Source organism: Glycomyces terrestris (assembly GCF_003933745.1).
GTDB classification, from domain to species: Bacteria; Actinomycetota; Actinomycetes; order Mycobacteriales; family Micromonosporaceae; genus Glycomyces; species Glycomyces terrestris.
The window spans coordinates 1,051,415-1,165,893 of record NZ_RSEB01000001.1 but is presented as its reverse complement, the minus strand read 5'-3'; the positions used below and the strand labels follow the sequence as shown (position 1 = coordinate 1,165,893).

Here is a 114,479-nt window from a genome sequence, read left to right as displayed (position 1 = left end):
CCGCCGCGAGGAGATCGTCCGGGCGGCCATGGAGGTCATCGCCGAGCGCGGCTACCGCGGGGCGAGCCTGGCCGCCGTCGCCGAGAAGGTGGGCCTGACGCAGCAGGGGCTCCTGCACTACTTCCCGTCCAAAGAGGACCTGCTGATCGCGGTGCTCACCATGCGCGACCAGTGGGACCGCGGCGACCGGGTCGCCGACGGCGAGCCGATGTCGATCGAGCAGACCGTGGGCGTGGTCGAGGCGAACGCGCACCGGCCCGCGATCATCCGCACCTTCTCGGCCCTCCTCGGCGAGTCCGTCACCGAGGACCACCCCGCCGAGCCCTACTTCCGGGAGCGGTACGCGCGCGTGCGCCGCCAGATGGCCGCCACCCTGCGCGGCAGGTGGGGTGACCGGCTCCCTTCCGGCCTCACCCCGGAGGAGGCCGCGCCGCTGGTCGTCGCGATCATGGACGGGCTCCAGTACCAGTGGCTCCACGATCCCGAAAGCATCGACATGCCCGCGTCCTTCCGCGCCTTCCTCCGCCTCGTCGACCCCGAGGCCGCCGCGTGACGCTGCCCGCGCTCGCCGCGCTCGCCTGCCCCAACTGCGGCCAGGGCCTCGACCAGGCCGACCGGCGCCTCTCCTGCCCCGGCGGGCACTCCTTCGACCTCGCCAAGCAGGGCTACGCGCCGCTGCTCGCGCCCGGCTCGAACGCGACCACCGGCGACACCGCCGACCAGGTCGCCGCCCGCGAGGACTTCCTCTCCTCCGGCGCCTACGACCCGCTCCTCCGGGCGGTCGCCGCGGCCTCGGCCGCCGACGCCCCCGGCGTCGTCGTCGAGCCCGGCTGCGGCACCGGCCACTACCTCGCCGCGGCCCTCGCCCTGGACCCCGCGCGCGAAGGCGTCGGCCTCGACACCTCGAAGTACGCCCTGCGGCGCTGCGCCAAGCGCACCGTCCCCGCGGACCTCCTCCCCGGAGACGGGGAACCGCGGCGAGCCGCCGGAACTCAGGCGCGACTCGCCGCGGTGCTCGCCGACGCGTGGAACCGGCTCCCGGTGCGCGACGGCGCCGCCGCCGCGGTGCTGAACGTCTTCGCCCCCCGGAACGCCGACGAGATCGCGCGCGTCCTCCACCCGGAGGGCGTCCTGGTGGTCCTGACCCCCCGGCGGGACCACCTGCGCGAACTCGTCGACGCCCTGGACTTGCTGAGCGTCGACCCCGCCAAACCGCAGCGGACCGCCGACCAGCTCGGCTCGGCGTTCGAGGCCGAGCGGGCCGACGAGATCTCCTATTCGATCGGCTTGGGACGCGAGGCGGTCCGCCGGCTCGTGGGGATGGGGCCGAGCGCCCGCCACCACGGCGCGGCCGAGCTGGACGCGGCCGTGGCCGCCCTGCCCGAGCGCGTCGACGTGACCGTCTCGGCGACCGTCGCCCGCTGGCGCCCGAAGGGCTGAACGCGGTCCGCGGGCCGCCCCCCCGAGCGCAACAGGCCCCGTCTCCCCCGATGCGCGGCAAACGCTTCGATTCACCTCTTGTCCTCGTTTGCCATGACCGATACGGTACGAGGCATCACCCCTGAACCACCTGGAGACGAGTTCAATGTTCGATGAGAAGCGGGCGGCCCGGCACGGCCTCGCGTTCACGGCCGCGGGACTCCTCGCCCTCGCCGCCTGCTCCAGCGGCGACGCGGCCGCCGACGAGAGCGTCACCGTCCCCGAGGACGCCGCCGTCGAGGAGAGCACCGTCGAGGAGCTCACCGTCGAGGTCATCGAGTCCTACGACCACGACCCCGGCGCGTTCACGCAGGGCCTCGAACTCGGCGAGCACCCCGAGCACGGCACCGTCCTGTACGAGAGCGCCGGCCTCTACGGCGAGTCCGACGTGCGCGCCACCGACCCCGCCACCGGCGAGGTGCTCGCCTCCCAGGACCTCCCCGCCGAGGACTTCGCCGAAGGGCTCACCCTCACCGGAGACGCGGTCTGGCAGATCACCTGGCAGGAGCACCGCGCCTACCAGCGCGACCCCGCCACCCTCGACGTCGTCGCGACCGCCGAGTACGAGGGCGAGGGCTGGGGCATCTGCGCCGACGGCGACCGGCTCGTCATGAGCGACGGATCGTCCACACTGACCTTCCGCGACCCGGACACCTTCGCCGCGACCGGCACCGTCGAGGTCACCCTCGAAGGCGAGCCCGTGTTCTCCATCAACGAGCTCGAGTGCGTCGACGGCCAGGTCTGGGCCAACCTCTGGCAGACCGACCAGATCGTCCGCATCGACCCCGCCACCGGCGAGGTCGGCGCCGTCGTCGACGCCGCCGGCCTCCTCTCCCCGGAGGAGTCCGCGGGCGCCGACGTCCTCAACGGCATCGCCGCCGCGGAGGACGGCGCCTTCTACGTCACCGGCAAGCACTGGCCGAAGCTCTTCCTGGTGCGCTTCGTCTGACCACCGGCCCGCGGCCGATTGCGCCGCTGGTCGCGGTGGGCCATGATGACCTCATGGCCATCACCCCCCTTGACCGATTGCTGGAGTACAAGATGCACCTCTTGGCCGACTCCCGGCAGCCCCGCGTCTTCGCCTCCTGGTGGCAGGACCTCACCACCGCCGCGTTCTCGGCGTGGTTCATCGGCGGGCTCGTCCTCGACGTCAACGCCCACGCCCGCGGCTGGGCCGAGTCCTTCTTCACGTGGTGGCACCTGGCCTTCTACACCGGCTTCGCCGCCACCGCCGCCTGGATCGCCTGGATGCTCGTGCGCGCCCACCGCACCGAGGGCCGCACCGGCATGGCCGCCGTCCCCCACGGCTACGGGCCCGCGATCGTCGGCGTGCCGCTCTTCCTCGCCTCCGGCGTGGCCGACATGATCTGGCACGAGCTGCTCGGCATCGAGACGAACCTCGACATCTTCTTCAGCCCGTCGCACCTCGGCCTCGCCGCCGCCGGCGTCCTCATCACCCTCGCGCCCTGGCTCTCGGCCTGGCGGCGCGAGACCCTCGCCGTCGAACCCGAGCCGATCCCCGTCGAGGCCCGCCTCGCCGCGCCCGCGCTCTCCCTCGGCTTCCTCGCCGCCACCCTCGTCCTGTTCCTGAACTACCTGGTGCCGTTCACCGGCACCCCCGCCGCGACCGGCGCCGGCCTCTCCGGCCGCCTCGGCTTCGACAGCGGGCCCGTCGCCGGGATCGTGTTCACCACCGTCATGGTGCTCGCGCTGGCGGTCTTCGCGACCGGCCGCTTCCGGCTGCCGCTCGGGTTCTTCACCGTCGTGTTCGCCTACCCGGCCATCATGGCCGGGGCCTTCTCCGGCTTCGAGAACGGCGCGTACGTGTGGATCCTCCTCCTCGCGGGCGCCTGGCTCGACGTCCTGGTCTGGCTCGTCCGGCCCGAGCTGCGCCGCCGCCGCGACCTCGTCGTCCTCGCGGGCGCCTGGTCGGTCCCGGTGTGGGCGGCGTTCCTGATCGCGACCGGCGTGCACGCCGGGGAGTGGCCCGCCGCCGAGATCGGACTCGGCGCGCCCGTCGTGGCCGCCGCCGTCGGCTGCCTGTTCATGCTCGTGGTCCAGCCCGAGCACCGCGACGCGGTCCGCCCGACCCCGGCCGAGCCCTCCCCGTTCGACGACGTCATCGCCCGCGCCAAGGCCATGACCGCCAACCGCGGGCCCGAGCAGCAGTAGCGCGGGCGGCCGCCGGCCCGCGCGGGCCGGCGGCCGCCCGCCGCTCACCAGCTCACCGCAGCGCCGCGAGGCTCGCGGTCATGAGCTCCTCGGAGATCAGCGACGTGCTCGTGCCCTCGGTGCGGCACGCGTAGGCGCCCGCGATCCGGCCCGCGTCCAGGGCGGTCGCGAAGTCGTGACCCTGCCCGCGGGCCCACAGCAGGCCCGAGGTGAACGCGTCGCCCGCGCCGTTCGAGTCGACCGGCGCCCAGGAGGCCCACTCGGGCGAGACGCCGCCGAGCTCGGCGACCGGGTCGATCGCGCGGTACCGCTCGACCGCGCCGCCGCGCTCGAGGACGTAGCCGCCGTCCTCGCCGTCGGTCGCGACGACCACCGCGGCGCGGCCGTTGTCGACGATCCAGCGCATCGCCTTCTCCGGCTCCCCGCCCAGGCGCGCGGCCGAGAGGGTCACCAGGTCGGCGCGGCGCGCGAAGTCCTTCTGGTGCTCGGCCTCGCCGTCCCAGCCGTGCAGGTCGGTCGAGACCGTGACGCCCTCGGGGATCGCGGCGAGCACGTCGCGGGTGTGGTTCGGGATCGACACGTGCACGTGCTTCGCCTCGGCCACATGGGGTCCGAAGAACGACGCGGGCATGCGCAGCTCGGGGGCGTGCCGGTAGTCGTAGAAGGAGTAGCGGCGGCCGCCGGCGTCGACCAGGTTCACCGACCTGGAGGTCCCGTTCGCCGAGACCAGGTACCGGAAGTCGAGGCCGTGCTCCTCGTAGTGGCGCCGCACCAGCGCGCCCTGCTCGTCGTCGCCGATGTAGTCGATGAACCGCGTGGACAGGCCGAGGTGGAGGCAGCCGAGGGCGACCCCGTTCCCGGTGTGCGCCACGTAGTCGCGGATCGGCTCCACGGCGAGGGAGTCGCCCTCGCCGATCGCGATCTCCGGGACCCGCACGATCGTGTCGACGCCGACGCCGCCGACGACCAGGATGTCGAGCATGTGGTTGCTTCCTTTGAAAGAATTTGCAGGAATCAGTGGAATCTGTTGCGGGAGCAACAGTATGGCAGCGGGCGCCGCCGGGTCAACCCCGATGCCCCACGCTAAAGCGGGCCCCGGGACGCGGCGTCCCGGGGCCCGTGCGCGGGCGCGGTTCAGCGGGCGGTCACGACCCCGCGGCGGATCGCGTAGGCGAGCGTCGCCGCGCCCAGGGCCGGGCCCCAGACGTAGAACGGGAACGCCCACACCAGTTCGAGCCCGTCGTGGCGGATCGCCATGGTCACGAACGGCACCGACACGAACGTGAACAGCGCGGCCACGATCGACGCCGGCACGATCGCGACCTTCGGCGGGACGGGGCGGCCCTTGACCGCCGGCATCCAGAACGGCCAGCGCGTGCCCCACGAGTACGTCATGCCCAGGCACAGGACGCCGCCGCCGAGGGCCGCGAAGCCCAGGCACAGGCCCCACACGCGGGTGGCGGGGTCGATGAGCGAGGAGTCGATGGGGCCGCCGATCCAGGCCCACGGGGTCAGCCACGTCAGGCGGGTGAGCCCGTAGGGGAGCGCGCAGGCGAACGCGATCCAGCTGGCGGTGCGGCCCCACCTGGCGGCGCGGTCCGGGGCGAGCCACGCGGGGGCGGGCCGGCCCTCGCGGCCGTTCAGGACCAGGGCGAGCGTCAGCGCGGTCCAGATCGCGCCGCCGGCGATGATCCAGGTCTGCACGAGCATGTAGAGGCTGATCTCGGCGAAGCGGCCGCCGAACATCTTCAGGAAGGCGCCGACGGCGGCGTAGTCGACGACGCCGGTGACGCCGAGGACGACCAGGAGCGCGGCGACCGCGGCCGCGGCGACGAGGCGGCCGATCGCGCCGCGGGCGAGCAGGACCGGGGCCGCGGCGATGAGCACCGGGACGAAGAAGGCGCAGATGTAGCCGGCGAAGGCGATGGGCGAGGTGGTGGTGAGCACCAGGCCGAACACGGCCGCGTACCCGGCGGTGAGCGGCCACATCCCGGGCCTGGCGCGGGCCGCGAGGAGGCCGAGGACGCCGGCGGCGATGAGCGCGGCCGGGCCGGCCCAGGCGGGGACGGCGTCGGGGAGGCGGAAGGTGGGGTCGTAGAGCTCGTGGCTGAAGGGCCCGCCGGCGGGGTCGAGGAGCTGCCAGAGGCCGATCGGGAGCGCCAGGAGCGACCAGAGGAACGCGGCGAGGGCGGCGGCGCGGCCGGTGCGGCGGCGGGGCTGGGTGGTGGGTTCCGTTGTCATGCCTTCAGCCTCGCCGTCCCCGCGCTCCCGTTCCTCCCGCGCGCGGGCGAACCGCCTCCCCCGCGCGGGGGAGTTCCGAAACGCGAGCTTCCCTTCCCCGCAAAGCGATTGCAATACCGGATCAGGAAGGTCACGGAGCCATCACAAACAGGAACGGGTGTGGTCACGGTGTCTGGCATCGCCCCCTGGCCTGCCATAGGGTGTAACTCGGATCACGTCAACCTCCATATCCACGTGCGGATCCATCTCGAACACTCAATAGGAGAAACCATGGCTCGCTTTCCCCGAGCACTGCTCGCCGCGGCAACCGTCGGCGTCACCGCGTTCTCGCTGGTCGCCTGCGGCTCTGACGACGACGGGGCGTCCGGTGGCGCATGCACCGAGAGCGAGGACGGTCTGAAGATCGGCACGATCCTGCCGCAGACCGGTTCCCTCGCCTTCCTCGGCCCGCCCGAATTCGCCGGCGTCGACCTCGCCATCGAGGAGATCAACGAGGCCGGGGGCGTGCTCGACAACTGCGTCGAGGTGTTCCACGAGGACTCCGGCGACACCTCGACCGACATCGCCACCACGGCGGCCGACTCCCTCATCGCGCAGGGCGTCCACGCCGTCATCGGGGCGGCCTCGTCGGGCGTCTCCTTCCAGTTCATCGACAAGCTCTACGAAGAGGGCATCGTCCAGGTGTCCCCGGCGAACACCTCGCCGGACTTCACCACGTACGAGCGCGGCGACTACTACTTCCGCACCGCGCCCTCGGACGTCCTCCAGGGCCGCGTCCTCGCCGACACGATCATCAACGACGGCCACGAGAAGATCGCCATCCTGGCGCTCCAGGACGCCTACGGCACCGGCCTGGCCGACTCGGTCGAGCAGAACTTCACCGAGTTCGGCGGCGAAGTGGTCCTCAAGACGATCTACGACCCGACCGCGACCGAGTTCTCGGCCGAGGTCAGCGCCGTCGCCGCGTCCGGCGCCGACGCGATCGTCCTGATCACCTTCAACGAGATCGTGAACCTGGGCCCGGCCCTCGCCGAAGGCGGGCTGAGCACCCAGGAGGTCCCGTGGTACTTCGTGGACGGCAACCTGGCCGACTACTCCGAGACCTTCGACCCGGGCTTCCTGGAGGGCGCCAAGGGCACCTTCCCGGGCGCGGACACCGCGGGCATCCAGGAGCGGCTGCTGGAGATCAACCCGGACCTGACCGACTTCACGTACGGCCCCGAGTCCTATGACGCCACCTCGCTCGTCGCGCTCGCCGCGATCGCCGGCGACAGCGTCGACTCCGAGGTCATCAAGAACAACCTGGTCGACGTCTCCTCCGGCGGCACCAAGTGCACCGGCTACACCGAGTGCTACGAGCTGCTGGCCGAGGACAACACGGCGGACATCGACTACGAGGGCTACTCCGGCCCGATCGAGTTCTCGCCCGAGGGCGACGTCACCGCCGCCACGATCGGCATCTACCAGTACCTGAACGACAACACCTACGAGAACCTCGAGTACCGCTTCGGCGAGCTGGAGTAGTCCTCGACGGGATCCGAGCACGGAGGCGCCCCCCGGGACCACAGGACCCGGGGGGCGCCTCCGTGTCCCGGTGGGCCCGTGTCCGCACGGGGTTCCGCGCCGACGCGTCGCTCCGCGCCCGCGCCGCCGTGGCCCCGCACCCCGCTCCGGGCCCGTGCACGGGAGAGCCCCCGGGACCGCGAGGTCCCGGGGGCTCCGCCTTCGCGTTCCGGCTAGCTCGCGCGCCCGAGGGTGCCGAGGTACAGCTCGACGACCTTCGGGTCGTCGATGAGGCCGTCGCCGGGACCGGTGTAGGCGCTGCGGCCCTGGTCCAGGACGTACCCGCGGTCGCAGATCTGGAGGCACCGCCGCGCGTTCTGCTCGACCATGACCACCGTGACGCCGGTCTGGTTGATCTGCTTCGTGTTGAAGAAGACCTCGTCCTGCATCGCGGGGGACAGGCCCGCCGACGGCTCGTCGAGCAGCAGCACCGACGGCTCCATCATGAGCGCCCGGCCCATCGCCACCATCTGCCGCTCGCCGCCCGAGAGCGACCCGGCCCGCTGCGCGCGCCGGTCCCCGAGCACCGGGAACAGGTCCGTCACGAAGTCGAACCGCTCCTTGAACGCCTTCGGCCGCAGGAACACCCCCATCTCGAGGTTCTCCTCGACCGTGAGCGCCGCGAACACGTTGTTCGTCTGCGGCACGAACCCCACCCCCAGCGGCACCAGCTGGTGCGCCTTGCGGTTGGTGATGTCCTCGCCGCGCAGCACGACCTTCCCGGAGGTGATGCCGACGAGCCCGAACATGGCCTTGAGCAGCGTCGACTTCCCGGCCCCGTTCGGGCCGATGATGCCGACGAGCTCGCCCTCGTTCGCGTACAGGTCGGTGCCGTTCAGGATCGACACGCCCGGGATGTACCCGGCCTCGACCTCGTCGGCGCGCAGCAGCGCGTTCCCCGAGGCCGCCAGGTGCCCTTCGCGGCTGCACACCTCGGTCGCCGACTCGACGCTCTCGTCGATGGGGGCGCCGGTCGGGCCGATCCCCTCACTCGTCTCGTTGTCGCTCATGCCGCCTCCTAATGCTGTGCCGCGTCGTGGTGGGCGCCCAGGTACGCGTCGATGACCCGCTGGTCGGCCGAGATCTGGTCCGGAGTGCCCTCGGTGATGAGCTGCCCGGCCGCCATGACGGCCACCCAGTCCGCGATCTCGTGGACCATGTCCATGTCGTGCTCCACGAACAGGACGGTCATGCCGTCCTCGCGCAGGTCCTTGATGTGCTCCAGCAGCGACTGCTTCAGCGCCGGGTTCACGCCGGCCATCGGCTCGTCGAGCATGATCATCTTCGGGTTCAGCATGAGCGCCCGCGCCATCTCCAGCAGCTTGCGCTGGCCGCCCGAGAGCTCGCCCGCGTAGTGCTCGCGCTTGTCGACGAGCTTGAACCGCTCGAGGAGCTCCATCGCCCGCTCGCGGTTGGCCGCCTCCTGCTTCTTCCACACGCCCGGCACCAGGCCCGCCCACATGCGCTCGCCGATCTGGTCGGCGGCGCCGATGAGCATGTTGTCGAGCACCGACATGCGGGTGAGGGCCTTCGTCAGCTGGAACGTGCGGACCATGCCCGCCCGCGCCACCTGGTACGAGCGCATGCGGTGGGCCGCGCGCCCGTCGAAGTCCCACTCGCCGCGGCTGGGCCGGTCGAAGCCGGTGACCAGGTTGAAGAACGTCGTCTTCCCCGCGCCGTTCGGGCCGATGAGCGCGGTGATCGTGCCCCGCTGGACCTCGAGGTGCTCGACGTCGACGGCCACGAGGCCGCCGAACGCGCGCCGCACCCCGGTCGCCGACAGGATCGCGTCCTGCTTCGGCGCGCCCGGCTCGGCCGGGACCCCGGCCAGCGCCGCGGTCGCGGCGGCCTTGCCCGCCTTCTCCTTATCGGACATCGAACATCAGCTCCTTCCGGTTGCCGATGAGCCCCTGCGGCCGGAAGATCAGCAGCAGGACCATCCCGAGGCCGAGCAGGAGGAACACCAGCGGGCCCACCTGCGTCGCATCGAGGACGCTCGGCGGGATGACCTCGGCGCGGATCGCCTGGCTGAGCCCCTGCGACAGGATGTTGTACAGGAACCAGAACAGGGCCGCGCCGAGCACGGGACCGAAGATCCGGGCCGCGCCGCCGAGGATGAGGACCACGTAGAAGTAGAACGTGAAGTCCGTGGTGAACGTGTCGGGCTGGACGTTGGCGCGGCTGAGCGCGAACAGGAAGCCCGCCACCGCGCCGATGATGCCGCCCATGACGAGCGCCTGCATCTTGTACGCGAAGACGTTCTTGCCGAGGCTGCGCACGGCCTCCTCGTCCTCGCGGATGCCCTTGAGGACGCGGCCCCACGGGCTGTGGATGAGCAGGGCCATGACCCCGGTGATGAGCAGGACCAGCGCCCAGCCCACGACCATGATCCAGGTGTCGCGGTAGGAGTACTGGAGCTCGAAGATCCCGAAGTCGACGGCCAGGCGGCCGCCGTCCATGGAGACGAACAGGAACGTCCAGGTCGCCTCGCGGTCCCACGGGATGAGCTCGAAGAACGGCTCCGAGAAGCCGCGCATGCCGTCCGAGCCGCCGGTGGTGTCGGACCAGACCGTGGCGCGGGCGAGCCGCCGCACGATCTCCGCGGCCGCGATCGTGACGATCGCGAGGTAGTCGGCCCTGAGCCGCAGCGTCGGGATGCCGAGCAGGAGCGCCATGACGCACGCCGCGGCGAGGCCGATGACGATGCCCCACCAGAACGGCAGGCCCCACGCGACCACGCTGAGGGCGAGGCCGTAGGCGCCCATGGCGGCGAACGCCGCCTGGCCGAAGTTGAGCAGGCCCGTGTACCCGAACTGGAGGTTCAGGCCGATCGCGCCGAGGGCGTACACGAGCATCGTCGGTCCGATGGCCTGCGTGAGCGCCTGGCTGAAGATGAACTGCCAATCCATCGCGTGGCCCCCTAACCGATTCTCTCGCGGCGGCCCAGGATGCCCTGGGGCCTGGTCAGCATGATGATGATGAGGACGGCCAGCGCGCCGACGTACTTGAGCTCGGGCGCGACCACGAGCGTGGACATCTGCACGAACACGCCGATGAGCATGGCGCCGACGAACGCGCCGAAGGCGGTGCCGAGGCCGCCGAGGACGACCGCGGCGAACACGAGCAGCAGCAGGTGCTGGCCCATGTCGAACTTGACGCCGTCGCTGATGGACAGGAACACGCCGGACATGGCCGCGAGCGCGCCGCCGATGGTCCACACCAGGCGCACGACCTTGTTGACGTCGATGCCGGTGGACGCCGCGAGCGACGGGTTGTCGGCCACCGCGCGGGTCGCCTTGCCGAGCCTGGTGTAGACGAGCGCGAGCCCGACCAGGATGCACACGGCCAGGGCGATGGCGCCGGTGACGACCTCCTTCGGCGTGACCACGAGCCAGCCGAAGTCCCAGGGGCGCTGCCCCACGTAGTCGCTGTAGCGCAGCCGCTCGCCGCCGATGAAGAACAGCGTCGCGTTGCGGATGAGCAGGGCCACGCCGATCGAGATGATCATCATCGAGACCAGGCCGGTCCCCCGGCGGCGCAGCGGCGACCACAGGCCCCAGTCCTGGGCCCAGCCGAAGGCCGCGCCGAGGACGACCGCGGCGATCGCCGCGACCCACACCGGCAGGCCGAGCGTGACGTTGAACAGCAGCGCCATGACGCCGCCGAAGGTGACCAGGTCGCCGTGGGCGAAGTTGGTGAGGCCGGTGGTGCCGAAGACCATCGACAGGCCGACCGCCGCGAGGGCGATCATGAGGCCGAAGTGGAGGCCGGACACGAGGAGGCTGATGGCGCGGGTCGCCCCGCCCTCGCCTTCGACCTCGCTGACCTCGTCGGCGGCCGCGTCCTCGGCCGCCTCGTCCTCGGACTCGGAGGACGGCTCCCCGCCGGGCTCCTCGCCGGCGTCGGAGGACGGCGACTCGCCGCCGGCCGTCGGGCTCTCGCCGGGCGTGCAGCCGTCGGTCTGGGCGTCGAGCGGGAACAGCGCGGTCCGGTCGGAGGTGATCTCGACTTCCAGCCGCGGTTTGCAGTTGCGCACGACGAGGCCCTCGGGCAGGGTCGACTCGTCGAGGACGACGACGTAGTCGCCCTCGGCCTCCAGCGGGACGGCCCAGGTGCCGTCCTCGGCCGTGACGACGGTCGCGATCTCGGTGCCGGCGGCGTCGGTGACGGTGATCGACACGCCCGCCACGGGCTGGTCCTGCTGGTCGTCGAGCGTGCCGTGGACGCCGAGCGCCTCCTGCGCCGTCGCGCTGCTGCTCACCCCCAGACACAGCAACAGGCCGGCCAGCGCAGCCGACAGCAGCATCAATGGTCGTCTCAATGGGCCCCCTCGGGAGGTTTCGGGCGTCGGAACCCGCCGCGTGTGCAATGTTCGAGAAACACGGAACGGCGGGAGTGAGTCGGATCTTAAAGAGACCTGGCTAACAACAGCACCTGTCGTTATAGAACCGTTGCAAATGTGGCGCGAATGTTACCGCCGCGCCGCCATGGCCTCCCCCTCCGTGCCATCCGGCCGTTTCGGTCCGGTTCGGCACCAGTGAACACCGGATGGCGTTTCGCCCCGCCGCCGCACCCCCGCCGGACCGGCCCCGGTGCCCTGGGGCCACCGCGCCGACACGGGGTGTGAGAGGATATTGCCCGCTCGGGGCAGTAGCTCAGCTGGTTAGAGCAGGGGACTCATAATCCCTGGGTCGCGGGTTCAAGTCCTGCCTGCCCTACCGACCGCCGCACTGCGGAGGCCCCGCGCCGCGCGGGGCCCTCCGCGTATTCGGAGCTCTTTCCGCGATTGCCGCAATCCGTTATGGTCGGAAACCGCACAGTCCCTCCGACGACCCGGGAGCCTCAATGGCGGATGACCCGTCCGACATCACGACCTACGACGACCCTTCCCAGAAGGGCAACTGGACCAAGGCGGGCGAGTCGACCCCCGGTGTCAAACAGGTCCTCAACAGCGCCGGCGTCATCCAGCGGGCCATCGAGGAGGAGGAGGTCACCGCGGGCAACGCCGCCGCGACCGTCGCCGCCGACATCGCCAGCCTCGGCCTGGAGGCGTACGCCGCCTTCACGAACCCGCTCGGGATGCTCGTCAACGTCGGCCTCGACTTCGTCCTGAACCTGTTCGAGCCGGCGAACAAGCTGCTCACCTGGCTCTCGGGCGACCCCGGCCAGATGCAGGACCTCCAGGAGCGGTGGCGCCAGTTCAAGGACGTGCTCATCGCCATGCAGGACGAGGTCGACGCCGCCTGGCAGGACGCGCTGAAGACCTCCGATTCGCCGACGACCGACCTCGCCAAGGACAAGGTCAACGGCATGGCCGCGGCGCTCGGCGGCATCGCCACCGCGATCTCGCACATCGAGTCGCACATCGGCATGGCGCAGATGCTGTCGAAGGCCGTCTACGAGCTCATCAAGGCCCTCCTGTCGGCGCTCATCGAGCAGGTCATCATCTACGGCCTCGTCGCCCTCGCCTCGGCGTGGGTGAGCGCGGGCAGCTCGATCGCGACGTTCCTCATGTGGGTCACCCAGAAGTCCGCGATCGACACCGCCACCATGTTCCTGCGCGTCTCGCTCGCGCAGTTCACCGGCAAGCAGCTCGCGCACATCGGCGGGGAGATCCTCCGCTCGACGTTCGTGCAGGCCTCCGGCGACATGATGCGCTGGGCCGGCGGGCTCATCGCGAACTGGCAGGGCGGCATCCAGAGCACCGGCGCGCCCGGCCGCGGCAACCCGTCGCCGGCGTCCGCGAACCCGTCGGGCGACATGGCGACGTACACGAGCGTCGACCCCGACGAGTTCGACGGCGTCGCCGAGAAGCTCAAGGGCCTCCAGGGGAACGCCGACTCGCTCTCGCAGAAGGTCAACTCGGACACCGAGACCGACTTCTTCACCTGGGGCCTCGCCTGCCAGGGCTGGGTCGAGGGCTACAACCAGCAGCGCGAGGAGCTCGCGACCAACGTCGCCCTGATCTCGCCCGCGCTGGAGGGGAACGCGACCCGCTTCACCGAGACCGCGAACGCCTACCGCGAGGCCGACATCCAGGCCGCCGAGGACATCAAGGTCGCCGGGGGCAAGTAGTGGAGGGCATCGACCGCAAGGCCATCCCGAGGAACCTCGCGGAGTCGTACCGGCGCAGCCGCGGCGACTACGCGGACGCCCTGGGCCGGCCCGTGCGCTCGAAGCCCCTGCTCCACCGGGACGCCGCGATCGAGGCGCTCCCGTCCCCGCTCGACGTGTCCCTGACCCGGCCGGTCCCGCCCGCGGGGTCGGGCGTGCTCGAACTCGTCGTCGACGCGGCCGCGACCATGCCCGTGGCCGCCGTCGACGAGGTCCCGGTCGCGGTCGGCGACGGCACCGTCTTCGTCGTCCTCCCCGCCGGGCCGCACGCCGTCGACGTCCAGAGCGGCGCCGCGACCAGCCCGGTCGTCGTCGCCGTCGAGGACGGCGCGACCGCGGTCCTGGTGTGGCGCGAGGAGGCCGACCGGCGCACCGTCCGCTTCGGACCCGAGGCGGTGGACGCGCTGCCGCCGGCCTCCCGCGTGTACCTGTACGAGTGGGCGGTCCTCACCGTGCTCGTGTGCGGGCTGCCGTTCGGGGCCGTGAACGCGTTCGCGTTCGACGGCACCGCCAGCCGGGTCGTCCTCGTCGTCCTCGCGGTCGTGATCCTCGGCCTGGTGCCGTTCGCGCCGTGGCGCCGGCGCGAGCGCGCCCGACTCGCCGCGCTCCGGCTCGAACGCCAGGCCGCGGCGCTCTCTCGCCCGGTCCGCTACCCGTGGGACGGACCCGAGGTCCCCGACCGGCCCGCGCTCGTCGGCGACCGCCCCGAGTCCCTCCCCGAGCTCGCGCCCGGGTACGGGGCGCTGCTGCTGCGCGCGACGGCCCACCGGCACCTGTGGAAGGACGGCGACGGCGTCACCGTCCGCGACACCGCCCTCGCCGCCCTGCGGGCCGAGCCGCCGCGCGTGCGCCTCGACGGCCTCGAGGTCCCGGCGACGTGGGGCAACTGGTGGCATCCGCTGCGCCCGGGCGCCCACGTCCTGGAGTTCGAGGCCGCCGGCGCGGCCGCGCGACTCGAACTCGTCGTCGCCGACGGCGAGGCGACCGCCGTCCGCGCCGAAGCCCATCTGTACGCCCACCGGGACGGCGGCGAGATCGTCCGCGAGGACGCGCGCCTGCGCCTCGAACCCGAGGAGTTCCGGCCCGAGTGGATGGGCGATCCCGCGAAGCGGCTCGCGTACTGGAACTGACCCCGGCCCAGAAGAAAGGAGCGCCGACCATGTACGGCGACATGCAGAACAGAGTGGCCGAGGCCCAGCGGCTCGCGGCCGAGACCGAGGCGGAGGCGGTGTCCGAGGACGGCGCCGTCCGGGTCGTGGCCGGCCCCGGCGGCGACGTCAGGATCATCGACCTGCGCATGAACGCGTTCGAGCTCAGCGGCCTCGAACTCGGCGAGCTCACCGCCGCCACCGTCAAGACCGCGACCGACGAGGCCGACCGGCAGCTGTCCGAGGCCATCCGCCAGTCGCTGGCCGGCCTGTTCGCCGCCGAGCGCGAGGAGGGGCAGCGGTGAGCGACCGTCCCACGCCCGAGCAGATCATGGCCGAGTTCGAGCGCATGCGCTCCGAGGCCGAGGCCACGCTCGAGAAGTACAAGGAGGTCAGCGCCGAGCTCGGCGCCGACGCCGTCGAGGTCGTCTCCGAGGACGGCCTCCTCACCGTCCGCCTCGACCCGAACGGCAAGGTGGACGCGATCGTCGTGAACGAGGCGGCCATGCGCTACCGCCAGTCCCTCGGCCCCGCGATGGTCGCCCTCATCCGCCAGGCCCGCGACGCCTACGCCCTCAAATCGGCCGAAATGGCCCGCCGCCTCCTGGGCGACAAGATCGACGTCGACGCGATCCTCTCCCAATACCTCCCGAAGGACGGCCAGGGCCCGGGCCGCACCGGCTTCTAGACCGCGACCGGCCCGGAGCGCTGTGCTCCGGGCCGGTCCGTCGGCTACCGCCGCTACCAGGGGCGGCGCTACCAGGGGACGGTGGTGTCCGCGTGGTATTCGAGGCCCTCCTGGAAGAAGCCGCCGTTGGGGCCGTCGTCGCCCGCCAGGGCGAGGTCGATCGCGACCTTGGCGGAGGTCTCGGGGTCGCGCCAGCCCTGGTTGTGGTTCAGGTCGGTCTTCGTGTAGCCGGGGGTCATGGCGTTGACCTTGACCGGGCCGTCCTTGAACTCCTTGGCGTAGGAGACCGTCAGCATGTTCAGGGCCGACTTGGACGCGCCGTACGCGCCGCCCTGCATCTGCGCGAACTCGTGGTCGCCGGTCATGAACCCGAACGAGCCGACCTCGCTGGAGACGTTCACGATCCGCGGCGCCGGCGACTCGCGCAGCAGCGGCAGGAACGCGTTCGTCACCGAGACCACCCCGATCACGTTGGTCTCGAACACCTTCCGGGCTGTGGCCACGGTCAGCTCGCTGGTGTTCCAGCCGCCGTCGGCGAGCGCGATCCCGGCGTTGTTCACCAGGATGTCGAGGCTGCCGACCTGCTCGACCGCCGCCGCGACCGAGTCCTCATCCGTGACGTCGAGGCGCACGAACTCGGCGTCGGCGCCCTCCTCCCGCAGCCTGGCGGCCGCGGCCTCGCCCAGCTCGACCGAGCGGGCCGCCGCCCAGACCTTGACGCCCTTCGCGCCCAGGCCCCTGGCGATCTCGAATCCGATTCCCTTGTTCGCGCCCGTGACGAGCGCCGTCCTCTGTTCCATGCCCCCGAGCCTGCGCCCGATCCGCGCCGCTGCAAAGAGCACTCCTTATGGTGGTACATCCGGTACCTGGCTGCCGGGCCCGAACCGGGGGAGGATGGGACGCATGGACCGCCAGCAGCTCGCCGACTTCCTCCGCACCCGCCGCGCCGCGCTCAAGCCCGAAGGCGTCGGGCTGCCGAGCGGGTCGCGCCGGCGCACCCCCGGGCTGCGCCGTCAGGAGGTCGCGCAGCTCGCGGGCATCTCCGTCGAGTACTACATCCGGCTGGAGCAGGCCCGCGGCCCCAAGCCGTCGCGGCAGGTCCTCGGCGCGCTCGCCCGCGCGCTCGTGCTCGACCACGACGAGCGCGCCCACCTGTTCCACCTCGTCGACGAGCTCCCCGAGTCGGAGTGCGCCGGCTCCGTGGGCGAAGCGCCCCCCACGATCCGGAACCTCCTCGCCGGGCTCGACGACTTCCCCGCGTACGTCATCGACGCCTGCTACGACATGATCGCCTGGAACGCCATGGCCGAGCGGCTCATGGGCTACCTCTCGGGCCTCGCGCCCGAGCAGCGGAACATCCTGCGCACGAACTTCCAGGGCGACGCCGCCCCGCGCCTCGCCGACCCAGCCACCCGCCGGTTCCTCGCCGACAGCGTCGCCGACCTGCGCGCCTCCCTGGCCCGCAACCCCGGCGACCGCCGGCTCAAGGGCCTCGTGGACGAACTGCTGCGCACCAGCCCCGAGTTCGGGGAGCTGTGGGCCGACCACCGGGTCACCCCGCGCCGCGCCACGACCAAGCGCGTCGTCCACCCCGAGGTCGGCCCGCTCGAGTTCGACTGCCAGGTCCTCGACGTGCCCGGCACCGGCATGCGCCTGGTCATGTATGTGCCGCAACCGGACTCGGCGACCGCCGCGGCGTTCCGGAGATTGGCGCCCGTCACTTCCGAAACCCCCGCGCCCGCCGCGTAACGCGGCGGCGACGGACATCACCACGACTTTTCACCTCAGGGACTTTTCCTCGTGCGGCGAGTGTTATTACGCTTGGATGCGGAGGCCCCGCCTCCCCGTCTTGACAGCGACCGGTACGGCAAGGAAGCAGCCGGTGACAGCCTCAGCGTTCTCACCCTCCTTCTCATCCCACCGGAGCTGCTTTCCATGCGCATGCCTCTCTTCGCCATGTCCATCGGCGCGTTCGGCATCGGCACCGCCGAGTTCGCGATCATGGGCATCCTGCCCCAGGTCGCCGCCTCCCAGGGCGTCTCGCTCGCCCAGGCCGGCCTCGCCGTCTCCGCCTACGCGGTCGGCGTCGTCCTCGGCGCGCCCCTGCTCACCGTCGCCACCACCCGCCTGCCGCGCAAGCCGCTGCTCATCGGCCTCATGCTCGCCTTCGCCGCCGCGAACCTCGCCACGGCGCTCGCGCCGGACTTCGGGTTCCTGCTCGGCTCCCGGTTCGTCGCCGGCCTGCCGCACGGCGCGTTCTTCGGCGCGGCCGCCGTCGTCGGCGCCAGCCTCGTCGCCTACGACCGCCGCGCCCGCGCGATCTCCGGCATCATGTCCGGCCTCACCGTCGCCACCATCGTCGGCGTCCCGGTGAGCGCCCTGCTCATCGGCCAGATCTCGTGGCGCTGGATCTTCGCGGCCGTCGCCGCGCTCGGCCTGGTCGCCGCCGCCGCCATCTGGGCCACCGTGCCCGACACGCGCGGCGTCATCGTCCCGACGAAGGCCGCCGACGAGATCCGCGCGATCCGCTCCAAGCGCGTCGTGCTCCCGCTCGTGACCGGCGCGGTCGGCTTCGGCGGCATGTTCGCCGCCTACACCTACCTGACGCCGATCCTCGAGGACGTCACCGGCATGAACGCCGTCGCCATCGCGATCACCCTCGCGGTCTTCGGCATCGGCCTCACCCTCGGGAACGTCTTCGGCGGCCACGTCGCCGACAAGGCCCCGATCCACGGCCTGTTCGCCGCGTTCGCCTCGATCGCGACCGTCCTCCTGGCGATGTACTTCTCCATGAGCAACCCGGTCCTCGCCGTCGCGGGCGTCCTGCTCATGGCCACCTCGTCCTCGCTGGTCGGCCCGGTCATGCAGCGGCTGCTCCTCGACGGCGCCCACCAGGCCCCGTCGCTGGCGTCCTCGCTGCACCACGCGGCCTTCAACCTCGCCAACGCGAACGGTGCCTGGCTCGGCGGTCTCGCGCTCTCGCTCGGCCTGAGCCTGACCGCCCCGATCCTCGTCGGCGTCGGCCTCGCCCTGGCGGGCCTGGTGCTCTCGATCCCGCTCGCCCGCGCGCACGCCGAGGCCGCGGTCCCGAGCATCGAGCCGGCCGAGCTCGTCACCGCCTCCTAAAGGGGCGCAAGCGGACAGGGGCCCCTCGGCAGTACGCCGAGGGGCCCCTGCCGCGTCCGTCAGGGCACGAGCACGACCTTGCCGGTGGTGCCGCGGTTCTCCAGGGCCCGGTGGGCCTCGGCGGCTTCGGCGAGCTTGAACGTGTGCACGGCCGGGCGCAGCCGCCCGGCGGCGAGCTCGGCGAGCGAGCGCTCCTCCAGGGCCCGCAGACCGCCCATCTTCGCGACGATCTTCGGCCCGAGTGCGCCCGAGACGGTCAGGCCGCGGCCGACGATCTCCTCCACCGTGGCCTCCGTGGCCTTGCCCGCGGACCAGCCGAAGACGACCATGCGGGCGCCGAAGCCGAGGCGCTCGAACACGGCCCGGCCGACCGCGCCGCCGACCGAGTCGAAGAACAGGGTCGCCTCGCGGCCCTCCAGGGCCCGGTCGAGCACGTCCGTCCAGTCCGCGGCCCGGTAGTCGATCGCGGCGTCCGCGCCGTTCGCGGCCACCTGCCGCACCTTGTCGGGGCCGCCGGCCAGGCCGATCACATGCGCGCCGGCGTGCTTGGCGGCCTGCACCAGGAGCGTCCCGAGGCCGCCGGCGGCGGCGGGGACGACGACGACGTCGTCGGCCTGCACGGGCCCGACCGACAGCACCAGCAGCGCGGTCCGGCCGGTGCCGATCATGGCGACGGCCTCGCCGAAGTCGACGCCCGCGGGGATCTCGTGCACGGACTCGACCTCGCGCACGGCCTTCTCGGCGTACCCCTGCGAGGCGAAGCCGAGGTGCGCGACGACGTGCCTGCCGATCCACGACGGGTCGACGCCCTCGCCGACCGCATCGACGACCCCGGCGGCCTCGCGGCCGGGGATGAACGGCAGCTCCGGCAGCGGGTACGGGCTGTTCGCGTCCCCGCTGCGGAAGGTCGTGTCGAGCAGGTGGACGCCGGCGGCCCGGTTGGCGATGCGGACCTGGCCGGGGCCGGGCTCGGGGTCGGCGACCTCCTCGTACACGAGGACCTCCGGGCCGCCGAACTCGTGCTGTCGGATCGCGTGCATGTCGCGCCTTCTCTCCATCTCGCTGGGTGTGCCGCAACGCTATCGGCCGCCCGACTGGCACCGCATCCGTCGACCGACTGGCGCGTCAGTCCCGCCGGTGGCGGCCCTTCGCCTGCGGCTCGGCCTCCTCGGGCAGGACCAGCGGGTTGATGCCGCAGGCGCGGAGCACGCCGCCGATGTCGCCGGGCAGGTCCACGCCGGTCCAGTGCTCCTGGAGCAGGGCCTGCTCCTGCGGGGTGAGGATGCGTTGCGTGATCCGGTTGGCGTGCTTGACGATGAGGATCGCGTCGATCTGGATCACGGCCTCCTGCTCGTGCCGCAGCGACTCGATGAGCCGCGACACGGCCTCCACCAGGCCCGGGTCGACCTGCGGGCCCCGGCCGGCCGTCCCGGTCGAGGCGTCGACGGCCGCGGCCAGGTCCACCGCGCGCACCTGCCGGTGGTTGCCCCACACGGCGATCCGGAACCGCTGGAAGAACGAGCCGAACCGGGGCGGGTCGGTCTCGGCGATCTCGAGCCCGAGCGCTTCGAGGACCCGCCGGTAGGCCGCGAGGGCCTCCTCGCGGCGCCCGCCGTCGCCGAGGAACACGACGCCGTCGGCGTGCCCGCCGCCGCGAGGCCCGCCCGCGGGGAACGCGGCGTCCGCGGCGCGCCCGCGCGAGGCCGCGCGCTGGAACGACCGCGACCCGATCGGCCGCGGGTCCAGGTTCAGGGCGCTGTACAGGGACGCGGCCTGGGCCCGGTGGATCTCGGCCTCCTCCTCGTCGCCGGCCGCGGCGTACGCGTCCGCGAGCGCGCCGAGGCTCCGGGCCTGCCGGAGCGGGTCGGGCATGGCCGCGAACACGTCCACTGCCTGGCGGCCGTACTTGACGGCGGCCCGCATGCGGCCGTCGGCGGCGAACAGGCGGCACAGGACGCGGGCCTTGACCGCGAGGGTCTCGGAGGTCTCGTACCGGCCCAGGTGCTCGACCTTGACGATGGCCTCGCGGGCGGCGTCGAACTGGCCGGTCTCCAGGTACAGCTCGGCGAGCGCGTACGTGTACAGCAGCTGGTGGCGCCAGCTGGAGACCTGCTCGACGAGTTCGAGCCCGCGCAGGAGCGCGGCCTCGGCGCGGGGGAGGTCCCCGTCGGCGCTGTGGACGGCGGACTGCCGGAAGTACAGGCGGGCCCGGTAGTACTGGGACGGGTGGCCGCGGAGCATCTCGCCGATCTCGCGGCACAGCTCGTCGGCGGCGCTGATGCGGCCGAGGTCGACGTACAGGCCGGTGAGGGTCAGCAGCGGGTACACGGTCGTGGGCCCGTCGGGGCCGGACGCGTCGAGTTCGCGGGCCTTGAGCAGGAGCGCCTCGGCTTCGGCGAAGATCCCCATGTGCCGCAGGACGGTGCCGAGCGAGGTGAGGACCTCGACCTGCACGTAGCGCTTCCCGGAGTGCTCGGCGGCGACGACGGCCTCCCGCAGGAGCGACACCGCCTCCCGGTAGCGGCCGAGCTGGATGAGCGTGGTCGCGAGGTCGTTGCGGGCCTTGCCGGTCGCGTCGCCGTGCGGGGTGCGGCGCAGGTTCTCCAGGGTCTTCTCGGCGAACACCTTCGACTGGTGCATCTCGCCGGAGGCGTACGCGACGGCGTCGGCGAGCGCGTACGCGCGCACCGCGTCCATCGGCTCGGCGGACTCCACGCCGGTCTCGATCGCGAGCTGCGCGACCTTCGCGAGCTCGGGCAGCTCGTACGGGGAGTCGGTGCTCTCCTCGCGGTACCCGGCGTCGGCGAACGCGACGAGCCGGGTGAGCAGGCGCGAGACCGTGGGGTGCCCGTTCCATTCGAGGAACGCGGCGACGATGTTGCGGTACTCCTCGACCGGGAGCGCGGCGGTGCCCTTGGCGTACCACTCCACGACCTGCTCGCGCAGGCGCTGGATCGCGGCGGGGTCGAACGCGGCCTCGGCCTTCTGGCGCGCGTACTCGCGCACGAGGTCGTGGAAGCGGTAGCGGCCGGGCCGGTACTCCTCGACGCGGTGCGCGGCGACGAGGTTCGCGAGGAGGCGTTCGGCGCTGGCGGGCTCCCAGGTGACGAGCGCGCACGCGAGGTCCTTGGAGAAGTCGGTGCCCGGCACGCACGCGAGGTTGAGGTACAGCAGCTCCTCTTCGGGTTCGAGGGCCTGGTAGGACAGGTCGAACGCGGCGGCGACGGTCATCGTCGGGTCGCCTTCGACGGCGAGGTGCGCGAGCCGGTCGCGCCCTTCGAGGGCGGTCGCGGTCTCGGCGAGCGACAGGTGCTGCCCGTCGAGGTTGGTGCCGACGATCCGCAGCGCCAGCGGCAGTCCCGCGCACAGCTGCGCGATGCGCTGGGCCGCTTCGGGTTCGCGGGCGACGCGCTCGGGCCCGACGAGGCTCTCCAGGAGCCGCACGGACTCGTCGCCGTCGAGGGCGCCGACGGTGACCTGCCGGACGTCGCGCAGCGCGGCGAGGTCCGGCAGCCGGGAGCGGCTGGTGACGACCGCGACGCACCCGGCGGTGGCCGGCAGCAGCGGGATCACCTGCTGGGAGTTGCGGGCGTTGTCGAGGATGACGAGGGTCCGGGTGTCGGCCAGGCGCGAGCGCAGCAGCGCCGAGGCCTCGTCGGCGTCGGAGGGGATCGCCTCGGTCGGCACGCCGAGGGCCCGCAGGAACCCGGCGAGCGCGTCCAGCGGCGTCAGGGGCGCGGCCCGGTCGAAGCCGCGCAGGTTCACGTACAGCTGCCCGTCGGGGAACTGCTCGCGGACCCGGTGCGCCCAGTGGAGCGCGAGCGTCGTCTTGCCGGAGCCGCCGATCCCGGACAGGACCGCGACCTGCGGCCCCGGCCCCAGGAGCGCGTCGAGGGCCTTGAGCTGCCCGGAGCGGCCGGTGAAGTGGACGCTGTCGGCCGGCAGCTGCGCGGGCGCCGGGAGCGCCGGCCGGCCCGCGGCGGGCGGGGCCTTCGCGGGCGCCTGGAGCTCGGGGTCGTCGCGCAGGATCGCGGTGTGCAGCTCCTTCAGGCGCTGCCCGGGGTCGATGCCGAGCTCGTCGGCGAGCTGGCGGCGGATCGCCTCGAACGCGTCGAGGGCCTCGGCGGGCCGGTCCTCGCGGTAGAGCGCGGTCATGAGCAGCTCGGCCGCGTGCTGGCGGTACGGGTGCCGGTCGAGGACCCGGCGCAGGTCGGCGACGACCGAGACGCCGGTGCCCAGTTCGAGTTCGAGCTCGGCGCGGGCCTCCTCGGCGGCGGCGCGCTCCTCGTCCCAGCGCAGCGCCCCCGCCTCGATGAAGCGGCCGGTGAGTCCGGCGAGGGCCGGTCCGCGCCACAGGTCGAGCGCCTCGCGCAGGCTCGTCAGGGCCGCTTCGGGTTCGGAGGCGGCGACCTGCTCGCGGGCGATGCGCGCGGCCCGCTGGAACCGGAGCGCGTCGAGCTGCTCGGGGCGCACGCGCAGCCGGTAGCCGTCGCCGACGGTCTCCAGTTCGCTGGTCCCGGACCGCAGGAGCAGGCCGCGCGCGGTGGCGACGGTGTTCTGGATCTGCCGCTTCGCGGTCGCGGGCGGGTCCTCGCCCCACACCGCGTCCACGAGGCGGTGGAGGGGGACCACGGTGCCGGGCTCCAGGAGCAGCACGGCGAAGAGGCGGGGCAGGGTGCGGCCCGGGAGCGGCACGGGGACGCCGTCCCATGTCAGTTGCAGCGGGCCGAGGATGCCGAAGTCCAACGGCGCCACCTCCCGGGGAGCCGAGGCGGTCCGAACTGGCGGGGTCTCTCCAGTCTATGGGCATTTCTTGATCATTTGGGAACGCTCGCAACGCGAATCGCTCAGTGAACACGCGGTGGCGCTCAGGTGTCCGGACTGCATGCGCATCCTGCTCGTGAAGGACTCGTGAACCCGTTGACATGGCGTTATCGGATTCTCGACACAACGAGCAGCACCTTTCGAGGAGGAGCGATGTTCACGAGACAGCGTCCCGAAGCGCAGACCAGCCCCCGCGAGGCGCGCGCCAGGTTCAGGGACGGCCTGGTCGCCCACACCAGCGGATGGTCCCAGGGCTACGTCCAGGCCAACCTGGTCAGCGTCCCCCGCCGCGATGCGATCGCCTTGCGCCGCTTCGCGGTCCGCAACCCGCGCGCCTGCCCCCTGCTGGACGTGGTGGCGGCCGGCGACTACTGGACCGACCTCGCCGTCGGCGCCGACCTGCGCCGGGACCTCCCGGCCTACCAGGTCTGGCGCAAGGGCGAGCTCGTCGACGAGCCGACCCACGTCGTCGACTACTGGGGCCGCGACCTGGTCACCTTCCTGACCGGGTGCACGTTCACGTTCGAGCCGTTCCTGGAGCGCGCCGGCATCCCGCTGCGCCACCTCGAGCAGGGCGTCAACGTCCCGATGTACCGCACCAACCGCAAGGCCCTGGGCGCCAGGCGCTTCCGCGGCCCGGTCGTGGTCTCCATGCGGCCGGTCCCGGCCGACCTGGTCGACCTCGCCGCGGGGATCACCATGGACATGCCGTACGCGCACGGCGCGCCCCTGCACGTCGGCAGCCCGTCCTCGATCGGCGTCCGCGACCTCGCCCGCCCCGACTTCGGCGACGCCGTGCGCCTCCACGCCGGCGACGTCCCCGTCTTCTGGGCCTGCGGCGTCACCCTCCAGGAGGCGGTCGTCAAGGCCCGGCTCCCGTTCGCGATCACCCACGCGCCCGGCCACATGCTCATCACCGACCGCCGCGCCAGGCCCGGCGGCACCGGCGAGATCAGGATCATCCGATGAGCGGCGGCACCGTCATACCGCGCCCGCCGAGGCCGCGGCCGGCTCCGGGAGGCGGAACATTCCCAAGAAGCGCTCGGCCATCGCCTGATCGCCCTGGACGGTGACGCGCCCGGCGTGCAGCGACACGTCGAGGCTGCGCCCGCCCAGGGTCAGGCGCTTGAGCGTCTCCGCGTCGGTCCGGATGACCGCGTGCGGATGCTCGGGCCGGCCCGGCGCCAGGATCAGCTGCGCGTCGATGACCTCGGCGATGAACGGCCGGTCCCCGACCCACAGCTCGAACGCCGCGTCGAAGCCCTGCGCCGACTGCGGCATGAACAGGCTCCGCATCGACAGGATGAGCGCGTCGGCCCCCATCGGCGCGTCCAGCGGGATCGCGGCCGAGCGCGCGCCCCACCGCAGCAGCAGCACGATCACGCCCTCCAACTCCCGGCCCCACTCGGTGAGCTCGTACACCTTCGAGGCCGCCGGCGGCGGCAGCCGCCGCTTCGACACCACCCCGGCCGACTCCAGCTCGCGCAGCCGCTGCGACAGCACGTTCGCGCTGGCGCCGTGCAGCCCCGACCGCAGGTCCGTGAAGCGCTTGGGGCCGAGCAGGAGCTCGCGGACGATCAGGAGCGACCAGCGCTCGCCGACGAGATCGAGCGCGTGGGCCGCGGGGCAGCCTTCGCCGTACGTGCGCACCGGTGGCCTCCAAGTCCCTGCGGCTGACGAACCCGCTGGTGAATCGTGTTGCGGTAGTTCGGTTTCATCCTATGGTCCCCTTCCGCGAGCGACAAGTCCTGCGAAATGACCGGAAGATCTCGGAACGGTAACGTGCGATGTGTAAAACGTGCGTCACGGTCAGCCCGTCGCGCTTGCACCGGCGCGCATCGTACGGCACCATTCAGGGCGTGCCAGAACTGACCGCCTCCTCGCTCATGGAGCACCACGAAGCCGCCAAGACGCTCGTCGCCCTCCTCGAAGGCAACGGCCGGTTCGTCGCAGGCGAGCCCCGCTTCAAGCGCGACATCGTCTCGGCCCGCCAGCACGCGCCCGGCCAGACGCCGACCGCCGCCGTCTTCACCTGCATCGACTCCCGCGTCACCGCCGAGTCCGTGTTCGACTGCGACTTCGGCCAGCTCCTGGTCGTGCGCACCGCCGGGCACGTGCCCGACCGCGCCGCCGTCGGCTCCCTCGAGTTCGCCGCCGCCGAACTCGGCGTCTCCCTCGTCGTCGTCCTCGGCCACGAGCGCTGCGGCGCCATCAACGCCGCCCTCCACGCCGTCGAGGCCGACACCCACGACCCGCGCACCGACTACCTCGTCGAGCAGCTGTGGCAGCCCGCCTCCCAGGCGCTCGCCGAGACCCCCGAAGGCGAGGACGCGGCCCCCAAGGCCCTGCGCCTCCAGGTGCGCCGCACCGTCGCCGACCTCGGCCGCCGCGAGAACCTCGACGGCGTCCTCGTCGTCGGCGCCGTCTACGACCTCGACACCGGCGAAGTGACGCTCATCGAGGAGAACTGACCGCCCGGGTGCCACAATCGGGGGTATGAGCGACCAACCCTTGACCGAGGCCGAGATCGAACTCGCCCTCTCCGACCTGCCCGGCTGGACCCACGCGCGCGACCGCCTGGAGTGCACCTGGACCTTCGACGGCCACCTCCAGGCGCTCGCCGCCGCCACCGGCGTCGGCCTGCTCTCCGAGCGCCGCGACCACCACGCCGACCTCGCGATCAACTACAACAAGCTGACCGTCTCGGTCACCACGCACTCGGCCGGCAACAAGGTCTCCGCGAAGGACACCGACCTCGCCCGGGCAGTCAGCGACCTCCTGGACTGACGTCCGGTCCCACTGGCGCGCAACCCGTCCCGCACCGGACGCCAATGTGTACGAACGGTGCGGACGGGGAACCCCGCGGTCCACACGACCCCGGGAGCCACGTCATGGACGCCTTCGCCATCCGCCCCACCAGGGCCCACCGTCGCATGGCCCTCTACCGGCTCGCGCAGGCCCACCGCCGCGGCGCGATCGACGCCGACGAGTTCAAGCTCCGCCGCCAGCTCGTCAGGCGCGCCGAGACCCTCGCCGACCTCCAGGCGCTCCTGGAGGACTTCGCCACCGACTACGAGCAGGGCCACGACCACTGGCGCTACGGCCGCTGGCGCCGGCCCGTGCGCGAAGGCCACGAACTCGAGATCCAGCGCTACATCGGCATCGCGATCGTCGTCGTCGCGATCATCGCCCTCATCGCGCTCGTCTACGGCATCGCCGCGGTCGCCGACCGCGTGGACTGAACCGGACGGCGCTGCCGCATCGGCCTCGGCAGCGCCGCCCGGCGCCTACTCGGACGCCGTCAGCGCCCGAAGCTTCTCCGCCAGGCCCGCGAGGGCCTCGGCGATCCACGGCATCTCCATGGGGAACCGCGACACCAGCGCCGCGAGGCGCTCGGAGTCGTTCTCGCCGTAGATCCCGGTCACCGCCACGCGCAGCGTCAGCGCCTCCGGGTCGTCGCCGAACGCGCTGCCCGGCAGCACCACGATCCCGAACCGCTCCAGCAGGACCCCCGCGAGATCCGCACCCGTGGCGATACCCCACTTCGCCGCCAGCGAATCCCGCAGCGGCGCGAAGTCCGGCCACACGTAGAACCCGCCCTGCGGCGCCGGCACCGCCGCGCCGGCGGCGGCGAAGACCTCGGCCACCGCGGCCGCCACCGACCCGTGCAGGCGCCGCGCCAGCGCCACCCGCTCCACGAGCTCCTGCGGGTCGGACCAGGCGTACGCCGCCGCGTGCTGCATCGGCATCGGCGTCGCGGACCACAGCTCGGAAGCGGTGCCGCGCACTGACTCCCGCAGCCGCGCGCCCAGCGGCGAGTCCGGGAAGCGCGCCGCGCCGACCCGCCAGCCGCCGAGCGCGTAGTTCTTCGACAGGGACGTGGTCGTCACGGTCCGCTCGGGCGCCCACGCGGCGGGGGAGGGGAACGACCCGGGCTCGAACACCAGGTCCCGGTAGATCTCGTCGGCCGCGATGATCAGGTCCAGCTCGCGCGCGGCCTCGCACAGCGCCTTGACCGACTGCTCGGACGCGAGCCGCCCGGTCGGGTTGTCCGGGAGGGTCGCCACGACGACGCGCGGGTCGCGCCCGGCCCGGCGGGCCGCCCGCACGGCCGCGTCCAGGGCCTCCGCATCCGGAACGCCCCCTTCGCCCTTCGGCACCGGGACCCGGATCGGGTCGCGGCCGAGGAGCTCCGCCTGGGCCGCGTACGACACCCACGCGGGCTTCGGCAGCACCACGTCGCCCCCGGCGGCGTGCAGCAGCGCGAACAGCAGCGGCTTCGAGCCGGGCCCGAGGATCACCTGCTCGGCCCCGGTCGGGATCGCCCGGCGGGTCCAGTACCCGGCGGCGGCCTCGCGGGCCGCGTCGATCCCGGCCACCGGCCCGTAGGAGATCTGCCCGGCGGCCTGCGTCAGGCGCTGCCTGAGCAAGGGGTGCACGGGGATGCCCGCCTCGCCGAACCCCAGTGCGAGCACCTCCTGCCCGGCGGCGCGGCGCGCGGCGACGGCTTCGTTGGCGGCGAGGGTGGCGGAGACGGTCACGTGAGGACTCCTCAGTGGATGGTCGTGCGCGTGCGCATCGGCGGCGCGGACGCGCCCTTGTGGTCCCCACACTCCTCTCCGGCGAGCATCATGGCAAGTATTTCTACCTTTCGCCGAGGATAAGATTTGCTTATGCTCGACGTCCGCCGCCTGCGCCTCCTCTACGAGTTCGCCGCCCAGGGATCGATATCCGCCACTGCCGTCGCCACCGGCCAGACCGCCTCCGCCGTCTCGCAGCAGCTTGCGGCCCTTGAGAAGGAGACCGGCGTCGCGCTTCTGGAGCGCACCGCCCGCTCGGCCCAGCTCACCGACGCCGGCCGCCGCCTCGTCGAGCACACCGCCCGCATCCTGGAGGCGATCGACGCGGCCGAGACCGACCTTGCGGCCGAGTCGGCCGAGCCGCGCGGGCGCGTCACCGTGACCGCGTTCCCGACGGTCGCCGTCGCGCTGGCCGGCCCGATGGTGCGCCGCCTGCGCCGCCACCCCGAGCTCCAGATGGTCCTGCGCCAGCAGCACACGGTCTCGGAGTCGCTCGCGCGCGTGCGCTCGGGCGAGATCGACCTGGCGCTCATCGACGACTGGTCGGGCCAGCGCCGCCCGGCCGCGGTCGGACCGCTGACGTTCCACCATCTCGTGCAGGACCCGCTCGTCGCGGTCCTGCCGGCGCGGCATGCCTTGGCCGCCAGGGAGGTCCTGTCAGCGCACGAGCTCTCGGGGGAGCCGTGGATCGCCTCGCCGGAGGGCGAGCCGTCCCGCGCGGCGCTGGACCGGCTGTGGCGCGCCGAGGGGATCTCGGCCCCGGTCTCGGAGTTCGAGGGCCTCGACACGATCCTGACGCTCGTCGCCAAGGGCCTCGGCGTCACCGTCGCCCCCTGGATGGCCGCGGCCGAGCGCCGCGACGTGGCCGTGCGCGCGGTCGCGGAGGAGCTGCGCGGCCGCGACGTCTACGTCGTCCACCGCACCGCCTCGACCGGCCGCCCCGCCGTCATGACGGTCCTCCAGGCCCTCCACCAGGCCGCCCGCAAACTCATGACCGCCGCCGAGCGCTTCTGAGCCGTCGGACCCCTGCCACCGGTGTCGGACCCCCGCGCCACCCTTGCACCGGGGGCCCGGCGATCCGACACCCCCGACCCCGGGGGCCGGTCAGCGCAGGTGCGACGGCGGGTAGGGCGACTCGTCCGCGTCCCAGTCGCCCCCCTCCGGGACCGGCTTCGGGCGGGGCCGCTTCGGTTCCTTCTCCTTGGGCTCCTTCGGCTTCGGCTGCCAGCGCACCAGGTACGCCGCGAGCCAGGTCGTGATCGGCACGGCCGCGATGAGCCCGAGCGTGCCCGCCACCGAGCGCACGATCTCGGTCGCGATCGTCTGGCTCGTGAGCACCTGCTCCAGCGGCCGGTTCGCCGCCGCGATGAGCACCAGCAGCGGCAGCGACGCGCCCGCGTACGCGAGCACCAGCGTGTTCACCACCGACGTCAGGTGGTCGCGCCCGACCCGCATCCCGGACCGGAACAGCCGCGCGTGCCCCCACTTCGGATTCGCCTTCGCGAGCTCGTCCACGGTGGCGGCCTGCGAGACCGTCACGTCGTCGATGACGCCGAGCGCGCCGATGAGGATGCCCGCGAGCAGCAGCCCGGACATGTCGATCGGGTACTGGAGTGCGAGGTTCGTCGTGTTCTCGTCGAGGACCCCGTTCAGCTCCGTCAGCCGCACCGCCGCCTGGGCGAGCAGCACCGTGAGCACGAGCGAGGCCAGCGTCCCCACCACCGCCACCGTCGTCGTCCGGTTCCACCCGTGCGAGAGGTACAGCGACACCAGCATGATCGCCGCCGCGCCCACGATCGCCACGAGCACCGGCGGCGACCCGTCGAGGACCGCCGGCACCATGAACAGCAGCACGACCGCGAACGTCAGCCCCAGGCTCACCAGCGACCGCAGGCCCTTCCAGCGCCCGAACGCCACCACCGCGAGCGCGAACGCGATCACCAGCGCCCACAGCGCGCCGGCCCGGTCGTGGTCGATGATGTGGTACTGCTGGCCCGACACCGACTCGGGCGTGTAGAGGAGGATGACGTCGTCGCCGGGGCTGACCACCGGCGCGCCCGGCCCGCTCGGGATGTCGACCACGGCCTCCTCGCCGGCGTGCTCGCCGCTGTCCAGCCGCACCACGACCTCGCCGCACACGGTCAGGACCTCGGCCTCCTCCGCCGTGCACTCGGTCTCGGCCACCGCGATGACCCGGCCGTCGACCTCGGTCCCGAACTCGTCGGCCCGCGCGTCCTCGACCCCCTGCGGCCACAGCAGCACCAGGCCCAGGACCGTGGCGACCGCGGCCGGGACCAGGATCCACAGGGCGGCGCGGGGGACGGCGTCGTTCGGGACGGCATGACTGTGCTTCAGCTCCTTCACGCCGCCGAGCTTACGGTCCCGCGCCCGCCCGATCGCGCAGCAGCGCGCCCCGAACGGCCACAGCGGACAAAGCCCGCCAAAACCGTCCGATCACCTGCGTGTCCTCGCTGTAGCGCTCCAGTCGCCGTGTGTCAAGTCGTCAGACGTCTACGGGATCGACCCACCGGACCGCGGAGTAATTGCGCCACAAGTGGAGCAGTGCCGGGTCTCCGTGAACGGCGAGGTCGTCGAACGGCAGCCGGTTCCACAGCGCCAGGTACAGCAGCTCCACCGGGCCCTCGATGACGCAGTGCGGGGACTCGACCTCGCTGAACGTCACGAGCGGCCCCGTGTCGGTGGGGTGCACGTACCAGTCGCCGCGCCCCGGCGGCAGATCGGTGGCGTGGATGTGGAGCACTGACGGCCGCAGCGCCCGCACCCTGCTCGACGGGCGGCCGTGGAAGCCCAGCAGCAGCTCGTCGATGCCGTCGGCCGCGAACTCGGGGCCGACCGGTGATATCTCGTCGCCTCGCGCCTGCTCGGCGTCGACGCGGTGGATGGTGGTCTCGTGGGCCTGTCTGCGGACCCAGAAGCGGCGGGAGGACTGGGCGGGGAACATCTGCCAGCACTGGAGGTCGTCGGGGGCGGCCTCCAGGACGGCCGCGAGCCGCAGGAGCCCCTCCCTGACCCAGTCGACCAGCAGGTCGTCGTGGGGAGTGGGCCCCACGATCCGCTGGAAGTCCTGCTTGCGGGGATCGTAGGGCAGGGCTCCGCCCACGATCGCCGCCGCCCAGCGATGGACGGTCCCGATGTGGGTCAAGAGGTCCTTGACGATCCAGCCCGGGCAGGTGGGCACGAGCGCGTTCAGTGCGAGTTCCCCACCAGCGACAGCGATCCGCTCCCCTTCGGTTCGCAGCACGTTGATTTGATCGCCGATGTTCATCCCCTGAAGTTTCGCACCTGTGTCGTGAATTACGCAAGTTCGGCCCATGGACCGATACACAAGTGTTAAACCGCCCCAGCACCGACGAGACGGACGCGAATCCCACCGGGAACACGCGGAACTCGGGCGCACTCCCGTTCGGGGCGTAGGTTCGGGGGTATGCAGCACCGCCTCATCGTCGTCACCGACCGGCACGCGTGCCCGCGCCCGCTCCACGACCAGGTCGCGCTCGCGCTGCGCGGCGGGCCCTTCGCGCTCGTCCTGCGCGACAAGGACCTCCCGTGGGAGGAGCGGCACCGGCTCGCCGCCGGCATCGGCATCATGGTGGCCGAGGCCGGGGGCGTCGTCCTCGTCGCCGACCCGGAGGGCCCGGTCGCCGCGGCGCACCTGTCCGCGTCCCGGCCCGTGCCCGACCCGCGGCCGGTGCTCGTCGGCCGCTCCGTCCACGCCGGCGAGCCGATCGACCCCGACCTGGACTACTGCACGTACTCGCCGGTCTGGGCGAGCGCGTCGAAGCCCGGCTACGGGCCGGCGGTCGGGCCCGCCGCGCTTGCGGAGGTCTGCGCGGCGAGCCCGGTCCCGGTGTACGCGCTCGGCGGCGTCGACGGCCCCGACCGGGCCCTCGCCGCGCGGGAGGCGGGCGCGGCGGGGGTCGCGGTCATGGGCGCCGTCATGCGCGCCGACGACCCGGAGCACGAGATCCGAGCGCTCCGGGGCGCCCTCGTGTGACTACCGGTCGAGGCCGTTGGCGGCGATGACCTGGGAGTAGAACTTCGCGCTCGCCTTGGGCGTGCGCTTCTGGGTGGCGTAGTCGACGTGCACGATGCCGAAGCGCTTGTCGTAGCCGAAGGCCCACTCGAAGTTGTCCATGAGCGACCAGGCGGTGTAGCCGCGCACGTCGGCGCCGGCCCCGATCGCGTCGTGGACCGCCGCGATGTGCGAGCGCAGGTAGGCGACGCGCTCGACGTCGTCGACCTCGCCGTCCTCGCCCGGCCCGGTCGGGTACGCCGCGCCGTTCTCGGTGACCATCGTGGCGATGCCGTAGTCCTTGTGGATGCGCACCAGCAGGTCGGTCAGGCCGGTCGCGTCGATCGCCCAGCCCATGTCGGTGAACTCGAGGCCCTCGGGCGTGTACGTCTCGACGTCCACCGTGCCCGGGCCGACCGGGCTCTCGGGCTCGCCGGCCTTGGCCCGCACCCAGGTCGGGCTGTAGTAGTTGACGCCGAGCAGGTCGATCGGCTGGCTGATCGCCGCGAGGTCGCCCTCCCGCACGAAGGACCAGTCGGTGTGGTGCGCGGTGCGCTCCATGACGTCGGCGGGGTACTCGCCGCGCAGGATCGGGTCGAAGAAGACGCGGTTGGCGATGCCGTCGACGACCCGCATGGCCTCCTCCTCGCCCCGGACCTGGGTCGGATTGAGCACGATCGAGACCTGGTCGGCCCCGGCCGCGCGCAGCGCCTGCACGGCCAGGCCGTGGCCCAGGTTCAGGTGGTGCACGGCCGCGAGCGCGGCGGCCGGCTCGGTGCGGCCCGGCGCGTGGTGGCCGTTGCCGTAGCCCAGGTAGGCGGAGCACCACGGCTCGTTCAGGGTCCACCAGGTGTGGACGCGGTCGGCCAGGCGCGCGCCGACGATCGCGGCGTACTCGCCGAAGCGCTCGGCGGTGTCGCGCACGGGCCAGCCGCCGCGGTCCTCGAGGCTCTGCGGCAGGTCCCAGTGGTAGAGCGTCGGCATCGGCTTGATCCCGGCCGCGATGAGCTTGTCCACGAGCCGGTCGTAGAAGTCGAGGCCGGCGGGGTTGGCCGGGCCCGAGCCGTCGGGCTGGATGCGCGGCCACGCGATGGAGAAGCGGTAGGTGTCGACGCCGAGGGAGGCCATGAGCGCCACGTCCTCGTCGACCCGGTGGTAGTGGTCGCACGCCACGGCGCCCGACTGGCCGCGCCAGGTCTTGCCGGGCGTCGCGGAGAACACGTCCCAGATGGACGGGCCCCGGCCGTCCTCGTTCGCCGCGCCCTCGATCTGGTAGGAGGCCGTGGCGGTCCCCCACAGGAATCCGTCGGGGAAGCTGAGCTGCGTCATCGGATGGCACCTTTCTCCGCCGCGCTCCCGGGTGCGGGGGCATTGCGGCGCGCTGTGGAAACGAGTTGCCGGGCGGTGGAATGATACGTCATTGGAATCGCTCCCATCGATTGGGTGGGGACAGATATCGATCCAATCCCACCCGGTAACGATTCGGCAATGCACACTTGACAATCAGTGTTACCCAGAGCACCATTGCCAGCGTCGCCCCAACGGCGGGTGAGGCAGTCCCTACCTGGGGTGGAAGTCGTGAGAGCGCTTCCCATTCGCGGGTCGGGACAGGGAGGCAGTCGGACTCGCCGGGCGCACGAAACCTGCGAAGAGAGGGAAACCCCGATGAGCAAGACCCGACGTATTTCCTGCCTAGCGGCTGCCGCCAGTGCCATCGCGCTCGCCGCGGCCGCGTGCGGCGCACCGGAGGAGGAGGGCGACGACCGCGGCGCGGTCCCGGACGACGCCACCGACTGCGCCAACTACGAGCAGTACGGCGACCTCGAGGGCGAGACCATCTCGATCCTCGGCTCGATCCGCGACACCGAGGCCGACGAGATGATGGAGGCCTGGAGCTACTTCGAGTCCTGCACCGGCGCCGTCATCGAGTACGAGGGCTCGGGCGAGTTCGAGTCCGACATGAAGGTCCGCGTGGACGGCGGCAACGCGCCCGACATCGCGCTGTTCCCGCAGCCCGGCCTCATGTCCAACTTCGCCGACAGCCTCGTCCCGGCCTCCGAGGAGGTCACCTCGCTCGCGACCGAGGGCTGGACCGAGGACTGGCTGAACTACGGCACCATCGACGGCACGCTCTACGCGGCGCCGCACTCGTCGAACGCGAAGTCCTTCATCTGGTACTCGCCGTCGTTCTTCAGCGACAACGGCTACGAGGTCCCGCAGACCTGGGACGAGCTGATCGCGCTGTCCGACACCATCGCCGCCGACGGCATCACCCCGTGGTGCGTCGGCTTCGAGTCCGGCGGCGCCACCGGCTGGCCCGGCACCGACTGGATCGAGGACATCGTCCTCCGCGAGGGCACCGACGTCTACGACCAGTGGGTGACCCACCAGATCCCGTTCAACGACCCGCAGATCGTCACCGCTATCGACAAGGCCGGCACGATCCTCCAGAACCCGGACTACGTCTACAACGGCACCGACACCATCAGCTCGACGCCGTTCCAGGAGGCCGGTTACCCGATCCTCGACGGCAACTGCGCGATGCACCGCCAGGCGTCCTTCTACGGCGCCATGTGGCCGGCCGACACCGAGGTCTCGGAGACCGGCGACGTGTTCGCGTTCCGCTTCCCGGAGTCCAACGAGGGCGACAACACGATGCTCGTCGGCGGCGAGTTCGTGGCCGCGTTCGACGACTCCGAGTCCACCGAGATGGTGCGCCAGTTCCTGGCCTCCGAGCTCTACCACAACGCCCGTCTCCAGACCGGCCCGTGGAGCACCGCCCGCCAGGGCGTGGACCCGAACAACGCCACCACGCCGATCAACGTGTTCGCGACCGAGATCCTGACCGACCCCGAGGTCACCGTCCGCTTCGACGGCTCCGACCTCATGCCGGGCGAGGTCGGCGCCTCCTCCTTCTGGACCGGCATGGTCCAGTGGGCCGACGGCGACAAGACCTCCCAGCAGATGGCCGACGACATCGAGGCCTCCTGGCCGTAGGATCCGGCCCGTGTAGCTGACACCGAACGCCGAGCGGGGCCAGGACCTGGCCCCGCTCGGCCTGTAGCCCACTCGGCGCAGCTTGCAAGCCGGACATTGGCACGCACAATCTGGAGTCGCACAACGTGAACATCTCCGACCTCACCGACCGGTTCGGTCTCCTGGCCGTCGGGCTGGTCGCCTTCGTCGCGATCCTGCTCGCCCTCTACGGCCTGGCCGAACTCGCGTCGCGCCGCGACCGCAGCCGCGCGGTCGCCGCCGTCTTCCTGGCCCCCGCGGTCGTCTTCCTGCTCGTCGGCCTGGTCTACCCGGCCGTGCGGACGTTCGTCATGTCCTTCTTCAGCGGCGACGGCACCGAGTTCGTCGGCCTGGAGAACTACTCGTGGGCCGTCACCAACCCCGACGCCCTGCAAGTGCTCGTCAACACCGCGATGTGGATCATCATCGTCCCGCTGCTGTCGACGGCCGTGGGCCTGGTCTACGCCGTCCTCATCGACGGCCGCCGCGGCGAGCGCACCTACAAGGCGCTCGTCTTCCTCCCCATGGGCATCTCCTTCGTCGGCGCCTCGATCATCTGGAAGTTCGTCTACCAGTACACCGGCTCCGGCGACCAGATCGGCCTGCTCAACCAGCTCCTGGTCTGGATCGGCGCCCAGCCGGTGAACTGGCTCAACGAGTCGCCGTGGAACAACTTCCTGCTCATGGTCGTCCTCATCTGGATCGAGGTCGGCTTCGCCACCGTCGTCCTCTCGGCCGCCCTCAAGGGCGTCCCGACCGAGATCGTGGAGGCCGCCCGCATCGACGGCGCGAGCCCCTCCGAGATCTTCTGGAACGTCACGGTGCCCTCGATCCGCTCCGCGATCGTGGTCGTGGCCGTGACGGTCTTCATCGCCACGCTGAAGCTGTTCGACATCGTGCGGGCCATGACCGGCGGCCACCACGGCACCGACGTCCTCGCCCACAACATGTGGGACCAGGCGTTCCGCCTCGGCAACGACGGGCGCGGCGCCACCATGGCCGTGCTGCTGTTCGCGCTGGTCATCCCTGTCGTCATCTACCAGGTGCGCAACATGCGCCGCCAGGAACTGGAGGCCCGATGACCGTCCCGATCGGCACCGACATCCCGGACCCCGCCGCCGAGGCCCAGCCGGTCGCGCGCATCGGCGAGAGCCGCGGCGAGCGCCTCCGCCGCGTCCTCTCCAGCCGGGTCGCCAGCATCGCCGCGCTCGTCATCGCGGTGCTGTGGACGATCCCGACCGCGGGCCTGTTCATCTCGTCCTTCCGGCCCGAGGACGACATCCGCGACTCGGGCTGGTGGACGATGTTCACCAACCCGACGTTCACGCTGGACACCTACAACTACGTCCTCTACTCGGACTCCCAGGGCGGCGGGCTCATCCGCAACCTGATCAACACGGTCGTCATCACGATCCCGGGCGTGGTCGTGCCCGTCGCGTTCGCCGCGATGGCCGCCTACGCGCTCTCCTGGATCGACTTCAAGGGCCGCAACTTCCTGTACATCGCGATCTTCGCGCTCCAGGTGGTGCCGCTCCAGATGGCGCTCATCCCGCTGCTGTCCTTCTTCAGCCAGGGCCTGCACGTGGGCAGCGTGACGATCATGCCGGCCTGGGAGCTCGACGGCGTCAACACGATCGTGCAGGTGTGGATCGCGCACTCGATCTTCGGCCTGCCGCTGGCGATCTTCCTGCTGCACAACTTCATGCGGGAGCTGCCGGGCGACGTCATGGAGGCCGCCCGCATCGACGGCGCCAGCCACTCGCAGATCTTCCGCAAGGTCGTGCTGCCGCTGGTGACGCCGGCGCTGGCCTCGATCGCGATCTTCCAGTTCCTGTGGGTGTGGAACGACTTCCTGGTCGGCCGCACCTTCGGCGGCGGCGAGGCCACCCGGCCGCTCACCGCCGTCCTCGGCGACATGGCCGGCACGTGGGGCTTCGGTTGGACGCGGCTCCCGGCCGCGGCCTTCGTCGCCATCGTCGTGCCGCTCGTGGTGTTCCTGCTGCTCCAGCGCTACTTCGTGCGCGGGCTGCTGGCGGGCTCGGTCAAGGGCTGACGCGCTCGGCATCGGAGGGGAGGGGCCGCGGCCCCTCCCCTCCCGCTATCTGGCGCCCTGCCACAGCTGCTGGAAGAAGCCCGCGTACAGGTCGGCCACGGCCTGGTTCGCGACGCGCAGCAGGTTGTCGTCGGCGTGCTTCATCGCGTTCCCGTTCAGGTTGTGCGTGCCGGTCCACACGACGGCGCGGTGCGTGCCCCCGAAGTACGCCTCGGCCACGATGAACTTGTTGCGGTGCGACTCGTGCACCCGCACGTTCGACGACCCCAGCCGGTCCTCGATCCAGCCGGGGCTGCTCGTCTCGCCGTCGAGCACCACCACCCGCACCTGGCAGCCCAGGCCCTGGATGCGGTCGAGCTCGGCGCGCACCGCGGGCCGCTTCGACTGGAAGTTCGCGTGCCCCACCAGGACCCGGTCCCCGCTGCCGCACTTGGTGATCTCGGCGAGCTGCTGCGCGACCGGGTCGCTCCCGCGCGGGAACACCCACGCCCGGCCCAGGTCGCCCGTGGGGCCCCGGTTCTTGTCGGTCCACCCGTCCCAGTCCCCGGCGTACAGGCGGGACCAGTAGGACGAGTAGAAGTCGAACAGCCCCCGGTCCCCGTGGACGCCGAGCAGGTTGTTCGACTGGGTGGTGTGGAAGCGCACGAAGCTCTGGTTGGTCACCAGGACCGTCGGCGAGCCGTCCCGCTCGATGAGGAAGAACCGGTTGTGCATGGGGCCCTCGCGGTCCCCGTCGGCGTTCGGCAGGCACGCGCCCTTGCACTGCCGCACCGGGATGCCCGCGCCCTTGAGCTTGCTGATCACCGGGTTGTTCGAGGTCGGGTTGGTGCTGAGCTGCCCCACCACGGCCCGCACGTCGACGCCGCGCCGCTTCGCGTCCACCATCGCCTCGGCGAGCGGCGTGACCGGCTTGTCGAGCGACCACTGGTAGACCGCGGCGCGGACGGTGTCGCCCTTCCCGGTCGCGTCGATCTGGCGCACGATCTCGTCGATGATCGCCGGGTCCTTGACGGCCCCGCCCGGATTCGTGCGGCACACGGTGTAGCTGCCGGTGCGCGTGCACCCGGTCGCCGCCGCGGCGGCGGGCGCCGGGGCGGCGACGGACATGAGGAAGGCGCCGGCGGCCACCAGCGCGAGGAGTTTGCGGTTCATCCATGGACTCCCATCGGTCGTACCTGGACATGAAGATGTCACGTCTTATGTGACGGGGGGAGACTTCTGTCGGGTACAGGACGTTCGGCGAGGTAGGGCCGTCACGGCCGTGTAATTTCCAGCAGGGCGAAATCGCGTTGTTGTCAGGCGGATTCCTGGAAACCTCGGTCGGATAGCCGACGGTCTCTCGACAATTGAAGGAGCAACCCGGAACTCGTCGTCAGGAGAAAGCCATGAGCTCGTACGCGGCAAGTGATCTTCCGGAGGAGTTCCGCCACACGCTCGCCGAGCAGGCGGTCCCGGAGGCCCACCACGACGAACCCCAGGTCCTCGCGGAGGAGCAGCCCCGCCAGCCCGAACTCGCGGGCAACGCCTGGCTCCTGCTGGGAATCCTGCTGCTGGTCGCCGTCGGCGTCCTCATGCTGCTGATCTTCGCCTCGGGCGGCAACGCCGACTCGTCGATGATGCTGTAGTCCTCACTGCGATCGCGTCCGGATGGCCGCCGCCGCCGGGCAGTGAGAAGATCGTCCACGTGGAAACCTGGCGTGGAATAGACGCGACTCCCGAGGGCTGGCCCGCATCCGTCGTGGCCGTCGGCGTGTTCGACGGCGTGCACCGCGGCCACGCCGCGCTCGTGCGCACGGCTGCGAAGGCCGCCGCCGAGCGCGACGCCCGCTGCGTCGTCGTCACCTTCGACCCGCACCCGACGGCCGTGGTCGCGCCGCACGCGGTCCCCGCCCAGCTCGCCTCGGTGGAGCGCCGGGTCGAGCTCCTCGGCGCGCTCGGCGTCGACGCGGTCTGCGTGCTGCCCTTCACGAAGGAGCTCTCGCAGCTGAGCCCCGACTACTTCGTGCGCCACCTCCTCGTCGGCGCCCTGCACGCCAAGGCCGTGGTCGTGGGGGAGAACTTCCGCTTCGGCCACAAGGCCGCCGGCGACGTCGCGAAGCTCGCGGAGCTCGGCGCCGAGTTCGGCTTCGAGGTCCTGCCGCAGACTCTCACCGCCGACACCGAGGCGTACTCCTCGACGCGCGTGCGCCGGCTCGTCGCCGAGGGCGACGTGGCCGGCGCGGCCGAGGTCCTCGGCCGCGACTTCGGCGTCGAGGGCATCGTCGTCCACGGCGCCGGCCGCGGCGGCACGGCCCTGGGCTTCCCGACCGCGAACCTCGACGTCCCCGCCGGCATGGCGATCCCCGCCGACGGCGTCTACGCGGGCTGGTTCTACCGCGACTCGCTGCGCCACCCGGCCGCGATCAGCGTCGGGACCAACCCGACCTTCGAGGGCTCCGAGCGCACCGTGGAGGCGTACCTCCTCGACTTCGACGGCGACCTCTACGGCGAGCACGTGCGCCTCGACTTCACCGCCCGCCTGCGCGGCCAGGTCGCCTTCTCGGGCCTGGAGCCGCTCATCAAGCAGATCGAGACGGACGTCGCAGACACCCGCCGGGCCTTGGAGCTGGACTAACGCCCCTGTTACCCTGGTCGTGAATCCACGACTCGGGCATTCCCGACTCGTGCGTTCGCACACTGACCAGCCTGCACGACACCGCGGACTGGCCTGACATCAAACGAAAGGGTGTTCGACCATGGCGCTCGACGCTGCGAAGAAGGCCGAGATCATCAAGGAGTACGCCACCCACGAGGGCGACTCCGGCTCGACCGACGTGCAGGTGGCGATCCTGACCCACCGCATCAAGGAGCTGACCGCTCACGTCCAGACGCACAAGCACGACCACCACTCGCGTCGTGGCCTGCTGCTGCTGGTCGGTCAGCGCCGCCGCCTGCTCAAGTACCTGAAGAAGGAAGACATCACGCGCTACCGCGGCCTCATCGAGCGCCTCGGCATCCGCGACAACGCCTAAGACGGACTTGACGAAGGGAGCGTCCCGCTCGGGGCGCTCCCTTCGCCGTGCCCGCCGCCGCCCCGGAAGGCGTTATCTCGCCTCACTTTCGCTTCGCGGCTGCCGCCGCGTCGGCCGCGTGACGTATGGTGGGCGGTGAGCAACATGCTCCATCGCAAGCGCCTCGTGCGAGGCGCGGCGCGGCTCCGCCTGAGACCGCACCGGTCCTCGGTAGTGGCATCCGGAACGTCCCTCCAGGCAGGGACCCGACTCCGAGTGCTTCGATCGAAGACCGGAAAGCGTGGCGGGACACGCGCTTCCGAACTACACAAGGAGATCGACACTCTATGTCCGATAACGACCGGACACCCGAGGCGTTCAACCTCGGGGATCACCACGCCACCGCCGTCATCGACAACGGCGAGTACGGCACCCGCAAGATCGTCTTCAGCACCGGCCGCCTGGCGAAGCTCGCCCAGGGCTCCGCGATCGTCCAGATGGACGACACCGTGGTCCTCTCGACCACCTCGGCCTCGAAGAACCCGAAGGACCACTTCGACTTCTTCCCGCTGACCGTCGACATCGAGGAGCGGATGTACGCCGCGGGCCGCATCCCCGGCTCGTTCTTCCGCCGCGAGGGCCGCCCGAGCGAGAACGCCATCCTCATCTGCCGCCTCATCGACCGCGGCCTGCGCCCGTCCTTCGTGTCGGGCCTGCGCAACGAGGTCCAGGTCATCGGCACCATCCTCTCGGTGGACGCCAAGGACGAGTACGACGTGGTCGCCATGAACGGCGCCTCCATGTCCACGCAGCTCGCCGGCCTGCCGTTCTCGGGCCCGCTGGGCTCGACCCGCGTCGTCCTCATCGACGGCAGCTGGGTCGCGTTCCCGACCCTCGAGCAGATCGAGAAGGCCACCTTCGACATGGTCGTCACCGGCCGGGTCCTCGACTCGGGCGACGTCGCGATCATGATGGTCGAGGCCGAGGCCACCGACAACACGCTCAACCTCATCGCCGCGGGCGGCACCAAGCCGACCGAGGAGGTCGTCGCCGAGGGCCTCGAGGCCGTCAAGCCGGTCATCGCCGAGCTGGTGCGCGCCCAGGCCGAGCTGGCCGCCGTCGCCGCCAAGCCGGCCGCCGACTACCCGCGCTTCCCGGACTACCTCGACGACGCCTACGCGGCCGTCGAGGCGGCCGTGTCGGCCGAGCTGGACCAGGCGCTCCAGATCGCCGACAAGACCGAGCGCCAGGACGAGCTCGACCGCGTCAAGAGCGTCATGCTCGAGAAGGTCGGCGCCGACTTCGAGGGCCGCGAGGGCGAGCTGTCCGCCGCCCTGCGCTCGCTCACCAAGAAGCTGGTCCGCAAGCGGGTCATCAACGAGGGCGTCCGCATCGACGGCCGCCTGCCCGCGTACATCCGCCCGCTGGGCGCGGAGGCCGGCATCCTGCCGCGCGTCCACGGCTCGGCCCTGTTCGAGCGCGGCGAGACCCAGATCATGGGCGTCACCACGCTGAACATGCTGCGCATGGAGCAGGCCATCGACACGCTGTCGCCGGTCAGCAAGAAGCGCTACATGCACAACTACAACTTCCCGCCGTACTCGACCGGTGAGACCGGCCGCGTCGGCTCGCCCAAGCGCCGCGAGATCGGCCACGGCGCGCTCGCCGAGCGCGCCCTGGTGCCGGTGCTGCCGAGCCGCGAGGAGTTCCCGTACGCGATCCGCCAGGTCTCCGAGGCGCTGGCGTCGAACGGCTCGACCTCGATGGGCTCGGTCTGCGCGTCCACGATGTCGCTCATGAACGCCGGCGTGCCGATCAAGGCCCCCGTCGCGGGCATCGCGATGGGTCTCATCTCCGAGGAGACCGAGGAGGGCACCAAGTACGTGACCCTCACCGACATCCTCGGCGCCGAGGACGCCTACGGCGACATGGACTTCAAGGTCGCCGGCACCGCCGAGTTCGTGACCGCGCTCCAGCTGGACACCAAGCTCGACGGCCTGCCGTCGGAGGTGCTGGCGCAGGCGCTCCAGCAGGCCAACGACGCCCGCCAGGCGATCCTCGACGTCATGCTCGACGCGATCTCCGAGCCGGGCGAGCTGGCCTCGACCGCGCCGCGGATCACGACGCTGAAGATCCCGGTCGACAAGATCGGCGCGATCATCGGCCCGAAGGGCCAGACGATCAACCAGATCCAGGACGACACCGGCGCGGACATCACCGTCGAGGACGACGGCACGATCTACGTGTCGGCGGAGAACGGCGAGGCCGCGGCCGCCGCGGTCGAGACGATCAACGCCATCGCGAACCCGACCCTCCCGAACGTGGGGGACCGGTTCCTGGGCACGGTCGTCAAGACCACCGACTTCGGCGCGTTCATCTCGCTGGTGCCGGGCCGCGACGGCCTGCTGCACATCTCGAAGGTCGGCGACGGCAAGCGCGTCGAGCGGGTCGAGGACGTCCTCGGCGTCGGCGACAAGATCGAGGTCGAGATCGGCGACATCGACAACCGCGGCAAGATCTACCTCGACAAGGTCTACCCGGAGGGCCAGGAGCCCGAGGGCTACAAGAAGGGCCGCCCGGCCGAGCGCAAGGAGTCCCGCGGCGAGCGGGGCGAGCGCGGCGACCGCGGGCCCCGTCGCGACCGCGAGCGCGGTGAGCGCGGCGGTGACCGGGGCGAGCGCCGCGACCGCGGCGAGCGCTCCGAGCGGCCCGCCGACCGCGGTGAGCGGTCCGCCGACCGCGGCGAGGGCGGGGACGGCGAGCGCCGCCGCCGCCGCACCCGCCGCACCGAGGACGCCGGAGGCTCGGAAGAGTAGATGAGTCGACCCCAGACTCGCACGCTCATAGACGACCCGCTGGGCGGCACGGTCAAGCTGACCGTGCTGCCCGGCGGTTTGCGTGTGCTGACCGAAACCGTCCCCACCATGCGCTCGGCGTCCGTCGGCGTGTGGGTCGGGGTGGGGGCCCGCGACGAGGCCCCCGAGCTCGCCGGCGTCTCGCACTTCCTGGAGCACCTGCTGTTCAAGGGCACCGAGAAGCGCACCGCCACGCAGATCGCGGAGGCGATCGAGGCCGTTGGCGGCGAGTCGAACGCGTACACCGCGCGGGAGCTGACGTGCTTCTACGCGCGGGTCCTCGACGACGACCTGCCGATCGCGATCGACGTGCTGGGGGACGCCATGTGCGGCTCCCTGGTGACCGAGGCCGACGTGGAGGTCGAGCGGGACGTGATCCTGGAGGAGATCGCCGCCTCCCAGGACGAGCCGTCCGACGTGGTCCACGAGCTGTTCTCGCAGGCGCTGTTCGGCACGGGCGCGCTCGGCCGGGACATCGCGGGCGACCCGAAGACGGTGCGCGCGCTGACGCGCGACCAGATCTACGACTTCTACCGGCTCCACTACCGGGCCCCGAACCTGACGGTGTGCGCCGCGGGCGGGGTCGACCACGCCGAGACCGTGAAGCTCGTGCAGGAGGCGTTCGGCCCCCTGCTCGGCGGCACGGGCGAGCCGTGCGGGCGCCGGGAGGACGCCGAGGTCCTGCCCGAGCCGCGGCGGCTCCTGGTGGAGCGCCACGACACCGAGCAGGCGCACCTGGTGGTCGGCTGCCGGCTGTTCTCGCGGCACGACGACCGCAAGGACGCGTTCGAGGTGCTGAACAACATCCTCGGGGGCGGCATGTCCTCGCGGCTGTTCCAGTCGGTGCGCGAGCGGCGCGGCCTGGCGTACACGGTGTACTCGTTCACGACGTACTTCGCGGACACCGGCATGTTCGGCGTCTACGCGGGGTCCAACCCGGACAAGGTCCACCAGGTGCGCGACCTGGTGCTCGAGGAGCTGGCGAGGGTCGCGGCCGAGGGCGTGACCGACGAGGAGCTGCGCCGCGGCAAGGGCATGGCCCGCGGCGGCGTGGTGCTGTCCATGGAGGACTCCGGTTCGCACATGAACGGCCTGGGCCGCGAGGAGCTCCTGTACGGCGAGCACTACTCGATCGCGCGGGAGCTGGCGGACATCGAGGCGGTCACCGCCGAGCAGGTCCGCTCGGTGGCCGCGGCGGTCCTGTCGCAGCCGATGACGATCGCGGCCGTGGGGCCGTTCGACGAGAAGGACTTCCGATGATCAAGGTGGGGGTGCTCGGGGCCCGGGGCCGCATGGGCCGGGCCGCGTGCGAGGCGGTCGACGCCGCCGACGACATGGAGCTGACGGCGACCGTGGGCCGCGACGAGCCGCTGGAGAAGGTCGCCGGCGTCGACGTGGTCGTGGACTTCACGCTGCCGAACGTCGTCATGGAGAATCTGGCCTGGTGCACCGACCGCGGCATCCACACCGTCGTCGGCGTCTCCGGGTTCGACGCGAAGCGGCTGGAGGCGGCGCGGGAGATCCTCGCCGCGGACCCCGAGGTCGGGTCGGTGATCGCCCCGAACTTCGGGATCGGCGCGGTCCTGATGATGCAGTTCGCGGCCAAGGCCGCCAAGCACTTCGACTCGGCGGAGATCATCGAGGCGCACCACCCGCGCAAGGTGGACGCGCCTTCGGGCACGGCGGTGCACACGGCGCGGCTCATCGCCGCGGCGCGCGCGGAGGCCGGCCTCGACGGGATGCCGGACGCGACCGAGTCGGACCCGCAGGGCGCGCGCGGCGCCGACGTGGACGGCGTGCACATCCACGCGGTCCGCTCGGCCGGGTATGTGGCGAGCCAGGAAGTCCGCTTCGGCGGTCCCGGCGAGCGCTTCGTGATCGCGCACGACTCGCTCGACCGCGAGTCGTTCATGCCGGGCGTGCTCCTGGCGATCCGCGAGGTCGTGAAGCGCCCCGGTCTCACCGTGGGCCTGGACGACCTGCTCGACTAGCCGCACACCGCTCGCACCGCCGGTCGACCGCCTCGGTCAGCCGGCGGTCGTGCTTTCTGGGGCCGGGCTGGTCTCGTCCTGCGTCTCGGGGGTCGGGGTGGCCTCGGAGCCGCCCTGGCCGGTGTCGGCCGAGGGGGTCTCGCTCGGGCTCGCGGTGGCCGTGGGGGACTCGCTGGGGGAGCCGCTGGCGCTGGGCGACGCGGACGGGGACTCGCTCGGCGAGGCGGACTCGCTCGGGGTCTCCTCGGCGCTGGTGGCGTCCTCGCCGGGGCTCTGGATGATCACGGTGGTGGTCGTGTCGGGGTCGGCGTTGATGAGCCGCTCGGGGTCGCCGGTGAGCGCGCCGAGCAGGTAGAGGGTGCCGATGGTGAGCCCGAAGACGAGGACGCTGGAGACGAGGATCGCCAGGAGGGTGCGCTTGCGGGAGGCGGACTTCGCGAGGTGCGTCTCGGGCGCGGGGGCGGGGATCTCGGCGGTGGGCTCGTCGCCCGCGGCCTCCTCCGCGGCGGCTATGGCGGTCTCGGGGATCTTCGGGGTGGCCTTGACGCCCTCGCCGGTGCCGTCGGGGTCGAGTTCGACGGTGACGGCGGTGCCCTTCGCGGGGCCCTTGGGGGCCATGGCCTGGATCTGGGCCTTGACGCGGTCGCCGGTGCTGCGGATGGCGCGCAGGATGAGGACGGAGCCGATCGCGGAGAAGACGCTGAGGAACGCGGTGCCGGGGATCGTGCCCCACAGGTTGAGGAGCTTCGCGAGGACCGCGCCGAGGACGGTCGCTCCGGCGGCCGCCAGGACCTGTCCGACGCTCAGTTCGAGGCTCGGGTCCTTCTCCTTGTGGCCCTTGCTCTTCGATTGGTACTGGGTCACCCGTCCCCCTTCCCTTCCGGCGCCGTGCGGCGGGCGTGCGTTACCGTTCCGTGATCGCCAAAGGTTTCCCAGGATACGGGGCGTGCACGCGGCGGCTACGGTTTGTGCGCGAACTAACGGGGCGATACGCCGGTGGAGTATTTCCGGAGCGCGCGCCGCTGGACCAGCCAGATCAGTCCGACCGCGAGGACGAAGCAGCCGACGCCGGCGATGAGGAAGCCCCAGCCGTTCGGCTCGACGGCGGTCGCGCGCATCTCGTAGTCCCGGCCGGGCGTCATGGTCCAGGTGACGGTGCGGCCGTCGAGTTCGCCGTTGTGCTCGGTGACCGCGGCGGGGAAGTTCACGCTGATGAGGATCTCGGCGTCGTCGAACGCTGCGGGGTCGATGAACCCGGCGGCGCGCAGGTCCCAGTAGCCTTCGAGGTCGTACTCGCGGCCCACGTGGGTCAGGCGCAGGTAGCCCCATTCGTCGCCGCCGAACTCGGCGAAGTCGGCCAGCGGCCGGTCGGTGAACGTCGCGGTCTGGCCCTGGAAGCCGTCCTCGTCGTACGCGGTCCGCTCGGTGCCCGGCACGCCGTCGAGGAGCGCGTCCAGGAACGCGTCGAGCTCGGCCCGGTCCAGGCCCTGGTCCTGGGCCTCCTCCAGGAAGTCCTTGCTCCAGGCCGCGGTGAACTCCCCGCCGACCGTGTCGTCGGACCGGATCTCCAGCCCCAGGTCGAGCCGCACGCACCCCGAGGCGGCGACCAGCACCCCGACCGCGGCGGCGGCGCCCAGCACCCGGCGCCCAAGCACTCCCAGCATCCCCCGAGCCTAAGCCCCCGAATCGGACGAAATCCGTGCTTTCCCCCACGCGCCGCGAAATGCCGGAACCGTCCTGTCGGACCCGCGTGTCAGGGTGTTGAACCGGGGGCAATCCGATCGGGGCCGCCGGGCGCTCGGCGTGCCCGCTACGCTGTTCGGTGAGGAGGGCTTGTGTGCGCAGTCGATGAGGCGACCCTGGAGTCGCGGCCGGACCCCGAGCAGCCGCCCCGCCGCAGCGGGAACCCCGTGCGGCGCTGGGTGACCGACGTCGTCGTGCGGCCCTGGTTCGCTCCGCTCGCGATCCTCTCCTGCTTCGCCGCTGCGGCCGCCGGCGTGGTCGCCACCAACCCCACCGACGACACCGGCCCTACCACCTGCCTGTTCAAGCTCGCCACCGGCTTCGACTGCCCCGGCTGCGGCGGGACTCGCGCGTTCTACTACGTGCTCACGCTCAACCTGCCCGAGGCCGCGCGCCACCACGTGATGGCCGTGTTCGCCGCCCCGTTCATCGCCTGGATGTACCTCGGCTGGGCCCTGCCGCGCCTCTTCCCGCGGCGCACCTGGCGGCTCCCGACCTTCCACCTCACCCCGGGCCTGATCACCGTGTTCCTCTCGGCCTGGGGCGCGTTCACGATCCTGCGGAACCTCCCGTGGGAGCCGTTCACGTTCTTCTACGTCTGAGCCCGACGTCTGAGCCCCTCTTCCGCGCCCGGGACGCCAAGCGGCCCGGCCACCGTGGTGACCGGGCCCGCTCGTGGGTGTTGGATCGAAGTCTTACGCGAACGCGCTGGCGCGGTGCAGGTAGATGTCGCCCGACACCGACCGCGCCCGCACCTCCAGGCTCGTGCCGTCGCTCGACGGGGCCGGCGAGGTGTCGCCGGTCGCCAGCTCGGAGGTGACCGAGCCGGCCTTCGCGTCGAGGTCCACCCAGATGTCGGTGCCGGGGACCACGCCGAGGCTGATGCGCCCCGAGACCGTGTTCGCCTTCACCGAACCGGAGCGCAGCGCCCCGAGCTCGATGCCGCCCGAGAGGGTGTTCACGTTCGCGTTCGAGTCGAGCCGCTCGGCCGTGATCGAGCCGGCCACGGTCTTCGCGGAGAAGTCCCCGCCGACGTGGTCGGCCTTGACCTGGCCCGAGGCGGTGTTCGCGCGGAAGTCCTCGGTCGTGTCGATGACGCTGATCGAACCCGACACGGTGTTCGCCCGCACGCTCGTGGCGCTCTCCACGGTCGCCGACCCGGCGACCGTGTTGATCGAGACCGCGCCGAGCTTGCCGTGGAGGCTGATCGGCGCCGAGGTCGTCTTGACCGAGACCTCGGAGCGGACCGGCAGCCGCACCGACAGGTGCACGCCGATCTCCTTGCGGAAGAACCAGTTCTGCGGCTTCTCGGGAGCCACCACCCGCAGGTGCCCGTTCTCGAACGAGACGCTCGCCAGGTCGGCCGCGTCCGAGTCGTTGTCGACGCGCCGCTGGGCGGGCTTGATCTCGACCAGGACGGTGTCCAGGTCGTGGGCGGTGACGGTGACCGAGCCGTCGGCGAGCGTGATCGCCGCCGTGACCGGTCCGTCGTGGGTGAATTCGGTGTACTCGTTCATCCTCGTGCTCCTAAGCCCGGGCGTAGCCGGTGATGCGCTGGCTGTACTTCGCGCCGGCGGGCTGGCCCGAGGTGCGCGAGGCGTGGACCGCGTTGTTGATCGCGCGCACCAGCCAGGCGTTCACCGAGGCGCCGTCCTTGGAGGCGGCGCGCTCGACGTCCTCCTTGAGCGACTCCGGCAGGCGCAGCGTGATGCGGGCGACGTCGTCGTCCACCGGCGGGGCCGGCGGCGGTGCGGCCTCGGCGGTCTCGCCGCCGCTCACCCGCAGGTCGACCTCCTTGCCGCGCACCCGCAGATCGACCGACGCCGAGGAGCCGGCCTGGTCGAGCCCGGCGGTGATCTCGGCGGCGGCCTCGCTGAGAGCCTCCATGAGCGCCAGGCGCGCACCCGCGTCGAGCGCTTCCGACAGCAGTTCCGCAGTCCGCGCGGCGTCCTCCCCGCCCGGCGCGGCGGCGGCGGTGAGGCTCCGGCGGAGCGATTCGATATACGGCGTCAAGTCCATGACACCATCATGACATCATTTCTGACGTCTGTCAAGCGGCGCGCTGGAGCCGGGGTGCGGCGGACCGCCCCGCGCGCCCCAACAAGAACACGCGATCTCCTCGCGTAGCCGGGCGCGTGCAGGGACACACTCGCCCCCCGAGTACCCTCAGAGAGTCGAGAACCAGCACTAACAGGCACCGAACACGAAACGAGGGGGACCGGGGATGCCCGAGATCGTACCGATGGACGTCCGACTCATCGCCTGGACGCACTTCGAGGCGCCGGACGACGTCCCCTGGGACACCGACGCCGACGGCGGCCAGGCCCTCGCCGAGTTCGCCGGCCGCGCCTGCTACCAGTCCTGGACCAAGCCCAACCCCAAGACCGCCACCAACGCCGGGTACCTCGACCACATCCTCCAAGTCGGCCACCTCTCGGTCCTCGAGCACGGCTCCGTCAGCTTCTACCTCAGCGGCATCTCCCGCTCCCTCACCCACGAGCTGATCCGCCACCGCCACTTCTCGTACTCCCAGCTGTCTCAGCGCTACGTCCCCGAGCGCGACGCCCACATGGTCGAGCCCGAAGTGATCGCCGCCGACCCCGAGCTCCACGAGCGCTTCCTCGCCGCCGCCGAGGCCGCCCAGCACGCCTACGACGACCTCCTCGAAGGACTCGAGAAGAAGTTCGCCGACGTCGCGAACCCCACCCTGCGCCGAAAGCAGGCGCGCCAAGCGGCGCGATCGGTCCTCCCCAACGCCACCGAGACCCGCATCGTCGTGACCGGCAACTACCGCGCCTGGCGGCACTTCATCGCCATGCGCGCCTCCGAGCACGCCGACGTCGAGATCCGGGCGCTGGCCGTCGAATGCCTGAAGCAGCTCCAGGACAAGGCCCCGAACGTCTTCGCCGACTTCAAGATCACGAAGCTCGACGACGGCACCGAGGTCGCCTCCAGCCCCTACGTCACCGAGGGGTAGAGCCGCCGGGCGCACCGCCCGCAGCAGCCGGACCCCGGCCCCCGCGCGACGCGCGGGCCGGTTCCACGGCCGCGGGCCCAGCAAACTTGAGACAGTTATACGGAACGAGCGGCCGGGCGCAGGCGCCCCCGCCGCCGGAATCAGCATTGGTGAAAGCAGATGCGCAACGCAACGCGCCCCTTCGGGCGCACACTCGCGGCCATGATCACGCCGTTCACACCCTCCGGGGAGCTCGACGTCCCCGGGACGGCCGCCCTCGCCCGCCACCTCGTCGACGAGCAGGGCTGCGACGGCCTCGTCGTCAACGGCACCACCGGCGAGTCGCCCACCACCACCGACGCCGAGAAGACCCAGGTCATCGAGACCGTCGTCGAAGCCGTCGGCGACCGCGCCCACGTCATCGCCGGCGCCTCGACCTACGACACCCGCCACTCGGTGCGCCTCGCGCAGGCCGCCGAGAAGGCCGGCGCGCACGGGCTCCTCCTCGTCACCCCCTACTACAACAAGCCCACCCAGGACGGCGTCGCCGCCCACTTCGAGGCCATCGCCGACGCCGCCGAGCTGCCCGTGATGCTCTACGACATCCCGCCGCGCTCCGTGCTCGGCATCGGCGAGGACACCTTCGCGCGCCTCGCCCGGCACGAGCGCATCATCGCCGTCAAGGACGCCACCGGCGACCTCGCCAAGGCCCAGCGCGTCCGCGCCGCCACCGGCCTCGCCTTCTACTGCGGCGTCGACGAGCTCAACCTCGCCGCCTACGCCACCGGCCAGATCGGCGTCGTCTCCGTCACCGCCCACCTCGTCGGCCGCCAGATCAACGCGATGTTCGACGCCCACGACGACGGCGACAACGCCCGCGCCCTCGCCCTCAACGACGCGCTGGTGAGCGTCACCGCCGCCGTCTTCTCCATCCCCGGCCTCGCCGCCGTCAAGTCCGGCCTCGCCACCCTCGGCCTGCCGGGCGGGGAGCCGCGCCTGCCGCTGCTCCCGGCCGACGCCGACACCGCCGCCCTCATCGCCGCCCGACTCGCCGACCTGAAGGAGTCCTGATGGGCCTGACCCGTCCCAAGAACCTCGGCGAGCCCGGCGCCCTCCCGGACGGCGCCCTGCGGGTCATCCCGCTCGGCGGCCTCGGCGCCATCGGCCGCAACATGACCCTGTTCGAGTACGAGGGCCGCCTCCTCATCGTCGACTGCGGGGTCCTCTTCCCCGACGTCGACCAGCCCGGCGTCGACCTCATCCTGCCGGACTTCACGCCGATCCTCGACCGCCTCGACGACATCGAGGCCGTCGTCGTCACCCACGGCCACGAGGACCACATCGGCGCGATCCCGTTCCTGCTCGAGCACAAGAACGACATCCCCGTCGTCGGCTCCCGCTTCTCGGTCGCGCTCGTCGAGGCCAAGCTCCGCGAGCGCCGCATCAAGCCCGCCGGGATCGTCGTCGCCGAGAACGAGACCCTCCAGCTCGGCCCGTTCGGCCTGGAGTTCCTCGCCGTCAACCACTCCATCCCGGACGCGCTGGCCGTCGCCATCCGCACCGAGGCCGGCCTGGTGCTCCACACCGGCGACTTCAAGATGGACCAGCTCCCGCTCGACGGGCGCATCACCGACCTCGCCGGCTTCGCGCGCCTCGGCGACCAGGGCGTGGACCTGCTCCTCTCGGACTCCACGAACGCCGAGATCCCCGGCTTCGTGACCTCCGAGCGCCAGATCGGCGCCGTCCTCGACAAGCTCTTCGAGGACGTCAAGGGCCGCATCATCGTCGCGTCCTTCGCCAGCCACGTGCACCGCGTGCAGCAGGTCATGGACGCCTCGCACGCGCACGGCCGCAAGGTCGCCCTCGTGGGCCGCTCCATGGTCCGCAACATGGCGATCGCCCGCGACCTCGGGCTCCTCCACGTCCAGGAGGGCCTGATCGTGAGCATGGACGAGGCGGTGCGCCTGCCGGCCGACGAGATCGTGTACATGTCGACCGGCTCCCAGGGCGAGCCGATGAGCGCCTTGGGCCGCATGGCCTCCGGCGACCACCGGCACATCACCGTCGAGCCCGACGACACGGTCATCCTCGCCTCGTCGCTGGTGCCGGGCAACGAGACCGCCGTGTACGGCGTGATCAACCGCCTCGCGCGCACCGGCGCCACGGTGATCCACAAGGACGTCGCGAAGGTCCACGTCTCCGGCCACGCCCCCGCGGGCGAGCTGCTGTACGTCCTCAACGTCGTCAAGCCGTCGAACATGATCCCGGTCCACGGCGAGGCCCGCCACCTCCAGGCGCACGCGCGGCTCGCGATCGAGTCCGGCGTGCCCGCCGACCAGGTCATCGTCATCGAGAACGGCGACGTCGTCGACCTCGTCGACGGCCGCGCCCGCCTCGTCGGGCACATCCCGAACAACCTCATCTACGTCGACGGCCTCTCCGTGGGCGACGTGGGCGAGCCGGTCCTCAACGAGCGCCGCGTCCTCGGCGACGGCGGCTTCATCGCCGCCACGGTCGTCATCGACTCCGAGAACGGCAAGGTCGTCGGCGGCCCCACCGTCTCCGCGCGCGGCTTCTCCGAGGACCCGAAGGCGTTCGACGGCGTGCTGCCCCTGATCGACGACGCCATGGAGCGCGCCGCCCAGGACGGCATCACCGACCCGCACCAGCTCCAGCAGATCCTGCGGCGCACGGTCGGCAAGTGGGTCAACGACACCTACCGCCGCCGCCCGATGATCGTGCCGCACGTCCTCGAAGTATGAGAGGACGCATAAGGCAGAGCCTCGAAGTATGAGAGGACGCATGAGGCAGAGCCTGGAGGTCTGAGTAATCCTCCTGTATGCGGTGGGGCCGCGCCCGCAAGGGCGCGGCCCCACCGCATATTCTTCCGGAGGACGACCCCCCAAGCTCGACTGAGCGGGCCGCGCCCTTGGAGCGCAGCCCCGTTCGCTTAGCCTCTGGGCCGGATCGGGAGCGGGTTCGGGGGCTCCGTGCGGAGCTCGTTCACGACCATGTCCGCCGGGGCGTCGAGGACCGCGAGGATCGTCTTCGCGACCGTGTCCCGGCTCATCGCGCGCGACGGGTCGTAGTCCGAGTCGTACTGGTCGCGCAGGCCGCGCTGCATGTCGGTGTCGAAGTGCGACGGGTAGAAGCTCGTCACCCGCACCCCGTTCGCCTGCTCCTCGGCGCGGAGCGCGTCCGCGATCGCCTTGAGGGCGTGCTTGCTCGCCGCGTACGACGACAGCCGCGGCGCCGCGTGCAGGCCCGCGCCCGAGTTCAGGAAGAAGACGTGCCCCTGCGCCGCGCGCAGCGCCGGCAGCAGCAGCCGCGTCAGCTCCGCCACGGACACGACGTTCACCGCCATCGTCCGCTGCCACCACTCCAGCGTCTCCTCGGCGACCGGGTTGACATTGAGGACGCCGGCATTGTGGACCAGCGCGTCCAGGCGCTCCACACCGAGCGCCGCCACCGCGTCCGCCAGGCCCGCCGGGTCGGCGAGGTCCGCGATCAGCGCCGCCGCGTGGGGGACGCCGTCGAGCGCGGCCGCGCTGCGGGCGTGCCCGATCACGGTGTCGCCGCGCTCGCTCAGCCGCTCGGCCAGGGTCCGGCCGAGGCCGCGCCCGGCGCCGGTGACCAGGATCGTTTTTGACATGCCGTCACATTAGCCCCTCCCGTGAAGCCCTTCGCGTCAACGGCGGTCGGCGTGCGGGCGGTAACGTATGCACCATGATGGCCAGGACGAGCGGAAAGGGCGGCACCGCCCGGAAGCGGACCGCGCCCGCGGCGCGCCGCCAGCCCGCCGCCAAGAAGGCCGCCCCGAAGCGGCCCGCCGCCACGAAGGCGGCCAAGAAGACCGCCGCCAAGCGCACCGTGAAGAAGACCGCGCCGAGGAGACGCGCCGACGCGATCCCCGGCCCGCTCGAAGCCCTCGGCTTGGGCCTGCGCGGCCTGTGGATCGGCACCGCCCGCACCACCGGCTGGATGGCCCGCTCCGTCGGCAAGGAGGCCGCCACGGCCCGCGAGATCGACCCCGCCCACCGCCGGGACGGCCTCGGGCTGCTCCTGGTCGCCACCGCGATCGTCCTCGCGTGCGCCGTCTGGTTCGACGTCGCCGGGCCCGTGGGCGAGCGCTTCGCGTTCATCCTCGACTGGCTCCTGGGCCTCGCCACCCGCGCGCTCCCGGTCCTCCTGGTGCTGTGGGGCGTCCGCGTCATGCGCCAGACCCCGCCCGAGGGCGCCCACGGCCGCTCCCTCGTCGGCTGGACCGCGATCTGGCTCTCCAGCCTCGGCCTGCTGCACCTCATGTCGGGCCTGCCGGCCGACATGGGCGAGCGCATGGCCGCGGGCGGCCAGATCGGCTGGCTCGTCGGCGGCGGCCTCGCGCTGGCCGTCTCCGCGTACGTGGCGTTCCCGCTCCTGGTGCTGCTCCTGCTGTTCGGCGTCCTGGTCGTGACGGCGACGCCGCTGAACCAGGTGCCGACGAAGCTCGCGCACCTGTGGGGCCTCGCCACCGGCAAGGTCGAGACCTATGAGGACGACGAGGAGGCCGAGCCGCGCATGACGCGCGCCGAGAGCCGCGAGGCCAAGCGGCTCAAGGAGGAGGAGGCCAGCCGCGTCCACCGGCCCACCACGGTCCTGCCGCGCCTGGCCCCCGAGGAGGTCCCCGACCTGGGGGCCGACGAGCCCGAGCCGCCGCGCCGCCCGTCCGCGCCGATCCCCGAGCCCGAACCGGTGCGCGAGCCGCCGAAGCACTCGCCGCCGCCGAAGCGCACCGAGCAGCCGACCCTCTCGGACGGCGCGTCGGACGGCGACTACCGGCTGCCGCCCATGGACATCCTGCCGACCGGCCCGGCCGCGAAGAAGCGCTCGAAGGCGAACGAGGTCGTCATCGCGGCCCTCCAGGAGGTGTTCGCGCAGTTCAACGTGGACGCCGCGGTCACCGGCTTCACGCGCGGCCCCACGGTCACGCGGTACGAGGTCGAGCTCGGCCCCGCCGTCAAGGTCGAGCGGATCATCCAGCTCGCCAAGAACATCGCGTACGCCGTCAAGAGCGCGGACGTGCGGATCATCAACCCGATCCCCGGCAAGTCCGCGGTCGGCGTGGAGATCCCGAACACCGACCGCGACGACGTGGCGCTCGGCGACGTGCTCCGCTCGCCGCTGGCCCAGTCCGACGCGCACCCGATGATCGTGGGCCTCGGCAAGGACGTCGAGGGCGGCTACATCCTCACGAACCTGACGAAGACCCCGCACCTGCTCATCGCCGGCTCCACCGGCTCGGGCAAGTCGAGCTGCATCAACTCGCTGCTGGTGTCGACGCTCATGCGGGCCACGCCCGAGCAGGTCCGCATCCTCCTCATCGACCCCAAGCGCGTCGAGCTGTCGAACTACGAGGGCATCCCGCACCTGGTCCACCCGATCGTGACGAACCCGAAGAAGGCGTCCGACGCCCTCCAGTGGGTCGTCAAGGAGATGGACATGCGCTACGAGGACCTGGCCGCGGCCGGGGTCCGGCACGTCGACGACTTCAACCGCAAGGTCCGCGCCGGCGAGGTGACGGTCCACCCGGCCTCGGGCCGCGAGTTCCGGCCCCACCCGTACCTGCTGGTCATCGTGGACGAGCTGGCCGACCTCATGATGGTCGCCGCGCGCGACGTGGAGGACTCGGTCGTGCGCATCACGCAGCTCGCGCGCGCCGCCGGCATCCACCTGGTGCTCGCCACGCAGCGGCCCTCGGTGGACGTCGTCACCGGCCTCATCAAGGCGAACGTGCCCTCCCGCCTGGCGTTCTCGACCTCCTCGCTCGCCGACTCGCGGGTCATCCTCGACCAGCCGGGCGCCGAGAAGCTCGTGGGCCGCGGCGACGGCCTGTTCCTGCCGATGGGCGCCTCCAAGCCCGAGCGGATCCAGGGCGCGTGGGTCTCCGACAAGGAGATCGAGGCGGCCGTGGAGCACGCGAAGGCCCAGATGGACGCCCAGTACATCGAGGAGGTCACGGCGGCGCCGGGCTCGACGCGCGAGATCGACCCGGAGATCGGCGACGACCTCGAACTGCTCATCCAGGCGATCGAGCAGGTCGTCACCACCCAGTTCGGGTCGACCTCGATGCTCCAGCGCAAGCTCCGCGTCGGGTTCGCGAAGGCCGGGCGGCTCATGGACCTCATGGAGACGCGCGGCGTCGTGGGCCCCTCCGAGGGCACCAAGGCCCGCGACGTCCTCGTCAAGCCGGACGAGCTCGACGGCGTCATCGCCTCGATCCAGGGGGAGTGAGCGGGCCGGTCCGCCCGGACCGGCCCCCCGCGGCTACTCGAAGCTGGCCGTCAGCTCGTGCGTCTCGTCGCCGGTGATCGGCATCGACACGTCCTCGGCGGGCCACTCGACCGGCCCGTCCGGGTGGAACTTCAGCGTGAACACCAGGCTGTCGGCCGGCACGCTGTACGTCAGCGTGTACGTGCGCCAGATCCCGTCGCCCCACTCCTCGTCGACGTGCTCGACCGAGGCCGCCGCCAGCTCCCCGTTCGGGTCGCTGACCTTCAGGGCCTCCTTCGGGTCGATGTTCCACTCCAGGCCCGAACCGGACTGGAGCCACCCGAAGCTGACGTGGAGCACGGCCGCGTCCGGCTCGGCGATCCAGCCCTTGCCGGGCTGGTACACCTCGCGCGAGAGCGTGAAGTCGGTGGAGTACTGCCAGTCGTCGAACCAGTACTCGTACGAGCCGGTGCTGGTGTAGCCGTCGACGGAGTTCTCCACGACCTCGGTCGTGACGGTGTCCGTGGACCCGTTGTACAGCGCCTCGATCAAGCCCGTGCGGGTGCGTTCGCGCAGGTCGAGCGTTTGCGTGCGCTCGACGTCGGTGATCTCCAGGGTCACCGGCGCGCCCTTCTCGGCCACCGCGAAGTACACCGAGCCGGGCTGGGGCGCCTCCCCGGCGAACTCCCACACGTCGTCGCCGATGGAGAGCGTCCCGGACAGCTCGGTGAGGTCGTCGATCGCGTACGGCGCCTCGACGCCCGGTTCGGGCGCGAACTGCACGATCGTGAACTCGTACCCCTGCGGCGGCGGCAGCAGCCGGTACCCCTCCCGGAGCAGGTACTCCAGCTGGAACCCCTCGGGGACCTCCTCGAACGAGGCCAGGCACTCGACCCGGAGCGCGAAGTGCGCGCCGCGCAGCAGCCCCTCGTCGCCCTCGAAGCGGTGCTCGCCCTCGGAGGGGCAGATCGACACGGGCACGTCGTCACTCGAAACGGTGTATCCCGCGGGGGTGTTCACCGTTCCGGTCGGCACTTCGCCGCACGCGGCGGCGGTGAGCGCGGCGGCCGCCGCGAGGGCCGCGGACGCGACGCGGCGGACCTGGTTCCTGGGGTTCGGGAGGGCTGGGGCGATGCCTTTGGGGGACATGGAACAAGCCTAGGGCACGGTCGCAACGGCCGGTGAACCGATGTTGCCCCAGCGCAGAAGGGAAGGGAACGCCCCGAAAGGTCCCGCCGCGGCGCGCGCGGCCGGTCCGGGGCGGCTCCGGCGTAAGGTGCGCCACTCTACCGCCCGGAAGACCGTGACCCTGCCCGCCGCCCCGGGCGTCGACCCGCTGCCGCTGGGTACGCTTTCCGGGTGTCATCAGCTCATTCGACCCGATCCGAGGACTCGGGCGTGCGCGGCTCCAAGAGCGTCGCGCTCCTGACGCTCGGCTGCGCCCGCAACGAGACCGACTCCGAGGAGCTGGCCGCCCGCCTGGCCGCCGGCGGCTGGCGGATCAGCGACGACGGCGAGAACGCCGACGTCGTCATGGTCAACACCTGCGGCTTCATCGAGCAGGCCAAGACCGAGTCCATCGACGTCCTCCTCGAGGCGTCGGGCACCGGCGCCAAGGTCGTCGCGACCGGCTGCATGGCCGAGCGCTACGGCCGCGAGCTCGCCGAGAGCCTCCCGGAGGCCGACGCCGTCCTCGGCTTCGACCACTACCCGGACATGGCCGCCCGCCTCGACGACATCCTCGCCGGCCGCGCCGTCGAGTCCCACCAGCCGTCCGACCGCCGCAAGCTCCTGCCGCTGGCCCCGGCCGCGCGCCAGAGCGCCGCCGCGGTCGTGCCCGGCCACTCGCGCACCGCCCAGGCCGACGGCACCGCCCTGGAGGCCGGCGCCCCGCAGCACCTCACCGTGCTCCGCAAGCGCCTCACCGACGGCCCCGTCGCCAACCTCAAGCTCGCCTCCGGGTGCGACCGCCGCTGCACGTTCTGCGCGATCCCGTCCTTCCGCGGCTCGTTCGTCTCCCGCACGCCCGAGGAGATCCTCGCCGAGGCCGCGTGGCTCGCCTCCGAAGGCGTCAAGGAGCTCAACCTCGTCTCGGAGAACACCACCTCCTACGGCAAGGACCTGCCCGACAACCAGGCCCTGGAGCACCTCCTGGAGGGCATGGCCGCGATCGACGGCATCGAGTGGATCCGCCTGTCGTACCTCCAGCCCGCCGAGCTGCGCCCGAGCCTCATCGAGGCGATGCTCCGCACCGACAAGGTCGTCCCGTACTTCGACCTGTCCTTCCAGCACTCCTCGGCGAAGGTCCTGCGCCGCATGCGCCGCTTCGGCTCCACCGAGAACTTCCTCGCGCTCCTCGACCAGATCCGCGAGCGCGCGCCCCTGGCCGGGGCCCGCACCAACGTCATCGTCGGCTTCCCCGGCGAGACCGAGGAGGACGTCGAGGAGCTCATGGGCTTCCTCGAGGCCGCCCGCCTCGACTCCACGGGCGTGTTCGCGTACTCCGACGAGGACGGCACCGAGGCCGTGCACCTCGACGGCCACGTCCCCGAGGACGAGGTCCAGGAGCGCCACACCCGCGTCGCGATGCTCGTCGACGAGCTGGTGAGCCAGCGCGCCGCCGAGCGCGTGGGCGAGACCATGACCGTCCTGGTCGAGTCCGTCGAGGATGACGGCGTGGACGGCCGCGGCGCCCACCAGGCCCCGGAGGTCGACGGCACGGTCGCGCTCGTCGGCGAGGTCGAGGGCCTCCAGGTCGGCGACTTCGTCACCGCGAAGGTCGTCGACTCCCACGGCGTCGACCTGGTCGCGGAGATCGTCGAGGAGGTCTGGTGACGACCGACCAGCCGGTCTCGCCGTGGAACATCGCGAACGTGGTGACCGTGGCGCGGATCTTCCTGGTGCCGGTGTTCGCGGTGTTCGTGGTCCTCTCGGAGATGGAGCACACGGGCTGGCGGGTCGCCGCGTGCCTGCTGTTCATCTTCATCTCGGCGACGGACTTCGTGGACGGCTGGCTCGCGCGCTCGCGCGGCCTGGTGACCGATTTCGGCAAGCTCGCGGATCCGATCGCGGACAAGGCGCTCATCGGCACCGCGCTGGTGCTGCTGAGCTTCTACGGCGACGTCGCGTGGTGGGTGACGGTGGTCATCCTGGTGCGCGAGTTGGGGATCACGGCCTGGCGCATGGCGATCCGCACCCGCACGGTGCACGCCGCCGACCGGGGCGGGAAGCTGAAGACCGTCTTGCAGATCACGGCCGTGTCGTGGCTGCTGTTCCCGTGGCCGGCGCCGCTGGACGCGGTGGGGTCGTGGCTGATGTACGCCGCGCTCGTGCTCACGGTGCTGACGGGAATGGATTACCTCTGGAAAGCATTCAAATTGAAGGAGAGCGAGCCGAACCGGACGAGCTAGGCTTGCAGAACCGGTTTAGGCTCACATGAGCGATCGGCGGCGTGGAGGAGAACCCTATGGTGTTGTTGAGGGAACTGCTGGGCGAGACCCTGCGGCGCCGCCGCCGCGCGCAGAAGCGCACGCTGCGGGACGTCTCGAAGCAGGCCAACGTGAGCCTCGGTTACCTCTCGGAGATCGAGCGGGGCCACAAGGAGCCGTCGAGCGAGCTGCTGGCCTCGGTGTGCGGGGCCCTCCAGGTGCGCCTGTCGGAGGTCCTGGCGGAGGTCTCGCGGGAGGTCGCCCAGCACGAGCGCGGCGAGGGCCAGGCGCCCGACGCGCAGGGCCGCCAGGTGGCAGTGCTGCCGCTGCCGCGCGAGCAGGCCGCGGCCGAGGAGTCGCGCCGGCGCCGCCACGCGCCGCCGCCGTCCCCCACGATCGCGCAGGTCCGGTCTCGTCACCGCCGTGGCGACGTGACCGATTCGGTGGTCCGCGCGGCTGCCTGATCGCACCCGATGATGTAGTTTTGCGATTGAGGCGTCGCCCCTGTCCCGCACGAGTGGCGCCGATGTCCGACACTAGAGTCAGTCGGCGTTGTGATCACCGGAAGGACCCCGATAATGGCCAATCCGTTCGTCAAGGGCTGGAAATACATGATGGCGCTCTTCGGTGCGAAGATCGACGAGTACGCCGACCCCAAGATCCAGATCCAGCAGGCGATCGAGGAAGCGCAGAAGCAGCACCAGGCGCTGGTGGGCCAGGCCGCCTCGGTGATCGGGAACCAGCGCCAGCTCGAGATGAAGCTCAACCGCTCGATGGCCGAAGTGGAGCGTCTCCAGGCGCAGGCGCGCCAGGCGCTGGTGCTGGCGGACAAGGCGCGCGCCGAGGGCGACGAGCAGAAGGCGCAGCAGTTCGAGTCGACGGCCGAGATCCTGGCCGGCCAGCTGGTCTCCACTGAACAGTCCCTCGAGGACATGAAGGTGATGCACGACCAGGCGCTCACCGCCGCCGACCAGGCCAAGAAGGCCGTCGAGAACAACCAGATGATCCTCCAGCAGAAGCTCCAGGAGCGCACGAAGCTCCTCGGCCAGCTGGAGCAGGCGAAGATGCAGGAGACGATCGCCTCGTCCCTGGAGTCGATGTCGCAGACCGCCGCCCCGGGCAACGTGCCGAACTTCGACGAGATTCGCGACAAGATCGAGGGCCGCTACGCGTCCGCGATGGGCCGCGCCGAGCTCGCCTCGAACTCGGTCGAGGGCCGCCTCCTGGAGGTCAACCGGGCCACCCGCGACATGGCCGGCGCCTCGCGCCTGGAGCAGATCCGCGCCTCCCTCGAGGGCGACCAGCTCTCGGGCGGCAAGGAGAAGGCGCAGATCGAGTCGAAGGAGGCGGTCACGAACGCCCGCCTCGCCGACATCCGCGCGTCCCTCGGTGAAGAGGGCACCGCGGAAGCGGACACGACCAAGAGCTAGGAGCACCCCCCGGTGGACGCCAAGGAGCGCAAGCGCGCCTTCAAGCGCCTGCGGTCCCGCCTGGCCTCCGCCAAGGGCTGGACCACCACTGCCGGCGGCGCTGTCGCCGGCAGTGCGTTCTTCATCCCGTACGCGGGCCTGGGCGCGCCCGACGGCGTGTGGGCCACGGTGGCGGGGTTCTCGACCGCGATGGCGGTGGTCCGCTGGCTCGACTACCGGCGCCTGGCGCGGGCGCTGCCGTCCGAGGAGCGGGCCTCGCTGGAGATCCACGGCCCCGCGAAGCTGACGCGGGAGGCGCAGGGCCTGGTCGGCGACGCGGCCCAGGCGATCCGGCGCGGGCGCATCCGCGGCCAGTTCAAGCACAGCCGGGCGCTCGCGCCCTACGACCGCCTGGAGCAGGCGTCGGTCGCGGCCGAGCGGATGGCCGAGCGGCTCAAGGGGAACGACGAGGCACTCGCGATCCTGGCCGGGGCCGGGAAGGCCGGGCGGGAGCTGTACCAGCTCGCGTTGAGCGTCAAGGACGTCGAGCAGGCGATGGCGGTGTCCCCGGCGATGAAGCGCTCGGGGCTCCAGGACGGCCTCGACCGGATGGTCGAGCGCCTGGAGGCGGGCGTGGCCGCGTACGAGGACATGGTGAGCGCGGCGGGGGAGTGCCTGGCCGGTTCGATCGGGCTCCAGCACGAGCTGACCGCGCACCGCGCGGACGAGACGCTCGACATGCTCACCGACGCGGCGGACCGCCTGCGTGCGGCCGGTGACGCGGCGAGTGAGATCCGCGGCCGCCTCGGCCCGCAGCGCGGTGCGACCGGCTGACGAACGTGAATATGTCTAATTTGGTGTAATTCGAGGGTGAAAGCCCTTGTACTCCGAGTCCCCGCGGTCGCCGTTCTCGCCCTGACCGCTTGGGCCGCACCGGTCTCCGCCGCCCCGCTTCCCGAGGGCGCCGCGACCCTCTTCCTCAAGGAACACCGTGAGCTCCCGCTCGCCGTCGAGGACGGCCGCGCCGTCCTCGCCGCCGAGCCGGACCTGTGGACCCTGCGCCCGGTCGAGGCCCTCCAGGACCTCGGCGGCCACCACATCGTCCACGACGACACCGGGCAGTGCCTCACCGCCGACACCTCCGGCGGCGAGGAGGTCGTCCCGGTGGTCCTCGCCGACTGCGCGGACGCCGCCGTCTGGCGGGTGGTGCACAACGACCTGTCCTCCCAGGACGATCTGCGGTTCATCACCGACGACGACTACTTCCTGGGCCTGCCCGACGACGTCGACCCGGCCCCGGGCGCGCTCGTCGTCGCCGTCGACCCCGAGTCGGGCCAGTCGCACCACTCGCAGGAGTGGCGGTTCTCCGAGCCGCCGCAGCCGAGCCCGTCCCCGAGCGAGCCCGCGCCGACGACTCCGCCGGTGACGACCCCGCCGCCGGAGGCGTCGTCCGAACCGACGACCCCGCCCGCGGCGCCGCAGCTGCCGACCACCGGCGCGGGCCTCGGCGTGGCCGTGGGCGGCGGCGCGGTCGCCCTCGCGGGCGGCAGCGCGGCCGTGCTGTGGTGGCAGCGACGCCGCGCCCTGCGCCACCACTGGTAGACCCGGCGCGGCGGCCCGCCGCGCCACCTGCGCGACACCTGCCTTCCACGACACTCTGCCTTCCACGACACACTGAATCCCACGATGCGGGAAATGCTGGTTCGGTCCTGCGGCCGGTGGCATACTTCGACTCGTGACTGTCCAGCTCATGATTAGCTGCGGGCGTTCCGCGAGGCCGTAGATGCCATCGCCGAACGCCAGACCTCCTGCGCCCGCAGGGGGTCTTTTTCGTTCAGGGCAAACGAACGTTCAGGTCCGGCGCGCAGTACAGGACCCATCGCAAGAGAGAACTTGGAGCACCAAGTGACGCAAGCAGACTCCGCACAAGGCGACTTCCACGTCTTCGACACCACGCTCCGCGACGGCGCGCAGATGGAGGGCCTCCGCTACTCCGTCGCCGACAAGCTCGCGGTGGCCGAGCTCCTCGACGAGCTCGGCGTCGACTACATCGAGGGCGGCTGGCCCGGTGCGATCCCCTCGGACACCGAGTTCTTCGCCCGCGCCGCGGACGAGCTGAACTTCAAGCACGCCAAGCTCGTCGCCTTCGGCATGACCCGGCGGGCCGCCTCCACCGCAGCCGACGACCCCGGCTTCCAGGCCCTCCTCGACTCCCGCGCCCCCGTGCTGTGCCTCGTCGCCAAGTCCGACATGCGCCACGTCGAGCAGGCCCTGCGCACCACCCCCGAAGAGAACCTCGCGATGATCGCCGACTCCGTCCGCACCGGGCGCGAGCACGACCGCCAGGTCTTCATCGACTGCGAGCACTTCTTCGACGGCTTCCGCAACGACCCGGCGTACGCCACCCTCGTCGTCAAGACCGCCCTCGACGCCGGTGCCGAAGCGGTCGTCCTGTGCGACACCAACGGCGGCTCGATCCCCTCCGACATCACCGCGGCCGTCACCGACCTGCGCCGCCGCCTCGCCGCCGACCTCCCGCCCGAGCGCATCCGCCTCGGCATGCACGCCCAGAACGACACCGGCTGCGCCGTCGCGAACACCATCGCCGCCGTCGAGGCCGGCGCCATGCACGTCCAGGGCACCGCCAACGGCTACGGCGAGCGCCCCGGCAACGCGAACCTGTTCACCGTCATCGCGATCCTCGAGACGAAGCTCGGCCGCAAGGTCCTCCCCGAGGGCGGCCTCGAGAAGCTCACCCGCGTCTCCCACGCCATCGCCGAGATCGCGAACATGGCCCCCGACGAGCACGCCCCCTACACCGGGCACGCCGCGTTCGCCCACAAGGCCGGCATCCACGCCTCCGCCATCAAGGCCGACCCGGCCCTGTACAACCACGTCGACCCCGTCGTCGTCGGCAACGACATGCGCATCCTCGTCACCGAGATGGCCGGCCGCGCCTCCGTCGAGCTCAAGGGCCGCGAGATCGGCATCGACCTCTCCGGCGACAAGGACGCCCTCGACCGGATTACCAAGCGCGTCAAGGAACTCGAGTCCCGCGGCTGGTCCTTCGAAGCCGCCGACGCCTCCTTCGAGCTGCTCGTACGCGACGAGGTCGAAGGCGGCCTGCCGCGGCCCTTCACCCTCGACACCTACCGCGTCATCGTCGACCACGACCCCAACGGCGCCACGGTCGCCGAGGCCACCGTCCGCGTCGACATCCACGGCGAGCACGGCGAAGCCGACGAGCACAGGATCTCCACCGCGCAGGGCAACGGCCCGGTCAACGCCCTCGACGCCGCCCTGCGCTCGGCGCTCGCGGCCCGCCACCCGCGCCTGGCCGAGCTCACCCTCTCCGACTTCAAGGTCCGCATCCTCGCCGGCTCCAAGGGCACCGACGCGGTCACGCGCGTCCTCATCTCCATGAGCGACGGCGAGGCCGAGTGGACCACGGTCGGCGTGGCCCCCAACCTCATCGAAGCCTCCTGGAACGCGCTGGCCGACGGCCTCGCGTACGGCCTCAACCGCCGTTAGGCAGTCGATTCCACTACCGCCACAAGCGGAACAGACCCGGGGGCCGTCCACGAGACCGGCCCCTCGCCCGGCCCGCGCCGACCGTGCGGGAGGGACGCGACAAAGGGGTCCGATCAGCCGATCGGACCCCTTGCGCGCGCCTGGCGTCAGTCGAAGACCGCGAGGCGCTTCTGCTCCATCGTGCCGCCGCCGAAGGTCGTGAACGAGCCGCCGACGCTCAGGTTCGCGCCCGACGGGTGCGCGGTCGCGTCCCAGGCGCCCACGACGCCGTTCGCGCCCGGGTTCCACGGCAGCAGGTTCCCGCTCAGGTCGACCGCGAGGAGCTTCCCGCGCTCGGCCTTGACCCCGTCGACGCACTCGCCGAGCGGCCCGGCGTGGTTCGTGACGCACGCCTTGTCGAAGTGGCCGCCGCCGATGACGGCGTTGCCCCACACCTCGACGGTCTGCATCCCGCCGTCCACGGCCTGGTACCAGAGGGTCTCGCCGGTGGTCGTGAACGCCCGGATCTCGCCGCCGCGCCCGTCGAGCGCCGCGTAGACGCGGTCACCGGCGACGACGACCTCGCGAGTGAGGACGTACACCTTCGCGACGAACCCGGTGTCGACGGCACCCGAGGCGGGGTTGACCGCGCCGAGCTTGCCGTACTTCTTGTCGTTCCCGATCATCGAGAACACCCCGGCGACGTACAGGCGCCCGTGCCCGGTCTGGAGGTCGCGCACCGCGCCCTCGGACACGTTGGGCGCGAACGCGGTGACGGGCGCGCCGGTGGCGGCGGTGACGGCCGCGAGGCGCGGCTGCACGTGCCCGCCGACGGACGTGAACGTCCCGCCGAGGTAGACCGTGGCGCCGGCGGGCTCGACCGAGTACACGGTGGCGCTCGGCTTGGGCTTCCAGGCAGCGTCGAGCTCGCCGGTGCTCAGGTTGAAGCGGGCGACCCGGGCCATGGCGACCCCGTCGACCTCGGTGAACTTCCCGGCGATGTACAGGTAGCCGCCGCCGGTCTTGACCTCGTGGACCGAGCCGTTCAGGACCGGCGCGAACGGCAGCAGCGCGCCGGTGCGGGAGTTCACCGCCGCCAGGTAGGTGCGGCCGGCGAAGGTCCCGTCGGTCTGCCGGGCCCGGGTGAAGAGGCCGCCGGAGTACACGGTGTCGCCGTGGTAGGCGACCTTGATGACCTGGTTGTTGAAGGAGGCGGTCGCCTGCGGGAGGCTGGAGTCGATGGCCCCCGCGGGGACCTGGATGAACAGGAGGGCCGCGAACAGGGCGGAGAGTGCGATCAGACGGCGCATCCGGGCAGTGTTGCACGCACGCGCGGCCGCTCCCGGTATTCGCGGCGGCGCGTCAGTCATGACCGGGCGCACAGGTCCCGCCGGCGGGTGACCTCCGCACGAGACCGCCCCGCACCGGACCGCGCCGCACGGACCGCACCGCACCGGACCGGACCGCGCGGCCGCTTCACCCCGGCGCGGGCGAATGCGGTCACCGGGTCCGTTGCCGCGCCGTACTAGAGTTGCAGTGTGACTTCCTACAAGACCGATCGCGCCCGCGCGGCGGCCCTCGCCGCGGACTCGGCCGTGTACGGACGCCGCCGGTTCGGCGCCGGGTTCTTCCTCGGCCTGGTGATCCTGGTGATCCTCGCGTTCTCCCTCGGCTTCGTGCTCGACTCGGGCTTCGGCGTGACCCTGCGGGTCCGCCTCGGCGTGACGGCCGTGTCGCTCCTGGTCGCGACCCCGCTCACGTGCACGCTCGGCTTCCTCGTCGGCATGTTCGGCCGCGTGCGCCGCCTCGGCATGGGCATCGTCGTGGGCGCGCTCGTCGGCACCGTGATCCTCGCGGGCCTGTTCCTGCTCCTGCGCTAGCGTGACCGCCGCACCGGCCGCGCGGGAGCGCCGTGCCCCGTCCCGCCCCGCGAACTAAGCTGAGGCCGCAAGCTTCCGATCCAGTCTTAGAGAGGGGCCGACTGTGCGGATCGCGCGGATCGCTCACCCCACCGGCATGTCGTTCGCTGTCCTCGAAGGGGAGGGGCCCGGGGCCACCGCCGCGGAGATCGAGGGGCACCCGTTCGCGCAGATCAAGCTCACCGGCCAGCGCTGGGCGCTCGACGACGTGCGGCTGCTCGCCCCGATCCTGCCGTCCAAGGTCGTGTGCGTGGGCCGCAACTACGCCGAGCACGCCGCCGAGCTCGGCAACGAGGTCCCCAAGGAGCCCTTGATCTTCCTCAAGCCCTCGACCTCGGTCATCGGCCCGAGCGAGGCGATCCGCCTCCCGGCCGTGTCCGACCAGGTCGAGCACGAGGCCGAACTCGCCGTCGTCATCGGCCTGCACGGCGCCCGCAACCTCGACCGCGAGGCCGCCAAGGGCGCGATCTACGGCTACACCTGCGCGAACGACGTCACCGCCCGCGACCTCCAGCGACAGGACGTGCAGTTCACCCGCGCCAAGGGCTTCGACTCCTTCTGCCCGCTCGGCCCCTGGATCGAGACCGACGCCGACGTTTCCGACGCCGAGGTCCGCTGCGAGGTGAACGGCGAGGTCCGCCAGCTCGGCAGCACCAAGGACATGGTGTTCGACCCCGCGGCCCTCGTCGCGTACGTCTCGCAGATCATGACGCTGATCCCCGGCGACGTGGTGCTCACCGGCACCCCCGCCGGCGTGGGCCCGATCCAGGCGGGCGAGACCGTCTCCGTTTCCGTCGCCGGCATCGGCACGCTGTCCAACAAGGTGATCGCCAGTGAGTAAGGTCCGCACCCGCTTCTGCCCCAGCCCCACCGGCACCCCGCACGTGGGCCTGGTGCGCACCTGCCTGTTCTCGTGGGGCTACGCCCGCGCGAAGGGCGGCGAGTTCGTGTTCCGCATCGAGGACACCGACGCCGCCCGCGACTCCGAGGAGTCGTACGAGCAGCTCCTCGAGGCCCTCTCGTGGCTCGGCATGACCTGGGACGAGGGCCCCGACATCGGCGGCCCTTACGCCCCCTACCGCCAGTCGCAGCGCCTCGACGTCTACGCCGACGTGATCAAGCGCCTCCTGGAGGGCGGCTACGCCTACGAGGCGTTCTCCACGAACGAGGAGGTCGAGGCCCGCCACCGGGCCGCCGGCCGCGACCCGAAGCTCGGCTACGACAACTTCGACCGCGACCTCACCGAGGATCAGAAGGCCGCCTACCGCGCCGAGGGCCGCAAGCCGGTGTACCGCATGCGGATGCCGAACGAGGACATCGTGTTCCAGGACGCGGTCCGCGGCGAGGTCCGCACCCCGGCCGGCACCGTCCCCGACTACGTGATCGCCCGCGGCGACGGCTCGCCGCTGTACACGCTGACCAACCCGGTCGACGACGCGCTCATGAAGGTCAACATGGTCACCCGCGGCGAGGACCTGATGCCCTCGACGCCGCGCCAGATCGTCATGTGGCGCGCGCTGGTCGAGCTGGGCCTGGCCGACGAGGTGCCGGAGTACGCGCACCTGCCGCTCATCGTGGACGAGCGCGGCAAGAAGATGTCGAAGCGCGACCCGCGCTCGAACCTCTTGCAGTACAAGGAGGCCGGGTACCTGCCCGAGGGCGTGCTCAACTACGTGGCGACGCTCGGCTGGTCGATCTCGGGCGACCGCGACACGTTCACGGTGGCCGAGTTCCTGTCGGCCTTCGACCTGCACGACGTCAAGTCGAACCCGGCGCGGTTCGACGAGAAGAAGTTCGACGCGATCTGCGCCGACCACTTCCGCATGACCGACACCGCCGAGCTCACCCGCCTGCTGCTGCCGCGCCTGCGCGAGGCGGGCCTGATCGGCGACGCCCCGACCTCGACCGAGGCGCACATCCTCGACGTGGCGGTGCCGCTGGTCCAGGAGCGCTGCACGACCCTCTCGCAGGCCGTGGAGATGCTGCGGTTCCTGTTCTGCGGCACCGAGGTCGCGATCGACGAGGACAGCGCGAAGAAGACCTTCAAGGACGACGCCGCGCAGGTCCTCGACGCTTCGATCGCGGCCCTTGAGGGCATCGAGTGGACCACCGCGAACATCGAGGAGGCCCTCAAGGCCGCCCTGGTCGACGGCATGGGCCTCAAGCCGCGCAAGGCGTTCGGCCCGGTCCGCGTCGCGATCAGCGGCAAGACCGTCTCCCCGCCCCTGTACGAGTCGATGGAGCTCTTGGGCGCCGAGGTGAGCCTGGCGCGCCTGCGCGCCGCCCGGGCGACGCTCTAAGCGACACATACGAAACCGGCCCCGCGCGTCAGCGCGGGGCCGGTTCCGTTTGTCTCGGGTTAGCTTGCGGCACTGAGCAGCGCAGTGAGGTCGGCGCTGGCGAGGCCGAAGACGGGGGAGTCGTCACCGAGCTTGGAGTCTCGGATGTGGAAGCCGTCGTCGGTGCACGCGCACAGTTCGACGCATTCGGAGGTGCCGGAGCCGTTGCTGCGAGCGCTCTTGCGCCAGTTCCGCCGAAGCTCGACGCAGTCGGAGTTGCCGTCGCCGCCGCTGTGGCTGCTCTTGCGCCACGAGCGGCGGAGTTCGACACAGCTGCTGGTGCCGCTGCCGTTGCTACGAGTGCTCTTACGCCAAGCGGTCACGTTCTGCATCAAGGAACTCCTTTAGTGGTGTTGCATGCTTCCAGTTCTTCTTGATGAGCTCATGGTACGCCTGAACCCGGTCACGCTCCTCGATGCACCAGCTGAGGTCATGGATTTCGGTGTAGACGAACGGGGGCCCAGCAGTGGGACTGTCGCCGGGCACATAGACCTCGAACGGACCGGGCAGGGTAGATGCCGAGTGCATGACCCGAATCTCCCACCCTTCGCGGGCGTTGCACTCGCGAAGGTATTCGACCTGCTCACGGCGGTCTGCGAGCTCCATGTCCTTGAGGTGGAAGAAGACGCTGGAGCCGATCAAGATGCTCATGCGGTACTTCGTGCGCCGTTGCTTGAGCTCGGACTGCCGCTCCTTCTTGAAGGTCCAACCGAACCGCGAGAGCTGCTCGGTGAGCTCTTCGACCACTTTGAGGATCTGTTCCTGATAGGCGCGGACCTGTGTGATGCCCGGCAGGATCAAGGGCTCCCACTTCCAGATCGACCCGTAATGCAGCTCGGCGAGCGCCAGGCACAGCGCGTTCTCGCGGGGCGTCAGCTCGATGTTGTGCGAGCTGTCGGCAAGGGCGAGGCGGTACAAGAAGGCCTTGATCTCCCCTTTGATCCCCAGCACATCGCAGATCTTCTCGATCTGGGAGGAGTGAGGCTGGGACCGCCTGTGCTCCCAGTTGGCGATGGTCGCGGGGGAGAGGTTGAGCTCCCTGGCCAGCTCGGCCTGGCTCCACTTCCTCCGCAAGCGGGCATCGCGGAATCGAACGCTCGCATTCCATTCGGTCAGGGACGAGGGAGCCGGCATGGATACCTCCAACGTACTTGGTGGGAGATTCAGGGTCGCATGAATCGGTTTGTCTCGCGGAGCGTCACGCGCCGCAATCTCTTGTGCCATAAGGAATGACCGTCAACGATTGGGGGCCTTTCCTTGAGGGTATCGGCGGGTGCGAGCACTCCAGTTCCACTATGGAGTTGTTGCCGCCAGTACCAATTTCGTATCCCTGTGCGTACATCGAGTGTCCCATCCGCATCAGGAGCCGTCATCACTCAATCGAGTGGTAAATCTTCAGCCTGGCTTCAGGTTCTGGTAGGCGAAGCGCGGCCGGCGCGCTCGCGCGCCGGAGCTACTGTGCATTGCATGGTACTGTGTAACGCGTGGACCGATCGCAACTGCTCAAGGGCCTGCTCGACATCATCGTCATGCGGGTCCTGGCCGACGAGGACGCCTACGGGTACGAGATCCTCCACCGCCTCCGCAGGGCCGGCTTCGAGGAGCTCGGGGACGCCACCGTGTACGGCACCCTCCGGCGCCTCTACAAGGCAGGCCACCTCTCCACGTACGTGATGCCCAGCGACGCCGGGCCGCACCGGAAGTACTACGCGCTCACCGAGTCCGGCCGGGCCCGCCTGCTCCAGATGCGCGAAGCATGGGAGGACGTCAGCGCCAAGATGCGCGCGCTCCTCGACCCACCAGAGAAAGGCTGACGATGACCGACCACCCCCGCGAGTCCGAGGCGGCGGCCTACCTGGCCGAGGTCCGCCGCCACCTCGCCGACCTGCCGACCGGCGTCCGCGACGAACTCCTCGCCGATCTGGAGGCCCACCTCAACGAGGTCGCCGCCGACCTCGAACCCGGCGCCACCCTCGCGGGCCGCCTCGGCTCGCCAGAGGCGTACGCCGCCGAGCTGCGCGACACGGTCTACGTCGAAGGCTCGCCCGGCGAGCCGACGCGCCCCGCCCGGCTCCAGGCCCTCGGCGCCGCCGTCACGCGCGGACTCGACCGGATCACCGGCAGCGCCGGCGCGGGCACCTTCGCCGAGCTCCGGCAGTCGCTCAAGCCCGCCTGGTGGATCGTGCGCGGGATCGCGGCCGCCGGGCTCATCGCCTGGATCGTGCTGCGCCTGGAGCAGAACTTCGCTTGGGCCGCACTGGAACGGCCGCTCCTGACCATCGCCGCGATCCTCGCGCTGGCGCTGCCGCTCGCCTGGTACTCAGTGCGCCTTGGGAACCGGTCCGAAGGCTGGCGTCAGAGCGGACGCACCGCCGTCGCCCTCGCGGGGATCGCGCTCGTCGGTTTCACCGCCGTGCGCGCCGCAGACGTCATCTTCGGCGAGCAGTTCTCCTTCTACGACGGCTCCGGGTACTCCCCGTATGCCGCGGTGAACGACGTCTACCCGTACACCGCGGACGGCGAGCTGCTGACCGGCGTGTACCTCCTCGACCAGAACGGCAACCCGCTGTACCTCGGCGACCCGTCCCAGTGCTCGGTGCTCACCGACGACATGTACGACCTCCCGGACAACGCCGACGACCCGTACGGCGACGCCCCCACCGACTGGGACTACGGCTACCGCTACCCGATCTGCGCGCCGCCCGCCGAGGGCCCCACGCCCGGGGAGTCGGAGACCGAGGAGGCCCCGACGTCGGCGGAGGAGCCGACCGAGTCGGCGTCCGAGTCCGAGTCGCCGAGCGAGTCGCCGTCCGAGGAGTCCGCGTCGCCCACCGAGTCGCCCTCGCCCTCCCCGACCGGCTGACCCATGCGTCACACCGGCCCCGTCCGCACCAGGACGGGGCCGTCCTGTTGCCTCCTGTGACATTGCTCTCTGTGGACCTACGGGGAAGAAGGTCGAGCGGCCCGTCCGGTGTCAATGGGCCGTTCGGAGGAGCGGACGCGCCGCGGTCTCCGGCGTAAGGCCCGGCGCTCGCGATACCGCCGCTATCGGGCGAGACGGGCACACAAGCCCATCCGGTACAGGCGTCGATGTGCCGTATTGTCGCCGTTACTCAGTGGTACGGCCGCGGCGTTTCGCACTTCTAGGGTTACCCCCGATGTTTACCCGCATGAAGACGACCCGCGCCAAGCACCGCGCCGACGAGCGCCGCCCCGGCGGCCTGCGCCGCGCCGTGCGCACTCGCGTGTTCGTGTCCTCGGCGGCCGTACTGCTTGCAGTCGGCTCGGCGAGCAGCGCGAGCGCCGCGATCATCGCGACCGACGACCCCACGCCCCAGGAGCAGCTCGCCCAGGACATCGTCGCCGACGCCGGCTCGACCGACCGGCAGTGGGACGACGTGGACCGGATGGAGAGCATCCTCCCCGAGAAGGCGGAGGCCGCTCCCGAGACCGCGCAGTCCGACCCGGCCGAGGTCCCCGCCGAGGAGGAACCGGTCGAGGAGGAGACCTCCGAGGCGTCCTCCGGACCGAGCGTCGACATCTCGGCCGAGTGCTCGGACTACTCCGGCAACCAGGCCATCGGCTGCACCATGACCCTCGACGCCGGCTGGGACATGGGCGAGTTCCAGTGCCTGGTGGACCTGTGGAACCGCGAGTCCGGCTGGAACGAGACCGCCTACAACGAGGGCTCGGGCGCGTACGGCATCCCGCAGTCGCTCCCCGGCGACAAGATGGCCTCGCACGGCGACGACTGGGAGACCAACCCGGCCACCCAGATCGCCTGGGGCCTGGACTACATCGAGGGCCGCTACGGCAGCCCGTGCGGCGCCTGGTCGCACAGCGAGTCCAACGGCTGGTACTGACGGCCGCCTAATCTGAATCCAGTGCGAACCCGGAGTTCGCTGACCCTGGGAGGCCCCGGCGCGCTCGCGCCGGGGCCTCCCGTCGTCTCAGGCGCCGGTCTCCATCGAGGCGGCGCGGACCGAGCGCAGCAGCAGCCGCGGGTCGCCGAGCATCCGCTTCAGGCGCCGCTCGAGGCCGGCGATCGGGGTGAGGTTCTGCGGGGCGCGGGCGTCCTTGTGCGCGGCCGAGCCCAGCGGCGGCAGGGCCGCGGCCGTGGCGTCGGCGAGGCCGATCGCGGCCTCCTCGCTCAGGTCGTTCGCGGCCTCGATGCGGGCGATCCCGGCCCAGCCGCGCGAGGACGTGCCCGGCAGGCGCAGGTACCACGTGTAGCGCGGCCAGCCCGACGTCAGGTGGAACACCGGGGTCCGCTGCCCGGGCCGCAGCTGCTCCACGACCGCGTTCAGCGTCTTCGGCAGATACGCGCGCTGGTGGCTCTTGATGTAGCCCACCGCGTTCGAGAGCCGGTCGCGCCCGCGCAGCGGCCCGTCGAGGACCGACAGCTCCGCGTCCATGGCGACCGTGGACGCCACCTTCGCCTCCAGCTCGGCCATGGCCGCCTGGGCGGCGCCGATGAGCTCGCCCGCGTCGGCGGACTCGACCTTGCGGAACGGGTAGCGCCCGAAGTCGGCGCCGGGGTCGACCGCGGCGAACAGGCCCCGCTCCACGGCCGCCTCGGCGACCGCGGACACGTGCCCGTCGAGGTCGCAGGCGACCGCGCCGGCGGCCCAGGAGACGCACACGCCCGGCCAGCGCTCGCCGTCCTCCAGCAGCTCCACCCGCGCGTCGACGCGGCGCACCCCGTCGACCACGACGATGCGGCGCGGCCCGCTCGCGGGCGCGTCCACGGGCCGCCAGTCGGCCGGTTCGAGCTCCACGCCGGGCTCCACGATCGCCGTGTTGCCGCGCGAGGGCGACTCGGGGTTGTCGGCGAAGGACGGGTCCCACGCGTCGACGGTGATCTGCAAGGCGCACCTGCTTTCAGGTCGATTGCGGCCCAGCCTACTTCCCGCCGTCGAGGTGCATGCGGCCCATGGAGGCCCGGGCCGGCCGCCCCCCGGCGACCGGCCCGGGCCCCGGGCCCGTCCCGAGACGGGCCCGAGTGCGCTCTACTCCTGGATCTCGGTGACGAGACCGGTCTCGAGCGAGTAGACGGCGCCGACGATCGTCAGTTCGCCGTCGGCGACGAGGGTGGCGAGGTTCGGGTGCTCGGCGAGGGCGGCCATGGCGAGGCGGACGTTCGCCTCGGTCATCGCCGCGATCGGGTCCCCGGGCGCGCCCTTGCTCGCCTCGTAGGCGGCGCGGAGCGCTTCCACGGTCTCGGGGAGCGCGTACTCGTGCTCCTCGGGCTCGTGGCCTTCGTCGGCCGCGGAGAGCGCCGCGTGGGCGGCGGTGACCGCGCCGCACTTCTGGTGGCCGAGGACGACCAGCAGGGGGGACGCCAGGGCGGCCGGGCCGTACGAGACGGACTCGGCGACAAGGGGGTTGAGGACGTTGCCGGCGGTGCGGGTGACCATGATGTCGCCGACGCCGGTGTCGAAGACGAGTTCGGGGGAGACGCGGGAGTCGACGCAGCCGAACACCGCGGCGCGGGGCTGCTGGCCCGCGACGAGGGTCTTGCGCCACCGGACGCTGGTGTGGGGGCGGGTGGCCCTGCCGCAGGCCCAGCGCTCGTTGCCGTCCAGGAGGGCTTCCCAGACCTCCTCGCCGGTGTCGGCGTCGTGGAGGTTGAGGGAGGCCGTCTGCGCGGTCGCGGGGGCGGCTGCGGCGGGGGTGGCGCCGAGGGTGAGGGCGGCGGTGGCGCCGAGGCCGATGGTGCCGGCCCCGGTGATCAGCGTGCGGCGATCGCCGCGAATGTGCAAAGTGCTCATGTTCTCAGAGGTACTTGAACATTCAAGGTTGACCGCAAGTGAACCGAGCTCATGTGGGATGCGACATAACGGGACAATTCACCGATAGGCGCGCGTCAGTATTGCGCGAGCGGATGACGTCCGTTGCGCCGTAACGAAGCCAACGGATCGAACTTACTCCTCCGCGTGGGCGGGAAGAAGGCCAGTTCGGGGCCGGATCGCGAGGGGTCACTGCGATCGTCCTCACAGGCAGGCGCGTCAACTTCGCGAGCCGCCCGTAGGGGGCGGTGCGTATGGTGCAAATCGGACGGACCGGGTGCACGGCGGGGCGCGACGCCGGCCCGATCAGCGACACCCCGGCGTACCGGAAGACGGGACGCCACAGGCCCCTGGTCGCGGCTTCACCGTCGTCGGCTTCCCGCTCCCACGACTTCATGGGCCAGGGGCCGGGCACCGGCGAGGAGATCGCCGAGTCCTGCTCGGTCGACTACGTGGTCACCCCGAGCGAAGGCCGACCGGTCAGGACCAGGTCTTCTCCACGTGGGAACCCTTGGCGTCCTTCGTGATCCGGAACCGCACCGGCACCCGCTCGGCCAGCTCCGCCACGTGCGTCACCAGGCCCACGGTGCGCCCGGCCGAGAGCGTCAGCGCCTCCAGGGTCGTCGCCACGGCGTCGAGCGTCTCCGGGTCGAGCGTGCCGAAGCCCTCGTCCAGGATGATCGACTCCAGGCTCGCCCCGTGCCGCGCCAGGCTCGCCAGCTGGTCGCTCAGCGCGAGCGCCAGCGACAGCGAGGCCGCGAACGTCTCGCCGCCCGACAGGCTCCGCGCCGGGCGCGCCATGTCGGCGTCGTGGTGGTCCACCACCCAGAAGTCCTGGTCGCGGTAGATCAGGTCGTACTGGCCGCCCGTGATCCGGTTGAGCATCACCGTCGCGCCCTCGACGAGCTCGTCGAGCGCCTCCGACAGCAGCCACTCCATGAACCGCCGCGCCTCCAGATGCGAGGCGAGGGCTTTCGCGACCTCGGCCTCGTGCGCGAACTTCCGCGTCTCCGCCTCCAGCTCCACGCGATGGCGGCGCGCCTCGGCCAGCCGCGCGGCGGCGGCCTTCGCGGTCTCCACCGCGGCCGCGTGCCTCGCGACGTAGTCGCCGCCGGTGCCGGTGCGGGGCACGTCGATGTCGAACTCGCCCAAGGCCATCCGCAGTTCGCCGCGGAGCGTGCCGGCGCGGCCGTCGAGCCCGGTCAGCTCGGTGCGGGCGGCCTCGCGCTCGCTCGCGGCCCGTTCGAGCGAGGACTTCGCCCAGTCCACGAGCGCCTCCCAGCTCGCGGCCAGGTCGTCTCCGGCCGGCGGCGGCGCGAGGGCGGCCACCTGGTCGCGGGCGTGCTGGAACTCCTTCCAGGCCCGCTGCTGGCGCTCGTCGGCGGTCTGGCGGCGCTTCTCGGCCTCGCGCAGCGCCCGCCGCGCGGCCTTGAGCGCGGCGCTGGTGCCCGCGAGCTGCTGGCGCGCCTCCTCGGAGGACGAGCGCCGCGCCTGGAGCGCGGCGGGCTCGTCCACCCCTTCGAGGCGCTTCTTCAAGCGCCCCTCGGCCAGGCGCAGCTCGGTGAGCCGCTCCTCGTAGTTCTCCAGCTTCGTCTGGAGCGCGACCACGGCGGCCTGTGCGTCCCGGAACTCCACCGTCGCCGTGCGGGAGGCCTCTTCGGCCTGCTGCATGGTCTCCGAGAGGTCGTGCGAGGGCACGGTCTCCACCGGCCGGTCGCAGACGGGGCACTCGTCGCCCACGGCGAGCCCGGCCCGGAGCGTCCCGGCCAGCTCGGCCATCCGGACCTTGTGGAGGGACGCGTGCTGGATCTCGACCTCCTCGCCGGCGGCCTCCTCCAGCTCCTTCGCCTCCGCGAACTGGTCGCGCAGCTCCTCGGTGAGCTCCTCGCCGGTCTTCAGCTTCGATTGCGTCTCGGCGAGCTCGGCCCACGCCTTGAGCTGGCGCTCGATGAGCCCCAGGTCGAGGCCGTCGAGCTCGGCGCGCAGCCGCTCGTCCTCGGCCTCGGTCGCCTCGACCTCGGCGGCCTTGGACGCCACCGCGGCGGCCGCGTCCGCGACCTGCGCGGCGATGTCCGCGACCCCGTCGGGCCGCTTGATGTACGTGAGCGAGGCCAGGTTCGCCTCGGCCTCGGCCAGGCGGCGGCGGGCCGAGTCGACGGCCGCGGCCAGCCCGTCGAGGGCGTTCGCCTTGTCGCGCACCGGCTCGGTGAGCTTCTCCAGCTGCTCGACGCGCTCGGCGGCGCCCGCGATCTCGGCGTCCGTGACGGCCGGGACCCGCGCGAGCTGCGCCTCCAGGGTCTTCATCGCCGTCGTCGCCGCGTCCCGCTTCGCGCCCGCGAGCTGCTGCACGCGCCGGTAGACGCTGTGCCCCAGCAGGTTCTCCAGGATCTTGCGCCGGTCGGCGGGGGAGGCGTGGAGGAACTCCGCGAACTCGCCCTGGGGGAGGAGCACGCACTTGGTGAACTGCTCGAACGGCAGCCCGATGACCCGCTCGGCCGCGGCCGAGACCTCGCTCGGACTGCCCGCGAGCGCCCGGCCCAGGCCCTCCACCAGCGCCTCGTCGTCGGCCGGGTCCACGCCGTCCGGCAGCTGCTCCAGCGCGGCCGTGGTCGTCTTGACCTTGCCGTTCCGGTCGCGGCGCAGGATGCGCGTGGCCACGTAGTGGGTGCCGGCCGCGGCGAACACCAGCCGCACCCGTCCCTCCACCGCGGACGGCGCGATGGCGTTCTGCGTGGTGTTCACCCGCCACCGCGGCGTGCGCCCGTACAGCGCGAAGCACATCGCGTCGAGCACGGTCGACTTCCCGGCCCCGGTGGGCCCGGTGAGCGCGAAGAAGTCGACGTCGGTGAAGTCGAACGTCTCGGTGCCCGTGTAGGACGCGAACCCGTTGAGGTCCAGCCGGATCGGACGCATCAGGCCTCCTCGGCCACGGTCTGGGTGTCTTCGTACAGCTGCGAGAACAGCTTCGCGACGGCCGGGTCGTCGTGGCCGTTCTCGCTCAGGTACGCGCCGAACAGCTCCCCGGGGCTGCGCCCCGAGCGCCGCTCGCGCGGCTCGGTGCGGTCGACGCGCATGACCGGGTCGATGTGGATCTGGACGGCGCGCGGGAACAGGTCGGCGACCTCGGCCCGCAGGCCCGCGCGGGCGGGCTCGGTGACGAACACGCGCAGCCAGGCTCGCTCGTCCGGCTCGGCCTTCGCGAGCTGTTCGAGGCTGCCGCGCACGGTCTGGAGCGGCACCGCCTCCGTCAGCGGCACCGTCCGGACCTTCGCCGGGATGCCCGGGCTGACCTCGACGATCGCGACGCCGGGCGTGTGGTCCTCCTCGCCGAAGTCCACCGCGAGCGGCGCCCCCGAGTAGCGGATCGGGCAGGGCCCGGTGATCGCCTGGCCCTTGTGCAGGTGCCCAAGGGCCACATACGAAGTGGTGGGCGGGAAGATCGCGGCCGGCACGGCGTAGTCGGCCACGGTGTGGACCTCGCGCTCGCCGCCGCCGACCCTGCCGCCGACCACGGTCAGGTGCCCGGTGAACAGGTTGACGGTGTCGGCCCCGAAGTCCTGGGTGAGCGCGGCGACGAGGCGGCGCAGGTGGTCGGCGTAGTTCGCCTCGGCGCCGGCCGCGCCGAGCTCGAACAGCTCGGCGGCGCGCACGGCGTGGCGCTGCGCGATGAACGGCAGGGCCGCGCACTTCCACCGCTCCCCGCCGGCGGTCTCGCCGGTGATCAGGTGGTCGGCGGCCTTGCCGAGGCTGCCGCGCAGGTGGATCCCGGCGGCGTGGGCCCATTCGCGCAGGGCGTCGAGGGCCTTGCCGTTGTCGTGGTTGCCCGCGATGACGACGACCTCGGCGCCGGTGCGGCGCAGCGCCGACAGCGCGGCGGTGAGCAGCTTCTGCGCCTCGCTCGACGGCGAGGCGGTGTCGAACAGGTCCCCGGCGACGATCACGAGGTCCACGGCTTCGGCCTTGGCGACGTCGACGATCTGCTTGAAGACCGCGCGCTGCTCGTCGAGGCGCGGGCGCCCCTTGAGGGTGACGCCCACGTGCCAGTCGGAAGTGTGGAGGATGCGCAATGTGTACCCCTTCTCGGCGGCGCACCGCCGAGCTAGAACGGAATGTCGTCTTCGTCGTCTCCGGCGAGGTCGAAGGGGTCGACCCTGGCGGTGGCCGAGACCGACCGGCCCGGCCTCGCGGTCGCGGGGGCGGCGCCGGCCTCGGCGGGGCGGGTGGCCCAGGCGGGGAACGGGAAGTTCACCACCAGCGGCACCGGGAGCTCGGGCTGGGCCACGAACATGGTGCCCGGCTTCGCCATGAGCACGCGCATGCGCTGAGCCTGGGTGAGGAACCCGTACTCGGGCCGGGTGGCCTCGGCCGCGTCGAGGCGGCCGACGACGCGGATCGCCGAGTTCGACGCGATCCGGCGCTCCACTTCGGACGCCGTCTGCTGGGCGCCGATGAGGATGACGCCCAGCGACCTGCCGCGCTCGGCGATGTCGAGCAGGATGTCCTTGATCGGGCTGGTGCCCTCGCGCGGCGCGTACTTGTTCAGCTCGTCGAGCACCACGAACTGGAGCGGCCGGGCCGTGCCGGCCTTCTCCTTGCGCTCGAACTCGCTGCGCAGCACCACGCCGACGACGAACCGCTGCGCCCGGTCGGGCAGGTTGTGCAGGTCGACGACGGTGACCTGCGCGTCGGAGGACAGCGCCGCCCCGCGCGGGGGCAGGTCGCCGCGGATGAGGCGGCCGATGTCGCGCCCGGAGGCGATGAGCCGCCGGATGAACGCGTTCACCGTGCCCAGGCCGATCGCCGACCCCGCCCACTCGGTGCGCGTCTCGTCGTCGGCGAGCCGCTCGCAGATGAGGTCGACCAGGTCCCGGTAGCTCGTGAGCAGCCGGCCGTCGACGCTGATCGCACCGTTGTCCTTGGGGCGGGCCTCCTTGCGCAGCCGGGCCGCGACCTGGTGGACCACCATCGTGTACTGCTGCCGGTCGTCGTCGCCGTCCGCGAACACGAACGGCAGCAGGTTCAGCTGGCAGAACTCCGCGAGCGTCCAGTAGAACGCGTCGACGCCCGTGGACCGGCACGCGACGTCCGGAATCCCGTTCGCGTCCCCCTCGCGCGGCGGCGCGAGCACCTCCACCGACTTGAACGCGCCCGGCTCCATGCCCAGGCGCCGGTACGAGTCGCGCACCGACTCGTCGATCTTCGTGTTGTCGTGGTCCAGGAGCAGCAGGTCCTCGCCCTTGACGTTGAAGATGAGCGCCTTCGTGTTCGCGGCCTCCGCGCCGAGCGCGCCCGAGTGCAGCAGGGAGTACAGCATCCACGTCGCGAACGACGTCTTCGTCGCCACACCCGAGATGCCCGAGATCGACACGTGCGCGCCCCGCGTGCCGTCGAGGAAGTCCGGGTTCAGGAACACCGGCTGCCCGTCACGCGAGAACCCAAGGGGCACTTGACGGGTCATACCGTCGAAGTACAGGGCCCGGTCGCGGTCCTCGCCCGCGGCCCGCTGCACCTCGGCGCCCGGGCGCGGCGGCACGAACACCTCCGGCTCCACCCGCGTCACCGTGACCTCGGCGGCCTCCTGCACCTGCGCCGGGAGCAGGCCCCCGGCGATGTCGAACACGTCCGAGTCGAACTGGGCGCCCTCGTGGCGGCTGCGCACTGAGGTGACCACCCCGGAGATGCGGACCGTGCCCACCCCGGGGACCTGCCGCTCCGTGGTGAGCACGTCGTCGAGCTGCGCATACGCCTCCGGGCCGACGCCGACCCAGAACGACAGGGGCGTCGCGTCCTCCGTGCCCAGCACGCGGCCCACCGAATCACTCATCGCTCGATCCTCGCACGTAGCGCAGGATCAGGTCGTCCCCGGCTTGGAGGACGTGTCGCAGGCGAAGCCGCCTCGCATGCTCGGACTCGAAGCCCTCCGCGATCCGGTACGGACCGCCGCCGACCAGCATCGCCGACACCGTCAGGTCCAGCTCGTCCACCAGGTCCGCCGCGATCAGGCTGCCGAACACGTGCGGCCCGCCCTCGCACAGGATCTGCCGCAGGCCCCGCTCGCGCAGCGCCGCCACCGCCGCCGCGAAGTCCACCCCGCCGGTGCCGACGCCGATGACGTCGGCCACCTCGCGGAACGGCGCCAGCTGCACCTCCGGCAGACCCCCCGGGCAGACCACGATCGGCCGCCGCGGTGCCTCGGTGAAGATTCCCGCCCCGGGATCGAGCCGCGCCGTGCGCGTCACGATCGCCATGACCGGCACCTCCGGCAGGCCCTGCGCCCGCCGCCACGCCTTCCGCTCCTCGGAGAGCACCAGCGGCCCGTAGTGCTCGGTGCGGACCGTCTCGGCCCCGGTCAGCAGCACGTCGCACCGCGCGCGCAGCACCTTGAACACCCGCTTGTCCGCGTCACCCGACAGCGAGCCCGAGACGCCCCCCAGCGTCGCCGCGCCGTCGGCACTGGACACGAAGTTCACCCGCAGCCAGTCCGGCTCCGGCGGCGCGTACGCCGCATAGACCTCGTCGTCGGTCAGTTCATCGAGTTTTCGGTAGAGCACCTCAGCCACGGCCACAACCTAGCCCACTCCACCGACAGCCCGTCGCACGCCCGCGCTACGCCCCCAGCACCCGCTCCAGGTACGGGTTCGCGAAGCGCCGCTCCGGGTCGTACTCCTCGCGCACCCGCCGGAAGTCCTCGAAGTGCTTGTACCGGCGCGACAGCTGCTCCGCGCCCAGCGAATGCATCTTCCCCCAGTGCGGCCGCCCCTCCGCCGCGTCGAACACCGCCTCGCAGTCCCGGAAGTACGGCACGTGGTCGTGCCGGTGGAACTGGTGCACCGCCACGTACGCCGTCCGCCGCCCCTGCGCCGTCGACAGCCAGATGTCGTCCGCCGCCGCGAACCGCACCTCCACCGGGAACGACACCGTGTGCCCCTCCCGCTCCACCATCGCGCGCAGCTCCCGCAGCACCGCCGGCAGCGCCTCCCGCGGCAGCGCGTACTCCATCTCCCGGAACACCACCGTTCGCGGCGACGTGAAGATCCGGTGCGACACGTCCGTGTACTCCCGCGCGCTCCACACCCGGCCCGCGATCCGGTTCAACCGCGGCACCAGCCCCGGGAACCGCACCCCGACCCGGTTGCTCGCCGAGAACAGCGTGTTCTCCGTGAACCCCTCGTTCCACCAGTACGACAGGCGGCTCGGCGCCCGGCTCGGCTCCGACATCGCCTGCCGGTTGTTCCGCTTCGTCAACGTCCGGTCCGTGTGCGGGAACCAGTAGAACTCGAAGTGGTCGTTCTCGGCCACCAGCTCGTCCAGGCCCTCCAGCACGCCGTCGAGCCGCTCCGGCCGCTCCACCGCGTGCAGCCGGAACGCCGGCACGCACTGGAGCGTGACCTCCGCGATCACCCCCACCGCCCCCAGCCCCAGGCGCGCCGCCGCGAACAGCTCCGGCCGCTCGAACTCCGTGCACTGCACGGCCTCACCGCTCGCCAGCACCAGCTTCAGGCCCTTGACCTGCCACGCGAACCCCCGGTACCGGTCGCCCGTGCCGTGCGTCCCCGTCGAGATCGCCCCCGAGATCGTCTGCCGGTCGATGTCGCCCATGTTCTCCAGCGCCAGCCCGTGCGCGTCCAGCACCTGGTTCAACCGCCACAGCGGCATCCCCGCCTCCACGGTCACCAGCCCCGACTTCGGGTCCACCGCCACCACCTGGTCCAGGCCCCCCATGTCGACCCGCACCCCGTCCGGCACCGCGATCCCGCTGAACGAGTGCCCCGCGCCCACCGCCTTCACCCGCAGCCCGTCCCCGGCCGCCGCCGCCACCGCCGCCGACAGCTCCTCGCAGGTCGCCGGCCGCACGGTCCGCACCGGCTCGGCCGACTCGGTGCCCGACCAGTTCTGCCAGACCGGATGCTCCACAGGGGTGCTCATGGGGACGTTTCCTTCCAACGGCTCTGTTGAACACGAGACGTACTTCACGGTAGCTTTCATCTAACCCCAGATGAGCTGCGGAAGGGAAGTCGGATGGGTATCCAGCGAGTAACGGGTGCGCCGAGGAGCGCCGCGCCCGCGGGCGCGGACCAGCGCTTCGGCGCCCTCGACCGCGCCACGGCCGGCCTCCAGCCGCCGTTCGCCGCCGTCGACCTCGACGCCTTCGACACCAACGCGGCCATCCTGCGCCGCAACGCGATCGGCAAACCGCTCCGGCTCGCCAGCAAGTCCCTGCGCTGCCGCGCCCTCATGCGCCGCGCCCTCGCCCAGCCCGGCTTCAAGGGCGTCCTCGGGTTCACCCTCCCCGAGGCGCTCTGGCTCGCCGAGGAGTTCGACGACGTCGTCGTCGCCTACCCGACCGCCGACACCGACGCGCTCCGCGCGCTGGCGGCCGACGACGAGCTCGCCCGCCGCATCACCCTCATGGTCGACTCCGTCGAGCACCTCGACTTCCTCAGCCGGCACGTCGAGCCGAACCCCTCCCGGCCGCTGCGGCTGTGCCTCGAACTGGACGTCTCCCTGGAGCTCCTCGGCGGCCGCGTCCACCTGGGCGCCTTCAGGTCCCCGGTCCGCACGCCCGACCAGGCCCTCGACATGGCCCACGAGATCGACAAGCGGCCGGGGGTGCGCCTGGTGGGGATCATGGGCTACGAGGGCCAGATCGCGGGCGTCCAGGACGCCTACAGCGCCGCGGCCCTGAAGTCGCCGATCGTGCGGCTCATGCAGACCGTCTCGAAGGCCGAGCTCGCCGAGCGCCGCGCCGAGGCCGTCGCCGCCGTCCGCCGCGTCACCGACCTCGAGTTCGTCAACGGCGGCGGCACCGGCTCGGTCGTCTCCACCGCCACCGACCCCTCCGTCACCGAGATCGCCGCCGGCTCCGGCCTCTACTCGCCCGCGCTGTTCGACGGCTACCGGTCGATCCGGCCGCTCCCGGCCGCGTTCTTCGCGCTGCCGGTGGTGCGGCGCCCCAAGCGCGGCATGGTGACCGCGCTCGGCGGCGGCTGGATCGCCTCGGGCGCGCCCGGCCGCGACCGGCTCCCCAAGCCGACGTTCCCGCTCGGGCTGCGCTACGTCGCGACCGAGGGCGCCGGCGAGGTCCAGACGCCGCTGCGCGGGCGCGCCGCCGACGGCCTCGCCGTCGGCGACCGGGTCTGGATGCGCCACGCCAAGGCCGGCGAGCTGGCCGAGCGCGTCAACACCCTCCACCTCGTGCAGCGCGGCGAGGTCGTCGACGAGGTCCCGACCTACCGCGGCGAGGGCCGCGCCTTCGTCTGACCCTCAAGCGGCGCAACGGGAACGGGCCCGGCGGGAGTGATCCCGCCGGGCCCGTGCCATGTTGTGTCGAGGCATGTCGTGGCGAGGCGCGTCGTGTCGAGGCGTGTCAGTCGCGGCCGCCGCCGCCACCGCCGCCGCCACCGCCGCCCCCTCCGCCGCCGCCACCGCCGCCGGTCGGGGTGCACAGGCCGAGGGCCTCCATGAGCGGCGTGCAATGCTCGTTCCCGCCGCCTCCGCCGCCGCCCTGCGGCTGGCCGCAGCGGGAGTCGGCCGCGCCGGTCGGGGTGGCGCAGTACGGGCTGTCGGCGTCGATGGTGCCGTCCTCGTTGACGATGTCGTCGACGATGGCGGAGCCGATGTGCTCGGCCTCGGTCCAGGGCACCTGCTCGTACTCCTTGGCCTCGATGACCCCTTCCATGAACTGCTTCCACACCGGGTAGCTCAGGGTGCCACCGAAGACGTTGTCGGTGCCGCCGTTCTTGTTGAGCAGGGGCGCCGACTCGGCGGTCGCGTTGCCCACCCAGGTGGCGATGCTCAGCTGCTTGATGGCGCCGACGTACCAGGTGTGGGCGTTGGCGTCCTCGTAGCCCTCGGCGGTCGCCTCCCAGGTGCCGGTCTTGCCGGTGTAGGGGTGGCTGATCGCGCCGCCGTCGCCGTCGATCTCGGAGCCGACCCACTGGAGGTTGCGGGCGATGCTCGCGTCCAGGGCCTCGGTCTGCTCGAGCGGGCGGATCTCGGGGACCGGCTCGCCGTCGCGGTCGAGGACCCGCTCCACGAAGTGGGTCTCGTTGTAGACGCCGTCGTTCGCGATGGTCGCGTACACGGTCGCCATGTCCTTCACCGAGGTCGGGTACTGGCCGAACGAGATGTGGTAGTAGAACGGCGAGTTCGGCGACTCCAGGTCGAGCGGGGTGCGCACGGGCGAGCCGTCCTCGTTGACCTCGTCGAGCGGGGCCAGCGGGTCGACGTTCCCGGCCCTGTCCGTGGCGAAGGTGCCGTCCGCGTTCTCGCGCACGCCGTGCCGCGAGTAGGTGATGGTGCCGTCGTCCTCGATGTAGAACCGGTACGTGACGGCGACGCCGTCCTCGTTCTGGGTCATGGTCCGCAGACCCATCTGGATGGCGTTCTCGAGGATCGCGGTGGCGCCCCACTCCTCGGCGATCGCGTACATCGGCGTGTTGCGCGAGTCGCGCACCGAGTCGGTGAGCGTCCGGTCCGTGTTCTCGGTGCGGCCGGCGTTCGAGACGGTGCCGTCGCCGATGCCCTCCATGGTCTCGAACTCGCGCGGCGAGTCCGAGTTCCACCACGAGTCCACCGACGCGCCGTTCTCGATCGCCGTGGCGGCGGTGATCATCTTGAACGTCGACGAGGGCGGGTGCGGGTTCTCGATGCCGGCCTTGTCGACGCCGAGGCCGTTCTCACCGCCGTAGTAGCCGAGGACCCGGCCGGTGCCCGGCTCGACGGCGACCACCGCGTCGGCCATCGACAGGTTCTGGTCGGCGAGGGCGGCCTTGTCGTTCGTGTTCTGGAACTCGAAGAAGCCGTCGTCGTTGACGTACTCGTCGGCCATCCACTCCTCGGCGACCGGGTTGCCCTCGGCGTCGATGAACTCGCCCGCGTCGTTCGTCATCCGCTCGAGGTCGCCGCGGCTGGCGGTCTCCCACGCGAGCTGCTGGATGGTCGGGTCGAGGGTGAGCTCGACGGTGTAGCCGCCGGTGCCGGCGTCGTGGCCGTAGAAGTCGTTCTGCGTCAGGCCCCAGCGGCTCTCGAGCTCCTCCCAGATGTAGCCGTCGGTCGGGTTGGTGATGAAGCCCGTGGGGGTGTCGTGGCCCCAGGTGCCCGGGTTCTGGAGGGCCTCCAGGGTCTCGGGCATCCCGGCGTCGAGTTCGGCCTGGACCTGGGCGAGCTGGTCCTCGCTGAGGTCCTCGGTCATCGTCAGCAGGGACTCCATGCCGTGCGTCCACCGGTCGGCGGGCGCGGTGTCGCCCTCCTCGACCAGGCGCGGGTCGAAGGAGCCGTCGCCGGCCTTGACCTGCATGACGAGCGTCATCGCCTGGCCCCAGGTGAGCTCCTCGACGGGGACGCCGAACCAGATCTGGGCCGCGGCGGCGATGCCGTAGGTGCCGCGGCCGTAGAAGTTGAGGTTCAGGTAGTGGAGGAGGATCTCCTGCTTGGAGTACTGCTGCTCCAGCTTCATGGCCATGACGGCCTCGCGGGCCTTGCGGCCGTACGACATGTCGTCGCGGATCTCCATGACCATGCCCGCGTACTGCTGGCTGATCGTGGACGCGCCCTGCGTGTCGCCGCCGGTGACGTTGTTGATCAGGGCGCGCATGGTGCCCTTGTAGTCGACGCCGTCGTGCTCGAAGAAGTCCTTGTCCTCGAGGGCGAGCAGGGACCAGACGACCTGGTCGGGCAGCTCGTCGTAGGTGTCGACGAGCTTGCGCGTGTACTCGCCGTACCCGGCGATCACGGTGCCGTCGGAGTAGGCGATCGAGGTGGACTCGCCGAATCTGAGGTCCTTGGGGGCGGGCACGTTGTCGAAGAACCAGGAGCCGGCCACGGTGACCGCGCCGAGGAGCATGAGGCACACCATGATGAGCGCCGCGTAGACGCGGCGGCGGCGCACGGAGATCTTCTTCTTCCGCTTCTTGGCCCCCGGCGGCGGCGTGCCCGGGCCGCGCTTGGGCCTGGTCGCGCTCACGACGGAGGCGCGCCCGACGCCGGCGCGGCCGGTCGCGGCGCCCGGCGGCGGCCCGGCGGGCGCTCCGGCCGGCGGCGCCGGCGGTCCCGCGGGAGGCGGCGGCGGTCCGGCGGGCGGGCCCATCGGGGGCGGCGGGACGCGGCCGGGAGGCGGTCCCGGCGGGAGCCCGCGGGGCGCGCCCGGAGGGCTCGCCTGGAAGCCGGGCCGCGGTCCCGCCGGAGGCCCTGGAGGAGATCCGGGAGGTCCGGCCGAGTGGCCCGAGGAGGGGCGGTAAACGTCGCTCATGCTCAACCATCCACGAGTTGTGAGGTGCCGGTCCTCGGCGCACGGCCCGAGTCGGCTTCGGCGAGCGCTGCCGAAGGGTGGTGGGTCCGGCCGGCACCCGCAGAACCTTGGATGTTAGCGGACCACGCCCGGTAGGCGAGGAGTGCTCGGTTTCGCGGGTGAGGAACGCCGCTTATCGCCCACCTTAGACCGCCCATGCGACCCCGCATCCGTTCAAGTGCGCCTGGTACCGCCCTATGCCGCGACATTCCGGACAGCACCGCCGACCACGACTCCGACCAGCCGTGACCTATTTCACCACGCCCCTTGCGGCCTGGCGTCCCGAGAACAGGCATCCGCCCAGGAACGTCCCTTCGAGGGAGCGGTACCCGTGCATCCCGCCCCCGCCGAACCCGGCGGCCTCGCCCGCGGCGAACAGCCCCGGCAGCGGCTCCCCGTCGGCCTTGAGCACCCGCCCGTCGAGGTCGGTGTGCAGCCCGCCGAGGGTCTTGCGCGTCAGGATGTTCAGCCGCACCCCGATGAGCGGCCCGGCCTTCGGATCGAGGATGCGGTGCGGCGACGCGACCCGGATGAGCTTGTCGCCCCGGTAGTTCCGCGCCCCGCGCAGGGCCGTCACCTGGAGGTCCTTGGTGAACTTGTTTCCCATCTCGGCGTCCCGCGCCTCGACGGCGGCCCGCACCGTCTCGTACTCCAGCAGGTTGTCCCCGCTGATCGAGTTCATCTTCGCCACCAGCTCGGGGAGCGTCGCGGCCACCGCGAAGTCCGCCCCGTGCTTCTTGAACGCCTCCACCGGCCCCGGCGCGCCCGGCAGGACCCGCTTGAGCAGCAGCTTGACGTTCTTCCCCGTCAGGTCCGGGTTCTGCTCCGAGCCCGAGAGCGCGAACTCCTTCTCGAGGATCTTCTGCGTCAGGACGAACCAGGTGTACTCGTACCCGGTGGTCGCGATGTGCTCCAGCGTCCCGAGCGTGTCGAACCCGGGGAAGTAGGGCGCGGGCAGCCGCCTCCCGGTGGCGTCCAGCCACAGCGACGACGGCCCGGGCAGGATCCGGATGCCGTGGTGCGGCCAGATCGGGTCCCAGTTCTCGATGCCCTCGGTGTAGTGCCACATGCGGTCCCGGTTGATCAGCTCCGCCCCGGCCTCCTCCGCGATCCCGAGCATCCGCCCGTCCACGTGCGCCGGCACCCCCGAGATGAGCCGCTTCGGGGCCGCCCCGAGCCGCTTCGGCCAGTGCTGCCGCACCAGGTCGAAGTTCCCCCCGATCCCACCCGACGCGACCACGACCGCACCGGCCTCGAGCTCGAACTCCCCGAGCGCCTCCCTCGTGGTGGAGGCGCCGCGCGCGGACTCGTCGGGCGCGAGCAGCGTCCCCGAAACCCCGGTCACGGCGCCGTCCGTGACGACCAGCCGGTCCACCCGGTGCCGGAACTTGAGCTGAACCCGCCCGTCCTTCACCGCCTGGCGGACGCGCTCCACGAACGGGGCGATGACCCCGGGCCCCGTCCCCCACGTGATGTGGAAGCGCGGCACCGAGTTCCCATGCCCCTGGGCGGTGTACCCGCCCCGCTCGGCCCACCCGACCACCGGGAAGAACCGCACCCCCATCGCGTGCAGCCAGGCCCGCTTCTCACCGGCCGCGAAGTCGACGTACGCCTCCGCCCACTTCCGGGGCCACGCGTCCTCGGGCCGGTCGAACGCCGCCGTCCCGAGCCAGTCCTGCCACGCCAGCTCGCGCGAGTCCTTGATCCCCATGAACCGCTGCTCCGGCGAGTCCACCAGGAACAACCCCCCGAACGACCAGAACGCCTGCCCCCCAAGCGACTGCGACCCCTCCTGATCGACGACGGTGACCGTCTTCCCCAACCGCACCAACTCAGAGGCGGCCACCAACCCAGCCAACCCACCCCCGACGACAACGACATCACTCCCCATCGCCCGACCACCCTCCTGGAACGCTACTGACGCGTAGCGCAGATATACCAGGCATGGAACCGGCAGTCAACGAAGTGCGTTCGCCTCCTGACGTCGGCAGACCCATCGAGCATCACAAATACGATAGGATTTTTCATCTTCAAGCGCCGCAAGCTTCCTCATCCCTTCGACGAGAGACGAGCCCGCGAACCATGGTAAGTGCGTACGAATCGGATCCGATCTTCGAGACTGTGCCGCGGCAGCTTTCGAACCTGGTCACCCGAATTCGCAGTGGAGAGATCGCGCTCCCCGATTTCCAGAGGGACTTCGTCTGGGACGCCGCGCGGACGGAGGAGCTGATTCGGTCCATCATCTCGAAGTTCCCCGTCGGCACCCTGCTGTTCTGGAAGCAGGGCGGGGTCGAGCGCATCGCCAGCAGGAACTTCGGCGGGGCGCCTCCCCTCCAGGGAAACATCCCGGCTGAACTGGTCCTCGACGGCCAGCAGAGACTGACCGCCCTGTATCAAGCGCTGACCGGCACGGGCGATGAGCACTTCTACCTCAAGATCGACGCTTTCGTCGACATCCAGGAGAACGAGGTCCTGGAGTTCCACAAGGTCGACTTCGACACGGCGATCATCTCGGTGCCCGCGCCGAACAGCAGCACGCGAAAGCAGAAGAGGAGCACGGTCCAGCTTGAGTCGTCGCACTTCCACATCGCCGATGTCGATGCCTTCGACGACTGGCTCGACGAGTACGTGGAAAGCCAACGAGAAGAGCCGGGGTTCGTCAGTCACAAGTACCTGAAGTCCCTGTACCGCAGGATGCGGGACAAGTACATCGTCCCCCTGCGGTCGTACGGGCTTCCGGTCTTGACGCTTCCGGACAGCACCCCCATGGAGGCCGTCTGCACTATCTTCGAAACGCTGAACCGCACGGGGAAACCCCTGGGCCCCTTCGAGCTTCTCACCGCGAAGTACTTTCCGCACCACGTCAACCTGCGAGAATACTGGATCGACGCGCAGGAACGGTGCCCGAATCTCTCTGATTTCAAGATCGATCCGTACAACATCCTGCAGGCGGTCTGCGTGCGAGTGCACGGCTCCGCGCAGCGGGCCGACGTGCTCAACAAGCTCACCGCCGACGACATTCGCGGACACTGGGATGAGGTCGTCAGCGGAATCCAACACGTCATCGACATGCTGCAGTCCGACTGTGGCCTGATATCCCCGAGGCTGTTGCCTTACGGCACGTTGATCATCCCCATGGCGGCCGTGTGGCCGGAAATCGAGAAGCTCGACGCGTTCGACCAGGCGGAAGCGAGAGAGCGGCTCCAGCAGTTCTTCTGGTGCAGTGTGTTCACCACCAACTACGATCAAGGTGCGAACAGCCAGATCGGCGCGGACTACTCGCTGCTCAAATCATGGGTCATCTCCGGCGTCGGCGACGCGCCGGAAGCCGTTGACAAGCTGCCGCTGATGGCTGAGACGCTGCGATCCGCTGGGATTCGCCGGAAGGCCCTGCACGCGGGAGTCATGTGCTTGCTCGTCCAAAGCCGGGCCGAGGATTTCCACAAGGGCAACCCCCTGACCCAATTCCGAATCTCCGCAACAGAGGTGGAATCACACCACATTTTCCCGAAGGCTTATCTCGCCAAAGTCGGGTCGAAGGAAAGCTCGGAGCTGATCCTCAATCGGACGCTCATCGACGGCAAGACCAATCGCATCATCAGCAACAAGGCACCCAGCGTCTATCTCGGAGAGATTTCGGAGAACCTCGGGCGGGATCGCATGGAATCGATTCTCGAATCTCATGCGATTCACGCCGGGACGGACAGCGGCATCTTCAACGACGACTACGAGAAGTTCTTGGACGAGCGACTGGCCATCCTTCTCGAACTTGTCGCCAAGGTTACCAAGCGGGATATCGCTCGCCCGGTGCCCAGCGCCTAGGCCCCGTCCTTGAGGGTCCTGCTCGTCGAACCTCGCAAGAGCGGCGGTCGAAGCGGCTGAACTCCTTGCGCGGCTTGCGGAGTCGTTGGCGCGGGATGACTGGTTGTCATCCCGCGCCATTTTCTTGAGGTCGGGCGGTCAAGTGGGCTTGATCAGGTGGCGCCGGCAGAGGGGCCGGGCGGGGGTGGGGCGGGGTCTGGGGGGGAGGGGGATTCGAGGGGTGGCGGGGGGTGGGAGTTCCCAGGCGGCGTGGCGGAGTTGGGTGACGAGGTGGTCGGCCGCGGATTCGATGTCGTCCTTGCGGAGGTCGTCGGGGAGGCGGTTGGAGGCGATGCGGGAGAGGATGAGGACGTTGAGGGCGGTCTCGCGGAGGAGGGTGGGGAGCGGGACGCGGTTGCGGGCTCCGGCGAGGGCCGTGATGGCGTCGGCGAGGTCCTCAAGTTCGGGAAGTGGCATTGGTGCCTCCTAGTGTGCTGTTGTCGGATGCTGTTGTGACTCTGAGGTTATAGGTCGCCACCGACAGTTTCTCGGTGGGAGTGAGCTGAGTCATATCGGGGCCGACGGGCTTTCGCTCGTCGGCCCCGCGCCTTGGTCAGGCTCGGCAGAGGATTTCGCCGTGGGGGATCATCAGCCAGGAGGCCGCGTCCTGGCCCCAGGACTTCCAGGCCGCTGAGATCGCTTGGAGCTGTTCAGGAGTGGCGTGGTCGCCGGCGAGGGCCTGGGTGGCGAAGTCGGAGTGGAGGCTGCGGTCGGCCCACAGGTCGCCCCACCAGGTGCGGTCGGCCTCGTCGGAGAAGGTCCAGGTGGAGGAGGTCGCCTCGATGGCGGGCTCGGGGAAGCCGGCCTGGAGGGCCCAGGACTTGAGGCGGCGGCCGGCGTCGGGTTCGCCGCCGCCGGCGCGGGCGACGCGCTCGTAGAGGTTGAGCCAGTCGGTCAGGCCCTTGGTCTCGGGGAACCAGGTGAAGGCCGCGTAGTCGCTGTCGCGCACCGCGATCAGGCCGCCGGGCTTGGCGACGCGGCGCATCTCGCGCAGCGCCTGGACCGGGTCGCCCACGTGCTGGAGCACCTGATGGGCGTGGACGATGTCGAAGGAGTCGTCCTCGAAGCGGAGCCGGTGGACGTCGGCCTGCTCGAAGGCGGTGTTGTGCAGGCCGCGCTCGGCGGCCGCGGCCTCCGCCTGGGTCAGGACGCCGGCGGCGAAGTCCACTCCGGTCACCTGCCCGTCGTGGGCGATCTCGGCGAAGTCGGCGGTGATGGTGCCGGGGCCGCAGCCGATGTCGAGGATCGCGTGGTCGGTCTTGAGGTACGGGAGCAGGTACGCCGCCGAGTTCTCGGCGGTCCGCCAGCTGTGCGAGCGCAGGACCGATTCGTGGTGGCCGTGGATGTACTTCGCCGTCTCTTGTGCCATGGCCACGAGACTAGCCGCTCGATACCAATAAGTGGGAGGAGGATTCCAATATCCGGTCACCAGTGCCGCCGGTCGGCCAGCCAGTCGGCGGCGGCCAGGCCCGACCAGCGCATCAGGTCGTCGATCGCGGCGGAGATGAGGTTTTCGGGCCGCTCGTCCCACCCGCGGAGCAGGCCGCCGGTCACGGCGGTCAGCGCGGTGTCGAGCTCCTCGCCCGAGACTCCCGCAGCCGTGGGGTGGCCCCAGAAGAGCGCGTCGGCGTCGTGCCCGTCGGCGTGGGCGGCCAGGAGGAGGACGACCGTGTCGATCCAGGGCGGCAGGTACGCGGGCTCGGCCCAGTCGCAGATCCAGGCCCGGTCCGCGCCGCAGACGAAGTTGTCGACGCGAAGGTCGGCGTGCGAGACGCGGTCGGTCCTGAGCACGGCGTCGATCGGCGCTTCGAGCGCGGCGAGCTCGTCGATCCGCCCGTGCAGCCGCGGCGGCAGCGCGAACGGCGGCTCCTCGCCCGCGGCGACCGCCGTGAACTCCTTCATGCCCCCGGGCGGCTGCGACCGGATGCCCGCCGCGACCAGGGCTTCAGGTGGGGGATCGAGCGCCTCGGCGGCCTCCGCCCAGGTGGTCAGCAATGTGGTCACGGTGGTTGGACGTATCGGAAGTGTCACCGGGTTGCCTTGCACCGCTTCGAATCCGGCCACCGACCAGCCGGCCGCCTCGTCGGCGAACAGCAGCCGCGGCGCCGGAAGCTCCGGAGGCAGGGCCGCCGCGATCCGCGCCTCCTGGCGGTACATGTCCCGGACCAGGGGCGTCTCCGGTCCCGCGGCCTTGACGAACCGCTCAGGGCCCGAACCGGATCGGAGGCGGGCGGCGAAGCCGCGCGTGTAGCCGCCGCCCGCGATCCGCACCGCGTCGGGCTCGCCGCCCAGCTCGCGGGCGATGAGCCGCCGCACCGGGTCCGGCAGGTCCGCGTAGTCCGGTCGGACCGCGGTGGCGTCGAGCGGCGGCGGCGTGCCGAACCGGGTCATGACCAGCCGCGGCGTCGCGCGAGCCAGTCGGCGGCGGCCAGGCCGCTCCAGCGCTGGTGCTTGCGGATGTACGGCGAGACGTCGGGGATGAGGTCGCCCGCGGACTCGCCGAGGTAGTAGCCGGTGATCGACGCGAGCGCGGTGTCGAGCTCGTCGGGGGTCACGCCGGCCGCGGTGGGGTGCTTCCAGAAGAGCGCGTCCGCATCGTGCCCGTCGCCGTGCGCCGCGATCAGGAAGCACGCGGTGTCGAACCAGGGGGAGTGCACCTGGACCCAGTTCCAGTCGCACACCCACGCCCGGTCCGCGCCGAGGACCATGTTGTCCGGGCGCAGGTCGAAGTGCATCACCGCGTCGGACTCCATCGCCGCGTCGATGCCGGCCTCCAGCGCCGCGAGCTCCTCGAGCCGGCCTTCCAGCGCCGCGGGGACGAAGAACGGCTCCTTGCGTCCCGTCGCGACACCGGTGAACTGGCGCAGGTTGTCGTCGATCGGGCGGGCCTCGACGCCGAGGTCGAGCAGCGCCTGCGGCGCGGGGGTGAGCGCGGCGGCGGCCTGGGCCCAGGCGTCGAGCATGAGGTCGAGGTCGCGCGGGGACATCGGGAGGGTCGGGGCGCGGCCGGGGAGGGCTTCGAAGCCGAGGACCGTCCAGTCGTCGAAGTCGGCCGCGAACTCGAGGCGGGGCGCCGGGACGCCGGCGGGCAGGGCGCGGTTGACGCGGGCCTCCTGGCGGTAGGCCGCAAGGGCCCACGAGCGGTCCGCGCCCGCCGCCTTGACGAAGAGTTCGGCGCCCGATTCGGAGCGGACGCGGGCGGCGAAGCCGCCGCTGAAACCGCCGCCGGCCATGCGGATCTCGGCGGGCGCGCCGCCGAGCTCCTTGATGATGGTGGCGCGCACCGGCTCCGGCAGGGAATCCCAGCCGGTGCGGATCGCGGTGGCGTCGTAGGGGACGGTCTCGCCGAATCGGGACATGAGGAGAGTGTCGGCGAGCGGGGGCGGGGGTGCAAGCCGTTTACGACGAATGTGAACGGCGGTTCCCGGCAAATCGGACAGTCGGAGCCGCCCCCGATTCCCAGTGTGCCCCGGACGACCGACAGGACCCCGAGCAATCGACGAGGCTCCGGAGTCGACACGGCTCGGAGACGCGAGGCGTTCAGGCCGCCACGGAGCCGAGTTCCCAGGGGCCCAAGGGGTCAGCGGGCCTCTGGGCAAGAAGCGGCCCTCGCAGCCGTGGTGGGGGCGGCAGCGAGGGCCGGGTCTATTCTAGGCGCTCGCGAGCAAGGATGGAATGACCACGGGGAGCACATAGCAGCCGATGTCGCCGACTTCGCTGTAGGTGAGGGCCCAGCGGGCGGTCTTGGCGTCGCGGCACAGGACCACGAAGGCCACCATGCAGCTGAGGGTCCGCTGCGCGTCGGTCATGAACTGGAGCCAGGACTGCGCCTGGACGGGGTCGGGGGCGAGGACCGCGTCGAAGAGGAGGGCGATGACGCGCTCGCCGCCCTTGGCGTAGGCCGCCGCGACGCAGACGCGGAGGCGGCCGGGCTGCTCGGGCAGGGTGAGGGTCCTGCGGCTGACGGTGATGCTGTCGTACTCGGGGAGGTCGGGGCCGTCGGTGAAGTTGTAGAGCTCTGTGGCGAATTCGGGGCGGGTCTCCATCAGCATGGCGAGGAGTTCGTTGTACTCGATCGACATTCGAGCTTCCTAACTTCCGCGTGGGGTCACAAAAGGTGGGTTGTAGGAACAACGAAGACACGAGTTCGGGGTTACGGGTAGGCGCCGCGACTTGTGGAGGAAACCTGTGTATGCACGCAGCGGCGTCCGGCGCAACGCGAAGGGGCGCGGCGGGAGTGGTCCCGCCGCGCCCCTTTCGGAGACTCGCCCGTTACAGGCCGAGCTGGTGCTCGAAGTTGCCCTCTTCGATGCGCGTGGTGACCGCTTCGAGGTAGCGGGCCGCGTCGGCGCCGTCGATGAGGCGGTGGTCGTAGCTCAGCGTCAGGTGCATGACCGAGCGCACCGCGATGACCTCGCCCAGCTCGGGGTCGTTGATCACGCGGGGGCGCTTGACGATCGCGGCGGTGCCGAGGATCGCCGACTGTCCGAGCGGGACGATCGGCGTGTCGAACAGCGCGCCGACCGAGCCGGTGTTGGTGATGGTGAAGGTGGCGCCGAACAGGTCGTCGGGCGCGAGGCCGCCGTCGCGGGCCTTCTTGGCGATCTCGGCGATCCGCTTGGCCAAGCCAGGGATGTTGAGGTCGCCGGCGTCCTTGACGACCGGGACGATGAGGCCCTTCGGCGTGTCCACCGCGAAGCCGACGTTCTCGGTGTCCGGGTACGTGATCGTCTTCTCCTCCATGTTCATGGAGGCGTTGATGACCGGGTACTGCTTGAGCGCCTCGATCGCGGCGATCGAGAAGAACGGCAGGAACGAGAGCTTGACGCCGTGGCGGGCGAGGAACTCGTCCTTCTTGGCCGCGCGGAGCTTCGCCACCTTGGTGACGTCCACTTCGCGCACCGTGGTGAGCTGGGCCGTGGTCTGCATCGAGGAGAGCAGGGCCTTGGCCGCGGACTGGCGCAGGCGCGACATCTTCTCGGTGCGGCCGCGCAGCGGGCTGACCTCGACCTTGGCCGGGGCGGCCGGGGCCGCGGGAGCGGCGGCCGGAGCCGGGGCCTCGGACTTCTTGGCGTCGATGACGGCCTGGACGTCCTCCTTGCGGATGCGCCCGCCCACCCCGGAGCCGGAGACCGACGAGAGGTCGACCCCGTTGTCGGCGGCGAGCTTGCGCACCAGCGGCGTCACATAGGAGCCGGACGGCTTCGACGCGGCCGGGGCCGCGGCGGGTGCCGACTGGGCCGGAGCCGTGACCGGGGCCTCGGCGACCTCGGGGGCGGCCGGGGCCGGCGCGGTCGGCGTGGACTCGGCCTGCGCCGGGGCCGGAGCGGGCTCCGGCTCGGACTGCACCGCGGGCGTCGGCTCGGGAGCCGGGGCCGCGGGGGCCGGGGCGGCGTCGCCGGTGCCGATGATCGCCAGCACCGAGCCGACCTCGGTGGTCTCGTCCTCGGCGACGCGGATCTCCAGCAGGGTGCCGGCGGCCGGGGACGGGATCTCGGTGTCGACCTTGTCGGTGGAGATCTCCAGCAGCGGCTCGTCGACCTCGACGGTGTCGCCGACGGCCTTGAGCCAAGTGGTCACGGTGCCCTCGGTGACGGACTCGCCCAGCTCGGGCAGCAGCACCTCGGTGCCGGACGCGGCGCCGGCGGCCGGGGCCGCGGGGGCCTCGGCGGCGGGGGCCGGAGCCGGAGCGGCCTCGGCCTTGGGGGCCTCGGGCTCGGGCAGCGGCTCCTGCGCGGGCGCGGGGGCCGGCGCGGCCGGGGCGTCCCCGGTGGCCTCGGACGGGTCGCCGATGATCGCGAGCTCGCCGCCGACCTCGACGTCAGTGTCCTCGGGGACCACGATCTTGAGCAGCACACCGGCAACCGGCGAAGGAACCTCGGTGTCGACCTTGTCGGTCGAGACCTCCAGGAGCGGCTCGTCGACCTCGACGGTGTCGCCTTCCTTCTTGAGCCACTGGGTGACAGTGCCCTCGGTGACCGACTCACCGAGAGCGGGCATCGTTACCGATGTCGGCATCGTTCGTTCAACTCCTGCGGTTGTGGATTAGTCGTGCGCGTGCAGCGGCTTGCCGGCCAGCAGCATCGCCGCTTCGCCGATCGCCTCGTTCTGGGTGGGGTGCATGTGGATCAGCTGGGCGACGTCGTTCGCGTACGCCTCCCAGTTGTAGATCAGCTCCGCTTCGCCGATCTGCTCGGAGATGCGCGCGCCGACCATGTGGACGCCGACGATCGGGCCGTCCTCGACCGCCACGAGCTTGACGAAGCCCTGGGTCTTGAGGATGTTCGACTTGCCGTTGCCCGCAAGGTTGTAGTTGACCGACTTGATCTTGTCGGCCCCGTACTTCTCCTTCGCCTTGTCCTCGTTGAGGCCCATGGAGGCCACCTCGGGCTCGGTGAAGGTGACGCGCGGGATGCCGGTCTCGTCGATCGGGGCCGGGTTCAGGCCCGCGATGTGCTCGGCGACGAAGATGCCCTGGAGGAAGCCGCGGTGCGCGAGCTGGATGCCGGGGACGATGTCGCCGACGGCGTAGACGCCGGGGACGCTGGTCTGGAGGTGCTCGTTCACCGGGACGAAGCCGCGGTCGAGGGTGATGCCCTGCTCCTCGTAGCCGAGGTTCGCGGTGACCGGGCCGCGGCCGACGGCCACGAGCACGAGGTCGCCCTCGACGACGGTGCCGCCCTGGATCGTGACCTGGACGCCGGAGGCGGTCTTCTCCACCTTCTCGAAGAACTTGCCGGTGTGGAACTTGATGCCGCGCTTGCGGAACGCGCGCTCGAGCTGCTTGGAGGAGTCGGCGTCCTCGGCGGCGATGAGGCGGGGGAGGCCCTCGATGATCTCGACCTCGACGCCCAGGGACTTCCAGGCGGAGGCGAACTCGACGCCGATGACGCCGCCGCCGATGACGATGGCCTTGTTCGGCAGCTCGGTCAGCTCGAGGGCGTGCTCGGAGGTGATGACCTTCTCGCCGTCGATGTCCAGGCCCGGGAGGGTCTTGGAGTACGAGCCGGTGGCGAGGACGACGTGCTTGCCGGTGACGGTCTGGCCGTCGTCGACCTGCACGGCGTTCGGGCCGACGAGCTTGCCGGTGCCCTGGATGAAGTCGACCTTGTGGGCCTTGACCAGGCCCTGGAGGCCCTTGTACAGCTTGGAGACGACGTCGTCCTTGTACTTCTTGACCGCCGGCATGTCGACGCCCTTGAACTCGGCCAGGATGCCGAACTGCTCGGACTCGCGGGCGGTGTCGGCGACCTCGCCGGCGTGGAGGAGGGCCTTGGTGGGGATGCAGCCGCGGTGCAGGCAGGTGCCGCCGACCTTGTCCTTCTCGATGAGGGCGACTTTCAGCCCCAGCTCAGCCGAGCGGAAGGCCGCCGCGTAGCCGCCGCTGCCGCCGCCCAGGATTACTACGTCGTATCCTGCGTTCGGGTCGCTCATTGCTCTCCCCACTTGCCACTTAACGGATGCTTAGGTTCGCTGCCCATCCTTCCACCGGGCGCATCTCGTGGTCGCCCAGACCCGGTGCTTGGAGTGTGCAACACCATTCAACCGCTTGCTGGGTGCTTCGGAAAGTCATGTTCGTGTGCGGCTGGACACAGGCGTCATAGCGCGTGTGTACGCTTGAAAGTCGACATCGTGCGGGTGCGTGAGGAGCGGCTGTGGGCTGGTTCGGACGGCGGAAGAAGAAGCAGGGCGACGGGACGCTGGACCGCGCCTCCGACAACGGCGACCTGCGCCACCTGGTCGAGTTCATCAACACGCGCACCGGCGTCGAGGCGTACGTCGAGCCCAAGACCACCGTCACCGAGACCACGGTCATGCTCATCGCCTTCGACGGCGAGTGGACGCGCCGCCGCGTCGACGGCCCCGCCGGCGCCTTCGCCTTGGGGCGCAAGCACAACATCCCCGTATACGAGGTCGCGAAGGTCGGCTACCCCCAGCGCAAGCGCGACTTCGACGCCCGCAAGAAGCTGGAGCGGCAGCGCCGCCAGTGACGCGCGCACCGGCACGCGGTGCCGCAGGGCGCAGCGTCCCGGGAAGGGCTCGAGCGGCGGCGCCGCCGGTGACGCGAGCGGCCGGCCCTCCCGGACCGGCCGCTCGTGCGCATCAGCCGCGCATTCATGCGCACTGTTCATGTCAGTGCACTGTAAATTTCCGCGCACCGTCCCGCCACCTGGCGGTGAGCGCGCCGCCTCCTAGCCGGCGTGCTCCTCCAGGAGCGCCAGGAGGGTGCGCACCGGCACCGCCGTCGCGCCCTTCGCGGTGTAGCCGTGCGCCGAGTCCGAGTCCGCGGGTCCCGCGATGTCGAGGTGCGCCCACGGGATCTCCTCGGGCACGAACTTCGACAGGAAGATCCCGCCCTGGATCATGTGGCCGTCGCGCTTGAGGCCGGCCGCGCACTGCGACACGTCCGCGATCGAGGACTCCATGAGCTTGACGAGGTCCTCGGGGAACGGCATCGGCCAGCCGTGCTCGCCGGTCTCCTCGCCGATGCGGCGGAGCCGCTCGGTCTCGGAGTCGGTGCCCATGAGGCCCATGGTGCGCCGGCCGAGCGCGATGAGCTGCCCGCCGGTGAGGGTCGCGACGTCGTAGACCGCGTCGGGCTCGTCCTCGACAGCGCGCGAGAGCGCGTCGGCGAGCACCAGGCGGCCCTCGGCGTCGGTGTTGAGGATCTCGACGGTCATGCCGTTGCGGATGGTGAGCACGTCGGAGGGCCGGTAGGCGGTGCCCGACACGAGGTTCTCGGCCAGCGCCACCGTGCAGGTGACGTTCACGGCCAGGCCGAGCTTCGCGGCGGCGATGGTCGCGCCGACGACGGCCGCGGCCCCGGCCATGTCGAACTTCATCTCCCACATGCCCGCGGCGGGCTTGATCGAGTAGCCGCCGGAATCGAACGTGATGCCCTTGCCGACGAGCGCGATGTGCTTGCGCGCGCCCTCGGGCCGGTAGGAGAGCCGCACCAGGCGCGGCTCGGCGGAGGAGCCGCCGCCGACGGCGAGGACGCCGCCGTAGCCGCCGGCCGAGAGCGCCTCGGCGTCGAGGATCTCGACCTCCAGGCCCGCCGCGGCGGCCGCCTGCTCGATCTCGATCGCGAACGTCGGCGGGCGCAGCAGGTTCGCGGGCGCCGACACCCAGTCCTTGACGAGGGCGACGCTCTCGCCGACGACCAGGGCGCGCACGATCGCGTCCTCGGAGGCGCCGTAGACCGCGATCGACCCGGGGGCCGCGTCGCCGCCGCCCTCGGTCTTGAAGCCCTCGAACTTGTACGCCCCGAGGATCGCGCCGGTCGCGGTCGCCTCCGGGTCGCCCTCGAACGCGATCGCGACCGTAGCCTTGCCGAACGCGGCGCGCACCGCGGTCCCGGCCGCGCGGCGCAGGGTCTCGTCGTCGAGGTCGTCCGCGTCGCCGAGGCCGACGGCGTACACGAGGGAGGCGGCGACGCCGTCGGGCGCGGGCAGGCGGGTGAGGGAGGAGGCGCCGCCGGTGTTGCCGAGGGCTGCCAGCTGCGTGGCGAGCCGCCCGCCGAACCCGGCGTCGACGCCCGCGAGGCTCTCGGGGAGCACGGGCGCGTCCTCCCCGGAGAAGACGCCGACGACGAGGACCTCGACGTCCGCGGCCGCGGCGTCGCCGGAGGCGCTCAGCAGATCAGTCACGATCGTTCCTTAGCTGTTTCGGGGACCAAATGCTCCGATCCTAGCCACTGGGACGCGCACGATAGGCTCTGTCCCATGTCCGAACCGTCGCTGCTCACCTCACCGCTGCACTCCCGCCACATCGCCCACGGCGCCAAGTTCGCCGAGTTCGCCGGCTGGGATATGCCGCTCCAGTACTCGAGCGGCGTGCTCGCCGAGCACCAGGCGGTGCGCACCCGCGTCGGCGTCTTCGACGTCTCCCACCTCGGCAAGGTCTGGGTCACCGGCGAGGGCGCGGCCGCGTTCGTCAACCGCTGCCTCGCCAACGACCTCGACCGGATCGGGCCCGGCGGCGCCCAGTACACGCTGTGCCTCGACGAGTCCGGCGGCGTCGTCGACGACCTCATCGCCTACCGCTTCGGCGACGACCAGGTCTTCCTGATCCCGAACGCCGCCAACACCGCCGAGGTCGCCCGCCGCCTCACCGCCGCCGCCCCGGACGGCGTCGAGGTCCGCGACGTCCACCACTCCTTCGCCGTGATCGCCGTCCAGGGCCCCGAGTCGCCGCGCATCCTCGAGTACCTGGGCCTGCCGCACGAGCACGACTACATGAGCTTCCGCGAGCACCTCGTCGACCACGCCGACGTCATCGTCTGCCGCTCCGGCTACACCGGCGAGACCGGTTACGAGCTCGTCATCCCGAACGAGGCCGCGGGGGACCTGTGGGACGCGATGCTCGTGGCCGGCGCCGCCCCGTGCGGGCTCGGCGCCCGCGACACCCTCCGCCTCGAGATGGGCTACCCGCTCCACGGCCAGGACCTCAGCCTCGACATCACCCCCGTGCAGGCCCGCCTGAACTGGGCGATCGGCTGGGACAAGCCCGAATACTGGGGCAAGGCCGCCCTCGACGCCGAGAAGGCCGCCGGGCCCAGGCGCCGCCTGTGGGGCCTGGAGGCCACCGGCAAGGGCGTCCCGCGCGCCCACATGACCGTCCTCGACGGCGAGCGCGAAGTCGGCGAGACCACCTCCGGCACCCACGCGCCGACCCTGAAGAAGGGCGTCGCGCTCGCCCTCCTCGACGCCGCCTACAAGCCCGGCGCCGAGCTCGAACTCGACGTGCGCGGCAGGCGCCTCCCCGTGCGGGTCGTCAAGCCGCCCTTCACGACAGCGACGCCGAAGTAGCGGGCCAGGGCGCGCCCGCGGCGCCGGCGCGCCCTGGCCTTGCCTGCCGCGAGGTTCTCAGATAGCGTTTACCAGAACCTCGCAGACGAAGGAGTCACATGTCAGGCACGCCCCATCGCTATGCCATCGTCGGGACCGGATCGCGCGCCACGATGTACGTCGACGCGATCACCGAGCGGGGTGACCGGGCCGCGCTCGTCGCGCTGGCCGACCCCAACCCCAAGCGGATCGCCCACCACGCCGCCGCCGTCCAGGCCGCCGGGCTCCCCTCCCCGGCCGCGTACGACGCCGCCGCCTTCGAGCGCCTCCTGACCGAGACCGACCCCGACACCGTCATCGTCACCTCGGTCGACGCCACCCACCACGAGTACATCCTCGCCGCGCTCGCCGCCGGCAAGGACGTCATCTCGGAGAAGCCCCTGACGACCACCGCCGAGCACGCCGCCGCGATCCTCGCCGCCGAGCGCGAGTCCGCCGGCAAGGTCACCGTCACCTTCAACTACCGGTACAACCCCCTCCACGAGAAGGTCGCCGAACTCCTCCGCGACGGCGCCGTCGGCGAGATCACCTCCGTGGGCTTCGACTGGCTCCTCGACACCCGCCACGGCGCCGACTACTTCCGCCGCTGGCACCGCGAGGAGGCCAACTCCGGCGGACTCCTCGTCCACAAGTCCGGCCACCACTTCGACCTCGTCAACTGGTGGCTCGACGCCGCCCCCGTGCGCGCCTTCGCGAAAGGGAAGCTCGCCTTCTACGGCGAGAACGGCAAGGCCAACGGCCACGACCGCGGCTACGAGCGCGTCCACGGCTCCTCCCTCGCCTCCGACGACCCGTTCGCGCTCCACCTGGAGGAGAACCCGACCCTCAAGGCCCTCTACCTCGACGCCGAGGACGCCGACGGCTACGTCCGCGACCAGAGCGTGTTCGCCCCCGGCGTCACCATCTACGACGACATGATGGCCCTCGTGGACTACGACTCCGGCGTCACGCTCTCCTACCGGCTCACCGCCTACTCGCCCTGGGAGGGCTACCGGGTGCACTTCAACGGCACCCAGGGCCGCCTCGAACTCCTCGTCGTCGAGAACGACCACGTCAACCCCGCCCTCAAGGGCCCCAACGGCGCCAGCGTCCACGGCACCCACGCCGCGGCCGAGGAGGGCCGCTACGAGCTCACCCTCCACCCCTTCTGGACCAAGCCCACCCGCATCGACCTCGGCGAGTACCACCGCGCCGGCCACGGCGGCGGCGACGCCCGCATGCTCGGCGTCCTCCTCGACGGCGACACCGACCCCCACGACCGCTCCGCGAGCGCCCGGGACGGCGTGAACGCGCTGGCCGCGGGCCTGGCGTCCAACGCCTCGATCCGCACTGGGCAATCGGTTGCCGTCTCGGACCTGTTCAACCTGGAGAAATAAGTGCCGCTGCATCCCGACCGCCTCTTCCCGGCCGACGAGCGCACCCGCGCGATCGCCCGCGAGCTCCACCGGAGCACCGCCGACCTGCCGCTGGTGAGCCCCCACGGGCACGTCGACCCGCGCCTGCTCGCGGAGAACCGGCCGTTCCCCGACCCGGCGCGCCTGTTCGTCGTCCCCGACCACTACCTGACCCGGATGCTGTACTCCCAGGGCGTGCGCCCCGACGAGCTCGGCGTCCCCTCCGCCGCCGGCGGGCCCTCCGAAGCGGACGGGCGCGCGATCTGGCGGCGCTTCGCCGAGCACTACTTCCTCTTCCGCGGCACCCCCTCGAAGCTGTGGCTCGACCACACCTTCGCGGAGGTGTTCGGGATCGACCAGGAGCTGAGCGCCGACACCGCCGACGAGTTCTACGACCACCTCGCGGCCCGCCTCGCCGAACCGGCCTACCGGCCCCGCGCCCTGTTCGACCGGTTCAACATCGAGGTCCTCGCCACCACCGAGTCCCCGGTGGACTCGCTCGAACCCCACGCGGCACTCGAAGCGCTCCCGGCAACCGGCGGCCGCAAGTGGGGCGGCCGGGGCGGCAAGGTCGTCACCACGTTCCGGCCCGACAACCTCGTCGAGCCCGGCTGGCCCGGCTGGCGCGAGCGCGTCGACGCCCTCGCCGAGATCACCGGCCAGGACACGGCCACGTTCGACGGCTTCCTCACCGCGCTCCGCCGGCGCCGCCAGGACTTCATCGCCGCCGGCGCCACCTGCACCGACCACGGGAACCTCACGGCCGCAACGGAAGACGACCCGAAGGCCGCGGCCGAGATCTACGCCCGCGCCCTCGACGGCGAGGCCACCGAGGCCGAGATCCTGCGCTTCCCCGCGCTCATGCTCGTCGAGTTCGCGCGCATGAGCGCCGACGACGGCCTCGTCATGCAGCTCCACCCCGGCGCGAACCGCAACCACAACCAGTGGCTCTACGAGGGCTGGGGCCGCGACGTCGGCGGCGACATCCCGGGCGCCACCGAGTACACGCGCGCCCTCAAGCCCCTGCTCGACGCGTTCGGCAACCACCCCCGGTTCCGCATCGTGCTGTACACGCTCGATGAGACGGTCTTCAGCCGCGAGATCGCGCCCCTCGCCGGCGGCTACGCCTCCGTGTTCGCCGGCGCGCCCTGGTGGTTCCTCGACTCTCCGGAGGGCATGCGCCGCTTCCGGGAGGCGATCCACGAGACCGCCGGGTTCCACAACACGGCCGGATTCGTGGACGACACCCGCGCGTTCTGCTCCATCCCCGCGCGGCACGACGTCGCGCGGCGCATCGACGCCGCCTACCTCGCGCGCCTCGTCGCCGAGCACCGCATGACCGACGGCGAAGCCGCCGAAGTCGCGGTCGACCTCGCCTACAACCTGCCCCGCAAGATCTACGGACTGGACCCGCACCCGTCGCCCCGCCCGACCGTCCCGCTTCGCTCGACTTCCCCCAAACCGGAGTAAACGCCATGCCTTCTTCCGTGTCGACCAAGATCGAACGCCTCGAGGTCCACGACGTGCGGTTCCCGACCGCGACCGCCGGCGACGGCTCGGACTCGATCAACCGCGCCGACTACTCGGCCTGCTACGTCGAGCTGTTCACCGACGGCGGCCCCACCGGCACCGGCTTCACCTTCACCGGCGGCCGCGGCACCGAGATCTGCGTCCAGGCCGTCAAGGCGTACGCGCACCTCGTCGTCGGCAGGACCGTCGAGGAGATCTTCGCGAACCCCGTCGAGTTCACCCGCTCCATCGTCCAGGAGCCCCAGATCCGCTGGCTCGGCCCCGAGAAGGGCGCCACCCACATGGCCGTCGGCGCGATCGTCAACGCCGTCTGGGACCTCCGCGCCAAACTCGAGGGCAAGCCCATGTGGCGCCTCCTCGCCGAGATGGACTCCGCCGAACTCGCCGCCCAGGTCGACTACCGCCACATCGAGGACGAGCTCACCTACGACGAGGCCGTCGCCATCCTCGACGAGGGCCGCATCGGCTACGAGGACCGCCTCAAAGTCCTCGAGCACGACGGCTTCCCCGCCTACACCACCTCCGTCGGCTGGCTCGGCTACTCCGACGACAAGGTCCGCGCCCTCACCGAGCAGGCCGTCGCCGACGGCTGGACCGCCGCCAAGATGAAGGTCGGCTCGCCCGACGTCGCCGACGACGTGCGCCGCGCCCGCATCATCCGCGACGTCCTCGGCCCCGACCGCCTCCTCATGATGGACGCCAACCAGATCTGGTCCGTCCCCGAGGCCATCGCCAACATGCGCGAACTCGCCGCCTTCGACCCCTACTGGATCGAGGAGCCCACCCACCCCGACGACATCCTCGGCCACGCCCGGATCGCCAAGGCCGTCGACCCCATCCGCGTCGCCACCGGCGAGGTCGCCGCCAACCGCGTCATCTTCAAGCAGCTCCTCCAAGCCCAGGCCATCCAGGTCTGCCAGATCGACGCCTGCCGCGTCGGCGGCGTCCCCGAAGTCCTCGCCACCCTCCTCATGGCCGCCAAGCACGGCGTCGACGTCTGCCCGCACTCCGGCGGAGTGGGACTCTGCGAATACGTGCAGCACCTCGGCATGTTCGAATACCTTCGGATCGGAAAGACCCTGGAGGGCCGCATGATCGAATACGTCGACCACCTGCACGAGCACTACACCGACCCCGTCACCGTCGTGGACGGCCGCTACCGGCTGCCCACCCAGCCCGGCTACTCGGTCACCCTCAGACCTGAGTCCGTCGCCGAGTTCTCCTTCCCGAACGGCCCGGCGTGGACCGCCTGAGCAACGAGGTCCTCAAGCGGCTCCCCGGGGACGTCGCCGTCCCCGGGGACCGCCCCGACCGCGCCGGCGTCCTCCACCTCGGCGCCGGCGCGTTCCACCGCGCCCACCAGGCCGTCTACACCGACGACACCGACTGGGGCATCACCGTCGCCGCCCCGCGCTCGCGAGACGTCATCGACGCCCTCGCCGCCCAGGACGGCCTCTACTCCGTCGCCACCCTCGGCCCCGACGGCGCCTCCCTGCGCGTCGTCGGGTCCGTCGTGGACACCCTCCACCTCGCGACCGAACGCGACCGGGCCCTCGACCTCGTCGCCTCGCCCGCCACGCACGTCGTCACCCTCACCGTCACCGAGAAGGCCTACCGCGACCCGCACGGCGTCCCCGGCCTCCTCGCCGACGGCCTCCGCCGCCGCGCCGCCCAAGGCGGCCCGCCGCTCACCATCCTGTGCTGCGACAACCTCCCCGACAACGGCAAGGCCACCCGCGCCGCCGTCGAACCCCTCCTCGACGACACCACCCGCGCCTGGGCCGAGGAGCACGTCACCTTCCCCTCCAGCATGGTCGACCGCATCGTCCCCGCCTCCACGCAGGCCACCTACGAGCGCGCCCTCGCCGAACTCGGCGTCACCGACGCCGCCGCCGTCGAAGCCGAGCCGTTCACCCAGTGGGTCATCGAGGACGACTTCGCGGGCCCCCGCCCCGGCTGGGACGCCACCTACACCGCCGACGTCGCCGGCTGGGAGCGCCTGAAGCTGCGCACCCTCAACGGCGTCCACTCCACGCTCGCCTACCTCGGCGCCCTCGCCGACGCCGAGACCGTCAGCGAGACCCTCGCCCTCCCCGGCGCCGCCGACTTCGCGCGCTGGCTCGTCGCCGAGCAGATCGCGCCGAGCTTCACCCCGCCCGACGGGCAGGACACCGTCGCGTACGGCGAGGGCGTCCTCGAGCGGTTCGCGAACCCCGGCATCCGGCACCGGTGCATCCAGATCGCCATGGACGGCTCCCAGAAGCTCCCGCAGCGCCTCTTCGCCACCATGACCGACCTCGCGGACGCCGGCGTCGACCTCGACCTCATCGCGCTCCCGCTCGCGGCGTGGACCCGCTTCTGCGCCGGGAAGTCCGACGGCGGGGCCGACCTGCCGCTCGACGACCCGCTCAAGGACGTCATCCGCCAGAGCCTCACCGCCGCCGGCCCCGCCCCCGCCGCGCGCGTCGACGCGATCCTCGGCCTCAGACAGGTCGTCCCCGAACCCCTCGCCGACCACCACCAGCTGCGCCGGGCCGCCGCCAAATGGCTGCGCGAACTCGACCGGCACGGCGTCGCCACCACCCTGGAGCACCTGTGACAACGAGCATCCCCCGCGTCGCCCTCGTGGGCGCCAACGGCTTCGGCCTCCACCACCGCCAGCACAACCTGGAACCGCGCCGGGCCCGCGGCGAGCTCGCGTTCGTCGGCATGTGCGACACGGCCGAGATCACCGAGCTCCCCGAGGCGCCGATCGGCGACACGCCCGTCTTCGACGACTACCGGGCCATGCTCGACGCCACCGACCCCGACGTGGTGGTCATCGCGACCCCGCCGCCGAGCCACCTGCCGATCGCGAGCGCCGCGATGCGCCACGGCGCCGACGTCTACCTGGAGAAGCCCCCGGTCACCAACCTCGCCGAGTACGCGCAGCTGTACGACGTCATGACCGAGACGGGCCGCAACGTCCAGGTGGGCTTCCAGGCCCTCGGCTCCCACGCCTTCAACGCCGTGCGCGACGCGATCGAGGCCGGCCGCTTCGGCGAGATCGAGTCGATCGGCGTCGCCGGCTCCTGGCAGCGCCCCGACTCCTACTACCGCCGCTCCGCCTGGGCCGGCAAGCGCGAGCTGGGCGGCGTCCTCGTCGCCGACGGCGCCCTCGCCAACCCCTGGGCGCACGCCTCCCAGCAGGCCATCGCCCTCGCCGGCGACTGGCCCCTCCAGGGCCCGGTCGAACTCGAGCGGCTGCGCACCCGCGCCTCGATCGAAGTGGACGACACCGCGGTCTGGCGCGCCGTCAACAAGAACGGCGTGCGCATCACCGTCGCGGTCACCCTCTGCGGCGAGCAGAAGGTCGAAGGCGACATCTACATCAAGGGCACCGAAGGCGAGGCCTGGTACGGCTTCCGCGAGGACCTCCTGCGCCTGCCCGGCGAGACCGAGGCCAAGCGGTACGGCACCACCAACCTCCTCGACAACCTCTTCGCCCACCGGCAGCGCGGCGTCGGCCTCATCTCCGGCCTGCGCCGCTCCAAGCCGTTCACCGGCGTCCTCGAGCAGGTCCTCACCTCGCCCGTGCCGCGCCTGGTCGACGAGAAGCACCTCGAACGCGTCGGCGACGACCCGGTGACCATCCTCAAGGGCGTCGACCGGGCCGTGGTCGACGCCGCCGTCCAGGGGAGGCTCTACAGCGAGCTCGGCCTGCCCTGGGCCTGAGACGCGCGAGGCGCGGCCCCGGTCCGATGGCCGGGGCCGCGTCGCTCTATCGGGGGAGGTGCGCGGTCAGCGCGCGCCCGCTCCGCCGCTCACGATCGACTTGACCTGCGACGGCGTGTCCAGCTGGAAGCCGTAGGGCACGCCCGCGACCGAGCCGCGGCTGACGGGGGCGGGGGAGTTGACGACGTGGTTGTTGCGCGAGACGATCCGGCCGGGGCCGGAGTCGCCCTGGCCGATGTCGACGGTGCGGTTGCAGTTCTCGAAGTAGTTGCCCTCGTTGATGACGCCGGCGTCCATGGTGGTCGCGATGCAGTACGAGCGCACGTTCGCGTAGTAGTTGTTGTAGACGTGGACGGGCTCGGCGAAGCGGACCCGCGGGGTGCGCTGCGTCGTGCCGTTGAAGTAGTTGTGGTGGTAGGAGACCCGGAGCTTGCCGCGGTCGGCGGTGTGGCCGTCGCTGTGGCCGAGCAGGCAGGTCTTGTCGGTCCCGTCGAACCGGTTCCACGAGACCGTGATGAAGTCGGACTCGCGCTTGATGTCGCACGCACCGTCGGTGCCGGGTTCGAAGGTGTTGTGGTCGATCCAGATGTTCCGCGAGCGCTCCTCGACGTTGATGCCGTCGTCGGCGTACCCGCGGAACCGCAGGTTCTGGATGATCACGTTGCTGACGGTCCGGAGCGTGAGGCCGCCGCCGGTGAGGACGGCGCCGGAGTTGCCGACGATGGTCGTGTTCGATCCGACGCGGACCATCCCCGAGATCTGGATGGTGCCGCTGACGCGGACGATCTTCCGCGCGTCGCCGCTGACGGCCGAGGCGAGGGCCGAGGCCGAGGTGACGGTGGTCGTGCCGCCGCCCGATCCGCCGGTGGTGCCGCCGTTCTGGGTGGCCCAGCCGACGGGGCTGCCCGTCTGCGCGAGGGCGCTCCCGGGGCCGGCGAGCGGCGCGGCGGCCGCGCCGAGGGCGACGGCCCCCGCGGCGGTGAAGAGCGTGCGGCGAGAGTGCCGGTTGCCGAAGACATGTTCCATGCCCGTGGTCCTCTCTCTGTGAGGGTGGTATTTACGAACATCGATACGTTCGTGCTAGTGACCGTAAACCCCTTCGGACAGCGTTTGCAAGGGTTCGGCCGGAAATAGAAAGCAACGGGGCCCGCGAGGAGCCGGCGCGCCCGGCGGGCGTCTGACGAGCGCTGATGTCCCGAGTGCCGGATGTGGCAACCGGTTGCGGTGGACTTCTTTGTTTGGTCGTGCTACAAACTCCCCATGGCTCTTTTCGACCTCCCCCTGGAACAGCTCCGCGAGTACCGGCCCGACGTCCCCGAACCGGCCGACTTCGACGACTTCTGGAAGACCACCCTCAGCGAGGCCGGCGCCCACGGCCTCGACGTGCGACTGGAGCCGTACGACGCCGGCCTGGTGACCGTGGACGTCTTCGACGTCGTCTTCGCCGGCTGGGGCGGCCACCCCATCAAGGCCTGGCTCGTCAAGCCCAAGGGCGTCGAGGGCCCCCTCCCGTGCGTCGTCGAGTACATCGGCTACTCCGGCGGCCGCTCCTACCCCTGGGCCCACACCACCTACCCCGCCGCCGGCTGGGCCCACTTCGTCATGGACACCCGCGGCCAGGGCTTCGGCAACTGGCAGCCCGGCGACACCGCCGACCCCTACGGCACCACCGGCCCCACCAACAAGGGCTGGATGACCCAGGGCCTCGAAGCCCCCGAGCACTACTACTACCGCCGCGTCTTCACCGACGCCTACCGCGCGGTCGACGTCGCCAAGGGCATCGAGGGCATCGACCCCGACCGCATCGTCGTCGCCGGCGGCAGCCAGGGCGGCGGGATCACCCAGGCCGTCGGCGGCCTCCGCGACGACCTCGCCGGCGCCATGATCGACGTGCCGTTCCTGACGCACTTCCAGCGCGCCGTCGTCATCACCGACGCCTTCCCCTACCAGGAGATCGTCGAGTTCCTCTCCGGCCAGCGCCTCCGCGAGGACCGCGTCTTCGCGACCCTGAACTACTTCGACGGCCTCCACTTCGCCGCCCGCGGCACCGCGCCCGCCCTCTACTCGGTGGGCCTGATGGACGACGTCTGCCCGCCCTCCACCGTGTTCGCGGCCTACAACCGCTGGCAGGGCGAGAAGCGGATCACCGTGTGGCCCTGGAACCGCCACGAAGGCGGCGGCATCCACCAGCGCGGCGAACAACTCAAGTTCATCGCCGAGCTCTAGCGAACGAGAACGGGGCGGGACCTGCCGGTCCCGCCCCGTTCCGCGTCTACAGCTCGCGGATCTTCAACCGCTCCAGCGCCTCCTCGTGGAGGAGCCCGTTCGTCGCCAGCGCCGACCCGCCGTCCGGTCCCGGGCGGCCGCGCAGGTCGGTGAACCTGCCGCCGGCCTCCTCGACGATGAGCGCCAGCGGCGCCAAGTCCCACAGGGCCACTTCGGGTTCGGCCGCGATGTCCACGGCCCCCTCGGCGAGCAGGCAGTACGAGTAGAAGTCGCCGAAGCCGCGCTCGCGCCACGCCTCGTGGAGCATCCCGAGCATGGCGCCCTGCCGGTCGAGCTTGGCCCAGCCGGTGATCGAGGAGATGCTCACCGACGCGTCCTGGAGCTTCCCGACCTTGGAGACCTGGATGCGCTTCCCGGCGCGCTGGTCGCGCCCGGCGAAGGCCCCGGCGCCCTTCATGGCCCACCAGCGGCGGCCGAGGGCGGGGGCGCTGACGACGCCGACGACGGGCTCGCCGCGGTCGAACAGGGCGATGAGGGTGGCCCAGATCGGAACGCCGCGCACGTAGTTGCGGGTGGCGTCGATCGGGTCGATGACCCATTTGCGGCCGGAGGCGCCGGGGTTGTCCCCGTACTCCTCGCCGAAGATGCCGTCGCGGGGCCTCGCGCGCGAGAGCGTGGACCGCAGCACCTCTTCGATGGTGGTGTCGGCGTCGGAGACCTCGGTCATGTCCGGTTTCGACGAGACCCGGAGGTCGGAGGACCGGAACCGGCTCGTCCCGATCTGGGCCGCGGAGTCGGCGAGCAGGTGCGCGAGTCCGAGATCGTCGTTGTAGCTGGAAGAGGGCATGGGCTCATCCTACTGACCCGCCTCACGCGGTCAGTTCTTCGTGTCCGCTTCGTGCAGCGAGGCGAGGACGCGGCGGAAGGAGGCGAGGCGGCCGGCGCGCGGGTCGTCGGGCCCGATCGCGGCGTCGAGGGCGCAGTCCCCGATCTCGGGGGTGTGGGTGCACCCGCGCGGGCAGTCCTCGGCGACCTCGGCGAGTTCGGGGAACGCCTTGAGGATCGAGTCGGCGGTGACGTGCGCGAGCCCGAAGGAGCGGACGCCGGGGGTGTCGATGACCCAGCCGCCGCCGGGCAATTCGAAGGAGACGGTGCTGGTGGAGGTGTGCGAGCCCTTGCCGATCGCGCGGACCTCGCTGACGGCGCGGCCCGCGCCGGGCACGAGGCGGTTGACGAGCGTGGACTTGCCGACGCCGGAGTGCCCGAAGAACACGTTCTCCTTGTCGCGCAGGAGGTCCACGAGCTCGTCGAGGGGGCTGTCGGGCTCGGTGGCGACGATCGTGAGGTCGAGCTGGGAGTAGTAGGCGCGCACCTCGTCGACCATGCCGGGGGCGAGGTCGTTCTTGGTGAGGCACAGGATCGGGGCGACCCCGGCGTCGTAGGCGGCCACCAGGCACCGGTCCACGAACCCGTACCGCAGCGGCGGGTCCACGGTGGAGGCGACCACGACGAGCCGGTCGACGTTGGCGACCACGACGCGCTCGGTGGCGTTCTCGTCGTCGGCCGAGCGGCGCAGCTCGCCGTGGCGCTCGGCGATCCGCACGATGCGCGCGAGCGTGCCGGGGCTGCCGGAGAGGTCGCCGACGAGGCCGGCGCGGTCGCCGACCACGATGGACTGCTTGCCGAGCTCGCGGGCCTTCATGGCGGTGACGGTGACGTCGCCGACGCGGCAGGTGTAGCGGCCGCGGTCGACGGCGGTCACGAAGCCCTCCTCGGCGTTCGCGTGCTTGGGCCGGATCTTGGTGCGGGGGCGGGAGCGGCGGGTGGCGCGCACCCGCACGTCGTCCTCGTCCCACTCCTCGTCATCGTCGTCGGCGACGTCCCAATCCGGCCTCGGCAACGGCTACTCCTTCCCCCGCACGGCCCGCTCCCAGACCTCGGCGAAGTCCGGCCAGGTCTTGGAGGTGCAGGCGACGTCGTCGAGGACGAGCCCGGGGATCGCGAGGCCCGCGACGGCCCCGGCGTGGGCCATGCGGTGGTCGGCGTAGGTGGCCCAGGTGCCGGGCTCGCGCCCGCCCGCGCTGATGCGGAAGCCGTCCTCGTACTCGTCGACGTCCGCGCCGATCTTGCGCAGCTCGGTGACCAGGGCCGAGACGCGGTCCGTCTCGTGGCCCCGGATGTGGGACACACCGCGGATCACGAAGGGGCCCTTACTGATCCCGAAGAGGGCCGCGAGGGCGGGGGTGAGCTCGGCGGCGTCGGCGAGGTCGAGCTCGCACGGGATCGGCTCGGCCGAGCCGTAGGCGGTGAGGCCGCCGCGGGTCCACTCGACGCGGGCGCCGAGCTGGACGAGGAGGTCGCGGACGGCGTCGCCGGCCTGCGTGGTCTCGGTGGGCCAGCCCTCGACGGTGACGCGCCCGCCGGCGGCGAGGGCGGCGATGAGGAACGGGGCGGCGTTCTGGAGGTCGGGCTCGATGACCCACTCGCGGCCCTGGAGCTCGCCGGGGGCGACGCGCCACCGGTTCGGCTCGCTGTCGTCGACCTCGGCCCCGGCCTGGCGGAGCATCTGGACGACCATGTCGAGGTAGGGGCGGCTGGGCACGGGCCGGTCGCCGGTGTGGCGCAGGTCGAGGCCGTCCTCGAACCGGGGCGCGGCCATGAGCAGGGCGCTGACCAGCTGCGAGGTCTTGGACGCGTCGACCTCGAGCGCGCCGCCCTTGACGCGGCCGGAGGCGTCGACGGTGAACGGGAGCGCGAGGCGGCCGCCGTCCTCGATGTCGACGCCGAGGCCGCGGAGGGCCTTGATGACGCCGTCGTTGGGACGCTTGCGCGCGTGCGGGTCGCCGTCGAAGGCCACCGGCCCGTCGGCGAGGGCCGCGACCGGCGGCAGGAACCGCATGACGGTCCCGGCGAGGCCGCAGTCCACGGAGGTCCCGCCCCGGAACGCGCCGGGCGCGACGGTCCAGGCGTCGTCGTCGCCCGTGTCGACCCCGACGCCGATCGCCCGCAGGCCCTCGACCATGAGGAGGGTGTCGCGGGCGATGAGCGGGCGCTTGATCGTGCTGGGGCCGGAGGCGAGCGCGGCGAGGATGAGGGCGCGGGCCGTCATCGACTTCGAGCCGGGCACGCGGACGACCGCGTCGAGCTCGGCCTCCGCGTACGGGGCCTCCCAGCGGCGCTTCTCGGGGGCGGCGGTTGCGTTCACGCCCGCCAGTCTAGTGGTCCGGTGGGCGGGAACCGGGTGGTCGCCGGGGCCGGGGTGGCGTGCGGCGGCCGCGGCGGAAATGGAGGAGCCGGAGTGTCGGTGGCCGGGGTTACCGTGTGGGCATGTGCGGAAGGTACGCGAACAGCAAGTCGAGCCCGTCGATGGCGGCGCTCTTCGACGCGGAGGACTTGATCGCGGGGGCGTGGACTCCCAGCTACAACATCGCGCCCACGGTGCAGGCGCCGCTGGTCCGCCGCTCGAGGTCCCGCGAGGAGCGGGTGGTCGAGCTCGCCCGCTGGGGGCTGGTCCCGCCGTGGGCCTCCGACCCGGCGGTCGGGTCGCGGATGTTCAACGCCCGCATCGAGACCGTGTCCTCGTCCCGCGCGTACAAGCGGCCCTTCGCGTCCCGGCGCGCCCTCGTCCCCGCCGACGGCTGGTACGAGTGGCGCAAGCTCCCCGGCGGCGGCAAGCAGCCGTACTTCTTCACCCGCCCCGGCGGCGTCGTCTTCGCGGGCCTGTGGGACACCTGGAAGCAGGGCGGCGACCTGACGCTCCTGACGTTCACGGTGCTCACCTGCCCGGCCCTGGGCGAGGCGATGGAGACCATCCACGACCGCATGCCCTACGTCCTCCCGCCCGAGCGCTACGCCGCCTGGCTGGGGGAGGAGGACGCGGCCGAGGGCGAACTGCTCGCCGGCCCCGTCCCGTCGCTCCTCGACGATCTCGAGATCCGCAAGGTCGGCCGCGGCGTCGGCCGCGCGACCAACGACGGACCCGAACTCATCGAGCCCGCGGACGGCGATCCCGGACCCGCGACCATCCCTGGATTGTGAAGTCAATCACACTACCGCATCGGTATCTGTACCACAACTCGTCGGTCTTTCGTGTACAAGCCGTCGCCGGCTGAAGGGAACGCTTCCGGGAGTCGAGGCGAAGACGCTCGGAGGGGCTGCGGCGGCAGTGAAATAGGGAGGCAGCAATGCGGCGAATCCGCCCCGAGGAAGTAGCCCGCGCCCGCAAGGACCCCCGGCTGCTGGACGCCGCCGAGTACCGCAGCGAGGCGATCGGCGGCGCGTACCGGATGAGCGGCGACGACTGGCTGCGCCGCGGCAACTGCGCCGAGGCCGAGCCGGACGTCATGTACCCCGAGCCCCGCGAGCCCATCGACGAGGCGCTGGCGATCTGCGCGTCCTGCC

100 protein-coding genes, 1 tRNA gene and 1 pseudogene (1 of these 102 cut by a window edge) are annotated in these 114,479 nt (G+C 71.6%); 57 read left to right on the top strand and 45 right to left on the bottom strand.

Annotation, left to right across the window (positions count from 1 at the left end):
* The 4 genes from EIW28_RS05505 to EIW28_RS05490 form a co-directional block, all read left to right on the top strand.
* A protein-coding gene (locus tag EIW28_RS05505) for a TetR/AcrR family transcriptional regulator (protein WP_125246657.1) crosses the window boundary here: on the top strand, window positions 1-553 show its 3' portion. It extends 53 nt beyond the left edge of the window; 553 of the gene's 606 nt are visible here — the last part of the coding sequence; the start codon falls outside the window, past its left edge; its stop codon occupies window positions 551-553.
* Window positions 550-1,440, top strand: coding sequence for a putative RNA methyltransferase (locus EIW28_RS05500; RefSeq protein ID WP_125246656.1), 891 nt, complete (start codon window positions 550-552; stop codon window positions 1,438-1,440). The genes EIW28_RS05505 and EIW28_RS05500 overlap by 4 nt, the downstream gene beginning before the upstream one ends.
* Window positions 1,441-1,585: 145 nt before the next feature.
* Complete coding sequence (locus EIW28_RS05495) at window positions 1,586-2,428, top strand: glutaminyl-peptide cyclotransferase (RefSeq protein ID WP_125246655.1); 843 nt, start codon at window positions 1,586-1,588, stop codon at window positions 2,426-2,428.
* 53 nt (window positions 2,429-2,481) lie between these two features.
* Complete coding sequence (locus EIW28_RS05490; protein ID WP_125246654.1) at window positions 2,482-3,651, top strand: hypothetical protein; 1,170 nt, start codon at window positions 2,482-2,484, stop codon at window positions 3,649-3,651.
* A gap of 52 nt (window positions 3,652-3,703) precedes the next feature.
* Here EIW28_RS05490 and EIW28_RS05485 read toward each other — a convergent pair whose 3' ends face one another.
* Both EIW28_RS05485 and EIW28_RS05480 read right to left on the bottom strand, forming a co-directional pair.
* Complete coding sequence (locus tag EIW28_RS05485) at window positions 3,704-4,633, bottom strand: carbohydrate kinase family protein (protein WP_125246653.1); 930 nt, start codon at window positions 4,631-4,633, stop codon at window positions 3,704-3,706.
* Window positions 4,634-4,785: 152 nt separating this feature from the next.
* On the bottom strand, window positions 4,786-5,892 hold the full coding sequence (locus tag EIW28_RS05480; RefSeq protein ID WP_125246652.1) for a hypothetical protein: 1,107 nt from the start codon (window positions 5,890-5,892) through the stop codon (window positions 4,786-4,788).
* A gap of 270 nt (window positions 5,893-6,162) precedes the next feature.
* Here EIW28_RS05480 and EIW28_RS05475 point away from each other — a divergent pair, with 270 nt between their 5' ends.
* A complete protein-coding gene (locus EIW28_RS05475; RefSeq protein ID WP_125246651.1) occupies window positions 6,163-7,416 on the top strand; it encodes an ABC transporter substrate-binding protein in 1,254 nt (417 codons plus the stop codon).
* A 212-nt stretch (window positions 7,417-7,628) separates the two neighbouring features.
* On the opposite strand, the gene EIW28_RS05470 is transcribed toward EIW28_RS05475, so the two are convergent.
* From EIW28_RS05470 to EIW28_RS05455, 4 genes are read right to left on the bottom strand one after another with little or no spacing between them, the layout of a single operon-like run.
* A complete protein-coding gene (locus tag EIW28_RS05470; protein ID WP_125246650.1) occupies window positions 7,629-8,465 on the bottom strand; it encodes an ABC transporter ATP-binding protein in 837 nt (278 codons plus the stop codon).
* Between the two features lie 8 nt (window positions 8,466-8,473).
* On the bottom strand, window positions 8,474-9,331 hold the full coding sequence (locus EIW28_RS05465) for an ABC transporter ATP-binding protein (RefSeq protein ID WP_125246649.1): 858 nt from the start codon (window positions 9,329-9,331) through the stop codon (window positions 8,474-8,476).
* Window positions 9,321-10,364 carry a branched-chain amino acid ABC transporter permease gene (locus EIW28_RS05460; protein ID WP_125246648.1) on the bottom strand — a complete coding sequence of 348 codons (1,044 nt, stop codon included), beginning with the start codon at window positions 10,362-10,364 and terminating at the stop codon, window positions 9,321-9,323. The genes EIW28_RS05465 and EIW28_RS05460 overlap by 11 nt, the downstream gene beginning before the upstream one ends.
* Before the next feature lie 11 nt (window positions 10,365-10,375).
* The gene (locus EIW28_RS05455; protein WP_158630297.1) at window positions 10,376-11,716 is read right to left on the bottom strand and encodes a branched-chain amino acid ABC transporter permease; all 1,341 of its coding nucleotides are present in this window, start codon (window positions 11,714-11,716) and stop codon (window positions 10,376-10,378) included.
* Between the two features lie 383 nt (window positions 11,717-12,099).
* On the opposite strand from EIW28_RS05455, the gene EIW28_RS05450 reads away from it, so the two are divergent.
* The 5 genes from EIW28_RS05450 to EIW28_RS05430 all read left to right on the top strand — a co-directional run bounded on the left by EIW28_RS05450 (window position 12,100) and on the right by EIW28_RS05430 (window position 15,405).
* Window positions 12,100-12,173, top strand: a tRNA-Ile gene (locus EIW28_RS05450).
* 127 nt (window positions 12,174-12,300) lie between these two features.
* Complete coding sequence (locus EIW28_RS05445) at window positions 12,301-13,530, top strand: hypothetical protein (RefSeq protein WP_125246646.1); 1,230 nt, start codon at window positions 12,301-12,303, stop codon at window positions 13,528-13,530.
* The gene (locus EIW28_RS05440; RefSeq protein WP_125246645.1) at window positions 13,530-14,699 is read left to right on the top strand and encodes a hypothetical protein; all 1,170 of its coding nucleotides are present in this window, start codon (window positions 13,530-13,532) and stop codon (window positions 14,697-14,699) included. The genes EIW28_RS05445 and EIW28_RS05440 overlap by 1 nt, the downstream gene beginning before the upstream one ends.
* A 41-nt stretch (window positions 14,700-14,740) precedes the next feature.
* A complete protein-coding gene (locus EIW28_RS05435) occupies window positions 14,741-15,022 on the top strand; it encodes a YbaB/EbfC family nucleoid-associated protein (protein ID WP_158630296.1) in 282 nt (93 codons plus the stop codon).
* Window positions 15,019-15,405: a YbaB/EbfC family nucleoid-associated protein gene (locus EIW28_RS05430; RefSeq protein ID WP_125246643.1), complete on the top strand. Its 387-nt coding sequence runs from the start codon at window positions 15,019-15,021 to the stop codon at window positions 15,403-15,405. The genes EIW28_RS05435 and EIW28_RS05430 overlap by 4 nt, the downstream gene beginning before the upstream one ends.
* 68 nt (window positions 15,406-15,473) lie before the next feature.
* Here EIW28_RS05430 and EIW28_RS05425 read toward each other — a convergent pair whose 3' ends face one another.
* On the bottom strand, window positions 15,474-16,205 hold the full coding sequence (locus EIW28_RS05425; RefSeq protein WP_125246642.1) for an SDR family oxidoreductase: 732 nt from the start codon (window positions 16,203-16,205) through the stop codon (window positions 15,474-15,476).
* Between the two features lie 103 nt (window positions 16,206-16,308).
* On the opposite strand from EIW28_RS05425, the gene EIW28_RS05420 reads away from it, so the two are divergent.
* Together EIW28_RS05420 and EIW28_RS05415 are read left to right on the top strand one after the other, a co-directional pair.
* Window positions 16,309-17,154 (top strand): helix-turn-helix transcriptional regulator, encoded by an 846-nt coding sequence (locus EIW28_RS05420; protein ID WP_197717072.1) that lies wholly within the window; start codon window positions 16,309-16,311, stop codon window positions 17,152-17,154.
* A 186-nt stretch (window positions 17,155-17,340) separates the two neighbouring features.
* The gene (locus EIW28_RS05415) at window positions 17,341-18,531 is read left to right on the top strand and encodes an MFS transporter (RefSeq protein ID WP_125246640.1); all 1,191 of its coding nucleotides are present in this window, start codon (window positions 17,341-17,343) and stop codon (window positions 18,529-18,531) included.
* A 59-nt stretch (window positions 18,532-18,590) separates the two neighbouring features.
* On the opposite strand, the gene EIW28_RS05410 is transcribed toward EIW28_RS05415, so the two are convergent.
* Together EIW28_RS05410 and EIW28_RS05405 are read right to left on the bottom strand one after the other, a co-directional pair.
* On the bottom strand, window positions 18,591-19,571 hold the full coding sequence (locus tag EIW28_RS05410; RefSeq protein ID WP_125246639.1) for a zinc-binding dehydrogenase: 981 nt from the start codon (window positions 19,569-19,571) through the stop codon (window positions 18,591-18,593).
* A gap of 85 nt (window positions 19,572-19,656) precedes the next feature.
* Window positions 19,657-23,277 (bottom strand): AfsR/SARP family transcriptional regulator, encoded by a 3,621-nt coding sequence (locus EIW28_RS05405; RefSeq protein WP_158630295.1) that lies wholly within the window; start codon window positions 23,275-23,277, stop codon window positions 19,657-19,659.
* A gap of 231 nt (window positions 23,278-23,508) precedes the next feature.
* On the opposite strand from EIW28_RS05405, the gene EIW28_RS05400 reads away from it, so the two are divergent.
* Window positions 23,509-24,324: a putative hydro-lyase gene (locus tag EIW28_RS05400; RefSeq protein ID WP_125246637.1), complete on the top strand. Its 816-nt coding sequence runs from the start codon at window positions 23,509-23,511 to the stop codon at window positions 24,322-24,324.
* A gap of 12 nt (window positions 24,325-24,336) precedes the next feature.
* On the opposite strand, the gene EIW28_RS05395 is transcribed toward EIW28_RS05400, so the two are convergent.
* Entirely contained in the window at window positions 24,337-25,005 is a 669-nt protein-coding gene (locus EIW28_RS05395; RefSeq protein ID WP_125246636.1) for a winged helix-turn-helix transcriptional regulator, read from the bottom strand.
* A 209-nt stretch (window positions 25,006-25,214) separates the two neighbouring features.
* Here EIW28_RS05395 and EIW28_RS05390 point away from each other — a divergent pair, with 209 nt between their 5' ends.
* The 3 genes from EIW28_RS05390 (at window position 25,215) to EIW28_RS05380 (ending at window position 26,597) form a co-directional block, all read left to right on the top strand.
* On the top strand, window positions 25,215-25,826 hold the full coding sequence (locus EIW28_RS05390; protein ID WP_197717071.1) for a carbonic anhydrase: 612 nt from the start codon (window positions 25,215-25,217) through the stop codon (window positions 25,824-25,826).
* Between the two features lie 25 nt (window positions 25,827-25,851).
* Window positions 25,852-26,142: a 4a-hydroxytetrahydrobiopterin dehydratase gene (locus EIW28_RS05385; protein ID WP_125246634.1), complete on the top strand. Its 291-nt coding sequence runs from the start codon at window positions 25,852-25,854 to the stop codon at window positions 26,140-26,142.
* A gap of 104 nt (window positions 26,143-26,246) precedes the next feature.
* Complete coding sequence (locus tag EIW28_RS05380; RefSeq protein WP_158630294.1) at window positions 26,247-26,597, top strand: DUF1707 domain-containing protein; 351 nt, start codon at window positions 26,247-26,249, stop codon at window positions 26,595-26,597.
* A 45-nt stretch (window positions 26,598-26,642) separates the two neighbouring features.
* Here the strand turns inward: EIW28_RS05380 and EIW28_RS05375 are convergent, their stop codons facing one another.
* Window positions 26,643-27,896, bottom strand: a complete 1,254-nt coding sequence (locus EIW28_RS05375; RefSeq protein ID WP_125246632.1) for a pyridoxal phosphate-dependent aminotransferase — start codon at window positions 27,894-27,896, stop codon at window positions 26,643-26,645.
* Between the two features lie 132 nt (window positions 27,897-28,028).
* Here EIW28_RS05375 and EIW28_RS05370 point away from each other — a divergent pair, with 132 nt between their 5' ends.
* Window positions 28,029-28,949, top strand: coding sequence for a LysR family transcriptional regulator (locus EIW28_RS05370; protein ID WP_125246631.1), 921 nt, complete (start codon window positions 28,029-28,031; stop codon window positions 28,947-28,949).
* A 90-nt stretch (window positions 28,950-29,039) separates the two neighbouring features.
* Here the strand turns inward: EIW28_RS05370 and EIW28_RS05365 are convergent, their stop codons facing one another.
* The gene (locus EIW28_RS05365; protein ID WP_197717070.1) at window positions 29,040-30,299 is read right to left on the bottom strand and encodes a YibE/F family protein; all 1,260 of its coding nucleotides are present in this window, start codon (window positions 30,297-30,299) and stop codon (window positions 29,040-29,042) included.
* 139 nt (window positions 30,300-30,438) lie between these two features.
* Complete coding sequence (locus tag EIW28_RS05360; protein ID WP_158630293.1) at window positions 30,439-31,197, bottom strand: maleylpyruvate isomerase family mycothiol-dependent enzyme; 759 nt, start codon at window positions 31,195-31,197, stop codon at window positions 30,439-30,441.
* Between the two features lie 183 nt (window positions 31,198-31,380).
* Between EIW28_RS05360 and EIW28_RS05355 the strand changes: the two genes are divergently transcribed.
* Window positions 31,381-31,950, top strand: a complete 570-nt coding sequence (locus EIW28_RS05355; RefSeq protein WP_125246629.1) for a thiamine phosphate synthase — start codon at window positions 31,381-31,383, stop codon at window positions 31,948-31,950.
* Here EIW28_RS05355 and EIW28_RS05350 read toward each other — a convergent pair whose 3' ends face one another.
* Window positions 31,951-33,297 carry a GH1 family beta-glucosidase gene (locus EIW28_RS05350; protein WP_125246628.1) on the bottom strand — a complete coding sequence of 449 codons (1,347 nt, stop codon included), beginning with the start codon at window positions 33,295-33,297 and terminating at the stop codon, window positions 31,951-31,953. It lies immediately after the preceding gene.
* 336 nt (window positions 33,298-33,633) lie between these two features.
* Here EIW28_RS05350 and EIW28_RS05345 point away from each other — a divergent pair, with 336 nt between their 5' ends.
* The 3 genes from EIW28_RS05345 (at window position 33,634) to EIW28_RS05335 (ending at window position 37,036) form a co-directional block, all read left to right on the top strand.
* A complete protein-coding gene (locus EIW28_RS05345) occupies window positions 33,634-34,965 on the top strand; it encodes an ABC transporter substrate-binding protein (RefSeq protein WP_125246627.1) in 1,332 nt (443 codons plus the stop codon).
* A 125-nt stretch (window positions 34,966-35,090) separates the two neighbouring features.
* Window positions 35,091-36,065, top strand: a complete 975-nt coding sequence (locus EIW28_RS05340; RefSeq protein ID WP_125246626.1) for a carbohydrate ABC transporter permease — start codon at window positions 35,091-35,093, stop codon at window positions 36,063-36,065.
* Window positions 36,062-37,036 carry a carbohydrate ABC transporter permease gene (locus EIW28_RS05335; RefSeq protein ID WP_125246625.1) on the top strand — a complete coding sequence of 325 codons (975 nt, stop codon included), beginning with the start codon at window positions 36,062-36,064 and terminating at the stop codon, window positions 37,034-37,036. Before EIW28_RS05340 ends, EIW28_RS05335 begins: the two co-directional genes overlap by 4 nt.
* A gap of 45 nt (window positions 37,037-37,081) precedes the next feature.
* Here the strand turns inward: EIW28_RS05335 and EIW28_RS05330 are convergent, their stop codons facing one another.
* On the bottom strand, window positions 37,082-38,188 hold the full coding sequence (locus tag EIW28_RS05330) for a phospholipase D-like domain-containing protein (protein ID WP_125246624.1): 1,107 nt from the start codon (window positions 38,186-38,188) through the stop codon (window positions 37,082-37,084).
* A 233-nt stretch (window positions 38,189-38,421) separates the two neighbouring features.
* Between EIW28_RS05330 and EIW28_RS05325 the strand changes: the two genes are divergently transcribed.
* The 6 genes from EIW28_RS05325 to dapB all read left to right on the top strand — a co-directional run bounded on the left by EIW28_RS05325 (window position 38,422) and on the right by dapB (window position 44,872).
* Complete coding sequence (locus EIW28_RS05325) at window positions 38,422-38,661, top strand: hypothetical protein (RefSeq protein ID WP_125246623.1); 240 nt, start codon at window positions 38,422-38,424, stop codon at window positions 38,659-38,661.
* Window positions 38,662-38,720: 59 nt separating this feature from the next.
* Window positions 38,721-39,650, top strand: coding sequence for a bifunctional riboflavin kinase/FAD synthetase (locus EIW28_RS05320; protein WP_125246622.1), 930 nt, complete (start codon window positions 38,721-38,723; stop codon window positions 39,648-39,650).
* 121 nt (window positions 39,651-39,771) lie between these two features.
* On the top strand, window positions 39,772-40,047 hold the full coding sequence (gene rpsO, locus EIW28_RS05315) for a 30S ribosomal protein S15 (RefSeq protein WP_125246621.1): 276 nt from the start codon (window positions 39,772-39,774) through the stop codon (window positions 40,045-40,047).
* Between the two features lie 326 nt (window positions 40,048-40,373).
* Window positions 40,374-42,842 (top strand): polyribonucleotide nucleotidyltransferase, encoded by a 2,469-nt coding sequence (locus EIW28_RS05310; protein WP_125246620.1) that lies wholly within the window; start codon window positions 40,374-40,376, stop codon window positions 42,840-42,842.
* Window positions 42,843-44,141, top strand: a complete 1,299-nt coding sequence (locus tag EIW28_RS05305) for a M16 family metallopeptidase (protein WP_125246619.1) — start codon at window positions 42,843-42,845, stop codon at window positions 44,139-44,141.
* Window positions 44,138-44,872, top strand: coding sequence for a 4-hydroxy-tetrahydrodipicolinate reductase (gene dapB, locus EIW28_RS05300; RefSeq protein WP_125246618.1), 735 nt, complete (start codon window positions 44,138-44,140; stop codon window positions 44,870-44,872). Before EIW28_RS05305 ends, dapB begins: the two co-directional genes overlap by 4 nt.
* Before the next feature lie 36 nt (window positions 44,873-44,908).
* On the opposite strand, the gene EIW28_RS05295 is transcribed toward dapB, so the two are convergent.
* Both EIW28_RS05295 and EIW28_RS05290 read right to left on the bottom strand, forming a co-directional pair.
* The gene (locus tag EIW28_RS05295) at window positions 44,909-45,736 is read right to left on the bottom strand and encodes a hypothetical protein (protein WP_125246617.1); all 828 of its coding nucleotides are present in this window, start codon (window positions 45,734-45,736) and stop codon (window positions 44,909-44,911) included.
* A gap of 113 nt (window positions 45,737-45,849) precedes the next feature.
* Window positions 45,850-46,536 (bottom strand): LppM family (lipo)protein, encoded by a 687-nt coding sequence (locus tag EIW28_RS05290; protein ID WP_125246616.1) that lies wholly within the window; start codon window positions 46,534-46,536, stop codon window positions 45,850-45,852.
* A gap of 171 nt (window positions 46,537-46,707) precedes the next feature.
* On the opposite strand from EIW28_RS05290, the gene EIW28_RS05285 reads away from it, so the two are divergent.
* Entirely contained in the window at window positions 46,708-47,217 is a 510-nt protein-coding gene (locus EIW28_RS05285; protein WP_197717069.1) for a DUF2752 domain-containing protein, read from the top strand.
* A gap of 93 nt (window positions 47,218-47,310) precedes the next feature.
* Here EIW28_RS05285 and EIW28_RS05280 read toward each other — a convergent pair whose 3' ends face one another.
* Window positions 47,311-48,132 (bottom strand): DUF4097 family beta strand repeat-containing protein, encoded by an 822-nt coding sequence (locus EIW28_RS05280; RefSeq protein WP_125246615.1) that lies wholly within the window; start codon window positions 48,130-48,132, stop codon window positions 47,311-47,313.
* A gap of 10 nt (window positions 48,133-48,142) precedes the next feature.
* Window positions 48,143-48,634: a toxin-antitoxin system HicB family antitoxin gene (locus tag EIW28_RS05275; RefSeq protein WP_125246614.1), complete on the bottom strand. Its 492-nt coding sequence runs from the start codon at window positions 48,632-48,634 to the stop codon at window positions 48,143-48,145.
* 205 nt (window positions 48,635-48,839) lie between these two features.
* On the opposite strand from EIW28_RS05275, the gene thyX reads away from it, so the two are divergent.
* From thyX to EIW28_RS05260, 3 genes are all read left to right on the top strand, one after another.
* The gene (gene thyX, locus EIW28_RS05270) at window positions 48,840-49,592 is read left to right on the top strand and encodes an FAD-dependent thymidylate synthase (protein ID WP_125246613.1); all 753 of its coding nucleotides are present in this window, start codon (window positions 48,840-48,842) and stop codon (window positions 49,590-49,592) included.
* Window positions 49,593-49,751: 159 nt separating this feature from the next.
* Entirely contained in the window at window positions 49,752-50,642 is an 891-nt protein-coding gene (gene dapA, locus EIW28_RS05265; protein WP_125246612.1) for a 4-hydroxy-tetrahydrodipicolinate synthase, read from the top strand.
* Window positions 50,642-52,333, top strand: a complete 1,692-nt coding sequence (locus EIW28_RS05260) for a ribonuclease J (protein WP_125246611.1) — start codon at window positions 50,642-50,644, stop codon at window positions 52,331-52,333. Before dapA ends, EIW28_RS05260 begins: the two co-directional genes overlap by 1 nt.
* 188 nt (window positions 52,334-52,521) lie before the next feature.
* Here EIW28_RS05260 and EIW28_RS05255 read toward each other — a convergent pair whose 3' ends face one another.
* A complete protein-coding gene (locus EIW28_RS05255; RefSeq protein ID WP_125246610.1) occupies window positions 52,522-53,223 on the bottom strand; it encodes an SDR family oxidoreductase in 702 nt (233 codons plus the stop codon).
* A 74-nt stretch (window positions 53,224-53,297) separates the two neighbouring features.
* Between EIW28_RS05255 and EIW28_RS05250 the strand changes: the two genes are divergently transcribed.
* Window positions 53,298-55,841, top strand: a complete 2,544-nt coding sequence (locus tag EIW28_RS05250) for an FtsK/SpoIIIE family DNA translocase (RefSeq protein WP_232013805.1) — start codon at window positions 53,298-53,300, stop codon at window positions 55,839-55,841.
* A gap of 33 nt (window positions 55,842-55,874) precedes the next feature.
* Here the strand turns inward: EIW28_RS05250 and EIW28_RS05245 are convergent, their stop codons facing one another.
* A complete protein-coding gene (locus EIW28_RS05245) occupies window positions 55,875-56,969 on the bottom strand; it encodes a hypothetical protein (protein WP_125246609.1) in 1,095 nt (364 codons plus the stop codon).
* 210 nt (window positions 56,970-57,179) lie between these two features.
* Between EIW28_RS05245 and rimO the strand changes: the two genes are divergently transcribed.
* The 7 genes from rimO (at window position 57,180) to cimA (ending at window position 64,188) form a co-directional block, all read left to right on the top strand.
* Window positions 57,180-58,655 (top strand): 30S ribosomal protein S12 methylthiotransferase RimO, encoded by a 1,476-nt coding sequence (gene rimO / locus EIW28_RS05240; RefSeq protein WP_232013804.1) that lies wholly within the window; start codon window positions 57,180-57,182, stop codon window positions 58,653-58,655.
* Window positions 58,652-59,230, top strand: coding sequence for a CDP-diacylglycerol--glycerol-3-phosphate 3-phosphatidyltransferase (gene pgsA, locus EIW28_RS05235; protein WP_232013803.1), 579 nt, complete (start codon window positions 58,652-58,654; stop codon window positions 59,228-59,230). Before rimO ends, pgsA begins: the two co-directional genes overlap by 4 nt.
* Before the next feature lie 56 nt (window positions 59,231-59,286).
* Window positions 59,287-59,712: a helix-turn-helix domain-containing protein gene (locus EIW28_RS05230; RefSeq protein WP_125246607.1), complete on the top strand. Its 426-nt coding sequence runs from the start codon at window positions 59,287-59,289 to the stop codon at window positions 59,710-59,712.
* A 114-nt stretch (window positions 59,713-59,826) separates the two neighbouring features.
* Entirely contained in the window at window positions 59,827-60,678 is an 852-nt protein-coding gene (locus EIW28_RS05225; RefSeq protein ID WP_125246606.1) for a PspA/IM30 family protein, read from the top strand.
* 12 nt (window positions 60,679-60,690) lie between these two features.
* The gene (gene pspM / locus EIW28_RS05220; RefSeq protein WP_125246605.1) at window positions 60,691-61,491 is read left to right on the top strand and encodes a phage shock envelope stress response protein PspM; all 801 of its coding nucleotides are present in this window, start codon (window positions 60,691-60,693) and stop codon (window positions 61,489-61,491) included.
* A gap of 36 nt (window positions 61,492-61,527) precedes the next feature.
* Window positions 61,528-62,259: a hypothetical protein gene (locus tag EIW28_RS05215; RefSeq protein ID WP_125246604.1), complete on the top strand. Its 732-nt coding sequence runs from the start codon at window positions 61,528-61,530 to the stop codon at window positions 62,257-62,259.
* Window positions 62,260-62,562: 303 nt separating this feature from the next.
* On the top strand, window positions 62,563-64,188 hold the full coding sequence (gene cimA, locus EIW28_RS05210) for a citramalate synthase (protein ID WP_232013802.1): 1,626 nt from the start codon (window positions 62,563-62,565) through the stop codon (window positions 64,186-64,188).
* A 146-nt stretch (window positions 64,189-64,334) separates the two neighbouring features.
* Here the strand turns inward: cimA and EIW28_RS05205 are convergent, their stop codons facing one another.
* Complete coding sequence (locus EIW28_RS05205; protein ID WP_125246603.1) at window positions 64,335-65,477, bottom strand: PQQ-binding-like beta-propeller repeat protein; 1,143 nt, start codon at window positions 65,475-65,477, stop codon at window positions 64,335-64,337.
* Between the two features lie 228 nt (window positions 65,478-65,705).
* Here EIW28_RS05205 and EIW28_RS05200 point away from each other — a divergent pair, with 228 nt between their 5' ends.
* From EIW28_RS05200 to gltX, 3 genes are all read left to right on the top strand, one after another.
* A complete protein-coding gene (locus EIW28_RS05200) occupies window positions 65,706-66,047 on the top strand; it encodes a hypothetical protein (protein WP_125246602.1) in 342 nt (113 codons plus the stop codon).
* 103 nt (window positions 66,048-66,150) lie between these two features.
* Entirely contained in the window at window positions 66,151-66,927 is a 777-nt protein-coding gene (locus EIW28_RS05195; RefSeq protein ID WP_125246601.1) for a fumarylacetoacetate hydrolase family protein, read from the top strand.
* Complete coding sequence (gene gltX / locus EIW28_RS05190) at window positions 66,920-68,386, top strand: glutamate--tRNA ligase (RefSeq protein WP_125246600.1); 1,467 nt, start codon at window positions 66,920-66,922, stop codon at window positions 68,384-68,386. The genes EIW28_RS05195 and gltX overlap by 8 nt, the downstream gene beginning before the upstream one ends.
* 59 nt (window positions 68,387-68,445) lie before the next feature.
* On the opposite strand, the gene EIW28_RS05185 is transcribed toward gltX, so the two are convergent.
* Both EIW28_RS05185 and EIW28_RS05180 read right to left on the bottom strand, forming a co-directional pair.
* Window positions 68,446-68,757, bottom strand: coding sequence for a DUF397 domain-containing protein (locus EIW28_RS05185; RefSeq protein ID WP_125246599.1), 312 nt, complete (start codon window positions 68,755-68,757; stop codon window positions 68,446-68,448).
* Window positions 68,732-69,559, bottom strand: coding sequence for a helix-turn-helix domain-containing protein (locus EIW28_RS05180; RefSeq protein WP_158630292.1), 828 nt, complete (start codon window positions 69,557-69,559; stop codon window positions 68,732-68,734). The genes EIW28_RS05185 and EIW28_RS05180 overlap by 26 nt, the downstream gene beginning before the upstream one ends.
* 395 nt (window positions 69,560-69,954) lie before the next feature.
* Here EIW28_RS05180 and EIW28_RS05175 point away from each other — a divergent pair, with 395 nt between their 5' ends.
* The 3 genes from EIW28_RS05175 (at window position 69,955) to EIW28_RS05165 (ending at window position 72,288) form a co-directional block, all read left to right on the top strand.
* Window positions 69,955-70,239 (top strand): PadR family transcriptional regulator, encoded by a 285-nt coding sequence (locus EIW28_RS05175; RefSeq protein WP_408612187.1) that lies wholly within the window; start codon window positions 69,955-69,957, stop codon window positions 70,237-70,239.
* A 2-nt stretch (window positions 70,240-70,241) separates the two neighbouring features.
* Window positions 70,242-71,288 (top strand): DUF1700 domain-containing protein, encoded by a 1,047-nt coding sequence (locus EIW28_RS05170; protein ID WP_125246596.1) that lies wholly within the window; start codon window positions 70,242-70,244, stop codon window positions 71,286-71,288.
* Window positions 71,289-71,595: 307 nt separating this feature from the next.
* Window positions 71,596-72,288 (top strand): aggregation-promoting factor C-terminal-like domain-containing protein, encoded by a 693-nt coding sequence (locus EIW28_RS05165; protein WP_197717068.1) that lies wholly within the window; start codon window positions 71,596-71,598, stop codon window positions 72,286-72,288.
* 87 nt (window positions 72,289-72,375) lie between these two features.
* Here the strand turns inward: EIW28_RS05165 and EIW28_RS05160 are convergent, their stop codons facing one another.
* From EIW28_RS05160 to EIW28_RS05115, 7 genes are all read right to left on the bottom strand, one after another.
* Window positions 72,376-73,293, bottom strand: a complete 918-nt coding sequence (locus EIW28_RS05160; protein ID WP_125246595.1) for a hypothetical protein — start codon at window positions 73,291-73,293, stop codon at window positions 72,376-72,378.
* A gap of 141 nt (window positions 73,294-73,434) precedes the next feature.
* Window positions 73,435-74,196, bottom strand: a complete 762-nt coding sequence (locus EIW28_RS05155; protein ID WP_125246594.1) for a carbonic anhydrase — start codon at window positions 74,194-74,196, stop codon at window positions 73,435-73,437.
* A gap of 498 nt (window positions 74,197-74,694) precedes the next feature.
* Window positions 74,695-77,127 carry an AAA family ATPase gene (locus EIW28_RS24105; protein ID WP_158630291.1) on the bottom strand — a complete coding sequence of 811 codons (2,433 nt, stop codon included), beginning with the start codon at window positions 77,125-77,127 and terminating at the stop codon, window positions 74,695-74,697.
* Window positions 77,127-78,281: an exonuclease SbcCD subunit D gene (locus EIW28_RS05130; protein WP_125246593.1), complete on the bottom strand. Its 1,155-nt coding sequence runs from the start codon at window positions 78,279-78,281 to the stop codon at window positions 77,127-77,129. The genes EIW28_RS24105 and EIW28_RS05130 overlap by 1 nt, the downstream gene beginning before the upstream one ends.
* Window positions 78,282-78,313: 32 nt before the next feature.
* Window positions 78,314-80,038: an ATP-binding protein gene (locus tag EIW28_RS05125; protein WP_125246592.1), complete on the bottom strand. Its 1,725-nt coding sequence runs from the start codon at window positions 80,036-80,038 to the stop codon at window positions 78,314-78,316.
* Window positions 80,031-80,774 (bottom strand): pyrimidine reductase family protein, encoded by a 744-nt coding sequence (locus tag EIW28_RS05120; RefSeq protein WP_232013800.1) that lies wholly within the window; start codon window positions 80,772-80,774, stop codon window positions 80,031-80,033. Before EIW28_RS05120 ends, EIW28_RS05125 begins: the two co-directional genes overlap by 8 nt.
* Before the next feature lie 46 nt (window positions 80,775-80,820).
* On the bottom strand, window positions 80,821-82,140 hold the full coding sequence (locus tag EIW28_RS05115; RefSeq protein WP_125246591.1) for a D-arabinono-1,4-lactone oxidase: 1,320 nt from the start codon (window positions 82,138-82,140) through the stop codon (window positions 80,821-80,823).
* A 93-nt stretch (window positions 82,141-82,233) separates the two neighbouring features.
* Here EIW28_RS05115 and EIW28_RS05110 point away from each other — a divergent pair, with 93 nt between their 5' ends.
* Window positions 82,234-83,475 (top strand): amino acid deaminase/aldolase, encoded by a 1,242-nt coding sequence (locus tag EIW28_RS05110; RefSeq protein ID WP_125246590.1) that lies wholly within the window; start codon window positions 82,234-82,236, stop codon window positions 83,473-83,475.
* 106 nt (window positions 83,476-83,581) lie between these two features.
* On the opposite strand, the gene EIW28_RS05105 is transcribed toward EIW28_RS05110, so the two are convergent.
* A complete protein-coding gene (locus EIW28_RS05105) occupies window positions 83,582-86,179 on the bottom strand; it encodes a transglycosylase domain-containing protein (RefSeq protein ID WP_125246589.1) in 2,598 nt (865 codons plus the stop codon).
* Window positions 86,180-86,753: 574 nt separating this feature from the next.
* Window positions 86,754-88,394 carry an FAD-binding dehydrogenase gene (locus tag EIW28_RS05100; protein WP_125246588.1) on the bottom strand — a complete coding sequence of 547 codons (1,641 nt, stop codon included), beginning with the start codon at window positions 88,392-88,394 and terminating at the stop codon, window positions 86,754-86,756.
* A 191-nt stretch (window positions 88,395-88,585) separates the two neighbouring features.
* Here EIW28_RS05100 and EIW28_RS05095 point away from each other — a divergent pair, with 191 nt between their 5' ends.
* The gene (locus EIW28_RS05095; protein ID WP_125246587.1) at window positions 88,586-90,325 is read left to right on the top strand and encodes a GmrSD restriction endonuclease domain-containing protein; all 1,740 of its coding nucleotides are present in this window, start codon (window positions 88,586-88,588) and stop codon (window positions 90,323-90,325) included.
* A gap of 138 nt (window positions 90,326-90,463) precedes the next feature.
* Here EIW28_RS05095 and EIW28_RS05090 read toward each other — a convergent pair whose 3' ends face one another.
* From EIW28_RS05090 to lpdA, 7 genes are all read right to left on the bottom strand, one after another.
* Window positions 90,464-90,781: a hypothetical protein gene (locus EIW28_RS05090; protein ID WP_125246586.1), complete on the bottom strand. Its 318-nt coding sequence runs from the start codon at window positions 90,779-90,781 to the stop codon at window positions 90,464-90,466.
* Window positions 90,782-90,917: 136 nt separating this feature from the next.
* The gene (locus tag EIW28_RS05085; RefSeq protein WP_125246585.1) at window positions 90,918-91,739 is read right to left on the bottom strand and encodes a class I SAM-dependent methyltransferase; all 822 of its coding nucleotides are present in this window, start codon (window positions 91,737-91,739) and stop codon (window positions 90,918-90,920) included.
* 50 nt (window positions 91,740-91,789) lie between these two features.
* Window positions 91,790-92,755: a phosphotransferase family protein gene (locus tag EIW28_RS05080; RefSeq protein ID WP_125246584.1), complete on the bottom strand. Its 966-nt coding sequence runs from the start codon at window positions 92,753-92,755 to the stop codon at window positions 91,790-91,792.
* Window positions 92,752-93,723 carry a phosphotransferase gene (locus tag EIW28_RS05075; protein WP_125246583.1) on the bottom strand — a complete coding sequence of 324 codons (972 nt, stop codon included), beginning with the start codon at window positions 93,721-93,723 and terminating at the stop codon, window positions 92,752-92,754. The genes EIW28_RS05080 and EIW28_RS05075 overlap by 4 nt, the downstream gene beginning before the upstream one ends.
* A 291-nt stretch (window positions 93,724-94,014) precedes the next feature.
* Entirely contained in the window at window positions 94,015-94,446 is a 432-nt protein-coding gene (locus EIW28_RS05070) for a hypothetical protein (RefSeq protein WP_125246582.1), read from the bottom strand.
* 190 nt (window positions 94,447-94,636) lie between these two features.
* Window positions 94,637-96,382 (bottom strand): 2-oxoglutarate dehydrogenase, E2 component, dihydrolipoamide succinyltransferase, encoded by a 1,746-nt coding sequence (gene sucB / locus EIW28_RS05065; protein WP_125246581.1) that lies wholly within the window; start codon window positions 96,380-96,382, stop codon window positions 94,637-94,639.
* A gap of 27 nt (window positions 96,383-96,409) precedes the next feature.
* Window positions 96,410-97,798 (bottom strand): dihydrolipoyl dehydrogenase, encoded by a 1,389-nt coding sequence (gene lpdA, locus EIW28_RS05060; protein WP_125246580.1) that lies wholly within the window; start codon window positions 97,796-97,798, stop codon window positions 96,410-96,412.
* A gap of 221 nt (window positions 97,799-98,019) precedes the next feature.
* Here lpdA and EIW28_RS05055 point away from each other — a divergent pair, with 221 nt between their 5' ends.
* Window positions 98,020-98,355 (top strand): oxidoreductase, encoded by a 336-nt coding sequence (locus EIW28_RS05055; RefSeq protein ID WP_125246579.1) that lies wholly within the window; start codon window positions 98,020-98,022, stop codon window positions 98,353-98,355.
* 201 nt (window positions 98,356-98,556) lie between these two features.
* Here the strand turns inward: EIW28_RS05055 and EIW28_RS05050 are convergent, their stop codons facing one another.
* Window positions 98,557-100,014, bottom strand: coding sequence for a leucyl aminopeptidase (locus EIW28_RS05050; protein ID WP_125246578.1), 1,458 nt, complete (start codon window positions 100,012-100,014; stop codon window positions 98,557-98,559).
* Window positions 100,015-100,089: 75 nt separating this feature from the next.
* Here EIW28_RS05050 and gcvT point away from each other — a divergent pair, with 75 nt between their 5' ends.
* The 6 genes from gcvT (at window position 100,090) to EIW28_RS05020 (ending at window position 107,852) form a co-directional block, all read left to right on the top strand.
* Window positions 100,090-101,175 (top strand): glycine cleavage system aminomethyltransferase GcvT, encoded by a 1,086-nt coding sequence (gene gcvT / locus EIW28_RS05045; protein ID WP_125246577.1) that lies wholly within the window; start codon window positions 100,090-100,092, stop codon window positions 101,173-101,175.
* A 98-nt stretch (window positions 101,176-101,273) separates the two neighbouring features.
* Window positions 101,274-102,590 carry a Gfo/Idh/MocA family oxidoreductase gene (locus EIW28_RS05040; protein WP_125246576.1) on the top strand — a complete coding sequence of 439 codons (1,317 nt, stop codon included), beginning with the start codon at window positions 101,274-101,276 and terminating at the stop codon, window positions 102,588-102,590.
* Entirely contained in the window at window positions 102,591-104,078 is a 1,488-nt protein-coding gene (gene uxaC / locus EIW28_RS05035) for a glucuronate isomerase (protein WP_125246575.1), read from the top strand.
* A 5-nt stretch (window positions 104,079-104,083) separates the two neighbouring features.
* Window positions 104,084-105,391, top strand: coding sequence for an enolase C-terminal domain-like protein (locus EIW28_RS05030; RefSeq protein WP_125246574.1), 1,308 nt, complete (start codon window positions 104,084-104,086; stop codon window positions 105,389-105,391).
* Window positions 105,379-106,737: a mannitol dehydrogenase family protein gene (locus EIW28_RS05025; protein ID WP_125246573.1), complete on the top strand. Its 1,359-nt coding sequence runs from the start codon at window positions 105,379-105,381 to the stop codon at window positions 106,735-106,737. The genes EIW28_RS05030 and EIW28_RS05025 overlap by 13 nt, the downstream gene beginning before the upstream one ends.
* Window positions 106,734-107,852, top strand: coding sequence for a Gfo/Idh/MocA family protein (locus EIW28_RS05020; RefSeq protein ID WP_158630290.1), 1,119 nt, complete (start codon window positions 106,734-106,736; stop codon window positions 107,850-107,852). The genes EIW28_RS05025 and EIW28_RS05020 overlap by 4 nt, the downstream gene beginning before the upstream one ends.
* Window positions 107,853-107,918: 66 nt before the next feature.
* Here the strand turns inward: EIW28_RS05020 and EIW28_RS05015 are convergent, their stop codons facing one another.
* Window positions 107,919-108,878 (bottom strand): pectate lyase family protein, encoded by a 960-nt coding sequence (locus EIW28_RS05015; RefSeq protein WP_125246571.1) that lies wholly within the window; start codon window positions 108,876-108,878, stop codon window positions 107,919-107,921.
* 234 nt (window positions 108,879-109,112) lie between these two features.
* Here EIW28_RS05015 and EIW28_RS05010 point away from each other — a divergent pair, with 234 nt between their 5' ends.
* Window positions 109,113-110,078: an acetylxylan esterase gene (locus EIW28_RS05010; protein WP_125246570.1), complete on the top strand. Its 966-nt coding sequence runs from the start codon at window positions 109,113-109,115 to the stop codon at window positions 110,076-110,078.
* A gap of 46 nt (window positions 110,079-110,124) precedes the next feature.
* On the opposite strand, the gene hisN is transcribed toward EIW28_RS05010, so the two are convergent.
* From hisN to aroA, 3 genes are read right to left on the bottom strand one after another with little or no spacing between them, the layout of a single operon-like run.
* The gene (hisN, locus tag EIW28_RS05005; protein WP_125246569.1) at window positions 110,125-110,925 is read right to left on the bottom strand and encodes a histidinol-phosphatase; all 801 of its coding nucleotides are present in this window, start codon (window positions 110,923-110,925) and stop codon (window positions 110,125-110,127) included.
* A 30-nt stretch (window positions 110,926-110,955) separates the two neighbouring features.
* Window positions 110,956-111,978, bottom strand: a complete 1,023-nt coding sequence (gene rsgA / locus EIW28_RS05000) for a ribosome small subunit-dependent GTPase A (RefSeq protein WP_125246568.1) — start codon at window positions 111,976-111,978, stop codon at window positions 110,956-110,958.
* A 3-nt stretch (window positions 111,979-111,981) separates the two neighbouring features.
* Window positions 111,982-113,283: a 3-phosphoshikimate 1-carboxyvinyltransferase gene (gene aroA, locus EIW28_RS04995; RefSeq protein WP_197717066.1), complete on the bottom strand. Its 1,302-nt coding sequence runs from the start codon at window positions 113,281-113,283 to the stop codon at window positions 111,982-111,984.
* Window positions 113,284-113,405: 122 nt separating this feature from the next.
* On the opposite strand from aroA, the gene EIW28_RS04990 reads away from it, so the two are divergent.
* Both EIW28_RS04990 and EIW28_RS04985 read left to right on the top strand, forming a co-directional pair.
* Complete coding sequence (locus EIW28_RS04990; protein ID WP_125246566.1) at window positions 113,406-114,116, top strand: SOS response-associated peptidase; 711 nt, start codon at window positions 113,406-113,408, stop codon at window positions 114,114-114,116.
* A 146-nt stretch (window positions 114,117-114,262) separates the two neighbouring features.
* A pseudogene (locus EIW28_RS04985) lies at window positions 114,263-114,479 on the top strand (hypothetical protein); the annotation flags it as partial.

Bases quoted from the DNA above. Each gene is read 5' to 3' on its own strand.
- EIW28_RS05495 (WP_125246655.1), top strand. From the start codon at position 1,586: ATGTTCGATGAGAAGCGGGCGGCCCGGCACGGCCTCGCGTTCACGGCC.
- EIW28_RS05490 (WP_125246654.1), top strand. From the start codon at position 2,482: ATGGCCATCACCCCCCTTGACCGATTGCTGGAGTACAAGATGCACCTC.
- EIW28_RS05485 (WP_125246653.1), bottom strand. From the start codon at position 4,633: ATGCTCGACATCCTGGTCGTCGGCGGCGTCGGCGTCGACACGATCGTG.
- EIW28_RS05480 (WP_125246652.1), bottom strand. From the start codon at position 5,892: ATGACAACGGAACCCACCACCCAGCCCCGCCGCCGCACCGGCCGCGCC.
- EIW28_RS05475 (WP_125246651.1), top strand. From the start codon at position 6,163: ATGGCTCGCTTTCCCCGAGCACTGCTCGCCGCGGCAACCGTCGGCGTC.
- EIW28_RS05470 (WP_125246650.1), bottom strand. From the start codon at position 8,465: ATGAGCGACAACGAGACGAGTGAGGGGATCGGCCCGACCGGCGCCCCC.
- EIW28_RS05465 (WP_125246649.1), bottom strand. From the start codon at position 9,331: ATGTCCGATAAGGAGAAGGCGGGCAAGGCCGCCGCGACCGCGGCGCTG.
- EIW28_RS05460 (WP_125246648.1), bottom strand. From the start codon at position 10,364: ATGGATTGGCAGTTCATCTTCAGCCAGGCGCTCACGCAGGCCATCGGA.
- EIW28_RS05445 (WP_125246646.1), top strand. From the start codon at position 12,301: ATGGCGGATGACCCGTCCGACATCACGACCTACGACGACCCTTCCCAG.
- EIW28_RS05435 (WP_158630296.1), top strand. From the start codon at position 14,741: ATGCAGAACAGAGTGGCCGAGGCCCAGCGGCTCGCGGCCGAGACCGAG.
- EIW28_RS05425 (WP_125246642.1), bottom strand. From the start codon at position 16,205: ATGGAACAGAGGACGGCGCTCGTCACGGGCGCGAACAAGGGAATCGGA.
- EIW28_RS05420 (WP_197717072.1), top strand. From the start codon at position 16,309: ATGGACCGCCAGCAGCTCGCCGACTTCCTCCGCACCCGCCGCGCCGCG.
- EIW28_RS05415 (WP_125246640.1), top strand. From the start codon at position 17,341: ATGCGCATGCCTCTCTTCGCCATGTCCATCGGCGCGTTCGGCATCGGC.
- EIW28_RS05410 (WP_125246639.1), bottom strand. From the start codon at position 19,571: ATGCACGCGATCCGACAGCACGAGTTCGGCGGCCCGGAGGTCCTCGTG.
- EIW28_RS05400 (WP_125246637.1), top strand. From the start codon at position 23,509: ATGTTCACGAGACAGCGTCCCGAAGCGCAGACCAGCCCCCGCGAGGCG.
- EIW28_RS05385 (WP_125246634.1), top strand. From the start codon at position 25,852: ATGAGCGACCAACCCTTGACCGAGGCCGAGATCGAACTCGCCCTCTCC.
- EIW28_RS05380 (WP_158630294.1), top strand. From the start codon at position 26,247: ATGGACGCCTTCGCCATCCGCCCCACCAGGGCCCACCGTCGCATGGCC.
- EIW28_RS05370 (WP_125246631.1), top strand. From the start codon at position 28,029: ATGCTCGACGTCCGCCGCCTGCGCCTCCTCTACGAGTTCGCCGCCCAG.
- EIW28_RS05355 (WP_125246629.1), top strand. From the start codon at position 31,381: ATGCAGCACCGCCTCATCGTCGTCACCGACCGGCACGCGTGCCCGCGC.
- EIW28_RS05350 (WP_125246628.1), bottom strand. From the start codon at position 33,297: ATGACGCAGCTCAGCTTCCCCGACGGATTCCTGTGGGGGACCGCCACG.
- EIW28_RS05345 (WP_125246627.1), top strand. From the start codon at position 33,634: ATGAGCAAGACCCGACGTATTTCCTGCCTAGCGGCTGCCGCCAGTGCC.
- EIW28_RS05335 (WP_125246625.1), top strand. From the start codon at position 36,062: ATGACCGTCCCGATCGGCACCGACATCCCGGACCCCGCCGCCGAGGCC.
- EIW28_RS05330 (WP_125246624.1), bottom strand. From the start codon at position 38,188: ATGAACCGCAAACTCCTCGCGCTGGTGGCCGCCGGCGCCTTCCTCATG.
- EIW28_RS05325 (WP_125246623.1), top strand. From the start codon at position 38,422: ATGAGCTCGTACGCGGCAAGTGATCTTCCGGAGGAGTTCCGCCACACG.
- rpsO (WP_125246621.1), top strand. From the start codon at position 39,772: ATGGCGCTCGACGCTGCGAAGAAGGCCGAGATCATCAAGGAGTACGCC.
- EIW28_RS05310 (WP_125246620.1), top strand. From the start codon at position 40,374: ATGTCCGATAACGACCGGACACCCGAGGCGTTCAACCTCGGGGATCAC.
- EIW28_RS05305 (WP_125246619.1), top strand. From the start codon at position 42,843: ATGAGTCGACCCCAGACTCGCACGCTCATAGACGACCCGCTGGGCGGC.
- dapB (WP_125246618.1), top strand. From the start codon at position 44,138: ATGATCAAGGTGGGGGTGCTCGGGGCCCGGGGCCGCATGGGCCGGGCC.
- EIW28_RS05290 (WP_125246616.1), bottom strand. From the start codon at position 46,536: ATGCTGGGAGTGCTTGGGCGCCGGGTGCTGGGCGCCGCCGCCGCGGTC.
- EIW28_RS05280 (WP_125246615.1), bottom strand. From the start codon at position 48,132: ATGAACGAGTACACCGAATTCACCCACGACGGACCGGTCACGGCGGCG.
- EIW28_RS05275 (WP_125246614.1), bottom strand. From the start codon at position 48,634: ATGGACTTGACGCCGTATATCGAATCGCTCCGCCGGAGCCTCACCGCC.
- thyX (WP_125246613.1), top strand. From the start codon at position 48,840: ATGCCCGAGATCGTACCGATGGACGTCCGACTCATCGCCTGGACGCAC.
- dapA (WP_125246612.1), top strand. From the start codon at position 49,752: ATGCGCAACGCAACGCGCCCCTTCGGGCGCACACTCGCGGCCATGATC.
- EIW28_RS05260 (WP_125246611.1), top strand. From the start codon at position 50,642: ATGGGCCTGACCCGTCCCAAGAACCTCGGCGAGCCCGGCGCCCTCCCG.
- EIW28_RS05255 (WP_125246610.1), bottom strand. From the start codon at position 53,223: ATGTCAAAAACGATCCTGGTCACCGGCGCCGGGCGCGGCCTCGGCCGG.
- EIW28_RS05250 (WP_232013805.1), top strand. From the start codon at position 53,298: ATGATGGCCAGGACGAGCGGAAAGGGCGGCACCGCCCGGAAGCGGACC.
- EIW28_RS05245 (WP_125246609.1), bottom strand. From the start codon at position 56,969: ATGTCCCCCAAAGGCATCGCCCCAGCCCTCCCGAACCCCAGGAACCAG.
- EIW28_RS05230 (WP_125246607.1), top strand. From the start codon at position 59,287: ATGGTGTTGTTGAGGGAACTGCTGGGCGAGACCCTGCGGCGCCGCCGC.
- EIW28_RS05225 (WP_125246606.1), top strand. From the start codon at position 59,827: ATGGCCAATCCGTTCGTCAAGGGCTGGAAATACATGATGGCGCTCTTC.
- EIW28_RS05205 (WP_125246603.1), bottom strand. From the start codon at position 65,477: ATGCGCCGTCTGATCGCACTCTCCGCCCTGTTCGCGGCCCTCCTGTTC.
- EIW28_RS05185 (WP_125246599.1), bottom strand. From the start codon at position 68,757: ATGCAGAACGTGACCGCTTGGCGTAAGAGCACTCGTAGCAACGGCAGC.
- EIW28_RS05180 (WP_158630292.1), bottom strand. From the start codon at position 69,559: ATGCCGGCTCCCTCGTCCCTGACCGAATGGAATGCGAGCGTTCGATTC.
- EIW28_RS05175 (WP_408612187.1), top strand. From the start codon at position 69,955: ATGCGGGTCCTGGCCGACGAGGACGCCTACGGGTACGAGATCCTCCAC.
- EIW28_RS05170 (WP_125246596.1), top strand. From the start codon at position 70,242: ATGACCGACCACCCCCGCGAGTCCGAGGCGGCGGCCTACCTGGCCGAG.
- EIW28_RS05165 (WP_197717068.1), top strand. From the start codon at position 71,596: ATGAAGACGACCCGCGCCAAGCACCGCGCCGACGAGCGCCGCCCCGGC.
- EIW28_RS05155 (WP_125246594.1), bottom strand. From the start codon at position 74,196: ATGAGCACTTTGCACATTCGCGGCGATCGCCGCACGCTGATCACCGGG.
- EIW28_RS24105 (WP_158630291.1), bottom strand. From the start codon at position 77,127: ATGCGTCCGATCCGGCTGGACCTCAACGGGTTCGCGTCCTACACGGGC.
- EIW28_RS05125 (WP_125246592.1), bottom strand. From the start codon at position 80,038: ATGAGTGATTCGGTGGGCCGCGTGCTGGGCACGGAGGACGCGACGCCC.
- EIW28_RS05115 (WP_125246591.1), bottom strand. From the start codon at position 82,140: ATGAGCACCCCTGTGGAGCATCCGGTCTGGCAGAACTGGTCGGGCACC.
- EIW28_RS05110 (WP_125246590.1), top strand. From the start codon at position 82,234: ATGGGTATCCAGCGAGTAACGGGTGCGCCGAGGAGCGCCGCGCCCGCG.
- EIW28_RS05100 (WP_125246588.1), bottom strand. From the start codon at position 88,394: ATGGGGAGTGATGTCGTTGTCGTCGGGGGTGGGTTGGCTGGGTTGGTG.
- EIW28_RS05095 (WP_125246587.1), top strand. From the start codon at position 88,586: ATGGTAAGTGCGTACGAATCGGATCCGATCTTCGAGACTGTGCCGCGG.
- EIW28_RS05090 (WP_125246586.1), bottom strand. From the start codon at position 90,781: ATGCCACTTCCCGAACTTGAGGACCTCGCCGACGCCATCACGGCCCTC.
- EIW28_RS05080 (WP_125246584.1), bottom strand. From the start codon at position 92,755: ATGACCCGGTTCGGCACGCCGCCGCCGCTCGACGCCACCGCGGTCCGA.
- EIW28_RS05075 (WP_125246583.1), bottom strand. From the start codon at position 93,723: ATGTCCCGATTCGGCGAGACCGTCCCCTACGACGCCACCGCGATCCGC.
- EIW28_RS05070 (WP_125246582.1), bottom strand. From the start codon at position 94,446: ATGTCGATCGAGTACAACGAACTCCTCGCCATGCTGATGGAGACCCGC.
- sucB (WP_125246581.1), bottom strand. From the start codon at position 96,382: ATGCCGACATCGGTAACGATGCCCGCTCTCGGTGAGTCGGTCACCGAG.
- lpdA (WP_125246580.1), bottom strand. From the start codon at position 97,798: ATGAGCGACCCGAACGCAGGATACGACGTAGTAATCCTGGGCGGCGGC.
- gcvT (WP_125246577.1), top strand. From the start codon at position 100,090: ATGTCCGAACCGTCGCTGCTCACCTCACCGCTGCACTCCCGCCACATC.
- EIW28_RS05040 (WP_125246576.1), top strand. From the start codon at position 101,274: ATGTCAGGCACGCCCCATCGCTATGCCATCGTCGGGACCGGATCGCGC.
- EIW28_RS05030 (WP_125246574.1), top strand. From the start codon at position 104,084: ATGCCTTCTTCCGTGTCGACCAAGATCGAACGCCTCGAGGTCCACGAC.
- EIW28_RS05015 (WP_125246571.1), bottom strand. From the start codon at position 108,878: ATGGAACATGTCTTCGGCAACCGGCACTCTCGCCGCACGCTCTTCACC.
- EIW28_RS05010 (WP_125246570.1), top strand. From the start codon at position 109,113: ATGGCTCTTTTCGACCTCCCCCTGGAACAGCTCCGCGAGTACCGGCCC.
- hisN (WP_125246569.1), bottom strand. From the start codon at position 110,925: ATGCCCTCTTCCAGCTACAACGACGATCTCGGACTCGCGCACCTGCTC.
- EIW28_RS04990 (WP_125246566.1), top strand. From the start codon at position 113,406: ATGTGCGGAAGGTACGCGAACAGCAAGTCGAGCCCGTCGATGGCGGCG.